Below are 101,760 nucleotides of genomic sequence, written 5' to 3'. Positions count from 1 at the left end.
GGATATCCCCTAAGTTGAAAGCCGGTGAGGCAAAAACAAGCCGCCATTGTAACGACCAGACGCCCACTTATCCACATGCAGGTTGCGCACAGGGCATGAATTATCAACGCGTTAACCGACAAAAAGCAGACCAATGGTCTGTGCATAAGCTCTGTGGATAACCGGTCCTGAGGGCATTGGACAAGTGGGGGCGAAACTCGGTGGATAACAAGCCTGTGGATAACAAGCCCTTTCACACACAGCTTATCCGACAGCGCAGCACAGGCTTACCACCGTTTTCCACCGTAGTTGTCATTCTCTGTACATCACGGATTAGAGGGCTTAAAGCTAGTTATCCACAGATGATCGCCACCCTAGCTTTTATAAGCTTTACAGAAAAGCTTTAAATAATTCCCTTCTTTATTCTTATATCTAGCGAATGACCATCGATGAACAAAACGCCTGGAGATCTATTTATAGGGAAACGCTGGTTGGAAATTGACCTAGAGGCTTGCTTTCTCTAGAATCCCCGGTCTCTTAAAACGGGGGCCATTCCGGCCCGTTGTGGACGAACCAGGTAACACGACAATGAAACGTACTTTCCAACCAAGCACTATCAAACGCGCTCGTACCCACGGTTTCCGTGCTCGCATGGCTACCAAGAACGGCCGTGCCGTTCTGTCGCGTCGTCGCGCCAAAGGTCGTGCGCGTCTGGCAGTTTGATAAGCCGGCACTGGAGGTGAGTCAGGACTTCAGTCGGGAAAAGCGTCTGCTTACTCCCCGGCATTTCAAGGCAGTCTTTGACTCCCCTACCGGCAAGGTTCCGGGGAAAAATCTCCTGCTCCTTGCGCGCAACAACGATCTTGATCACCCCCGTCTCGGGTTGGTTATCGGGAAAAAGAGCGTAAAGCTCTCCGTTGAGCGCAATCGCCTCAAACGTCTGATGCGCGAATCGTTCCGTCTGCACCAGGATTCACTGGTCGGCTGGGACATCGTTATCGTCGCGCGCAAAGGTTTGGGTGATGTAGAAAACCCCGAATTGATTCAGCATTTCGGCAAACTCTGGAAGCGTCTGGCACGCAGCACGCCAGTACCAGCAGTCAAAACCGAAACTGTAGGGGTAGACAGTCCCGATGCGTAAACTGGCACTCGTTCCGATCCAGTTTTATCGCTATGCCATTAGTCCCCTGATGGCCAACCACTGTCGCTTCTACCCCAGTTGTTCCTGCTACGCGTTAGAGGCCATAGAAAATCATGGTCTTCTGCGCGGTGGCTGGCTGGCCTTTCGTCGTTTAGGTCGCTGTCATCCGTGGAATCCCGGTGGTTATGACCCGGTTCCACCTATCCCTACCTCCCGTTCTTCTTCGATGGCCGAGTAATCATGGATATCAAACGCACGATCCTGATCGTCGCCCTGGCAATCGTGTCCTACGTTATGGTTCTTAAATGGAACCAGGACTATGGCCAGGCTGCCCTGCCGACTCAGAATGTTGCTTCCAGTACGACCGCACCGGGCCTACCGGATACGGCTACTGGCAATAATGCTTCTGTCAGTGACGACATTCCACGCGCTGCAAGCGATACCAGTGCCACTGCACCTGCTGAAACACCAGTAGCTGCAAGCAAAGACCTCATCCAGATCAAAACGGATGTGCTCAACCTGGCTATCGATCCACAAGGTGGTGATGTTGCCCAGCTGACGCTGCCGCTGTATCCACGTCGCCAGGACCATCCGGAAATTCCGTTCCAGTTGTTCGATAACGGCAATGAGCGGACTTATCTGGCTCAAAGCGGTTTGATTGGCACTGATGGGCCGGACGCAAGTCCTGCCGGTCGTCCGGTTTATTCCTCGGAGAAGAAGGTTTATCAACTGGCTGACGGTCAGGACCAATTGGTCGTAGACCTGAAGTTCAGCAAGGATGGCGTCAACTACATCAAGCGTTTCACCCTGAAACGTGGCCTGTATGACGTAACCGTCTCCTACTTGATCGACAACGAAAGCGCCAAGCCTTGGTCGGGTGCGATGTTCGCCCAACTGAAGCGTGACGCCAGCTCCGATCCTTCTTCCAGCACTGCCACCGGCACCGCGACTTACCTGGGCGCCGCCCTGTGGACAAGTAACGAGCCGTACAAGAAAGTGTCGATGAAGGACATGGACAAGGCTCAGCTGAAAGAAACCGTCAACGGTGGTTGGGTTGCCTGGTTGCAACACTACTTCGTGACCGCGTGGATTCCGGCGAAGGGCGAAAACAATGTCGTCCAGACCCGTAAAGACAGCAAAGGCAACTACATCATCGGCTATACCGCCCCGGCAATGACTGTTGCGCCAGGTGCGAAAGCTGAAGTCAGCGCTGTTCTGTACGCCGGCCCGAAAAGCCAGGCTGTGCTGAAAGAGTTGTCCCCAGGTCTGGAACTGACCGTCGACTACGGCATTCTGTGGTTCATTGCCCAGCCTATCTTCTGGCTGCTGCAACATATCCACGCCATTGTCGGTAACTGGGGCTGGTCGATCATTTTCCTGACCATGCTGATCAAGGGTTTGTTCTTCCCTCTGTCGGCCGCCAGCTACAAATCCATGGCGCGCATGCGTGCAGTGGCACCGAAACTGGCTGCGCTGAAAGAGCAACATGGCGATGACCGGCAGAAAATGTCGCAAGCCATGATGGAGCTGTACAAGAAAGAGAAGATCAATCCGCTGGGTGGTTGCTTGCCAATCCTCGTGCAGATGCCGGTTTTCCTTTCGCTGTACTGGGTTCTGCTGGAAAGCGTTGAAATGCGCCAAGCGCCGTTCATGCTGTGGATTACTGACCTGTCGATCAAGGACCCGTTCTTCATTCTGCCGATCATCATGGGTGCAACCATGTTTATCCAGCAGCAGTTGAACCCAACACCTCCGGATCCGATGCAGGCCAAGGTGATGAAGCTGATGCCAATCATCTTCACCTTCTTCTTCCTGTGGTTCCCGGCTGGTCTGGTGCTGTACTGGGTAGTGAACAACTGCCTGTCCATCACTCAACAGTGGTACATCACTCGTAAAATCGAACGGGCTACCAAAGCAGCCGCTTGATTTACACTGTGGATAACCACTCAAAACGCCCCCTAGTGGGGCGTTTTGCTATCTGTCACTTTTGTCTGGATACCGGTTTATGAGCGTTCCTCGTGAAACCATCGCAGCCGTCGCCACCGCTCAAGGTCGCGGTGGCGTGGGCATCGTCCGTATTTCCGGACCGTTGGCGAGCCTTGCGGCCAAGGCCATCAGCGGTCGGGAATTGAAACCCCGGTTTGCCCATTACGGCCCGTTCCTCAGTGCAAACGAAGAGGTGCTGGACGAAGGCATTGCGCTGTATTTCCCGGGACCGAACTCCTTCACCGGCGAAGACGTGCTGGAACTGCAGGGCCATGGCGGGCCGATTGTTCTCGATATGTTGCTCAAGCGTTGCCTGGAATTGGGCTGTCGTCTCGCTCGTCCCGGTGAATTCAGCGAGCGCGCGTTCCTCAATGACAAACTCGACCTGGCTCAGGCTGAAGCCATCGCCGACTTGATCGAGGCGAGTTCTGCACAAGCAGCGCGAAACGCCCTTCGATCCTTGCAAGGCGCATTTTCCCAGCGTGTACATAACCTCACCGAGCAACTGATAGGCCTGCGCATCTATGTCGAGGCCGCCATCGACTTTCCAGAGGAGGAAATCGACTTCCTTGCTGACGGTCATGTATTGGCCATGCTCGACAAAGTACGCAATGAATTATCCACAGTGCTCCATGAAGCAGGGCAAGGCGCCTTGCTTCGAGATGGGATGACGGTGGTGATTGCCGGTCGGCCAAATGCCGGTAAATCCAGTCTGTTGAATGCTCTGGCGGGTCGAGAAGCCGCGATCGTGACCGAGATTGCCGGCACAACCCGGGACATTCTTCGTGAACATATCCACATTGATGGCATGCCGCTGCACGTGGTCGATACCGCTGGTCTGCGAGATACCGATGATCAGGTCGAAAAAATCGGCGTCGAACGCGCGTTGAAAGCCATCGGCGAAGCGGATCGTGTGTTGTTGGTGGTCGATGCTACGGCACCGGAAGCGCTTGATCCGTTCGCGCTGTGGCCCGAGTTTCTGGAAGTGCGTCCCGATCCCGCCAACGTCACGCTGATTCGTAACAAGGCGGATCTGACGGGCGAAGCCATTGCCCTGGAAGTCAGCGAAGATGGCCACGTCACCATCAGCCTGAGTGCCAAATCTGCTGGTGATGGCCTGGAATTACTGCGCGACCACCTCAAGGCCTGCATGGGTTACGAGCAAACGTCGGAAAGCAGCTTCAGTGCCCGCAGGCGTCACCTCGAGGCACTTCGTCATGCCAGCGCGTCCCTTGAGCATGGCCGCGCACAATTGACCCTGGCAGGTGCTGGCGAGTTGCTGGCCGAAGATTTGCGTCAGGCACAGCACTCTCTTGGTGAAATCACCGGTGCATTCAGCTCCGATGACCTGTTGGGACGAATCTTTTCCAGCTTCTGCATCGGCAAATAGTCCTTCCGTTGTCCACAGACAGGCTATTCGTGCCTGTCTGTTCCCTCCCTTTTCAACAATCTTCGCTGAGTGCCGAGCAGATTCTTTCTGCTTGAGCGGTTTTCCCGCGCCCCGAATTCACTCGATCGAGCCTTTTCTGTGGATTAAGCCCTGTGAATAACTGCCACTGAGGGCAGTTGATAACAGGGCCTCAAAACTGAAGATAACCGCCCCTGTGGATAACCACCTCTTTCATCCACAGGCTTACACCGGTTATCCAAGGGCCTCATTGGCACATGACCACAGGGTTTTGAATCTCTGTACATATTGAATATAAAGGCCTGTAGAGATCTATCCACAGAAAGGTGCCTCAGTAGAAATAAACATAAAAACAAAGATTTAATAAATTTCTTTCTTTTTAATTTCTATAACCCCGACTTCTCCACAGCTGGTTAAATTTTGTGCAGAGGGTTCTTTAGGGAGGGCGAAGTCCCTATACTTGTCGACCAGGTCCAGAAACCTGAGCTCAAACTATTCCTGAATTACCTACTTAAGCAGGCACGAGGTGCGTGGTGGATTTCCCTTCCCGTTTTGAAGTGATCGTCATCGGCGGCGGTCATGCCGGTACCGAGGCAGCACTGGCCTCAGCACGTATGGGGGCAAAAACCCTGTTGCTGACGCATAACGTGGAAACCCTCGGCGCAATGAGTTGCAACCCTGCCATCGGCGGGATCGGCAAAAGCCACCTGGTCAAGGAAATCGACGCCCTCGGCGGCGCGATGGCCATGGCGACAGACAAGGGTGGTATTCAGTTTCGCGTGTTGAACAGCCGTAAAGGCCCGGCCGTGCGAGCTACTCGTGCTCAGGCAGACCGGGTTCTCTACAAAGCCGCTGTCCGCGAAGCACTGGAAAACCAGCCGAACCTGTGGATATTTCAGCAGGCAGCTGACGACCTGATCGTTGAACAGGACCAGGTACGCGGTGTTGTCACCCAAATGGGCCTGCGTTTCTTCGCCGATTCAGTGGTGTTGACCACTGGCACCTTCCTGGGTGGACTTATCCACATCGGTTTGCAGAATTTTTCCGGCGGTCGCGCCGGTGATCCGCCATCGATCGCGCTGGCTCACCGTCTGCGTGAACTGCCATTGCGTGTGGGTCGTTTGAAAACCGGTACTCCGCCGCGTATCGATGGCCGGTCTGTGGATTTCTCGGTGATGTCCGAACAACCGGGTGATACGCCGATCCCGGTGATGTCGTTCATGGGCAACAAGGAACAGCATCCACAGCAGGTCAGCTGCTGGATTACCCACACGAATGCGCGCACACACGAAATCATTGCCGCGAACCTCGACCGTTCGCCGATGTATTCCGCTGCCGGTGAGATCGAAGGCATCGGCCCGCGTTATTGCCCATCGATCGAAGACAAGATTCACCGCTTTGCCGACAAGGAAAGCCATCAGGTCTTCATCGAGCCGGAAGGCTTGACCACCCACGAGCTGTATCCAAACGGGATATCCACATCCCTGCCGTTCGATGTGCAGTTGCAGATCGTGCAATCGATCCGTGGCATGGAAAACGCCCACATCGTGCGTCCGGGTTACGCCATCGAATATGACTACTTTGATCCGCGCGACCTGAAATACAGCCTGGAAACCAAAGTGATTGGCGGGCTGTTTTTTGCCGGTCAAATCAACGGCACCACCGGTTACGAAGAAGCCGGCGCCCAGGGTTTGCTGGCCGGGGCCAACGCCGCACTGCGTGCAAAGGGCAAAGAAGCCTGGTGCCCGCGACGCGACGAGGCGTACATCGGCGTGTTGGTCGACGACCTGATTACGCTCGGTACTCAAGAACCGTACCGGATGTTCACTTCACGTGCCGAGTACCGCCTGATCCTGCGCGAAGACAACGCGGACCTGCGCTTGACCGAAAAAGGTCGCGAATTGGGTCTGGTCGATGACGCGCGTTGGGCGGCGTTCTGCAAGAAGCGCGAAAGCATCGACCTGGAAGAGCAACGCCTGAAAAGTACCTGGGTTCGCCCGGGCACCGAGCAAGGCGATGCAATTTCCGAGAAGTTCGGCACGCCGCTGACCCACGAATACAACTTGCTCAATCTGCTGAGCCGTCCGGAAATCGACTACGCTGGTCTGATCGCCGTGACCGGTGGCGGCGCAGAAGATCCACAAGTCGCCGAGCAGGTCGAAATCAAGACCAAATACGCCGGTTACATCGATCGCCAGCAGGATGAAATCGCACGGCTGCGGGCCAGCGAAGACACAAAACTGCCTGTGGATATCGATTACACGAATATTTCCGGTCTCTCCAAAGAGATCCAGAGCAAGCTCGGTGCGACCCGTCCAGAGACTTTGGGCCAGGCGTCGCGTATCCCGGGTGTGACGCCGGCAGCGATTTCGCTGTTGATGATTCATTTGAAAAAACGCGGCGCGGGCCGTCAGTTGGAGCAAAGCGCTTGAGTTCGTTGGTCACCTCGCAACACGCAGAAGAGTTATCCACAGGTGCTCGCCAGCTCGGTGTCACGCTGACAGAAACCCAGCATGCCCAGCTGCTGGGTTATCTGGCCCTGTTGATCAAATGGAACAAGGCTTACAACCTGACCGCCGTGCGCGATCCGGACGAAATGGTTTCCCGTCATTTGCTTGATAGTTTGAGCGTGATGTCGTTCGTCGAAAACGGTCGCTGGCTGGACGTTGGCAGCGGTGGCGGCATGCCGGGCATTCCGTTGGCTATCCTGTTCCCAGAGTCCCAAGTGACCTGTCTCGACAGCAATGGCAAGAAAACCCGCTTCCTGACTCAGGTCAAACTCGAACTCAAACTGGATAACCTGCAAGTTATCCACAGTCGCGTCGAAGCCTTCCAGCCTGCCCAGCCATTCAACGGGATCATTTCCCGGGCGTTCAGCAGCATGGAAAACTTCAGCAACTGGACTCGCCACCTCGGCGACGCCGATACACGCTGGCTGGCAATGAAGGGCGTTCATCCGGCCGATGAGCTGGTAGCATTGCCGGCAGACTTCCACCTCGATAGCGAACACGCCCTGGCCGTACCTGGTTGCCAAGGCCAACGCCATCTGCTGATACTGCGCCGCACGGCATGATTGGGAACACAAGCAAGAATGGCTAAGGTATTCGCGATAGCGAACCAAAAGGGTGGTGTGGGTAAAACCACCACCTGCATCAACCTCGCAGCTTCCCTGGTCGCTACCAAGCGTCGGGTGCTGCTGATCGATCTCGATCCACAGGGCAACGCCACCATGGGTAGCGGTGTGGATAAACACGGCCTGGAAAACTCGGTCTACGACCTGCTGATCGGCGAATGCGACCTGGCCCAGGCCATGCATTTCTCCGAGCACGGTGGTTACCAGTTGTTGCCGGCCAACCGCGACCTGACGGCAGCCGAAGTGGTTCTGCTGGAAATGCAGATGAAGGAAAGCCGCCTGCGCAGTGCGTTGGCGCCGATCCGTGAAAACTACGATTACATTTTGATCGACTGCCCGCCGTCGTTGTCGATGCTCACATTGAACGCACTGGTTGCCGCCGATGGGGTGATTATCCCCATGCAGTGCGAGTACTTTGCGCTCGAAGGTCTGAGCGACCTTGTGGATAACATCAAGCGCATTGCGGAATTGCTGAACCCGAACCTGAAAGTCGAAGGGCTGTTGCGCACCATGTACGACCCACGCCTGAGCCTGATGAACGACGTATCTGCCCAGCTCAAGGAACACTTCGGCGAGCAGCTCTACGACACTGTGATTCCGCGCAACATTCGCCTGGCCGAAGCGCCTAGTTATGGCATGCCGGCGTTGGCGTACGACAAGACATCGCGGGGTGCCATTGCCTACCTGGCACTGGCGGGCGAAATGGTTCGCCGTCAACGCAAAAACTCACGCACCACCGCTGCTCAGGCAACTTAAGGAATCCCCATGGCCGTCAAGAAACGAGGTCTCGGACGTGGACTGGATGCACTGCTGAGTGGTCCGACTGTCAGCTCGCTTGAAGAACAAGCGGTACAAGCTGATCAGCGTGAGCTGCAGCATCTGCCTCTGGACCTGATCCAGCGGGGCAAATACCAACCGCGTCGGGACATGGATCCGCAGGCGCTGGAAGAATTGGCGCAATCGATCAAGGCCCAAGGTGTGATGCAGCCGATCGTGGTTCGCCCGATTGGCAGCGGTCGCTTCGAAATCATCGCCGGTGAACGCCGCTGGCGTGCAAGCCAGCAGGCGGGCCAGGAAACCATCCCGGCGATGGTTCGCGATGTTCCGGATGAAACGGCCATTGCGATGGCGCTGATCGAGAACATCCAGCGTGAAGACCTCAATCCGATCGAAGAAGCCGTGGCGTTGCAGCGTTTGCAGCAGGAATTCCAGCTGACTCAACAGCAAGTTGCCGAGGCCGTGGGCAAATCCCGCGTAACTGTGGCCAACCTGCTACGCTTGATCGCGTTGCCGGAAGTTATCAAAACCATGCTGTCACACGGCGACCTGGAAATGGGTCACGCACGTGCTTTGCTCGGTTTACCGGAGAATCAACAGGTAGAAGGGGCGCGACATGTTGTCGCACGGGGGCTGACTGTGCGCCAAACTGAAGCACTGGTTCGCCAGTGGTTGAGTGGCAAACAGGAGCCTGCCGAACCGGTAAAACCGGACCCGGATATAGCCCGACTCGAGCAGCGCCTGGCTGAACGCCTAGGCTCTGCGGTGCAGATTCGCCACGGTAAGAAGGGGAAAGGGCAGTTGGTCATTGGTTACAACTCCCTCGACGAATTACAAGGTGTGCTCGCACACATTCGTTGAAACATTTCCTCATGTAGCGTGCAGTCGGAAATCACTACCTGACAGTTGAATAGGGGCCGAACCGCCCCTATACTCTGCGCGCATTTTGTCGGCACAAATTATGCCAAGTTATTGATTTCTGGCAGCCGACCATTGGAGAGTAAACGTGATGGAAACCCGCACGCCAAACCGCTTGCCGTTCCATCGCCTGGCAGTTTTTCCGGTGTTAATGGCTCAATTTGTCGTTCTGCTGATCGCTGCTTTGGCGCTTTGGCAATGGCGTGGAGTCGTTGCCGGGTACTCGGGACTTTGCGGAGGCCTGATAGCCTTGCTTCCCAATGTTTATTTCGCTCACAGGGCATTTCGGTTTTCCGGCGCCCGAGCAGCTCAAGCCATCGTCCGGTCATTTTATGCCGGTGAGGCGGGCAAACTGATTTTGACGGCAGTGCTGTTTGCGCTGACGTTTGCAGGTGTGAAGCCATTGGCGCCGCTAGCTGTATTCGGCGTCTTCGTGTTGACCCAACTGGTCAGCTGGTTCGCGCCCCTGCTGATGAGAACAAGACTTTCGAGACCTTAGGGCGTTTGAGGCAACCATGGCAGAAACAACCGCTTCGGGCTATATCCAGCACCACTTGCAAAACCTGACTTTCGGTCAGCACCCAACTGGCGGGTGGGGTTTTGCCCACACCGCAGCAGAAGCCAAAGAAATGGGCTTCTGGGCTTTCCACGTCGATACTCTCGGCTGGTCGGTCGCGTTGGGTTTGATCTTCGTTCTTCTTTTCCGCATGGCGGCAAAGAAAGCGACTTCCGGTCAGCCTGGTGCTTTGCAGAACTTCGTTGAAGTATTGGTCGAATTCGTCGATGGCAGCGTGAAAGACAGCTTCCATGGCCGTAGCCCGGTGATTGCACCGTTGGCACTGACCATCTTCGTCTGGGTGTTCATGATGAACGCCGTCGACCTGATCCCGGTCGACTGGATTCCTCAACTGGCCATCCTGATCACCGGCGACCATCACATTCCGTTCCGCGCCGTGTCGACCACTGACCCGAACGCAACGCTGGGCATGGCCCTGTCGGTGTTCGCGCTGATCATTTTCTACAGCATCAAGGTCAAGGGCATTGGCGGCTTCGTCGGCGAACTGACCCTGCACCCGTTCGGCAGCAAGAACATCTTCGTTCAAGCCCTGCTGATTCCGGTGAACTTCCTGCTGGAGTTCGTGACACTGGTTGCCAAGCCAATCTCCTTGGCACTGCGTCTGTTCGGCAACATGTACGCCGGCGAACTGGTCTTCATTCTGATTGCTGTGATGTTCGGCAGCGGTCTGCTCTGGCTTAGCGGCCTGGGCGTTGTTCTGCAGTGGGCGTGGGCAGTGTTCCACATCCTGATCATCACCCTGCAGGCGTTTATCTTCATGATGCTGACCATCGTTTACTTGTCGATGGCGCACGAAGAGAACCATTAAGACCAGTTTCGACTAGTCTGATGTCCCACTCGGTAAAACGAGTGGGTGCCCGAACAGGGCTATGAAACGATTTGTTTTACCGCTTTAAAATCTAAAAAACCTAAACCATACGACGTAAAAGTCGGGAGGAAAGATGGAAACTGTAGTTGGTCTAACCGCTATCGCTGTTGCACTGTTGATCGGCCTGGGCGCACTGGGTACCGCAATTGGTTTCGGCCTGTTGGGTGGCAAGTTCCTGGAAGGCGCAGCGCGTCAGCCAGAGATGGTTCCAATGCTGCAAGTTAAAATGTTCATCGTTGCCGGTCTGCTCGACGCCGTAACCATGATCGGTGTTGGTATCGCTCTGTTCTTCACCTTCGCGAACCCATTCGTTGGTCAACTCGCTGGCTAATTACTCGAACCTTCGAGTAATTGGTGTGATGTGTAACGAACGAGCGAGGTGTTGGCGTGAACATTAATGCAACCCTGATTGGCCAGTCCGTTGCGTTCTTCATTTTTGTGCTGTTCTGCATGAAGTTCGTGTGGCCTCCGGTCATCGCGGCTTTGCACGAACGTCAGAAGAAGATCGCGGATGGACTGGACGCTGCCGCCCGAGCAGCTCGCGACCTGGAATTGGCCCACGACAAAGTGGGTCAACAACTGCGCGAAGCTAAAGCTCAGGCAGCCGAAATCATTGAGCAGGCCAAGAAACGCGGTAATCAGATCGTTGAAGAGGCTGTTGAAAAAGCCCGTATCGACGCTGACCGTGTGAAGGTTCAGGCTCAGGCCGAGATCGAGCAGGAACTGAACAGTGTCAAAGACGCGCTGCGTGCCCAATTGGGTGCTCTGGCCGTTGGCGGCGCCGAGAAGATCCTGGGTGCCACAATCGATCAAAACGCGCACGCGGAGCTGGTAAACAAACTGGCTGCTGAAATTTAAGCGAGGGCGATCATGGCAGAATTGACCACGTTGGCCCGACCTTACGCTAAGGCAGCCTTCGAGCACGCCCAGGCCCACCAGCAACTGGCCTCTTGGTCAGCCATGCTCGGCCTGGCTGCAGCAGTGTCGCAAGACGACACTATGCAGCGCGTGCTCAAGGCCCCGCGACTGACGAGCGCAGACAAGGCCGCCACGTTTATTGACGTGTGCGGCGACAAGTTTGATGTCAAGGCACAGAACTTCATTCACGTCGTTGCCGAAAACGACCGTCTCCCGCTGTTGCCGGAGATCGCCGCTCTGTTTGACCTGTACAAGGCCGAACAAGAGAAGTCGGTAGACGTTGAAGTGACCAGTGCTTTTGCATTGAACCAAGAACAGCAAGACAAACTCGCCAAGGTTCTCAGTGCACGACTCAACCGGGAAGTGCGCCTGCAAGTCGAGGAAGACAAATCCCTTATTGGGGGCATTGTCATCCGCGCCGGCGACCTGGTTATCGATGGCTCGGTTCGCGGCAAACTCGCGAGCCTTGCCGAAGCATTGAAATCTTGAGTTTGAAGGGGCAGCAGAGCAATGCAGCAACTCAATCCTTCCGAAATAAGTGAAATTATCAAGGGCCGCATCGACAAGCTCGATGTGACCTCCCAAGCCCGTAACGAAGGCACTGTCGTCAGCGTATCTGACGGTATCGTGCGGATTCACGGTCTGGCCGACGTAATGTACGGCGAGATGATCGAGTTTCCGGGCGGCGTCTTCGGTATGGCTCTCAACCTGGAGCAAGACTCCGTAGGTGCCGTTGTATTGGGCGCATACCAGTCTCTGGCTGAAGGCATGAGCGCCAAGTGCACTGGCCGCATCCTCGAAGTTCCGGTTGGTAAGGAACTGCTGGGTCGCGTAGTCGACGCACTGGGTAACCCGATTGATGGCAAAGGTCCACTGAACAACACCTTGACCGACGCGGTCGAGAAAGTTGCTCCAGGCGTGATCTGGCGTAAGTCGGTAGACCAGCCTGTACAGACTGGCTACAAGGCTGTCGATGCCATGATCCCTGTCGGCCGTGGCCAGCGTGAGCTGATCATCGGTGACCGTCAGATCGGTAAAACCGCTCTGGCGATCGACGCGATCATCAATCAGAAAGACAGCGGCATTTTCTGCGTCTATGTAGCCATCGGTCAGAAACAATCGACCATCGCTAACATTGTTCGCAAGCTGGAAGAAAACGGCGCACTGGCTAACACGATCATCGTGGCAGCGAGCGCTTCGGAATCTGCAGCACTGCAATACCTGGCACCTTATGCCGGTTGCACCATGGGTGAATTCTTCCGCGACCGCGGTGAAGACGCGCTGATCGTTTATGACGATCTGTCCAAGCAAGCAGTGGCTTATCGCCAGATTTCCCTGCTGCTGCGCCGTCCACCAGGCCGTGAAGCTTACCCAGGCGACGTGTTCTATCTCCACTCCCGTCTGCTGGAGCGCGCATCCCGCGTTTCGGAAGAATACGTTGAGAAGTTCACCAACGGCGCAGTGACCGGCAAAACCGGTTCCCTGACCGCACTGCCGATCATCGAAACCCAGGCTGGCGACGTTTCCGCGTTCGTTCCGACCAACGTGATTTCCATCACTGACGGTCAGATCTTCCTGGAATCGGCCATTTTCAACTCCGGGATCCGTCCCGCTGTGAACGCCGGTGTTTCGGTATCCCGTGTGGGTGGTGCCGCTCAGACCAAGATCATCAAGAAGCTCTCCGGTGGTATCCGTACCGCTCTGGCTCAGTACCGTGAACTGGCGGCATTCGCCCAGTTTGCATCTGACCTGGACGAAGCGACCCGTAAGCAACTTGACCATGGTCAGCGCGTTACCGAGCTGATGAAGCAGAAGCAATACGCACCAATGTCGATTGCTGACATGGCGCTGTCGCTGTATGCCGCTGAGCGTGGGTTCCTGACTGACGTCGCAATCGCCAAGATCGGTAGCTTTGAACAAGCGCTGATTTCCTTCTTCAACCGCGATCACGCCGATTTGATGGCGAAGATCAACGTGAAGGGCGACTTCAACGACGAAATCGATGCTGGCATGAAAGCCGGTATCGAGAAGTTTAAGGCGACCCAAACCTGGTAAGCCGCAGCGGGAGCCGCAAGGCTCCCGCTTGCTAACCTGATAGGTGTTACATGGCAGGCGCAAAAGAGATTCGCAGTAAGATTGCGAGCATCAAAAGCACGCAAAAGATTACCAGCGCCATGGAAAAAGTGGCGGTCAGTAAAATGCGCAGGGCACAAATGCGCATGGCTGCTAGCCGTCCTTACGCGGAGCGCATCCGCCAGGTTATTGGTCATTTGGCCAACGCCAACCCGGAATATCGCCACCCGTTCATGATCGAGCGTGAAGTAAAGCGCGTCGGTTACGTTGTGGTGAGCTCTGACCGTGGTTTGTGTGGTGGTTTGAACACCAACCTGTTCAAGGCCCTGGTCAAGGACATGGCGGTAAACCGCGAAAACGGCGTCGAGATTGATCTGTGTGTAGTGGGTAGCAAGGGTGCGGCTTTCTTCCGCAACTTCGGCGGCAACGTCGTAGCAGCTATCAGCCACCTGGGTGAAGAGCCGTCGATCAATGACCTGATCGGCAGCGTCAAGGTGATGCTGGATGCCTACCTGGACGGCCGTATTGATCGCCTGTCCGTGGTGTCCAACAAGTTCATCAACACCATGACGCAATCGCCTACCGTGGAGCAGTTGATTCCACTGGTGGCAACCCCGGATCAAGGACTCAAGCACCACTGGGACTATCTCTACGAACCGGACGCCAAAGAGCTGCTTGACGGCTTGATGGTTCGTTACGTGGAGTCGCAGGTCTACCAGTCGGTGGTCGAGAACAACGCGGCTGAACAAGCTGCGCGGATGATCGCGATGAAGAACGCTACCGACAACGCCGGTGATTTGATCAGCGATTTGCAGCTGATCTACAACAAGGCGCGTCAGGCTGCGATCACCCAAGAGATCTCGGAAATCGTCGGCGGCGCTGCCGCGGTTTAACGGTTCAAATATTCAGAGGATCCAGCTATGAGTAGCGGACGTATCGTTCAAATCATCGGCGCCGTTATCGACGTGGAATTCCCACGCGACAGCGTACCGAGCATCTACAACGCGCTGACTGTACAAAGCGCGGCCGCAACCACTCTGGAAGTTCAGCAACAGCTGGGCGACGGCGTGGTTCGTACCATTGCGATGGGCTCCACCGAGGGCTTGAAGCGTGGTCTGGACGTCATCGACTCCGGTTCCGCCATCTCCGTACCGGTCGGTAAAGCGACGCTGGGCCGGATCATGGACGTACTGGGCAACCCGATCGACGAAGCTGGCCCGATCGACACCGAAGAGCGCTGGGGCATTCACCGTCCTGCGCCAACCTTCGCTGAACAAGCGGGCGGCAACGACCTGCTGGAAACCGGCATCAAGGCTATTGACCTGGTTTGCCCGTTCACCAAGGGTGGTAAAGTCGGTCTGTTCGGTGGTGCCGGTGTAGGCAAAACCGTAAACATGATGGAACTGATCCGTAACATCGCCATCGAGCACAGCGGTTATTCCGTGTTCGCCGGTGTGGGTGAGCGTACTCGTGAGGGTAACGACTTCTACCACGAGATGAAGGATTCCAACGTTCTGGACAAAGTGGCACTGGTTTACGGTCAGATGAACGAGCCGCCGGGTAACCGTCTGCGCGTAGCACTGACCGGTCTGACCATGGCCGAGAAGTTCCGTGACGAAGGTAACGACGTTCTGCTGTTCGTCGACAACATCTATCGTTACACCCTGGCCGGTACTGAAGTATCCGCACTGCTGGGCCGTATGCCTTCCGCAGTAGGTTACCAGCCGACCCTGGCCGAAGAGATGGGTACTCTGCAAGAGCGTATCACTTCGACCAAGAACGGTTCGATCACCTCGATCCAGGCGGTATACGTACCTGCGGATGACTTGACCGACCCGTCGCCAGCGACCACTTTCGCCCACTTGGACGCCACCGTCGTTCTGTCCCGTGACATCGCTTCCCTGGGTATCTACCCGGCAATCGATCCACTCGACTCGACTTCGCGCCAGCTGGACCCGAACGTAATCGGCCAGGATCACTACGACACTGCTCGCGGTGTACAGTACGTCCTGCAGCGTTACAAAGAACTGAAGGACATCATTGCGATCCTGGGTATGGACGAGCTGTCGGAAGAAGACAAGCAGTTGGTAAACCGTGCTCGTAAGATCCAGCGCTTCTTGTCGCAGCCGTTCTTCGTGGCTGAAGTCTTCACCGGTTCTTCGGGCAAATACGTTTCCCTGAAAGACACCATTGCTGGCTTCAAAGGCATCCTCAACGGTGACTACGACCACCTGCCAGAACAAGCGTTCTACATGGTCGGCGGCATCGAAGAAGCGATCGAGAAAGCCAAGAAACTGTAATCCCGGCGCCCGGAAACGGGCGCTAATTTAGGTTGAGGCAATCAGATGGCTATGACAGTCCATTGCGATATCGTCAGCGCGGAAGGAGAAATCTTTTCCGGCCTGGTCGAGATGGTGATTGCGCACGGTGCTCTGGGTGATCTTGGTATCGCTCTGGGTCACGCGCCGCTGATCACTAATCTCAAACCGGGTCCGATCCGCCTGATCAAGCAGGGCGGGGAAGCCGAGGTGTTTTACATCTCCGGTGGTTTCCTCGAGGTTCAGCCGAACATGGTCAAAGTACTTGCCGATACCGTGCAACGTGCTGTCGACCTGGATGAAGCCTCTGCTCAGGAAGCCGTTAAGGCTGCCGAGAGGGCCTTGCATGACCGTGGTGCAGAATTCGACTACGGTGCTGCTTCCGCACGTCTGGCCGAGGCAGCAGCTCAGCTGCGCACCGTCCAGCAGATCCGCAAGAAGTTCGGTGGCTAATTGCCTGCGACTTGTTGCGCGATTGATTAAAAAGGGTAGCCTCGGCTACCCTTTTTTCTTTTCCGACTTTCATAATCTGGTCGCAGCCGCTGACCACCCAGGATTGGTAGCCAGTCATGTCTCTTGAAATCGTTATCCTCGCTGCTGGCCAAGGCACGCGCATGCGTTCGGCATTGCCGAAAGTTCTGCACCCGATTGCCGGCAACTCGATGCTTGGCCATGTTATCCACAGCGCCCGGCAACTTGATCCACAGCGTATTCATGTGGTCATTGGTCATGGAGCCGAAGCGGTGCGTGAGCGCCTGGCGGCGGACGACCTGAATTTCGTCCTCCAGGACAAGCAACTGGGTACCGGTCATGCGGTGGCGCAGGCCGTGCCGTTCATCGAGTCCGATACCGTACTGATTCTCTACGGTGATGTGCCGCTGATTGAGGTCGAAACCCTGCAACGCCTGCTCAAGAAAGTGGCGCCGCAGCAACTGGGTTTGCTCACCGTTGAGCTGGACGACCCTACCGGTTATGGCCGCATCGTCCGCGATGCCGACGGCAAGGTCACGGCGATCGTCGAGCAAAAGGATGCCAACGAAAAAGAGCGCGCAATCACTGAAGGCAACACTGGCATTCTGGCCATGCCTTTCGAACGCCTTGGCAACTGGATGAGTCGTCTCTCCAACAACAATGCCCAGGGCGAGTATTACCTGACAGACGTGATCGCCATGGCGGTCAGCGATGGTCTGATCGTGGCCACCGAGCAACCTCATGACGCCATGGAAGTGCAGGGCGCCAATGATCGCAAGCAACTCTCCGAACTGGAGCGCCATTATCAGCTGCGCGCCGGCCGTCGCTTAATGGCTCAAGGCGTGACCCTGCGTGACCCGGCCCGTTTCGATGTGCGCGGTGAAGTCACCGTTGGCCGCGACGTGCTGATCGATATCAACGTGATCCTCGAAGGCAACGTCGTCATCGAAGATGACGTGGTGATCGGCCCGAACTGCGTGATCAAGGACAGCACCCTGCGTAAAGGTGTCGTGATCAAGGCCAACAGCCACATTGAAGGCGCCATTCTGGGTGAAGGCAGTGACGCCGGCCCATTCGCCCGCCTGCGGCCAGGCACTGTGCTTGAAGCTCGCGCGCATGTGGGTAACTTTGTTGAACTGAAGAACGCTCACTTGGGTGAAGGCGCCAAGGCGGGTCATTTGAGCTATCTGGGCGACGCAGAGATCGGTGCGCGGACCAACATTGGCGCGGGCACCATTACGTGCAACTACGATGGCGCCAACAAGTGGAAGACGGTGCTGGGTGAAGATGTGTTCATCGGTTCCAACAACTCGTTGGTGGCACCTGTGGATATCTTGTCAGGTGCGACCACGGCGGCCGGTTCGACGATTACCTCGACTGTGGATAAATCCCAGTTGGCGGTAGGGCGAGCTCGTCAGAAGAACATCGATGGCTGGAAACGGCCGGAGAAGATCAAGAAGAGCTGAGTTATCCACATACCTGTTGTCAGCCTGATTTATTCACAGTCTGCACAACTGCATTCGCGGGCCAGCCCGCTCCCACAAGGATCTCCCAATTCCTGTGGGAGCGGGCTGGCCCGCGATGCTTTTACCCATAGACATTTTATCGCTATCCGCTTGACGAACTTTCGCTGATAGGTTTTGATTGCTTCCGTTATCTTTCGAATCGAAACTTACAAGCCCATGTCGAAGCGCAATACACCCCAACGCCGGCACAATATTCTCACCTTGCTCAATGAGCAGGGCGAAGTCAGTGTGGATGAGCTGGCGAAGCGCTTCGAAACTTCTGAAGTTACGATTCGCAAGGACTTGGCAGCGCTCGAAAGTAACGGCCTGCTGCTGCGCCGTTACGGCGGAGCAATCACCATGCCTCAGGAACTGGTGGCCGACATCGGCCAACCGATCTCCAAATACAAACAAGCCATTGCTCGCGCCGCCGTCCTGCGCATTCGCGAGCATGCACGCATCATCATCGACAGCGGCAGCACCACGGCGGCCATGATTCCGGAACTCGGCCAGCAGCCGGGTCTTGTGGTGATGACCAACTCGCTGCACGTTGCCAATGCCTTGAGCGAACTTGAACACGAGCCGGTGCTGTTGATGACCGGCGGGACCTGGGATCCGCATTCCGAGTCTTTCCAGGGGCAAGTCGCCGAGCAAGTATTACGCTCCTACGACTTTGACCAATTGTTCATCGGTGCCGACGGCATCGATCTGGTTCGCGGTACGACCACCTTCAACGAATTGCTGGGTTTGAGCCGAGTCATGGCCGAAGTCGCCCGTGAAGTCGTCGTGATGGTGGAGGCCGACAAGATCGGTCGCAAAATTCCCAACCTGGAGCTGCCGTGGAGCAGTGTCCATACCCTTATCACCGATGATCGCCTGCCCCTGGAGGCTCGCGATCTGATACAGGCGCGCGGTATCAATTTGATTTGCGCAGCTATCAGTCAGGAGAAATAGCCATGTGTGGAATTGTCGGCGCAGTCGCAGAACGTAACATCACCGCCATCCTGCTCGAAGGCCTCAAGCGCCTGGAATACCGTGGCTATGACAGCGCCGGTGTGGCGGTCTTCACCAACGATGAAAAACTCGAGCGTATGCGTCGTCCGGGCAAGGTCAGCGAGCTGGAAGCGGCGCTCGAAGCCGAGCCACTGGTCGGCCGCCTCGGCATTGCTCACACCCGTTGGGCCACGCACGGCGCACCCTGCGAGCGCAACGCGCACCCGCATTTCTCCGGCGACCTGGCTGTGGTGCACAACGGCATCATCGAAAACCACGAAGCCTTGCGTGAGCAGCTCAAAGCCTTGGGTTACGTGTTCACCTCGGACACCGACACCGAAGTTATCGCTCACCTGCTGAACCATAAACTCAAGGACCTGCACGATCTGACCGCCGCCCTGAAGGCGACTGTCAAAGAGTTGCACGGTGCTTACGGTCTGTCGGTTATCAGCGCTCATCAACCGGATCGCCTGGTTGCAGCCCGCAGCGGCAGCCCGTTGGTAATTGGCCTGGGCCTGGGTGAAAACTTCCTGGCTTCCGACCAACTGGCACTGCGTCAGGTCACTGACCGTTTCATGTACCTGGAAGAAGGCGATATTGCTGAAATCCGCCGTGACAGCGTGCAGATCTGGGACGTGAATGGCAAAGCCGTCGAGCGTGAAACCGTGCAGTACCGCGACGGTGCCGAAGCCGCGGACAAGGGCACGTTTCGCCACTTCATGCTCAAGGAAATTCACGAACAACCCGCCGTCGTGCAGCGTACCCTCGAAGGTCGTCTGAGCCCGAACGGCGTGTTGGTACAGGCATTCGGCCCACAGGCCGCCGAACTGTTCGCCAAAGTGCGCAACGTACAGATCGTTGCCTGCGGCACCAGCTATCACGCCGGCATGGTTGCCCGTTACTGGCTCGAAGAACTGGCCGGTATCCCGTGCCAGGTCGAAGTCGCCAGCGAATTCCGCTACCGCAAGGTGGTGGTGCAGCCAGACACTCTGTTCGTGACCATCTCGCAGTCCGGTGAGACGGCCGATACCCTGGCCGCGTTGCGCAATGCCAAGGAATTGGGCTTCCTCGCCAGCCTGGCGATCTGCAACGTCGGCATCAGTTCGCTGGTGCGTGAGTCCGACCTGACGCTGCTGACCCAAGCCGGTCGTGAAATCGGCGTGGCGTCGACCAAAGCCTTCACCACCCAACTGGTAGGCCTGCTATTGCTCACCCTGTCCTTGGGTCAGGTACGTGGCACATTGGCCAAAGGCGTCGAAGCCACGCTGGTCGAAGAATTGCGTCGCCTGCCAACTCGCTTGGGCGAAGCCCTCGCCATGGATAGCACCGTGGAGAAAATCGCCGAACTGTTCGCCGAGAAAAACCACACGTTGTTCCTCGGCCGTGGTGCGCAATTCCCGGTAGCGATGGAAGGGGCCCTGAAACTCAAGGAAATCTCCTATATCCACGCTGAAGCCTACCCGGCTGGCGAACTGAAACACGGCCCGTTGGCACTTGTGGATAACGACATGCCAGTGGTGACCGTGGCGCCGAACAACGAGCTGCTGGAGAAGTTGAAATCCAACCTCCAGGAAGTCCGCGCCCGGGGTGGCCAACTGATCGTCTTTGCAGACGAAAAGGCTGGCATGACCAACGGCGAAGGCACGCACGTTGTCCACATGCCGCACATCCACGACACCCTGTCGCCGATCCTCTACACCATCCCGCTGCAATTGCTGTCGTACTACGTGGCTGTCTTGAAAGGCACGGACGTTGACCAGCCGCGTAACCTGGCGAAGTCGGTGACGGTGGAATAAGTTATCCACAGGTGATCGAAACGGCTGTTTTTGAACAACTGGTCACGCATCATCAGAACGCCGGTCAGCCATCGTTTGGCTCGACCGGCGGTCAGGTGCAAGTCAGTTGTTCACCAGCAGTTCCGGGCCGAGGTAGTCGTTGATCTGGTCGATATCGTCGTCGCCCAGACTGCCCACCGAAAAGGCCAGGCGCAGGCGGGACATCAAATAACGCAACTTGGCTTCGAACAGATCGTGGCGTGCAACGAAGAGCAATTCTTCGGCATTGAGCACGTCCGAGTTGGTGCTGGTGCCCCCCTCCTTGAAGCCCTTGCGGGTCGAAGCCAGTGAGCGTTCGTTGGATTCCACAGCCTTCTCCAGTGCACGAACACGTTTGGCGCCGCTCTGTATGCCGTAATACTCACGGGTCGTACCGGAGATGACTTCCTGTCGTGTGGCGTCGAGTTCGTCTATGGCCTTATCGCTATTGGCACTGGCCTGGCGTGTCAGCGCGCTGACGCCGCCACCACTGAACAGTGGGAAATTGACCTCCAGCCCGATCGAGCCGTATTGGTTGCGTTGATTCAACTCGGAGAGTGATTGGCTCTTGCCCGCGGTGTAGCCGGCAATGAAATCCAGTGTTGGCCAGTGGCCGGCCCTGGCGCGCTTCACTTCTTCTGCTGCGAGGTCACTGCTATAGCGGCGAGCATGAATCAATGGGCTATCGGCCTGGGCTTTGACTAACCAGTCCTGCAGGTTGCTCGGGAGCAGCGGTGGTGTATTGAAGCCCGGACGCAAGGTGGTCAGCGAATCGGGGGTTTCACCGATAAATTCCACCAGCTTGCGGCGCGCGTTGATCAAGTTGTCCTGTGCTTCGATCAGCTCGGCCTCGGCGAGGTCGCGGCGAGCGACCGATTCATCGATGTCGGTGACGGTGCCCGCCCCCAGTTCCATGCGCCGTTTTGCTGAGGCGAGTTGCTCATCGAAGGCGTTCAGCTTGGACTTGGCCAGGACGATGGTTTCGCTGGCCAGGAGCACGTCGAAATAGCTTTCGGCCAGGCGTACCGCGGCGTCCTGGCTCTTGGCATCGAACACCGCGACGCTGTAGTCGGCACGCTGTTGACCCTGGCGGTACTCGGCCATTTTCTGTTTGTTGAAGAGTGGCTGGCGCAGGCGCACGTTGGCGCCCTTGGAGTCGTAGTCGAGATCTCTGTCGAGGCCGTTCTGGCTTTGGGTGCCATTGACCTTGTTGTCATAGGCCGAGGCATTGATCTGCGGTAGCAGGCCGGACAGGCCGATGGCGCGGTTTTCGCCGCCGGCCTTTTTTTCATTGATGGCCGCCTGGTAGATAGGACCCTGGTACTGCAACAGATCCCAGGCTTGTTTCAGGTCCATGGCACAGGTTGGCAGAGACAGCCCCAGCAAGCAGAAAAACAAGCAATGACGGTCCATTTCATTGTTCCTTGAATGAGCTGTCCACACGTTCGAGCATTGGTTTGAGAAGATAGCTCATCAGGTTGCGCTCGCCAGTCTTGATGGTGACGCTGGCGGGCATGCCGGGGCGAATGTGATTGCTACCCAGCAGGCCCATGCCATCGGGCGTGACTTCCACCTGAGCCAGATAGAACGGCTGCTTGCTTTCTTCGTCCATCAGGCGGTCGGCGGAGATGGTTTTCACGCGGCCGGGGATGTTGGGCGTCCGGGCATGGTTGAAAGCCGGGAATGAAATGTCCACGGGCAAGCCGGGAACCATCTTGTCGATGGCCTGTACGGGAATCATCGCGTCGACCTGCAGCGGTTCGTTGACCGGAACGATTTCCATGATCTTGAAGCCGGGCTGAATGATCCCGCCGACCGTGGCGATGCTCAGGGACTGGACCATGCCATCGATGGGCGAGCGAATCACCGTGTGCGTCACTTCATAGTCCAGCGCGCGCAAGCGGTCGGCCAGGGTGGTGTTTTCCTTGGCGGTGTCGGTCAGCATCGATTCCACTTCCTTCAGGTAGTCGTGCTGGCGTTGCAGGATGCGCAGCTTGATTTCCGTGGTCTGGCTGCGTGTGCGAGCGATGTTGTTGAGGTTCTCGGCCTGTCCGGCGGAAAGGTCGGCATTGCTGCGTTCCAGCTCAAGCAGGCGGTTGCGCGGGATGTAGCCTTCGGCCGCCAGAATGCGTGTGCCTTGCAGTTCCTGGTTGAGGAAGTTGATCTGCGAGGCGCGGGCGCTATAGACCTGCTGCAAGCCCTTGAGCTGCACAGCCGACGCTGCCAGGTTTTCCTGCAGGATGCTGATTTCGCCGGCGAGACCGGCGCGGCGGGTGTCCAGCAGGCGCTGTTGCAGGTCCATGGCAGCCGTCAGGCGGTGGTCATTGCCGAAGCGTTTGAGCAACTCAGGGTCGTAGGCCACCACATCGCGGTTGTCCCGTTCCGCTTCAAGGCGGTTTTCCACGGTCTTGCTGACGATGTACTGGGCGCTGACCGCACCCTGTTCGGCAACGGCGCGCAACGAGTCGAGGCGGACCACTTCCTGGCCTTTGGTCACCAATTCGCCTTCGCGAACGAGAATGGCCTCCACGGTGCCGCCACTGAGATGCTGCACGGCTTTGCGATTGCTGGTGATTTTGACCGTGCCTGTCGCGACCACGCCAGCATCCAGCGGCGCCAGCCAGGACCACAGGAGAAAGCCGCCGAACCCGGCGAGTACCAGCCACATGCCCCAGTGCGCGGGTCTGCCGACGTCCAGATCGACCACGCTCTTGGATTCGTTGAGAATCATCTCGGTGTGTTGGCTCATTTGCATGATCGATCACTCCCGTGCTTTGACGGAGGCCAGCGGAGTCGGCGCGTTTGCAGGCATCACACTGGCCTTGCGCAACGCGGTGAATACTTCTTCGCGCGTGCCGAGCATTTGCACGCCTCCGTCACGCAGCATCAGCACCTTGTCGACGGCGCAGAGCACGTTGGGGCGGTGGGAAATCAGTATGACGGTGGCGCCACGGCCCTTGAGTTCGGCCAGCGCATCGACCAAGGCCTTTTCGCCGACGTCGTCGAGGTTGGCGTTCGGCTCATCCAGCACGATCAGATTGGGGTCGCCATACAGCGCGCGGGCCAAGGCGATGCGTTGCTTCTGTCCCCCGGAAAGCGGGCTGCCATCGGTGGCCAGGCGGGTGTCGTAACCCTGAGGGAAACGCAGGATCATCTCGTGCACCCCAGTGCTCTTGGCGGCACGGATGACCGCGTCGCTGTCCACTTCGCCAAAGCGCGCAATGTTGTCGGCGATGGTGCCTTCGAACAGCTCCACATCCTGTGGCAGGTAGCCGAGCCATGGGCCCAGTTCGCCCTTGTTCCAGGTGAACATGTCCGCGCCGTCCAGGCGCACCTTGCCGGCCTGTGCCGGCCAGACGCCCACCAGCAGGCGGGCGAGGGTGGATTTGCCAGAGGCGGACGGACCGATAATGCCAAGGCTTTCGCCGGGGACAAGGCTGAAGCTGACCCCGCGCAGAATCGTGTTGTTGGTACCGGGGGAACCGGCGTACACATTCTCCACGGCCAGCATGCCCATCGGCCGCTGCAGCGACATGCTTGGTGGCCGACGCGGATAATCGCTCAGCATCTCGTTGAGCCGACCCCAGGCCGAGCGGCAGCCGAGCAGTTGCTTCCACGACGCGATGACCTGTTCCACCGGACCCAGCGCACGGCCGGTGAGGATTGAGCAGGCAATCATCATCCCCGGAGTGATCTTGCCTTCGATCGCCAGCAGTGCGCCGGCACCCAGGATCAGCGATTGCAACGTGATCCGCACGAAGCGTCCGGTGCTGCTGATCATGGCGGCGCGGTCGGAGGCCAGGGTCTGCATTTCCAGAATGCGCAAATGACTTTGGTACCAGCGCTTGCTGATCGACGGCAGCATGCCCATGGCCTCGATGACCTCGGCATTGCGCAGGTTGTTGTTGGCGTACAGGGCGGAGGAGATGGCGGCCTGATTGGCTTCGGCCAGCGGCTTCTGCGTCGCCTTTTCAGTGAGATAAGCCAGGCCCACCAGAATCATCGAGCCGATCAGCGTGACCAGTCCGAGCAGCGGGTGGATCAGGTAGGAGACCAACAGATAGATCGGCGTCCACGGCGCATCGAAGAATGCAAACAGGGCATTGCCGGTGAGGAACTGACGAACCTGCGCGAGATCTTGCAGGGCCTGGGCCGGATTACCACCGGCGCGGCTCAGGTTGCGCTCGAATGCAGCGGTGAAGATGCGTCGGTTGAGGTCCATGTCGAGGCAGTTGCCGACCCGGATCAGCATGCGGGTGCGGACCATTTCCAGCGAGGACATCAGCAAGAACAGGCCTATCACCAGAAAGGTCAGCATGGTCAGCGTCGTGACGTTGCGACTGACCAGGGCCCGATCATAGACCTGCAGCATGTACACGGCGGGAGTCAACATCATGACGTTGATGACGCCGCTGAACCCTGCCAGCAAGTAAAAACTGCGGCGCAGGCGAAAGAGTGTGTCGGCGATTTCGGAGCGGGTGCTCGATTGCTTTTGCATTGGGGTCACCCCTCGTCGAAAAGCCGATAGCCCTTGCGGCGCACCAGCTAGCAGTAGATGTCGTTCTGGAGGTAGCTAGTCGACGCAGGCTGGTCGCTCTATAGGCGGCGAGTCATCCGAAAACTCTGCGTTGCTCTCCTATGCAGGAGCGTAGGTCGCGGTGAAACACTCTGAAATATCATTTCGCTCTATAGCTGAGTCTGACTATCTATATATCCATTGAAAACAGCTAGTTAGACGCGCTGACACCGATCGTCTGTTTTAACGACACAAAATTGACATTCATTTGCTATGGAACTTTAGTCTTACTTGTGGGGGATCACCCGCCAGAAATTTGCCATCACTTTGGCAACGCGAAGCGCGGTGATTTTCCTGAGGAGCAGAACATGTCGATCATTTCGATCCTTTGCAGAGTGAAGGGGCTGTTTAGCAAGTTTGCCTTTACGTCCCGTTTCCATGGCCCGCCTAACTAGGGTCTGGATTCGCTTTGCCTGATCGCTCAGCGAGCCATTCAATTCGCGAATTCCAGGTGCGCACCCGGGGAACGGCTTTGCCTTTCCCGCGCCTGCTCTCGCCAAAAAAATGCACCAACAAACCGCGTTAGCCAGCACCTGACTGGGCGTGGGAGGATTTCTATCGTCCCGTGCTCTCCCCCCAGATACAGCGAGGACAACCGAAATGGCCAATTTCAACAAGGCGGACCTGGAATTCATCCTCAAGCAAATATTTATTGCAGAAGCGCATTCCAGTGGTGCCAGCCTCAGTGATTTGCTCCCCAATAGTCAGGTGCCCTTTGGCCTGCGAACCGTCGATGGCAGCTACAACAATCTGGTTGCCGGGCAAAGCGAGTTTGGCGCGGCGGACAATTCGTTCCTGCGCCTGCTTGATGCCCAGTATCGAGCGGCATACGCCGCGTCAGGGAATGTGGTCGATCCGCAGCCTCGGATCATCAGTAACCTGATCGTCGACCAGACCGCCAACAACCCGGCCGCGGTGGCGGCGAACGGCGGTGCAGCCCCGGTAATCAGCCCCGGTCTGGATGGTGTGTTTGGCACGGCTGACGACAAAGAAGTGTTCTTCATTCCCAATGAATCACCGGACGTCGGTTTGACCGCTGGCTTCAACGCGTGGATGACCTTTTTCGGCCAGTTCTTCGACCACGGCCTGGACCTGGTCACCAAGAGCAGTACCGACGTTGTGTTTATTCCGCTGCAACCGGACGATCCATTGTACGTACCGGGCGGCCCGACCAACTTCATGGTGCTGCCACGAGCAGTGCATACCCCCGGCGCGGACGGAATACTCGGCACTGCCGATGATGGCCAGCCCAACACCACCTCGCCGTTCGTGGACCAAAGCCAGACTTACAGCTCGCACCCCTCGCATCAGGTGTTCCTGCGCGAGTACGTCATCAACGCGGCAGGTGACCCGATTGCAACGGGGCGCTTGATTACCAACCGCGATCTTGGCGGCGATGGCAAATTCGGCACGGCCGATGATGGCGACGGCACCAATGGCGGCATGGCGACCTGGGCCGTGGTCAAGGCCCAGGCCCGTGACATTCTCGGCATCAACCTGACCGACGCCGATGTGCACAACGTGCCGCTGCTGGCCACCGATGCCTATGGCAACTTCATCCGGGGACCGAGCGGCATGCCCCAGGTGGTGATGAAAGGGCTTGATGGTATTGGCGGCACGGCGGATGACATCCTGGTCGAAGGCAACCGGGATGCTCCGATCAGCCTGTCCAACGCCGTGAGCGCCGGGCATGGCTTCCTCGACGACATCGCCCACAATGCTGCACCGGTCGTCGTCGGCGGGGTTCTGCAGGCGGATGCTGATGCGCTTGTCGGTAATGCGCAGCCGGCTGATGGAGCCGGCAACAACCTGACCTATGACAACGAGTTGCTCGACGCCCACTACATTGCCGGCGACGGCCGGGTAAACGAGAACATCGGCCTGACCACCGTGCACCATGTGTTCCACTCCGAGCACAACCGCCTGGTCCAGCAAACCAAGGACACCCTTCTGGCTGCTGGCGATCTGGCCTTCCTCAATGAGTGGCTGGTGGACGACGTGGCCGCGATACCCACCACACCCGCCGAAATCGCGGCGTTGGTGTGGGACGGCGAACGCCTGTTCCAGGCCGCCAAGTTCGGCACCGAGATGCAGTACCAGCACCTGGTGTTCGAGGAGTTCGCGCGGACCGTTCAGCCGCAGATCGACGGATTCCTTGCGCCCAACGGGTATGACACCTCGATCAACCCGGCCATCCTCGCCGAGTTCGCCCACGTGGTGTACCGCTTCGGTCACTCGATGTTGACCGAGACTGTCGATCGTTTCGACCCCGAGTTCAATCCGCTCCTCACTGACCCGAACAACCCGGACGCACAACTCGGTCTGATCGCGGCCTTCCTCAACCCGCTGGCGTTCGCCGGTAGCGGGGCGACGGCGGACGAAGCGGCAGGGGCGATTATTCGCGGTGTGACCCGTCAGCTCGGTAACGAGATCGACGAGTTCGTCACCGAAGCCTTGCGCAACAATCTGCTCGGCCTGCCGCTCGATTTGCCGGCCCTGAACCTGGCCCGTGGTCGCGACACAGGCATCCCCACGTTGAATGAAGCACGCCGTGAGATGTACCACTCAACCGGCGACAGCCAACTCAAGCCTTACATCAGTTGGGCTGACTTTGCCGACCACCTCAAACACCCCGAGTCGTTGGTCAACTTCATTGCGGCCTTTGGCACGCATGCCACGATTACGTCGGTGACCTCGTTGGCAGACAAACGCGCTGCAGCCCTGGCGCTGGTATTCGGCGGCGCGGGCTCGCCGGCTGACCGCCTGGACTTCCTGAACAGCACCGGTGCCTATGCCAACATGACGCTGGCCGGCGCGGACGGGCAGTTGGGCACTGCCGACGACGTGACGGGTGTGACGATCACGGGCCTGGACGATGTCGACTTCTGGGTCGGAGGCCTCGCCGAGCAGAAAATGCCGTTCGGCGGCATGCTCGGTTCGACGTTCAACTTCGTGTTTGAAACCCAGCTGGAGGCGTTGCAGAACGGCGACCGCTTCTACTACCTGTCGCGTACCGCGGGCCTGAACTTCGGCACCGAGTTGGAGAACAACTCCTTTGCCAAGCTGATCATGCTCAACTCCGATGTCACCCACCTGTCGAACACCGTGTTCCTGACGCCTACATTCACCCTCGAAGTGAATCAGGCCAATCAGTTCACGAACCTTGGCGTGGACGGCAAAGCCGATCCAACGGGCGGCATCATGATCAACGGCGTGGAAATCGTGCCGCTGGTGATCCGCGACAACCCCAACACCCCGGGGGCGGACAGTAACTATCTGCAATACACCGGTGAAGACCATGTCGTCCTGGGCGGCACGGCCGGCAATGACATCATCATCTCCGGTGACGGCGATGACACCGTTTACGGCGATGGAGGCAACGACCGCCTCGAAGGTGGCGCCGGCAACGATGCGGTACTCGGCGGCGCGGGCGATGACATCATCACCGACTCGTTCGGCGACAACCGTCTGGAAGGTAATGCCGGTAACGACGTGATCGTGGCCGGTAGCATGCTGGCTGCAGGCAACCTGATCCTGGGGGGCGATGGGCAGGACTTTATCGTTACCACCGAAGACATCACCACGACCTTCGGCGGTCGGGGTGACGACTTCATCCTCGGCGCCAAGACCAACCTGCCACCTACTGGCAACGAAGGGGATGACTGGATCGAGAAGGGCGCCCAGGACGGTGCGCCTGGCGATAACTTCGCGCCGTTGCTCACTGACGATGTGATCGGCAACGACATCTTTGTCGGTGGCGGTGGCTTCGACGAAATGATCGGCGAGGGTGGCGATGACATCTTTGTCGGCAGCGATGCCCAGGACAAGATGGACGGCATGTCCGGCTTCGACTGGGTGACCTACAAAAATGACAAGGTCGGCGTGACCGTTGACCTGAGCCTGGCCGCGCTGGCGCAGCCACATGGCAACGCGCCAAACCAGAACGCCGGGGTGTTCAACCCGGTCGGCGCCTCGCCGGCCTCGATTCTCGACCGTTTTGCCGAGGTCGAAGGCTTGTCCGGTTCGCAATTTGGCGATGTGCTCAAAGGCGATGATGTGGATGCGGTCACCATCGTCAACCACGGCGGCGCCACGGGCAGTGCGCTGACCAATGTGGCGTTGATCCGCGGACTGGACCAGTTCCTGGCCGATGCCGGTTTGCCAACCACAGGCTTTGCCACCGGCAACATCATCCTCGGTGGCAATGGCAGTGACCTGATCGAGGGCCGCGGTGGCGATGATCTGATCGACGGCGACAAATGGATCAACGTCAGAATTGCCGTTTATGCTCCCGGCGACGTCAACCATACCGGCCCAGAGATTGCCACCTTCGACAGCATGGTCGATATGATCCCGTTCATGCTGGATGGCACCTATAACCCGGGTCAGCTCAAGGCCGTGCGGGAAATCCTGCCCGGTACCTCGACGGGCGGGGCGGCCTTCGACACTGCCATTTACTCCGGGGTTCAGTCCGAATATACGGTGGTTCAAGACACCCGCGGCACGGCCAATCTGGCGGATGATGTCTGGACGGTGACCGATACCGTCGCCGGTCGCGACGGCACCGATACGCTGTTGCATATCGAACGCCTGCAGTTCTCCGATAGCCAGCGAGTGCTGGTGCCTGGGCTGAATCTACAGCCGACGGGCAGTCCGACCGTCACGGATGGAAACGGCGGAGCGATCACGGTGGGCGACACGCTGACGGTCAGCTCGGCCCTGGTGCGCGATGGCAACAACATCGCGCCGGGTAATCCGCTGGGTACTCTCAACAACACCTCGGTGTCCTACTACTGGCAGTTCGAAGCCAGTCCAGGCAGCGGTGTATTCGAGGACATCATCCTGTTGCCGGCCGGCGACCTGGCGTTCCAGAGTGCCGACGGCACCGCGTTCAAGGTCTCTCCTGACCTCGTCGGGTTGTCGTTGCGGGTCAAGGCGATCTACCAGGATGGTCATGGCACGACCGAAATAGTGTTCTCGGCGCCGACTACTGTGGTGGCTCCCGGTGCGCCGGTTGTGCCAACGGCGCAGGTGCCTGTCGTCGATGCCACGGCGGGTGGCGAAGGCCTGCACATGGTTCGCTCCGACCTCAACTTCATCCTTGATCAGATCAAGATTGCCGAGGCAGACGCGAACGGGCAGGACATCCTCTCGCTGATCCCGAACATCCGCGCGCCGTTGGGCCTGCGTTCGGTCGATGGGTCGAACAACAACCTGATGAACCTCAACGGCAACAACCACACCGAGTTTGGTGCTGCCGATAACATCTTTCCGCGCTTGACCGATCCGGTCTTCAATCCAGCGGAATTGGGAACGACGTATGCGAGCAACGGCGGCCTTGTGATTGACTCGCAGCCTCGTACCATCAGTAATCTGATCGTTGACCAGACGGCGAACAACCCGGCGGCCTATGCCACGGCTTACGACCCGGGTGTGGACGGAGTGCTCAACTTCGGCCTGGCTGGTAATGACGATGTGCTCAAGGATGGCGTACGGATAGTCGCCAGCCCTGGCCTGGATGGTCAGTTCGGTACGGGCGACGACCATGATGTGTACCTGTTCGAGAACACCGCGGCGGATGCGGGGCTGTCTGCGCCGTTCAACGCCTGGATGACCTTCTTCGGACAGTTCTTCGATCATGGTCTCGATCTCGTGACCAAGGGCGGTTCGGGCACGGTCTTCATCCCGTTGAAACCGGATGATCCGCTGTATGTGCCAGGCGGCAACACTAACTTCATGGTGTTGAGCCGCGCGACCAACCTGCCAGGGGCGGATGGCGTTCTCGGCACGGCAGACGACATCCATGAGCAAACCAACACCACGACGCCATTCGTGGACCAAAACCAGACCTACAGCTCGCACCCCTCGCATCAGGTGTTCCTGCGCGGTTATGTAATGACCGACGACGGCCCCATAGCGACCGGTAGGCTGATCACTAACGTTGACCTGGGGGTGGATGGCAAGTATGGCGGCGGAGATGACACCGAAATCGGTGGCATGGCGACCTGGAAAGTGGTCAAGGCGCAAGCCAACGACATCCTGGGTATCCACCTGACCGATGCCGACGTCGATAACGCCCCGCTATTGGCGACCGACGCCTATGGCAATTTCATCAAGGGGCCGAACGGCTTCCCGATGGTCGTGATGAAAGGGCTTGATGGTATTGGCGGCACGGCGGATGACGTCCTGGTCGAAGGCAATCCGAATGCCCCGATCAGCCTGACCAACGCAGTGCGCACCGGTCACCAGTTCCTCGTCGACATCAACAACAATGCCGTGCCGGTAATCGTCGGCGGGGTTCTGCAGGCGGATACTGACACTGACGTCGGCAATTCGCAGCCAACTGGCCTAGGCGGCAACAACCTGACCTATGACAACGAACTGCTCGACGCTCACTACATCGCTGGCGACGGCCGGGTCAACGAAAACATCGGCCTGACCGCGGTGCATGCGATCTTCCACGCCGAGCACAATCGGCTGGTCGCGCAGACCAAGGATACGGTGCTCGATTCCAATGACGTGGCCTTCCTCAACGAGTGGCTGCTCACTCCGGTGAGTGCATTGCCAGTCAACCAGGCTGAGATCGATGCGCTGGTGTGGAATGGCGAGCGCTTGTTCCAGGCGGCCAAGTTCGGCACCGAGATGCAGTATCAACACCTGGTGTTCGAGGAATTTGCGCGGACCATCCAGCCTCGGGTCGACCTGTTCTTTGCACCGACCCAAGTCTATGACGTCGACCTCGATGCTTCGATCGTTGCCGAGTTCGCCCACACCGTGTACCGGTTTGGGCACTCGATGCTGACCGAGACCGTCGATCGCTTCGACGTCAATTTCAACGTGGTGGGCGATCCGAACAGTGCTGATCCCAATCAGCAACTGGGCTTGATCGCGGCGTTCCTCAACCCGTTGGCGTATGCCGCCAGTGGTGTGACGCCTGAGGATGCGACCAGCGCGATCATCCGCGGGGTGACTCGCCAGGCCGGTAACGAAATCGACGAGTTCGTCACCGAGGCGCTGCGCAATAACCTGCTCGGTTTGCCGCTCGACCTGCCGGCGATCAACATCGCCCGTGGCCGCGATGTGGGGATTCCCTCGCTCAACGCGATCCGCCGCGACATCTACAGCCAAACCGGTGATACCCAACTCAAGCCGTACAACAGCTGGGTCGATCTGGTGCAGCACCTCAAACATCCGGAGTCGTTGATCAACTTCATCGCAGCCTATGGCACGCATGACACGATCACGTCGGCGCTCACGCTGCTAGACAAACGAGCTGCAGCCATGGCGCTGGTGTTCGGTGGTGCGGGTGCGCCGGCTGACCGCCTGGACTTCCTCAACGGCAGCGGTACCTGGGCCAACATAACGCTGGCCGGCAAGGATGGCGTGCTGGGCACTGCTGATGATCTGAAGGGTGTGACGATCACGGGCGTCGATGCCATCGACCTCTGGATCGGTGGCCTGGCCGAAGAGAAAACCCCATTCGGCGGCATGCTCGGCACGACCTTCAACTTCGTGTTCGAGAACCAGCTGGAGAAACTGCAGGACGGCGACCGCTTCTATTACCTGGAACGCACCTCTGGCCTGTCGATGAATGCGGAACTTGAAAGCAACTCGTTCGCCAAGCTGATCATGGCCAACACCTCGGCCACGCACTTGCCAGGCCTGGTGTTCTCGGATCCTGCGTTCTATCTGGAAGTAGACCAGTCCAAGCAGTACAACGATGGCCTGGGCAACGCCGATCCGCTCAGCGACAACAACCAGCAGGTGGTGTTCCGCGACAATCCGCTGACGGCGGGCCCGGACGCCAACTACATCCGGTACTCGGGTGATGAGCACGTCGTGATGGGCGGCACCAACGGCGCAGACATTCTCGTCTCGGGGGGTGGCGATGACACGGTCTGGGGTGATGCCGGCAACGATCGCATCGAGGGTGGCAACGGCAACGACCAACTGCGGGGTGGCGCCGGCGACGACATCATCACGGACGTTGGCGGCGACGATAACATCCAGGGTGGCGACGGCAACGACGTGCTGCACGGAGGCAACGGCATCAACCTGATCATTGGCGGCTTCGGCAACGACTTCATCGTGACCGGTGAGGACGCCTCCGAAGCCATTGGTGGCCAGGGCAATGACTTCATCCTGGGCAGCAAAGCCAACGAACAGGACATGGGTAACGAAGGCGACGACTGGATCGAGAAGGGCACATCTGACGGTGCGCCTGGCGACAACTTCGACCCGCTCGGCAACGACCCGGTGATCGGCCACGATGTCTTCATCGGCGGTAACGAGAACGATAAGTTCAACGGCGAAGGCGGCGACGACATCATGGTCGGCAGTCTCGGCATGGGTGACCGCTATATTGGCGGCTCCGGCTATGACTGGGCGACCTTCAAGGATCTGGCACAAGGCGTGACCATCGATTACAGCGACCGCTTTTTCGATGTACCGCCAGTACCGGGTTCGGGTGCCTCGGCGCTCGTGCGTTTCGACATCATGGAAGGCCTGTCGGGTTCCTCGCACGGCGACTTCCTGCGTGGTGATAACGAAGATGCAACTTCGCTGCCTACCGCGGGTGCAACCGGCAGCGTGCTGACCAACATCAGCCTGATCAACGGCCTGTCCGATCTGCTGGCAGCCGGAGCGACGTTCTACGACGGTGGCAACATCATCCTCGGTGGCAGCGGCAGCGACCTCCTCGAAGGTCGCGGTGGTGACGACATCCTCGACGGTGACAAGTGGCTGAACGTACGCATCAGCGTGCGGCAGAACGCTGATGGCACTGGCCCGGAAATCGCCTCGTTCAACAGCATGGAGCCCATGGTGCCGTTCATGTTGAACGGTACTTACAACCCAGGCCAACTGGTCATCGTGCGGGAGATCCTGGCCGGCGATAACAGCTTCGACACCGCTGTGTTCTCCGGTGTTTCGACGGACTACAGCGTCGTTGTCGATGGCGACACTGTCATTGTGACCGACTCGGTGGTGGGGCGAGATGGCGTCGATCGGCTGACGGGCATCGAGCGTCTGCAGTTCTCTGATGTTTCGCAGGCGTCCGGCGTTGGCACTGCCGTCAACAGCGACCCATCAGGTCACCTGGCGATCCTCGATGATCTCACCGGTGTGCGTGACGATACGCCTGTCGCCGGTCAGCTGCTGCGCGTGAGCAATCTGGCGGTACACGACGCGGACAACACGAGTGTTGGCAATCCGGCCGGTGCGGTTAACGGTGCGGTTGCCTACTACTGGCAGGTTGAAAACCTTCCTGGCTCGGGCGTCTATGAAGACATCACCTTTGTCGCCGCCGGCGAAGTATCGCGGGCGATCGGCACCACCTACCGGGTGGCGGATGATGTGGCGGGCCTGAACATCCGCGTTCGGGCGGTGTATCAGGATGCCAAGGGCACGCTGGAAATCGTCGACTCGTCGGCGAACAGCGCACCGACCACAGGGCCGACCGTTAACGGGCTTCTGGTGCAGAACCAGGTGTTGACCGCTGACGCGTCGACCATCGTCGATGCCGATGGCCTCAGCAATCCGCAGTTCACCTACCAGTGGCAGGCGACCAACGGGGTCAGCTTCGTCGACATCGTCGGAGCCACCGGTAGCACGTTCACGCTGACTCAGGATCAGGTCGACGATCAGGTGCGCGTGGTGGTCAGTTACGTGGATAACTTCGGTGTGCACGAAAGCATTGCGTCCGATCCTTCGGACCCGGTGGCTAACGTCAACGATGCACCGACAGGCGCGTTGCTGATCAGCGATACGACACCGGATCAAGGACAGGTGTTGACCGCGCTGACTGGCGGGATTGCCGATGCGGATGGGCTGGGCACCTTCAGCTTCCAATGGCAGCAAGGTGTCGGTGCTTCCTTCACTAACATCAACGGCGCGACCGCTGCGACCTTCACCCCTGGCGTGGCGCAGGGCAACCTGCAACTACGGGTGATCGTGACCTACACCGATGGCTTCGGCGCATTGGAAACGGTGACCTCTGCGGCAACCGCAGCGGTTACGGTACCGGCTGGCGTGGTGCTGCAAGGCACCCCTGGGGCGAACACCCTCACCGGTGGCGCGGGTAACGATGTGCTGTTTGGTCTGGGCGGCAACGATACGTTGAATGGCCTGGCCGGTAATGACCAGTTGTTTGGCGGCACCGGCAACGACACGCTCAACGGCGGAAACGATGACGACATCCTCAATGGCGAGGACGGAACCGACACCCTCAACGGTGGGCTCGGCGCGGATGTCATGAACGGCGGCTCCGGCAACGACACCTTTGTGGTCGACAACGTCGGTGACACCGTAATCGAGGCGCTGAATGGCGGTACCGATCTGGTGCAAACCAGCCTGACGACCTACCTGCTCGGTGCCAACGTCGAGAACCTGACCTATACCGGTGTCGGTAACTTCACCGGTACCGGTAACGCGCTGGCCAACACCCTCACTGGCGGGGTCGGTAACGACGTCCTCAATGGCGGTGCAGGTGGTGACCGGATGGTGGGGTTAGCCGGCAACGATACGTACGTCGTCGATGCCGCCGGGGATGTGGTGGTCGAGGTGGCGGGTGGCGGTGTGGATAGCGTGCAAACGTCGCTGGGTAACTACACCCTGGATGGTAACGTCGAGAACCTGACCTACACCGGAGCCGGTAACTTCGTCGGCAACGGCAACGGGTTGAACAACACCATCACCTCAGGGGGAGGCAATGACAACCTCAGTGGTGGTGGCGGCAACGACATCCTCATCGGCAACGGCGGTAACGACACGCTCAATGGCGATGCCGGTAACGACCAACTGTTGGGTGGCCTTGGCACCGATACCCTGAACGGCGGAACGGGCGATGACAGCCTCGACGGCGGAGACGGGGACGATGCATTGAATGGCGGGACAGGCAACGACACGCTGCTCGGCGGGCTGGGTAATGACAGCCTGGATGGCGGTAACGGCATCGATCTGCTCCAGGGAGGCGATGGCAACGACACCTTGCTCGGTGGTGGCGATAACGACACCTTGTTGGGCGGCATCGGCAATGACTTTATCGATGGCGGCAATGGTAACGATACGGTCACTGGTGGTGCTGGCAACGACTTGATGGTTGCCAGCGGTGGCAACGATGTCTTCATGTTCGCAGCAGGCTTCGGGACCGATCAGATTACCGGCTTCGATGCCAACCCGAATGGAGGAGGCCAGGACCGGCTCGATATCACCGCGTTGAACATCACGGCGGTGAACTTTGCCGCCAGCGTCACCATCACCGACGTCGGTGCGGATACCCTGCTCAGCTTCGCAGGAGCTGACTCCATCCGCCTGGTCGGTGTGGCCGACGCAACAACCGTCACTGCTAACGACTTCATTCTGGCCACTTGAGGAACTGGTCAGTAATGCCGCAACAAGCGTGAAAAATGAAGGGAGGGCAATGGATGCCCTCCCTTTTTTTTGAAAAAAAACTGGACGCGTGTTCGGGTGAAAATGTCTAGTACAGGCTGTCGATGAGCGAAGTCTCGTCAGCTGATTTTTATTCGGATAAAGGGCATGCCCGATGGACCGATTCCAGGAAATGCAGGTCTTCGCCGCGGTTGCCCAAGAGCAGGGGTTCTCGGCGGCGGCGCGACGTCTGGGCCTGTCGGCGGCCAGCGTCACCCGAGCGGTGGCGGCGCTGGAGAAGCGCATTGGCACCTTGTTGCTGACACGCACCACCCGCAGCGTGCACTTGAGCGAGGCCGGGCAGCGTTACCTGGAGGATTGTCGGAGAATTCTGGCCGAGGTGCAGGAAGCGGAGGATTCGGCAGCCGGCAGTCACGCCCAGCCGCGTGGGCAACTGACAATCACGGCGCCGGTGTTGTTTGGTGAGTTGTTCGTCACACCGGTCATGGTCGGTTATCTCACTCAATTTCCAGAAGTCGGCATCAATGCCTTGCTGCTCGACCGGGTGGTGAGCATGGTCGAAGAGGGCATTGATGTCGCGGTGCGTATCGGTGAGCTGCCTGACAGCAATCAACACGCGATTCGCGTGGGCGAAGTACGGCGGGTGATCTGCGCGTCCCCGGCGTTTTTGGCTGCCCGTGGCAGGCCACGTCACCCGGATGAGCTCAATGGCGCACCCATCATTGCGACCTCGTCGATCGGGCAGCTCAGGACCTGGCCATTTCTTGACGCGGGCGAGCCGCTGAACGTTCGTCCGGAACCGCGCCTTGTGGTCACCGCCAATCAAGCGGCGATCACGGCGGCCTGCCTGGGCCTGGGATACACCCGGGTCCTGTCTTATCAAGTGGCGGGCAAGGTGGCGGCCGGTGAGCTGGAAATCGTGCTGGCCGACTTCGAACTGCCGGCACTGCCCATTCATGTGGTCTACCAAGGGGGACGCAAGGCTCCGGTGCGGGTCCGTAGTTTTGTGGACTTTACGGTGAAGGCGCTGCGCGAACATCCGGCGCTGAGCGGCTAAAGGGTTGTTGCGCTGGTTGAAATAATGGATTGCGTTTGCTGGTTATTCTGTTGTTTTGGTTGTAGGTGGAAGATAGCGGCCATTGGTGCTGATCTTTCCCTGAACGGCGCCCCACTCGACGGAGTCGACCATGCAAGCGATCAAACTCTACAACTTCCCTCGTTCCGGCCATGCTCACCGCGTGGAGCTGATGCTGTCCTTGCTGCACCTGCCGACCGAGCTGATCTTTGTCGATTTGGCCAAGGGCGCGCACAAGCAAGCGGATTACCTGGCGCTCAACGCTTTTGGTCAGGTGCCGGTCATCGATGATCAAGGTGTGGTGCTGGCCGATTCGAACGCCATCCTGGTCTATCTGGCACATAAATATGGCAATGGTCGCTGGCTGCCCACCGATCCGGTCGGCGCGGCGAAGGTTCAGCGCTGGCTGTCGGCGGCCGCAGGGCCGATTGCCTTTGGTGTGGCCAGAGCACGATTGATCACGGTGTTTGGCGCGCCATACAACGCGCAAGAGGTGATCGCTTATTCCCACACCGTGCTCAAGGTAATCGACCACGAGTTGGCGTCGACGCCCTACCTGGCCGGCAGTGAGCCGACCATCGCCGATGTCGCCGCCTACAGTTACATCGCCCATGCGCCGGAAGGCAATGTCTCGCTGGACGACTACGCCAACATCCGCGCCTGGCTGGCGCGTATTGAAGCCTTGCCGGGGTTTGTCGGCATGCCGCGCACGGTGGCCGGTTTGCAAAAAACCGCCTGATGCTCACGGCCCGACCCGCTCGGGCCGTTCACTGTGCGCGAAAGGCGCAGGGGAGAAACCGTTATGGAACATTCACCTTGGCACGCCGGCGAAAAACAGTTGCAGGCTCATGTTGGGGTTGCCGAGCGAATGGAGGCGTTCGGTCGGCGGGTGATTCGCAGTCAAATGCCGGATCAGCACCGCACGTTCTATCAGCAACTGCCGTTCATGCTGTACGGCGCCGTCGATGCCGAGGGCAATCCCTGGGCGAGCATTCTTGAAGGGCCTCCAGGCTTTGCACATTCCCCCGACCCCGCACTGTTGCAGTTCGACCGTTTGCCGGGCGCCGATGACCCTGCTCAATTGCAAGACGGTGCCGCCATCGGGCTGCTCGGTATCGAGTTGCACACCCGGCGTCGCAACCGCCTCAATGGTCGAGTGGGCGCTGTAACGGCCAGCGGATTCGGGGTGACGGTGGAACAATCCTTCGGCAACTGCCCGCAGTACATTCAGTTGCGCCAGTTTCGCTCGGTGCCATTGGCGGATCCCTCAAGCCGCGTTGCGCAGCACTTGAATGAGCTGGATGACGCGGCCAGAACCATGATCGTCGACGCGGACACGTTCTTTGTCGCCAGCTACGTGGACGTCGATGGCCAGCGCTCGGTGGATGTTTCTCACCGGGGCGGGCAGGCCGGTTTCGTACAGGTAGACGGTAATCGCCTGACCATCCCGGACTTCGCCGGCAACCTGCATTTCAATACGCTGGGCAATCTGCTGATCAATCCTCGCGCCGGTCTGTTGTTCATCGATTTCAATACAGGCGACCTGCTGCACCTCAGCGGGCGCACCGACATCATCCTCGACGGACCGCAGATCGATGCCTTCCAAGGTGCCGAGCGACTATGGACCTTCGAAGTCGAACACGTAGTACGTCGGCCTGCAGCGCTGGCCTTGCGCTGGCGCTTTGACGGCGTGTCGCCCACCAGTCTGCTGACCGGCACCTGGGCGCAGGCCAACGCGCGTTTGCAAGCCCAGGCCTTGGGGGATCGCTGGCGCCCACTGCAGGTGGTGCGTATCGAGGCGGAAAGCCAAAACATCCGCTCGATCTACCTGCAGGCCGCCGATGGCGCCGGGTTGCCGGTGTTCCAAGCCGGGCAGCATTTGCCGCTGCGGTTCAACATCGGCGGTGAGGTACATATCCGCACGTATAGCTTGTCGAGTGCGCCGTCGGATGATTTTTTCCGCATCAGTGTGAAACGTGACGGGTTGGTGTCATCACACCTGCATGATCAGATTAAGGTCGGCGATGTACTGGAAGCCCGCGCGCCCCAGGGGCATTTCACCGTGGCGCCGCATGAGCGGCGGCCGCTGGTGTTGCTGGCCGCTGGCGTGGGCATTACGCCGTTGCTGTCGATGGTGCGCGAGGTGGTTTATCAAGGCCTGCGTACGCGAAGCATTCGCCCGACGTGGTTCTTCCAAAGCTCGCGGACCTTGGCCGATCAACCGTTTCGCCCGGAGCTGAACCGTTTGCTCGACGGCCTCGGCGACTCGGTGCGAATGCTGCGTCTGCTCAGTCAGCCAGAGCCCGATGCCCGCGAGGGTGAAGATTTCGACCTGACCGGGCGAATCGATGCCGATTTGCTCACGAGCATCGTTGAGGTGGAAGACTACGATCAGCTGGATTTTGTCCTCTGCGGCCCGGGCAGTTTTACCCAGGCGATGTACGACAGCCTGCGGGAAATGGACATTCGTGATTCAAGGATTCACGCCGAAACCTTTGGCCCGTCGACACTGCGCCGGATACCCGACCCGGATGCCGTGGTCATCGAACAACCTCCGGTCGCCACCACATCAGTGCCGGTGGTATTCGAGCGCTCGGCCAAAGAGGCGCGCTGGAAACCCGACAGCGGCAGCCTGCTGGAATTGGCGGAAAGCCGTGGATTGCGTCCGGAGTTCAGTTGCCGCGGCGGCTCCTGTGGGACCTGCAAAACCCGCCTGATCAGCGGTGAGGTAACTTATCCACAGGTGCCGGCAGAAATCCCCGATGCGGGAGAAGTGCTGATTTGTTGTGCGGTGCCGGCGCAGGGTTCGCAGCCGGTGGTGCTGGACCTTTAACCTGTCGATCCCTGTAGGAGCTGAGCTTGCTCCGGGCGGCGTTCCGACGATAGCGGTGTGTCTGTGGACATCAATGTTGAATGTTAAACAGCCATCGCGGGCAAGCCCGCTCCCACATTTGGTCAAATGTTGGCCCGAAAAATACTGTGAATGTCCTACAAACATGACTGCTCCAGAGGAGGTTTCCGACAGGTTCTAGCGGTTGTTGCGTCGGAAGCCGGAGGGGTAGGCTTTGTGGGTCGCTGCATATCAGCGACCGGGCTTCGCGGCCCGAATTAGCTTACTTGGTGCATAATCACCGCCCTCAACCGACTCTCCTTCGTAGTTTGTCGATTGATTTCATGGTGGCTGTGCGCGGGATACCTTCGGGTATGCCGGGTTTCCAAGTAGCTCGGTCCGCGAACCCGTGCACAGCTGCCACCTTCCTTCGCTTCGCGGCGACTAGTGGCAGCTCCATTACTTACTTGGAGTGTCACCATGATCAAAGAACCCCCAAATCCCCCGGAAACCGACGACGTTTCCCCCTACGAATCCATCGACTCCAAAAAAATCAACGAAGCCGCCGAACGCGCGCTGAATCACTACCTCAATCCCGCCGCCCTCAAATCACCGACCACGCGCAAACCCAGCACGATGTTCGTGCTGGCACCCGATATCAAAGACGAAGACTTGCTGGCCCACACTTGTGAATCGTTGGCCCAGGCCAACGTGATGGCCGGCGATTTTGCCGCCTACCTGGAAGGCCCGCACCGCAACACCGCCATGGCCATTCAGCAAATCGTCATGCTGGCGGAGCTGGCAGCGAACCGGATGCTCGATAACCTCGAAATCCCCAAAGCCGCGCCACACCGCTGACTCAGTGTGGGAGCGGGCAAGCCCTAATGCCGATCAGTTAAGCCGCACTGCACTTTGTAGCAGCTGGCGAAGCCTGCGTTCGGCTACGTTCGGCTGCGCAGCAGTCGTAAAAAAGAGTTTGCGGTCTACCTGAAACACCGCATCGGCTGATTTCACGACTGCTGCGCAGCCGAACGCAGGCTTCGCCAGCTGCTACGGATCGCGTTAAGGCTTAACTGATCGGCATTAGGGCAAGCCCGGCTCCCACCATCAGCAATCAGGCGTAGGACAGGGACTTTTCTTCCAGCAGCTCTTCGTACAATTCGGTCCACTTGCGGCCCATTTCGTCCGCGGTGAACAGCTGCCGATAACGCGCCTCAGCCTTCACGCCCATTTCTGCTGCACGCGTCGGGTTTTCCCACAGCGTGCGCATCGCCTCGCGGAATGCCTGTGGATGACTTGGCGGGACCACCAGCCCGGTTTCGTTGTGAATGTTGATGTAGCTGGTGCCAGTGCCGATCTCGCTGGAGATCATCGGTTTGCCATACATCGCGCCTTCGAGCAGCGAGATGCCGAACGCTTCAGAACGCAGGTGGGACGGGAACACGATGGCGTAGCTCAGTTGCAGCAGCGCCACTTTGTCTTCGTCGCCCAGACGTCCAAGAAAATGAATATTGCGCAAACCCAGCGCGGCGGCCTGGGCGTGAAGTTCTGTTTCCAGTGGGCCGGCGCCGACAATCACCGTCGGGTAATCCAGGTCCTTCAAGGCGTCGAGCAGGATGTGCAAACCTTTGTAGTAGCGCATCACCCCCACAAACAGAAAAAACTTATCCCCAAGCTTTTGCCGCCAATGGTCCATTCGACGGCTGTCAGGCTGTGGGTAACCTGCCTTGTTCAGGCCATAGGGGATCACGCGGGTCTTGTCCTGAAACTGTTGCAATACATCGCTGGTGTGCAAGTAGTTAGGCGACGCCGCGACGATCCGGTCAGCGCTGTTCAGGAAGCGGTTCATCAAGGGGCGGTAAAGTTTGAGCAGGTGTTTCTGGCGAATGATGTCCGAGTGGTACGTCACCACGCTCGGTTTGTTCAGGCCGCTGGCGAAATGCACCAGGTCCATGAACGGCCATGGGAAGTGGTAATTGACCACGTCGGCCTCGGCCGCCAACTCGCGAAACTGTTTGAAGACGCTCCAGGAAAATCCTGTGGAGGCGAACTGAATGTCGAGCTTCGCCCGATGAACCTCGTGATAACCGAGCTGCACCACAGGCGTTGTCGGATCGGCACTGAGTGTCAGCACCTTGCCTTCAACGCCGTGCTGGGCACCGCTTTCGCACAACTGGAATATCACTTGTTCGATCCCGCCGACCGAGTCAGGCAGGTATGTCTTGAAAAAATGCAGAACTCGCATTCAACCTCCCATAGCCTGGCGGTAGGCGCTGGCCGTGACGTGCGCGCAGCGTTTCCAGGTAAAAAGCCTCGCTTGTCGCAATCCGGCGTCCGAGCATGCTTGCCAATGCGCTTGATCGTCGATCAGACGGCTCATTGCATCGCGCAAGCCGTCGGGATCATCAGGCTCAATATAGTTGCCCGCGGTTTCTGCCACTTCGGGCATGGCCGAACGTCGCGTCAGAATGACCGGCGTGCCGCAGGCCATGGCCTCCAGTACCGGCAGGCCAAAACCTTCGTAAAGCGACGGAAAAATCAACGCCCGAGCGCCGGCCAACAGCTGCGCGACATGCTCGTCAGGCAGATAGCCCAGCAAACAGACATGCCCGCAGGCCAGGGACTGATGCAGTTCTTCGCTGAACTGCTCGCGCTGCCAGCCGGCCATGCCGACGATCAGCAGCGGAAAACGCTGACGCACCAATTCGGGTAGTCGGGCGTGGGCGCGCAGGGCCAGGGTCAGGTTCTTGCGCGGCTCCAGGGTGCCTACACAGAGGAAGTATTCCCGCGCCTCGACGCCATGGGCCTTGAGTACGGTGTCGATGTCTTCGGGGGCCCGGGGGTGAAAGCGTGCAGCTACACCGAGTGGGGCGACGACAAATCGCTGGGCCGGTAACCCGAAATGTGCCTGGGCTTCGTCAGCAATGTACTGCGAATCGGTCAGAATCAGACTCGCCTGGCGCACACCGTCGGCCAGTCGCCGTTCGATTTCCCGCAAACGCGCGGGTGGCTGCGTGTCGGGGTAGTGCAGGTGCGTCAGGTCATGCAGGGTGATGACCGTCGGCCCGTCGAACGACAGTGGCCACAAACTCGGTTCGTGGTAGAGGTCGATTTCTTGCGCGCGACCTTGATCGAAGCGTTTCTGCTCCAGCCAGCGCCGAGCCTGATAGGCCCCTGGAATCTGGCGCAGAAGCGGCGTCAGTCGGGAATAACCGGGCATGGCCGCCTCAGGCAGCACCGAGCTCCAACCCCAGCCATGAAACAACGCCAGTTCAACATCCGGCTCACTCGCAAGGGCGTTTGCCAGTTCGGCGACGTAGTGGCCGATACCGGTACGCGGTGCCTGAAGAATTCGGGCATTAAGGGCAATTTGCATGTTGCCTCTCTTGCACGAGCGGCACGTCAATAAGATTGCGCAGGGTGTGTTCGGCCAATTGCGCGCTGGCTTCACGCCAGCCGATCCAGTGCCAATCCGCCACGTCGCGGGCAGCCGGGAACTGGCTGCTGCTTTCGAAGCGTGCGACCAGATCAGCCAGTGTTTGCGGCTCGGCCAGGTCGAAATACGCCATGAACTCACCACCAATTTCGCGGAAGATCGGAATATCGCTGCCCATGGCCGGCAGTCCGCGCTGCATGGCTTCCACCAATGGCAAACCGAAACCTTCGACCCAGGATGGAAACACCAGGGCGCTGGCGTTGGAGTACGCATGTTCGAGGCTGGTGTCGCTCAGGTCATTGAACATGAACAGGCGTTGATTAAGTTGCGGATGGTTGCGTACCCGGGCGAGCAGGGCGTCGCATTTCCAGCCAATTCGCCCGGCAATGCACAGCCGTGCTTTTGAACCCACCGCCCATGCCAGTTCGAAAGCGTCCAGCAGGTAATCGTGGTTTTTGCGCGGTTCGATGGTGCTGACCATCAGAAACACCGGTTCCGGCGTTTTGAAAATACGCGTCAGGCGCGGCTCGACGGCAGCCGTGGCTTCGCTCAGGTCCAGCTCGGAGCCGAGGTGGAAATAGTCGAACCACAATTCACTGGCCTTGGCAGGGCCCAGGCGGCGCTGCAATTCCTCTCGCACCTGATCGCGCACCGTGGCGGAAATGGCCACATAACCGTCGGCGGTTTTGCTGATCCAGTCGAACCACTCGTTGAACACCTGCACCAGCCGCGCGTCGTAAAACTGCGGATGCGTCACGGGAATCAGGTCGTAAATCACCGAAACGATGCCCACGCCTTCACGTTTGAGCTGTTCGGCAAACGGGAAAAAGTCGGTGTGCCAGGACGAATCCAGCAGCACCAGTTGATCCCCAGGCTGGTGCGGCAGCGGGGTGCAACGCTTGGGCAGTTGATATTGGTTGATGCCTTCGATCACACGCAGCGGAAAGCTGAAACAGGTGATCGCTGTCACCCGGTAGGCCACGTACAGCAAACGCTTGATCAGCCGCGAGTGGCTGCCGTTGTGCAAGCGTTGATGCAGTTGCCAGAAACGGTGAGCCAAGCGCTCAAGCCTTCCACCCAAGACCATTAACGCATCGAAAAGCGGGATGTTCAGCGCGCCGAGCTTGAGCACTCGGTAGAGTTTGCCTTTGAGCATTACAACCGGAATGCATTCAACGCCGTCGACCGATTCCGGTAGCTGATTGATGACGTTGCGCACCACCCGTTGGATGCCTGAATTGACCTTGGGGTGTTGGAAGACATGGGTACATTCAACCAGTAGGCGCGTCATGGTGTGTTTTCCGACATCAGCAACGCGACGGACCGGGTGATGGTCGTTTTCGCCCCCAACCACGAGCAGCCAACGAAGTCTTCGTGGCGGTTATTGATCACGTGGAACACCAGTCCGTAGTCCCGCCATTCGAAATTGCGGTCCAGGTGCGAATCCAGCCGGGACAGGCTCAGGGCTACCGAGTAGTTGCCCTTGCCCAGGCCCATGATGAAGGAAAAACGATAAGTCACACGCTCCCCGGCCTTCAGGTCATTGAGCGCCTGATCCTGACGATGGGTGTTGATCCCGTACATGGCCTGGCCCAGGCGATCCTTGATCATGAAGCCCAGTACCAGCCGTTCGATGTCCTGACGGATTTCGACGTCCACCTCCAGCACCACCGGCTGGCCGACTTCGGCCGCATCGATGGAACGGCCGTGTTCGTCCAGCAGGCGAACCCTCGAAATCCCGGCTTCGCCAGTTCCTGAAATGGTACTGACCTGGCCGCCAGAGAGCATTTCCTGACGTACTGTCTGGCCTTCACGCTCGGCGAGCAGGGCGTTGTAGTAATCCATGACGGCTTCGGGCGTGCCGTGCATGGCCATGCGGCCCTTTTCCAGGAGGATCGCCGAGTCGCAGATCGACTGAATCGCCGAGCGGTCGTGGGACACGATCAACAGCGTGGTGCCAGCTTTGCGAAAGCTGCGGATGCGGTCGAAACTCTTGTGCTGGAAATAGGCGTCACCCACCGACAGCGCCTCATCGACGATCAGAATGTCCGGGCGCCGAGCGGTGGCCACGCTGAATGCCAGGCGCATTTGCATGCCGCTGGAATAGGTGCGCACCGGGTGGTCGATGGCTTCGCCGATTTCCGCGAAGTGTTCGATTTCAGGCATCAAGGCTTCGATTTCCTCGACCTGCATGCCGAGCAATTGCCCGGCCATGACCGCATTCTGCCGGCCGGTGAAGTCTGCGTGAAAGCCCATGCCCAGTTCCAGCAGGGCGGCGACGCGACCTTCGAGCTCGATGCTGCCACTCGTAGGTTGGGTGGTGCCGGTGATCATTTTCAGTAAGGTGCTTTTGCCCGCGCCGTTGACCCCGACGATGCCCACCGATTGGCCGGGAGCAATCTCGAAGGTCACGTCTTGCAGCACCCAGTGCTGGCGATGACGGATCGGCGAAAACGGAATCAGCCACTCGGCCAGCCGGCTCCAGCGATTGGGGTATTGCTTGAAGGCCTTGCCCAGGCCCGTGACGCGTATGTGCCCCATCAGAGTTCATCCACCATTTCGCCGACCCGCTGCCGAAACAGGCGCAGCCCGATGACGAAGAACGCGACGCTGGCGACCATGATCGGCAGCAGCGAACTCCAGACGGGCCATTGGCCGTAAAGAAACAGGTTCTGGTAGCTGGTCATCAGGTTGGTCAGAGGGTTGAGTTGCAGCAGGCGCTGCACCCATTCGGGCAGGATGCTCATCGGGTACACAATCGGTGTCAGCCAGAACCAGAATTGCAGGCAAATGGCGAAAAATTGCCCGACATCACGAAAGAACACATTCAAAACGCCAAGAATCATCCCCAACCCGGCACAAAACATCACTTGCAACGCCAGCAGGGGAATGAGCGCCAGCAGCGCCATGCCCGGCAGTCGCCCGGTGATCAACAGAAAGCCGAGGAACAGCCCGATGATGATCGCGAAGTTGATGCCGGCGTTGAACAGCACGATGACCGGCAGGCAAATCCGCGGGAAGCTGATTTTCTTCAGCAGGTTGGCGTTGTCCAGAAACATGTTCTGACTGCGCACAGTGATTTCTGCGAACAAACCCCACGTCAGCAACCCGGCGCAGAGGTAGACGCTGTAAGCCAGGCCGTCATCCACCCCGGGCAAACGGGCGCGCATGATGTGGGAGAAGATCACGGTGTAGACGATGATCATCGACAGCGGGTTAAGCACGGTCCACAAGGCACCGAACAGCGAATTGCGATAACGCGCCTGGAACTCTCGCTTGACGCTACCGAGGATGAACCCTCGATAGCCCCACAGCGAGCGGTACAAAGAAAGGAGCATTCAAACCGTCCTGCCGTATTGATCTTCGAAGCGAACGATATCGTCCTCTCCCAGGTACTCGCCGCTTTGCACTTCGATGATCACCAAGTCGATCACGCCGGGGTTTTCCAGGCGATGCTTGTGACCGGCGGCAATGAACGTCGACTCGTTCTTGGCCACCAGATGTGTGTCGGTGCCGTTGTTGGTGACCTTGGCCATGCCTTCGACCACCACCCAATGTTCATTGCGATGGTGGTGCATCTGTAGTGACAACTTGCCACCGGGTTTGACCACGATGCGTTTGATTTTGAAGCGCGGGCCTTCTTCGAGCACGGTGTAGGTGCCCCAGGGGCGGCTGACCGTTCGATGCAGGCGATAGGCTTCGTGTTTTTTGTCCTTGAGCTGCTTGGCCACCCGGCGCACGTCCTGGGCGCGATCGGCATGGGCCACCAAGACGGCGTCGGCGGTGTCGATAATGATCAAATTATCCACACCCACGGCAGCCACTAGCCGATCTTCGCTCTGGACAAAGTTGTTGTGGCTGTCGACGAACACTGCATCGCCGCTGGCGCGGTTGTTTTGCGCATCCGCCGGTACCAATGCCGCCACTGCGCCCCAGGAGCCGATGTCACTCCAGTCGAATCCGGCGGGCACCACGACCACTTTGTCGGAGCGCTCCATCAAGGCGTAATCGATGGAGATGTCGGTAATTTCGGCGAACAGCGTCGGGCACAGTTCCTGTTGCAGATACCCGACTGTTTCTACCGGGCGACTCGCTGTCATGCAGGACTGTGTCTGCGCCAGTAACTCGGGGGCGTGAAGCTGCAATTGCGCCAGCACACTCCCGACCGAGAAGCAGAACATCCCGGAATTCCACAGGAAGTTGCCGCTTTCCAGGTAATGAGTCGCGGTTTGCAGGTCAGGCTTTTCGACGAAGCGTTGCACCTTGGCGGCGCCTTTGCCGTCCAGCGCCGCGCCCGTTTCGATGTAGCCGAAACCGGTTTCTGGCGCCGTCGGCACCACGCCGAACGTCACCAGGAAACCATCCTTGGCCAGCGCCACCGCGTGTTCGACGGCGCTCTGGAAGGCGGTTTCATTGACGATCAAATGGTCGGCGGGCATCACCACCATAATGGCCTGGTCGCCGTGCAGCACTTGCAGGGAAAGTGCGGCCGCCGCGATCGCCGGGGCGGTGTTGCGACCTGTCGGTTCGAGCATGAAGTGGCCGCGATGACGACTTAGCTGCGCGTCCTGATAGTGATCCCTGCTCTGGAAGTAATAGTCGCGGTTGGTCACCGTGACGATGTCGCCCCGGCCATCGAGCAAGCCTGCTGCACGCCGGTAGGTTTTACCCAGCAACGACTGCCCGTCGGGCAAGGTCATGAACGGCTTGGGATGGCCCTCGCGGGACACCGGCCACAAACGGGTTCCGGCACCGCCGGAGAGGATCACAGGAATCAGCATGGCCTACTCCTTGGCAACGCGTTTCATGTCCGCATCCATCATCATGCGGATCAAGGTATCCAGATCGGTTTTTGGCTTCCAGCCCAATACGCGCTGAGCTTTGGCCGGGTTGCCCAACAGCACCTCCACTTCGGCCGGGCGGAAGAATGCCGGGTCGATTTTCACAAAGTCGCGGTAGTTCAGGTCAACGTGCTCGAAGGCGATCCGGCACATTTCGCGCACCGTGGTGGTGATGCCGGTGGCGACCACGAAATCATCGGGTTTGTCTTGCTGCAGCATCAGCCACATGGCTTCGACGTAGTCGCCGGCAAAACCCCAATCGCGTTTGGCGTCGATGTTGCCCAAGCGCAGTTCCTGCTGTTTGCCCTGCTTGATGCGGGCGGCGGCGTCGGTGACTTTGCGGGTCACGAACTCGATGCCGCGCAGGGGGGATTCGTGGTTGAACAGGATCCCGCTGCTGGCATGCAGGTTGAAGCTTTCGCGGTAGTTCACGGTGATCCAGTGGCCGTACAGCTTGGCCACGCCGTACGGGCTGCGCGGGTAGAACGGAGTGTTTTCGTCCTGCTGCTCGGCCTGGATCAGGCCAAACATTTCGCTGGTGGACGCTTGATAAAAACGCGTGTGCGGACTGAATTGACGAATGGCTTCGAGCAGGTGCGTCACGCCCAGACCGTCGACGATGCCGGTGGTGACCGGTTGGTCCCAGGAGGCAGCGACGAAGCTTTGCGCGGCCAGGTTGTAGATTTCGTCCGGGGCGGACTTGATGACCGCGCGTTGCACTGAGCAGGCGTCGGCCATGTCGCCGTCCAGGTAAACGATGTCGCCCTCGATCCCCATCTCACGCAGGCGCCAGCGCGAATCGCTGCTGCGCCGCGCGACCAGGCCGTGGACTTTATAACCCTTGTCGAGCAGCAGTTTGGCCAGATAAGCGCCGTCCTGGCCGGTGATCCCTGTGATCAGTGCACTTTTAGTCATTCTTGTCGTACTCGTGTCTCCCAGTCGGACAGGATCGCCCGCAGGGATTGTTGTGTTGTGGTTTCAGGCGTCCATCCTGTGGTCTGGGCAAGCTTGGCAGAGCTGCCACAAACGCGACGCTGATCCGCGCGGCGAAGGCGCGCTGAGTCTTGAATCAATTCCATGTCGACCTGGGCGAGGTCCCCCATTTGCTCGATCAAACTGCGAATGCTTTGCTCGCGCCCCGAGCAAATGTTGTAGACCTGTCCCGGCGTGCCTTTTTCCAGCAACGCCAGGTAAGCCGAAATCACGTCGTTTACATCCAGGAAGTCGCGCGTGACGTCGATGTCGCCGACTTCCAGTTGCGGGGCTTGCAGGCCTTGCTTGATGCGGTTGATTTGCCGCGCAGCGCTGGCGATCACGAAGCTTTCGTTCTGGCCTGTGCCAATGTGGTTGAACGGGCGGGCGACCAGTACGGGCCAACCTTCGCTCAAGCCCCATTGAAGGCTGAGGAATTCTGCCGACAGTTTGCTCACGGCATAAGGATTGCGAGGGCAGGGTGGCTGGAGCTCGGTAATCGGCAAATCGGATTCGATGACCTGGCCGTAAACGTCGCCGGAGCTGACGTACAAAAACGTACCCGTGAAACCTCGGGCCTTCAGGGCTTGCAGCAGATTCAGGGTGCCGAGCAGATTGATGTTGAGCGTGCGTGCCGGATCGCGAAAGGCTTCGGGGACGAAGGTCTGGCCGGCCAGGTGAATGACCGCATCGGGCATCTCGGGCCACAGGCCTTCGAGACTGCCAGGTTCACCGAGATCGTAACGGGTGGCGACAGGCAGAAGCTCCCATTCCGAGGCCTCAGCGTTCAGGCGGGATTGGATGTGTTGTCCTACGAATCCACTGAGACCCGTAACGAACAGACGCTTTTTCAAACAGCGGCCCCTTGGTCATTCATTTCGTCCATTCCCCCACAGGCTTTGCGGAGATGTCTGACAGACCGGTTGGATTGCAGGGTCGAAAGACAGGCGAAACACATTGTTGTAGTTGTTTGGTAGCCAATCTGTGCCAATTGCTCGGCAATTTCAACAGGTCCAACCGTGACCGGTCAGTTCTCGTTAGCGTAGCCCGATTTATTCTCGCCGGGCGGTTCACGAATCCTCAATGGATGTGTTTAGAATGCCCCTCGTCACGATTAACCGGCGTTCGTGTGGGTTGCTTCGAGACCCCGCGAATCCGACCATTAAAACAAGAACGTAGACGGGCAAGAAGACGATGGGCGAGGACTGGCGAACGCCGCTCGATCCGTGGCTTCGCCGTCATAGAGTGGAGCTGCCGGGATGGCGGTTTCATCGTGGGATGCCATGAATTTCATACTTTACTCAGCGGTCAACGACAGCTCCATAAGCCAGAGCCTTGGTCGTCCCGAATACAGTTACTACTTCGTGCTCAAGGCGTATCGCACTGTGCTCGAACGCCTTGGGCGAGTGCATGTGGTGTCCTCCACTGCCGAGGTCGATCCCCTCTACAGGCAACTGTTGGCCGCTGGCGAAGACAGCCTGCTCCTGTCGTTTATGCCGCCGCAGAAAACCCCGAACGACCTGGAGTGCCCGACGATCTGCGTGGTCGCCTGGGAGTTCGATTCGATTCCCGATGAACAGTGGGATAACGATCCGCGTCAGGACTGGACGCAAGTATTGGCGCGTCAGGGCCGTGTGATTACGCTCTCCAACCACACCGCCCGGGCGATTCGTCGGACCATGGGCGAGGACTTCCCGGTGCTGGTGTTGCCCACGCCGTTGTGGGAAAACTTCGCGGCCATTCGTGAGCAGCACGTCAGTGCGCCGGTCAATGCCGGTGTGACCCTTACGGTCAAAGGCTGCATCTTCGACTCCCGTCACTTGAGCCTGAGCCCCGATAACCTGCTGCCAAAACCACCGACGCCGGAACAAGAGGCCGAACTCGAGGCATTGCGTCCGCCGCCGCTCACCCTGAAACGACGGTACGTCATCGCCCGTCACTACCTGCGTCTGTGGGCGCTGGATCTGGGGCGCAAGGAAGTGGAGCCGGTGCCGCGGGTGAGGTTTCTGCACAACTGGTACTGGGAGGGGATTCGGGATCTGCTCTCGGACAATGTGCACGAGTGGCTCGGTCAGCGTCTGCCCGACATCGCCGGCCCGCAAGCCGTACCCGTAGTGCCTGAACTACCTCCGCGGGATCTGCCGGACACTTCATCGCTGGTTGAAACCGTCGTCGATGGAGTGGTCTACGTTGCCGTGCTCAACCCTACGGATGGCCGCAAGAACTGGCTTCAGATTCTCACCGCTTTCTGCTGGGCATTCCGTGACAACCCCGACGCCACGCTGGTGCTGAAGATTACTCAGCGCGATCTGGCGTCCTGCTACAGCCATTTGATGACTCCACTGGCGCAATTGGCACCGTTCGCCTGTCGGGTGGTGATGGTCCACGGTTATCTGGATGATCAGCAATATGCCAAGCTTTACAAAGCCGCCAGTTTCTACGTTAACGCTTCGCACTGCGAAGGTCTGTGCTTGCCGCTGATGGAGTTCATGGCCTGCGGCAAACCGGTGATCGCTCCCGATCACACGGCGATGCAAGACTACATCGACGACTCGGTGGCGTTCGTGGTCAAGTCCAGCGAAGAGCTGACAACCTGGCCTCAAGACACCCGCATTCTCTTTCGCACGCTGCGCCATCGACCGGACTGGGGCTCGCTGAAGAGCGCCTATGAAAACAGCTACCAGATGGCCAAGACGCAGCCGCAGGAATACCGGCGCATGTCCGTTGCCACTGTCGAACGCATGCACGAGTACTGCGCGTCCACTGAGCTGCAGCAGCGCATCGCGGACTTTTTCGAACTTGCGCCACAAGCCGGCAGTGCTGCGCCGGTGATGGATAACACCTCATGCTGATCATCATCCATTCGGAAACCAACCAGCACACCATTGCCCAGAACCTTGGCCGTTCGGAATACAGCTATTACTTCGTGCTCAAGGAGTATCGTCCGGTGCTTGAGCGCCTCGGGCGTGTGATCGAAGTGACTGACCCGGAACGTGAAGTCGATTCGTTATATGAGGACTGCCTGGCCCGTGGCGAGCCCTGCGTATTCCTGTCGTTCTCGCCGCCGCACCGCACTCCAGTGCTCCTGGCTTGCCCGACCTTGCCGGTGTTCGCCTGGGAATTCAGCACCATCCCCGATGAGCCTTTTGCCGGTGAACCACGCAACGACTGGCGCACAGTGCTGAGCGCCTGCGGGGCGGCGATCACCCATTCCAGCTACACGGTCAACTCGGTACGCGAGGCGATGAGCGCCAATTACCCGGTCGTCGCGGTGCCGGCGCCAGTGTGGGATCGCTTTGCCGCTCGCGGTGCACAGTTGCGAGGGCAGCCACTGACGGACTCAGTGCGATTGAAGATTAAAGGCCTGGTGGCCGATAGTCGTCAGCTTGACCTGAATGCCTTCGCCTCTGCGGATGTGCTCAGCAATAAGGGTTTCGATTTCGAGGCGCCAATCATCGAGCAAGAGCTGTTGCTTGAGGGTGTGGTTTACACCTCGGTATTCAATCCCAGCGACGGACGCAAAAACTGGGAAGACATGATCAGTGCCTTTTGCGCGACGTTCCGTGAGATTGAAGACGCGACACTGGTGCTGAAACTCACCCATCACGATGCCGAAGAAGCGCTCAGCGACATCCTTCATCATCTGTACAAAAACCAGACCTACCGCTGCCGCATCGTGTTGATCTACGGCTACCTCGCGGACGCGGACTACGAGCGACTGGTACAGGCGACCCGCTATGTGGTCAACACCTCCTATGGCGAAGGCCAGTGCCTGCCGCTGATGGAGTTCATGTCCTGTGGCAAACCGGCGGTGGCGCCGCTGACCACCGCGATGATCGACTACCTGAGTGCCGACAACGCGTTCCTGATCGACTCCACGGATGAACTCACCGCCTGGCCGCACGATCCGCGCGGGGCATACCGCACTCTGCGCTATGCCACAAACTGGGCGTCATTGTGCGCGGCCTATAGGGCCAGTTACGAGGTGACGACAAACGATCCGCTGCGTTATGCGCAAATGTCGGTGCAGGCGGTGAACAGTCTGCAAGCGTTTTGCAGTCAGGCCGTAGCTGAACAAAGGCTGCGGGATTTCCTCGCGCAGCTGTTCGAGCGCCACGCTGTGGCTGCCATGGAGGCTTCGGGGGCATGATCCGCAGATTAATGAGACGCTTGCTACCCGCCGCGCAATCGGCGCCGATTCCTGTGCCTGAACCATTACCGCCAATCGTCTCGCCCCGAGATGTCGGCCTGCACGATGCTGTACTTGATGGCTGGTTTCTCAACGACAGCGGCGAACTGCTCAAGGGCTTTGCCATCACCGCGGACGATACCTTGCTCGATGTCGGGTGCGGCGAAGGCGCAGCGACACTGTTTGCCGTGCGCCAGGGCGCGTCGGTGATCTTCACCGACAGCGAGCATGACAAGGTGCGCGACCTCGGCCGGCAGGTAGATGCCCAATCGGCCAAGCCCAATCTTGGCCTGGTCAGCAATAGCCTGCCGTTACCATTGGCCGACGGATGCGCGAGCAAAGTGGTGTGCATGGAGGTGCTGGAACATATCGAGCACCCAGAACCGTTCATGGCCGAACTGGTGCGCATGGGCCGTCCCGGTGCGCTGTATCTGCTCAGCGTGCCGGCACCGGTCGGCGAACATTTGCAAAAAGGTATTGCCCCCGACAGTTATTACCAGTCACCCAATCATGTGCAGATTTTCACCGCTCAGCGTTTTGCCGCGTTGGTGGAGGACGCAGGTCTTGTGATCGAGCATCGTCAGGCCACCGGATTTTTCTGGGTGATGGGCATGATCTTCTTCTGGGCCAGTGAGCGGGCCGCCGGACGGGATTTGGGCGGTGCTGTGCGTGATCGCATTCATGCGCCGTATCCACCGCTGATGGAGAGCTGGGCCAGAACCTGGCAAGACCTGTTGGTGCATCCCGACGGGCTGGCGATCAAGCAGATGCTCGACCACTTCATGCCCAAGAGTCAGGTGATCATCGCGCGCAAACCGTTGGTTAGCGAAGGTGCGCCATGAGCATTAAACGAATCATGGATATCGAGGTGCTGCGTGCCATAGCGGTGCTCGGCGTACTGTTCCATCACTTGCAGGGCAGCCTGTTCACGGACTCCGTGCCGCTGCTTGAAAAAATCCACGCCTGGGCGCAACCGTGGTGGGGTGTCGATCTGTTTTTCGTCATCTCGGGTTTTGTGATTGCCCGTAGCCTGATTCCTGCGCTGCAAGGCTGTAGCACGCGTCAGGAATACTGGGAACAGACACGCAACTTCTGGCTGCGACGAGCGTTTCGCCTGTTGCCATCAGCCTGGTTGTGGTTGGCGCTGATGTTGCTGGCGTGTGTGTTTGTTAACCGCTCCGGCGCGTTCGGCACCTTGTCCGCCAACATCCAGGCGACGCTGGCAGGGGTGTTTCAGTACGCCAATTTCCGTTTTGCCGAGAGCTTCTTTCATTACGAATATGGCAGCAGTTTTGTGTACTGGAGCCTGTCGCTGGAGGAGCAGTTTTATCTACTGTTCCCGCTGCTGATTCTTGTATGCCGCAAACATCTGGTGTGGGCGTTGCTGGCGCTGGTCGCGGTGCAACTATTCACGCTGCGCACGCCGCTGCTGATGGTGGTTCGTACCGACGCGCTGGCCCTTGGGATACTGTTGGCGATTTGGAGTGTGCAGCCGAGTTACAGGCGCTGGCAGCCGACGTTTCTGCGCCGGCCATGGGCTGGGGTGTCGTCACTGATTGTGGTCGGATTGCTGTTGAGTTTTATGGCGACGGACCGCTTCACCTTCACGAACTATCGCATCGGCTCGATCGCAATCCTCAGCGTGGTACTGGTCTGGATTGCCTCCTACAACTGCGATTACCTTTTGCCCGCCGGTCGATTGCAGCGGCTGATGGCGTGGATCGGCAGCCGTTCCTACGGCATATACCTGATCCACATTCCTGCCTATCAGCTGGTGCGCGAAATGATCTTCCGTTTGCAGAGTGCCGGCCTGCCGAGTCCGGCCGGGCATCCAGTGGTCACGCTACTGATCGCTTTCGGGTTGATTGTCCTGCTCAGTGAACTGAATTTCCGATTGATCGAAATGCCCATGCGCAACCGTGGCGCCGCGCTGGTCCGGCGCCTCGGTATATCCCGAACCGCCGCCCCATCCTCTGGAGCTACCTCATGCTGAGACTGTTAAAGAAACTCACGACGGCGACGCCCGCACCGGTCCATGCGCCACCCGCCGCCCCAAAGGTCGACAAAGTCGATCCTTACATGCTCGGGTTGCACGATGCGATGCTCAGTGGCTGGTTCAATCAGGAGACCGGCGAGTTGTTCACAGGCTTCCCGGTGTCAGCGGATGACACCTTGATTGATGTGGGCTGCGGTGATGGCGGCAACGTGCAATTTTGCGGCAGGCGCGGGGCGAAGATCATCATCGCCGACATTGACGCCGCCAAGGTCGAGTCCGCCCGCCAGCGCCTCAGTGGCACCCCGGCCCGTGACGTTGAGTGTCATGTCACCGATTGCAACCCGCTGCCGATTGCGGACGCTACGGCCACCCGCGTGGTGTCCACGGAAGTCATCGAGCATGTGGACGACCCGGCGCAGTTCCTCGCCGAGCTGGTACGCGTGGGCAAGCCGGGCGCGCTGTATTTGCTCAGCGTTCCGCACCCCAGTTCCGAAGAACTGCAAAAGGACATCGCCGCGCCGGAGTATTTCCAGAAGCCCAACCACATTCGCATCATCAGCGAAGAGCAATTCAAGGCGATGGTCAGCGACGCCGGCCTGGAAGTCCTCAGCCATAGCCAGTACGGTTTTTACTGGTCAATGTGGATGTTGCTGTTCTGGGAAGCCAAGGTCGATTTGAGCAACGCCGATCACCCGCTGCTCAATCACTGGGCCAGTACGTGGAAGGCCGTTCTGGACTCGCCTCGCGGCGCACAGATCAAGCAGGCGCTGGACGCGGTCGTGGCGAAAAGTCAGGTGATCATTGCCCGTAAGCCGATAGCATAAAGGCCGATGTAGCAGCTGCCGGAGGCTGCGTTCGGCTGCGAAGCAGTCGTAAAATCAGGCGCTGCGGTTTTTCAGATAGACCGTACACTCAGGATTTACGACTGCTACGCAGCCGAACGCAGCCTTCGGCAGCTGCTACAAAGGTTCGCTTTGGCTCAAAGGTTTCTCATATTGTTTTTCACTCGATTGATCGCCTTGCTGGCGGCGTTGGTGCTACTCAACGGTTGCGAGCATCAAGACGCGCCACCGCTCGATCAACAACTCTACGTCTGGCAACGGCAATGGACGCCGGCCCATGACGCCGCCCTGCAGGACAGTCGCGCGGATTTTTCGACCCTTCGGGTGTTGGCCTTGCAGGCGTTTCCTCAAGCCGGCTGGCGTCGGGCGCGAATCGATCCGGACCTGCTCAAGCGCGATGGTCGGCCGCTGATTGCGGTGATTCGCCTTGACGGTCAATTGAAGGCGCTGGATCAGGACGAAGTCACGGCGCAAATCCAGCAAGTGCTTGGCGACTGGCAAGGCCAGGGGCTGACGCTGTCCGGTGTGGAGATTGACCACGATGCGGGCGTGGCCCGGCTCCCGGCCTATCGAGAATTTCTGACGCATCTTCGTGCGGTTTTACCCGCGACATTACCCCTGAGCATCACGGCGTTACCGGCCTGGCTGGACAGCGCTGAGCTGCCGGCGCTTTTATCGGCCGTCGACAGCAGCGTGTTACAAGTGCACGCCGTGAGCGATCCACGGCTTGGGCTGTTCGATCCGGACCAGGCACGAAAGTGGGCCAGGGGCTGGAGTCGCATCACCACCAAGCCTTTTTATCTGGCGCTGCCGGCCTATGGCGTGGCGCTGTTGCCCGGCGCCAGTGGCGCACCCGTGGTGGAAAGCGAGGTTCCTTTGGAGCAGGGCGGCGAGCGTCGGGAACTGCTGGCTGATCCACTGCAACTGCGCACACTCGCCACGGATTTGCGCGCCGATCCGCCCGCGCATTTGGCTGGCCTGATCTGGTTTCGCCTGCCGTTGGCGGGCGACCGTCGGGCCTGGAGCCTGACGACGCTTGGCGCTGTGGCACGCGGGGACACGCTCGACAGTCGCTTGAGTGTGAAACTTAGTGCGCAAGACGCCCTCTATGACATCAGCGTCAGCAACCAAGGCAACCTCGACAGCGCCTGGCCCGAACGCGTGACCCTGGCCGTTCAAGGGTGTGAGGGGGCCGATGCGCTGGCCGGTTATGCGTTGCATCAGAGCGCGGATCTGCTTACCTTCACCCGCCTGCGCGACGGCCGGATAGCGGCCGGTGGGCAGCGAGCCATCGGTTGGGCGCGCTGCACAAAAATTGATCAAGGAGGTTCGAATGTTTACCCGTAACTGGCCCCGCCATCTGCTCTGCCTGAGCTTGAGCTTGCCGCTGGGTTCGGCGCTGGCCTGCGGGCCGGACTTCCCGATGCGTTTGCTGGACAACCGAAGCCAGTCGCTGGCGGAGCTGCCGGAAGGTAACTTTCAGTTTGAGATCAATCGTCTCGGGCACGCTATTGCAGGGCTGAAGAACGTCGCGCAATCGCCCTACCCCATGGAAGCGGCCGACTACGCAGAACAGCGCGATTCGGCCGAGCAGGCCGGGCTGACGCCGGAGCAGCAAGCGCTGGTGAAACAACTGCGCAGCCTGACGGATGCACAGCAGGTCGAAGAGCAAGGCGCGAGCCTGCCGGCCGAGCTCAAACTTTATCTGGCGGGGGCTGTGGCGTTCAGTGCGGGCGATCATGGATTGGCTGCCGATTACTTCCAGAAAGTGCTGGCGCTGCCGGCCGACCAACGCGCCTTGCGCAGCACCTGGGCTGCCTATTCGCTGGGGCGGGCGCTGTTTGCCAGGAGCAGCGAAGCAGGGGCGCCGTCCGATCTGCTGGCACCGTCGAAAAAGGCGTTCGAACAGACCCGTCAGTTGAGCATCGACGGTTTCAGCGACCCGCTGGAGCTGGGGGTCGCCAGCCTTGGCGAAGAAGCGCGCGTGGCCCGAACCATGGGTGACTGGAACAGCGCCATCGAACTCTACGCCACGCAAAATCTTCACGGTTCGGCGGTGGGTTACAGCTCGTTGAAGTTACTGATGGCGGACCTGCTGGCAATGCCTGACGATCAACTGGGCACCTTGCTTCAGGGTAAACCGGTGCAACAACTGGTTACCGCGTCGTTGATCAGTCGCCTGGGCTGGTCATTTGGTGATCAACCGCCGAACGAGTTGAAGCTGATCAAACTGCTGCAAAGCAGCACGCGCGGCAGCCTGGATAACGCGGATCGATTGGCCGCGATGAATTATCAACAAGGTGATTACGCCAGCGCCAAGACGTTCCTTGAACACGCCGGTGACGGTGGCCTGGCGTGGTGGCTGCGGGCGAAACTGGCGTTGCGCGAGGGCGATAAAAACGCGGCGGCTACCGCGTATGCCAAGGCGGCTAAGGCGTTCCCGCAGAATGAATCATGGGGTGAGCGCCGCACGCCAGACTACGATTACGAAACGCTTCAACCCAAGTGCCGGGTCGAGGGTGAAAGTGCGATTCTTGCGCTGCAACGCGGGGATTATCTGCAAGCCTTCGATCAGCTCTATCGCAGCCAAAGTATCTATTGGTTCGATGCCGCGACGGTTGCTGAACGGGTGCTGACTGTCGATGAACTCAAGCATTACGTCGACACGCAAGTGCCCGCGCCACCACCGTTAACCCAGCAGGAACGCGACAACTACGTGCCGTTGCCGGTAGCGGCACAATTGCGCAATCTGTTGGGGCGGCGTTTGTTGCGCGAAGAGCGCTATGACGAAGCGCTGGGGTACTTCGACAATACCGATCTACAGAAAAAAGCCCGACTGTATGCGCAACAACGACAGCTGGCTGATGCGGCGTGGTGGCCGACCAAACGTGCCTCCGCCCTGTTCAATGCCGCCTGGACGGCGCGCGAATGGGGGATGGATATCCTTGGTTATGAAATGGCCCCGGACTACGCCACGTTTGGAGGCAGTTACAGCCTCGAAAACACTGAGCTGAAGGTCGGACCGTTGGTGGTCGAAGGTGAAGTCCAGCGCCAACAGGCCAGCGCCGCCAAACCCGATGAGCGCTATCACTATCGATTTGTGGCCACGTCTTTGGCCAGTCGCGCCGCCGATAATTTGCCTCACACCAGCCAGGCCTTTGCGGCGGTGCTGTGCGCGGCGGCGGGCTGGAACAGTAGCGTTGAAGAGCAACGTGCTCTGTACCAACGCTATGTGAAAGAAGGGCCTTACGTGGATTGGGCGGTGGATTTCGGTTACCAGTGCCCTTATCCCGACTTCGAAAACGCCAGCAAACGCTATGTCACCCAGGCGACTGACGCGACACGTTCGGTTCTGCGGCCCTATAAGTGGCCGTTGCAAATCGGCGGTGTCGTCGCTGTCTCGGCGGTGGCGTTGCTGTTGATCAACCGCCGCCGTCGTCGGGGGCAGTAAGGCTCAAGCCTGTTGCACAAAGGTCAGCCGCACCGCGAAGCCGATCAACAGGCTGCCAAACAGCCATTGCTGGAGCCGCTGGGCCGAAGGACTGCGTTGCAGCCAACGGCCCAGCGCCGCGCCGACCAGCGCATAAGCGCTGTCGAAGAGAAAGCCGACACAGACCAGCACCATGCCCAGGATCGCGAATTGCGTGAGGACTGATCCGGCGTGTGGATTGATGAACTGTGGCAGCAGCACCGAGCAGAACAGCAGCGCTTTGGGATTGAGCAGATTGGTGAGCAAGCCGCGCTGGATGGCATTCGACCAGCGTGTTTTCTGTGGCGTGGCGTCTTCGCCATTCAGGCTCGGCAGCATCGTGGTCCGCAGGCACTGAATACCAATCCACAGCAGGTACGCGGCCCCGGCCAGACGCACCACATCGAAGGTCCACGGCGCGGCTTTGAACAACGCCGCCAGCCCCAACGCGGCCAACGCCACGTGACAACCCCGGGCGATGCCCAGGCCTACTGCGGTGGCCAACGCAGCCCCTTTACCCTGGCGGGCGCCGGTTTGCAGCAGCAGGATCATGTCTGGCCCGGGTAACAAATACACCACGGCCAGCGCCATGAAAAACAGCCAGAGTCCTTCCACGTTGCACCCCTTCGATGTCGATTTGGTAGGGCCAGTCTAGGCCGCAAGGGCAGGGCAGGTGGTTGCGTAGTCAGCTTCTAAAGCCAATGAATTTGGCATAACCTGCTGCTTTATATGTGCCAACCATCAGGATCTGCCAAATCATGAAACTGGATGCCTACGACCGTAAAATCCTCGCGGCCCTGCAACGGGACGGTCGACTGAGCAATGTGCAATTGGCAGAAGAAATCGGCTTGTCCGCCTCACCTTGCTTGCGGCGGGTGCGGATGCTGGAAGAGGCGGGTGTGATTCGGGGTTATCAGGCCAATCTGGATCGCGACGAGGTGGGGCTTGGGTTGACCGTGTTTGTCGGGGTCAAGGTGGAGCGCCACAACGACGAACAGGCTGAAGCTTTCCGTGTGGCCGTAACGGCGTTACCGGAAGTGATTTCGGCGTTTCTGGTGTCGGGAGAATCAGATTTTCTGCTGCAAGTGGTGGTGCCGGATTTGCGCGGGTACGACCGTTTTCTCACGGAGCGGCTGTTGAAGTTGCCGGGGGTGAGCGATATCCGCAGCAACTTCGCGATTCACACGGTGAAGACGCCGGGGGCGTTGCCGTTGGGGCATTTGCCGCTTTAGACCGAGTCGCCGCTATCGCGAGCAAGCTCCCACAATGATTTGCGGTGTAGTACAAATCGCGTGCCCACCCAAGAACCTGTGGGAGCGAGCTTGCTCGCGATAGCGGCAGACCCGACAACAAGAATTTTAAGGCCTACATCTGCGTCGCCATCCCCTCCACATTCATCGCCGCCTGGCGCAACGCCTCGGACCGGGTCGGATGCGGATGGCAGGTCAACGCAATGTCTTCAGCCGAGGCGCTGAATTCCATCGCCACGCAATACTCGCCAATCATTTCACTGACGCTGGGCCCCACCAGGTGGACGCCGAGGATTTCGTCGGTACGCTCATCGGCCAGCACTTTGGCGAAGCCTTCGGTCTCGTGGTTGATCTTGGCCCGGCTGTTGGCGGTAAACGGGAATTTACCGACCTTGTACGCGCGACCTTCGGCCTTGAGTTGCTCCTCGGTCTTGCCGACGCTGGCCAGCTCCGGTTTGGTGTAGATCACGCTGGGAATCAGGTCGTAATTCACCTCACCTGCCTTGCCGACGATCTGTTCGATGCAGGCCATGGCTTCGTCTTCGGCCTTGTGGGCGAGCATCGGCCCGGACGTCACGTCGCCAATCACCCACACGCCAGCCGCTTCGGTACGGTGGCCCTGGTTGGCGAGCATGCCGCGTTTGTCGGTGGCGAGGCCGACATTTTCCAGCCCAAGGCCCTGGGTATAAGGCCGGCGACCGATAGACACCAGCACGTAATCAGCCTCCAGCAACTCAGGCGTGCCACCCGCCGCCGGTTCAATGCTGAGTTGAACGCCGGTAGTCGAGGACGCGGCGCTGGTGACTTTTGAACTTAACTTGAAGCTAATGCCTTGCTTACTTAACGAGCGCTGCAGGGTTTTGCCGGCCTCAACATCGACACCGGGACAGATGCGGTCGAGAAATTCGACGACCGTGACCTGAGCGCCCAGGCGTCGCCAAACAGAACCCAGCTCCAGGCCGATGACGCCGGCACCGATCACCACCAGATGTTTTGGCACTTCGGTCAGCGACAGGGCGCCGGTGGAGTCAAGGATACGTTTGTTGTCGATGTCGACGCCTGGAAGGGGAGTGGGCTCGGAGCCGGTGGCGATGATGATGTCTTTGGCACTCAGCTCGGTCTTGCTGCCCGCATTATCGGTCACCGTGACTTTGCCCGGCCCGTCGATGTGGCCCCAGCCCTTGATCCAGTCGACTTTGTTTTTGCGAAACAGAAACTCGATGCCTTTGGTCAGCCCGGTCACGCTTTCATCTTTTTGTTTCATCATCTGAGCGAGGTTGAGCGTGGGTTTGACCTCGATGCCCAGGTTGGCGAATTCCGAACCCATGGCCGCCTCGTAGAGTTCGGAGGCGTGCAACAACGCCTTGGACGGCATGCAGCCGACGTTCAGGCAAGTGCCGCCCAGGGTGGCGCGACCTTCGACGCACGCCGCTTTCAAACCCAGCTGGCCGGCTCGGATCGCTGCGTTATAACCGCCGGGGCCACCGCCCAGAATCACGACGTCGTAGCTGCTCATGGATGTACTCCTGAAGAGAAGGGATCGGGCTGATTGAAGGTAGTCTTTGATAAAAATTACGAACGTAATATGTGCGTTTCCGGCTGTTTCGGTCAAGGCTTCAGCTTAGCGACAGGTTCAGCGCCTTTAGATGTTGCGATTTACGACGAAAATTTCATGGTTTTCGTTATATCGTAACGAAATGTGATGTCCGCATTGAATAAACACTGGGGTGGTATGCAAGTCGATCTCGAAGTCGATGGGGCGCAGGTAGCAGGGCTGCCGCGCTTTCAGCAGGCGGTTTTTCAGGGGCGGCGATTACGACAATTCGCCATCGGCCTTGGTGCTCTTTCGGCGGCCGGGCTGGTGTTGGCATTATTTGTCGGATTGTTCGCGCCGCTGTCGCTGTGGGCGCCCTTGCTGGTGAACCAGAGTGCCGCGTTGCTGGTGCTGGTGGCGGGTTTGCAATCAGCGGGGTGGATAACCCGGTGGCGCGCAGAAGCCATGAACCCGACGCTGCCGGTGGTCATTGTCGCTGACGACACCGTTGCACCTGAAGGTTGGTATGAACGACTGCTGGAGCGATTCAGTCAGCGCTCGGTGCGAATGCTCGGTCAGATCGGCGCACCGACACTCTGGCTCGGCGCCTGGGCGCTGTTGGCGGCGTTCAGTGTCAGTCAGTTCTGGAACCTCGCGTTACCGCCCGCCGCGCTGGGTTTGTCCGCCAGCGTCGGCGCGGCGCTGGCCTTGCTGCTGGCGTTCGGTCTGCTGGTGGTTGAACGACAACTGGCCCAGGAAAACGTCGCCCAATGGCCGGAAGCAGGTGCACTGGCGCAATTGACTCGGGTTGCGATTATTTGCCTGGTGCTTGGTGCGTTGTGTCTGTTGTTTGCCAGCGAAGAGTCGATCTGGCCGGTGCGTTTGGCGGTGCTGATCGGTTTGTTGCCAGGCCTGGTCGCGGTCGAGTTGCTGCTGCGTGCGGTGTTGTCGCTGTTCAGCCCACAGCGTGAACAACTCGAGCCTCCATTGCTGGCCCGCAGTTTTGTCGCCGACATGCTGCGCTGGCCACCGCAGCCGCTGCTCGCCTTGCAGCACGAATTGCACAACCGCTTCGGTATCGACCTGCGACAAATCTGGGCGTTCACCTATATGCGCCGGGCGTTTTTTCCGGTGCTGGCAGTGGTTGCCATTGTCGGCTGGTCGCTCACTGGCATTCACGAAATACCGTTGCAGGGGCGGGGTATCTACGAGCGATTTGGCAAACCGGTGGCGGTGTTTGGTCCTGGTTTGCACGCCGGTCTACCGTGGCCGTTGGGTCGTGTGCTGAATGTCGAGAACGGCGTGGTTCACGAGTTGGCCACCAGCGTTGGCGAAGCCTCGGCCCCCGTCGTACTTGAACCAGCCGAAGGCCCCGCGCCGGCGATTGCCAATCGGCTGTGGGATGCCAGCCATGTGAATGACAAATCCCAAGTCATCGCCAGCAGCCGCGCCGACAAGCAGAGCTTCCAGATCGTCAACATGGACGTGCGCTTCGTCTATCGCATCGGCCTGACCGATCAAGCAGCATTGGCGGCCACCTACAACAGTGCTGACGTGCCGACGCTGATTCGCAGCACCGCCAGCCGGATTCTGGTGCACGACTTCGCCTCGCGAACCCTTGATGGTTTGCTCGGCGAGGACAGGGTAGGTCTGGCTGATGAGATCGGTCGCGCGGTGCAGGCGGACTTGAACACGCTCGACAGCGGTGTGGAAATTCTCGCGACCGTGGTGGAAGCGATTCACCCACCGGCCGGCGCCGCCAACGCTTATCACGGCGTGCAGGCAGCGCAGATTGGTGCTCAAGCATTGATCTCACGAGAGCGCGGTGCTGCGGCGGAGGCGACCAATCAGGCGCAACTGCAAGCCAGCATTGCCCGCGATCAAGCGACCGCCAGCGCCCATGAAATCAATGCCACAGCGCAGGCGACGGACCTCAAGTTCAGCGCTGAACAGAAAGCCTATGCCAGTGCTGGCCAGGCCTTTGTGCTGGAGCAATACCTTGGCCAACTGACCCAAGGCCTGGCCAACGCCAAGCTGCTGATTCTTGATCATCGTCTGGGTGGCAGCAGTAATGCGCCGACCATCGACCTCCGTACTTTCACGCTGCCGGCCGATCCTGCGTCGCCGCGTACCAGCGCCCAGCCAGGAGCTGCCCATTGAGCCAGTCGCATACACACGATCACGATGACCACGCCGGCCACGATCATAGCCATGGCGGACACGGGCATCATCACGGTCACCATCATCACCACCATGGTGATCCGCAAGAAGCCGGACCGTTTCCATGGCGGCGCATGGGTTGGGCGGCGTTGCTCGTGGCATTTGCCATTGCCGCCGCGAGTCTTGTTCAAGTGCGCTCGGGGGAGGCGACAGTGATCACGCGCTTTGGTAATCCATCGCGGGTTCTACTGGAGCCGGGGCTTGGCTGGCGTTGGCCGGCACCGTTTGAGGCAGCCATACCCGTCGACTTGCGGCTGCGCACAACCTCCAGTGGTTTGCAGGATGTCGGTACCCGCGACGGTTTGCGCATTATCGTTCAGGCGTATGTGGCGTGGCAGGTGCAGGGCGACCCGGACAACGTGCAACGCTTTATGCGTGCGGTGCAGAATCAGCCGGATGAAGCGGCGCGACAGATTCGCACGTTTGTCGGCTCGGCACTGGAAACCACCGCCAGCAGTTTTGACTTGGCAAACCTGGTCAACACCGATGCCAATCAAGTTCACATTGTTGATTTTGAGGCGCAGCTGCGTCAGCAGATCGATCAGCAATTGCTCACCACTTATGGCGTGCGCGTGCTGCAAGTCGGCATCGAACGCCTGACCTTGCCCTCCGTCACTTTGACCGCCACGGTCGATCGCATGCGCGCCGAGCGTGAAACCATTGCGACGGAACGAACGGCCATCGGCAAACGTGAAGCGGCGCAAATTCGTTCCGCCGCTGAGCGTGATGCGCGAATCGTGCAAGCCGATGCGACGGTCAAAGCGGCTGACATCGAAGCTCAATCGCGTGTCGAGGCGGCGCAGATTTACGGCCGTGCTTATGCCGGCTCGCCGCAGTTGTACAACTTGCTGCGCTCACTCGACACCTTGGGCACCATTGTTTCGCCGGGTACAAAACTGATATTGCGCACAGATGCGGCGCCATTTCGGGTGTTGGTGGATGGACCGCCTGCTCTCGAAAACAAGTCCGGATCGCAGCCATGAAATTAGTTCCACGTGGAACACAGGCATTGAGCAGTCCCTGGATTCAGGCCGGGCGCTTGGCTTTTCTGGCGCTGTACGCCGTGACCGTTCTCGCGGCATTAGCGTGGGCGTTCTCGAACGTAAGGCAGATTGATCCACAGAATCGCGCAGTGGTTTTGCACTTCGGCGCACTGGATCGCATCCAGAACGCCGGGTTGCTATTGGCATGGCCGCGACCGTTTGAGCAGGTGGTTTTATTACCGGCCGCAGATCGGGTGATCGAACGTCGAGTGGGAAATCTGTTGCGCAGCGACGTCGCCTTGCAGGCTGATCGCGCGGCGACGTTTGCCACGCCCATCAGTGATGCACTCGCCGGTTCCGGCTATTTACTGACGGGTGACGCCGGTGTGGTGCAACTCGATGTGCGAGTCTTCTACAAAGTCACCGAGCCCTATGCCTTCGTGCTGCAAGGTGAACATGTATTGCCAGCGCTGGATCGGTTGGTGACCCGAAGTGCCGTTGCCCTGACTGCGGCGCGAGACTTGGACACTATTCTCGTGGCGCGTCCTGAACTGATCGGCGCGGACAATCAGGCCGCCGAACGCCGTGAACGTCTGCGCGGCGATCTGGTGCAGAGCATCAATCAACGTCTGACCGAACTGGCGGCGACGGGGCAGGGGCTGGGTATCGAAGTCGCGCGTGTCGACGTGCAGTCGAGCTTGCCCGGTCCTGCGGTGAACGCTTTCAACGCGGTATTGACCGCGAGCCAGCAGGCCGACAAAGCGGTGGCGAACGCCCGCACTGAAGCAGAGAAGGCGACTCAGGCCGCCAACGAACAAGCGGATCGAACGCTGCAAGTGGCCCATGCCCAAGCCAGCGAACGGCTGGCGAAAGCGTCTGCCGACACCGCCACCGTATTGAGCCTGGCTAAGGCGCAGCAACAGGGCACCGATCCGCAAATGCTGCTGCGCATTTACCGTGAGCGGATGCCGAAAATTCTTGGTCAGGCCGGTTCTGTGACCACGGTTGATCCCAAAGACGATTCCCGCCTGATCATTCAGGGAGCTGCCCAATGACCACGCAAACCGCCGCTGCACCGAGCATGTTGTCCTCGGCCGAACAACGCAGCGCTGCCCGCCAACTGACGCTGGCCATGCTCGCACTGGGCCTGCTCGGGCTCGGCCTGGTCTGGCGCTGGCTGTCGCCGGAGCAGACCGGTGTCAGTCAGTTATTGCTCGGTTTTGCCTCGCTTCTGGTGGCTGTGCCGGTGATGCGTTCGGCGTGGTACAGCCTGCGCTACCCGAGCTTGCACGGAATCACTGACCAGTTGATCGCGCTTGCCATGCTCGGCGCTTGGGCCACGGGAGATCTGCTGACGGCGGCGTTGTTGCCGATCATCATGATCTTCGGCCATGTGCTGGAAGAGCGCAGCGTGATCGGTTCTCAGGAAGCGATTCATGCTCTGGGCAAGCTGACCCGCAGTCATGCGCGCAAGGTTCAGGCTGATGGCTCGATCCTCGAAGTCGACAATCGCACACTCAAACCCGGTGACCAGGTCGAGGTGCGTGCCGGCGATCGCGTGCCGGCGGATGGTCGCGTGTTGTCCGGTCAGGCGAGTCTCGATACGGCTTCTATTACCGGTGAGTCAGTGCCGATGGAAGCCGGAGTTGGTATGCAGGTGTTTGGCGGGGCGATCAATCTCGATGGTCTGCTGCGCATTGAAGTGACCCGCACCGGCGACGAATCGACCTTGGGCAAAGTCATTGCGCTGATGCAAAGCGCCGAGCGCTCCAAGCCGCCGATTACTCGCTTGTTGGAGCGTTATGCCGGCAGCTACATGGTGCTGGTGTTGTTGCTGGCTGCAGTCACCTGGTTCGTAACCAATGATGCTCAGGCGATGCTTGCGGTGTTGGTCGCCGCGTGCCCTTGTGCGCTGGTGCTGTCGGCGCCGGCGACGGCAATTGCCGGCGTGGCGGTGGCTGCGCGCCACGGCATTCTGATTCGCAGTTCGGCTTTTCTTGAGGAACTGGCGGACCTGACGTCGCTGGTGGTCGACAAAACCGGCACGCTGACGTTCGGTACCTTGCGCTTGCAGTCGATCGATAGTCCGCTGGAAGACCGCAGCCATGTGCTCAAGTTGGCCGCTAGTCTCGGTTCGGCCAGCAGTCATCCGGTCAGTCGTGCGCTCGCCGGGCTGGTCACGCAGGAGCACTTTCCGCTGCTGTCTGATATCCACGAGCGTCAGGGGTTGGGCGTGGTGGCAATGACCGAACAGGGCGAGGCCGCACTCGGTCGGCCCGAGTTGTTCGCGCAGTTGGGTATTGTGACGTCGGCGGTTCCTGAACACGACGGACCGATTGCCGGACTGGCGCTGGATGGTGAATTTCTCGCCTGGCTGTTGTTGGCCGACAGCGTCAAACCCGAGGCGCGATTTGCCTTGAGTGAGCTGCGTGAATTGGGCTTGGGTCGACAACTGCTGCTCACCGGGGATCGGCAGAGCGTTGCCCACACGTTGGCCCGCGATGTCGGCATCAGCGATGTCGAGGCCCAGGCATTGCCTGAGGACAAGTTGAATCGAGTGCTCAAGGAAATTGGCAGCGGCTTCCGGCCGATGGTGGTCGGGGACGGGATCAATGACTCCCTGGCGCTCAAGGCGGGTGTCGTGGGTGTAGCCATGGGCGCGGGCGGGGCCGATATTGCGTTGGCTTCGGCAGACATCGTGCTGATCGGCAGCGACCTGCGTCGGCTCGGCACCTGTGTGCGTTTGAGCCGCCAATGCCGCCAAACCTTGCAGGTCAATGTGATCATCGGTTTGGGCTGGACACTGGCGATTGTCGCATTCGCGGCGTTTGGCTGGCTTGGCGCGGCAGGGGCAATGATCGCGGCGTTGCTGCATAACTTGAGCACGTTGTTGGTGTTGGGCAATGCCGGACGTTTGCTGCGGTTCCAGGAGCCGTTACTCAAGCTCAAAGAAGACAGTTGAGTGAATCGAAAACTTTTTTGGATGCCTCTGTAATGCCATTGGGGGAGCGCTCTCTAGTGCTGTGTCGGGACTGAACAACATTCCAGCCGACAACCCTGACGATGACTGAGGATACAAAAATGAACTTCAAAACTGCTTCCACCGGTGCCGCTCTCGCTTTCGCTGCGGCGACTCTGTTTGCCGGTGTTGCGACAACGGCTCAGGCTGCTGACGCTGCTCAGGTTCACTGCTACGGCGTGACCTCGTGCAAAGGCATGAACGATTGCAAAACCGCGGAAAACGCCTGTAAGGGTCAGGCAGTTTGCAAAGGTCACGGCTTCAAGGCCATGACTCAGGCTCAGTGCATGAAGGAAGGTGGCAAGGTCGGCGAGTAACCGACTACCGTTTGGCGCCGCAGTGGCTTCCCCCAGCCACTGCGGCCATTTTGCGAGGAGCCCACCAATGTCTGCATCCCTTCCTTGTCTGGGCTATGGCCTGGGTTTACGCAGTGCTTACTACCAGGACATTCTTGATCAGTCGCCGGCCGTGGACTGGTTCGAAGTCGTCTCCGAAAATTTCATGGTGCAGGGCGGCAAAGCCCTTTATTACCTGGACGCCATCGCCGAGCGTTATCCGCTGGTGATGCATGGCGTATCGTTGTCCATCGGCGGGCCGCATGCCCTCGATCCGAACTATCTGCAACAACTCAAGCTTCTGGCTGATCGCGTCAAACCGGCGTGGGTTTCCGATCACTTGTGTTGGAGCCGTGGCAACGCCCATCAGCTTCATGATTTGTTACCGCTGCCTTACACCGAAGAAAGCCTTTATTACGTCGCTGATCGGGTGCGCCAGGTACAAGACGTTTTGCAGCGGCCACTGGTGCTGGAAAATGTCTCCAGTTATGTGCGCAGCGCTGACGATGATTTCAGCGAGTGGGCGTTTCTCGAAGCGTTGAGCCGGTTGAGCGATTGCGAGTTGTTGTTGGACGTCAACAATGTCTATGTCAGCTCACGCAATCATGGTTTCGACCCCTGGACCTTCATTCAAGGTTTGCCGGCAAACAAGGTTCGCCAACTGCATCTGGCGGGCCACAGCGACTACGGCGATTACGTCATCGACACCCATGACCATCCTGTCAGCGACCCGGTCTGGGCGCTTTATCAACGCACGCTCGATTACCTCGGCCCGGTCGCCACGCTGCTGGAGCGCGATGACCATTTCCCGCCGTTTGAAGAACTGCTCAATGAATTGCAAAAAGCCCGGGAGTTGGGTGCGAGCGTGCTGAACCGGAGGCAGAAATGCGCCTGATCGATTGGCAACTGGCCTTTGAACGCTACCTGTTGGGAGCGCCGGTGGCGGCTGATGTCACGCTTGGCTCCAGCCTTATGGGTGGCCCGACGCTGGATGTCAGCACAGGGTTGGCGATTTATCACAATGCTTATCAGGCCCGGCTACAGGAAGTGCTACGCGCAGACTTTCCCGCCATCCACGATTGGTTGGGTGACGATGAATTCGAACAACTCACCGCGGCTTACATCCGCCAGAATCCTTCGGATCATTACAACCTTCGTTGGCTCGGCAAAGGCTTCGAAATGTTTATTCGTCAGCATCTGGTGCCTGAACAGAGTGCGCCGCTGGCGGAACTTGCAGCGCTGGAGTGGGCCTTTACGCTGGCATTCGACGCGCCTCCCGGAACGCCCCTGACGATGCAAGACATGGCGCAACTGGCACCCCAAGACTGGCCGACGCTGCAAGTCAGCCCCAGTCCCTCGCTGCAATGGCTGGAGTGTGCCTTCAACAGTGTGGCGATCTGGCGATCGGTAAAGGATCAAGCGCAGTTTCCTGGCAGCACGCCACTCGACAGTTCCCACACGGTGGTGATTTGTCGAAATGATCTCGTTTGCCAGTATCGAAGCCTGGAGCCTGGAGAGGCCAATGCGCTAAAAGGCCTGTTTGAGCGTGAATGGAGTTTTGCTGAACTGTGCTCCGAATTGACAGTCATCTGTGGAGAGGGTGCGCCATTTCAAGCTGTGACCTGGCTCAAGCAGTGGGTTCACGACGGTTGGTTGCAGCGTCACAAATCATAGAAATTGGCTATTAATTCGATAGCCAGCTAATTTTCTAAGATGGTCTACCCTCACATCAGACGTCTGAAACAAGGGGGACTTTCCATGCTCGCGCAACTTCCACCGGCCTTACAGAATCTGCAGCTACCGCTACGCCTGCGACTCTGGGACGGCCATGAATTCAATCTGGGGCCGACGCCCAGCGTCACGATTGTGGTCAAGGACCCACAAATGGTTACCCAGTTCACCCACCCAAGCCTGGATGCGCTCGGTGCGGCATTTGTCGAGGGCAAGCTTGAGCTGGAAGGTTCCATCAGCGACGTCATCCGCGTCTGCGATGAATGGAGTCAGGCGTTGTTAAACGAGGACGATAGCAATCAACCGGTTCGTACCGTCCACGACAAGGAAACCGACGCCAAGGCCATCTCCTACCATTACGACCTCTCCAACGAGTTTTATCAGCTGTGGCTCGACAGCGACATGGCGTATTCCTGTGCGTATTTCGAGACCGGCAGTGAAACCCTGGAGCAGGCCCAACAGGCCAAGTTCAGGCACCTGTGCCGCAAGCTGCGGTTGCAGCCGGGCGAGTATTTGTTGGACGTCGGTTGCGGTTGGGGCGGACTGGCTCGGTATGCGGCGAGGGAGTTCGGTGCGAAGGTATTTGGCATTACGCTCAGCGAAAAACAACTGGCCCTGGCCCGTGAACGCGTTAAAGAGGAAGGTCTGGAGGATTTGGTTGAGCTGCAACTGCTCGACTATCGCGACCTGCCTCAGGACGGTCGCTTCGACAAAGTGGTCAGTGTCGGCATGTTCGAACACGTGGGCCACGCCAACCTGGCTGAATACTGCAAAACCTTGTTCGGCGCGGTGAAAGAGGGCGGCCTGGTGATGAACCATGGGATCACCGCCAAACACATCGACGGTCGTCCTGTGGGGCGCGGTGCCGGCGACTTCATTGGAAAATATGTATTCCCAAACGGCGAGTTGCCGCACCTGTCGATGATCTCTGCCGAGATCAGTGAAGCGGGGCTGGAGATCGTCGATGTCGAAAGCCTGCGCCTGCATTACGCGCGTACTCTCGACCACTGGAGCGAGCGCCTCGAAGACAACCTTGAGGCGGCGTCCAGGCAAGTGCCGGAGCAAGCCTTGCGGATCTGGCGACTGTACCTGGCAGGATGCGCTTATGCGTTTGCCCGGGGCTGGATCAACCTGCACCAGATCCTCGCGGTTAAAGCCCACCCCGATGGCAGCCATGAATTGCCATGGACGCGCGACGACATCTACAACCCTTAGAGAATCGGTGAGATAAGCCGGGCGACCCGCATGCCAATTTGTTGCAGGCGATGGGTCTCCCGGCTTTCTTCTTTGGCGATTTCGTGGGCCTGGGAAAAGTCGTCGTTGAGCATCTGTTCCACTTCGGCGGCAAAGGCGCTGTCGACCGTCAGCAACATCACTTCGAAATTGAGCCGGAACGAGCGGTTGTCCAGGTTGGCACTGCCGATGGCGCTGATTTCACTGTCGATCAACACTACTTTCTGATGCAGGAAACCAGGCTCATAGCGGAACACGCGTACACCGGCGCGTACGGCCTCGAAGGCGTAAAGGCTGGAGGCGGCGTAGACGATTCGGTGGTCTGGACGCGAGGGCAGCAGCAGTCGCACATCGACGCCTCGCAGCACCGCAAGCCTGAGTGCCGCGAACACAGCTTCGTCGGGGATGAAATAGGGGCTGGTGATCCACACGCGCTCAGTTGCGGCATGAATGGCTTCGACGAAGAACAACGAACAGGTTTCGTAGGAATCTGCCGGGCCGCTCGCAAGCAATTGGCACAGAACACCGTCATCCGGAAACACATCCGGCAGAATCAGTGGCGGTAGCGATCGTGCTGCCCAGAACCAGTCTTCGGCAAAAGACTCCTGCATACAGGCCACCACCGGTCCGCGCACTCGAACATGAGTGTCTCGCCAAGGCGCCAGCGGAGGTTTCTCGCCCATGTATTCGTCGCCAACGTTATGCCCGCCCACGAACCCCAGCACCCCATCGACCACCACGATCTTGCGGTGGTTGCGGAAGTTGACCTGGAAGCGATTGAGCCAGCCACTGCGGGTGGCGAACGCCTTGACCTCGACGCCGCCGTCGCGCAACGCCTGCACATAGCTGTGGGGCAGGGAGTGGCTGCCAATACGGTCATACAGCAGGTAAATCGCGACGCCTTCGGCGGCTTTTTTCAAAAGAAGTTGGTGCAGGCGTTGGCCGAGACGATCATCGTGGATGATAAAGAACTGAATCAATACAGCTTCTTTTGCCTTGCTGATGGCCTCGAAAATTGAATCGAACGTGGCTTGGCCATTGATCAGCAAATGGACTTCGTTGTTCGCCAGGCAAGGCATTCGGCCCAGCTTTGGCATCGCCCGCAGCGACGCGTAGGCGTTGGAGGCGCGAGCGGTCAGCGCCTCTTCGACCCAAGGGCGCCAGTTGAGCTCGGAGATGGCTTTGCGCATTTCTTCGTTGGCCTGTCGCCGAGCCTTGATGTAACCATCGAACGTGCTGCTACCGAAAACCAGGTACGGAATAAGCGTGAGGTAGGGCATGAATACCAACGACAGGGCCCAGGCGATTGAGCCCTGAGCGGTCCGGACGGTGAGTACGGCGTGTATCGCCGCAATCGTGCCCAGCGAGTGAAGCAGTGCAATGGTGTAGCCGAAAATGTGCGGTCCGAAGTAATCCATGGGGGGCAGCCCTGCTCCTGAAGATACAGTGCTTAACAGACCATGTTCCGTGCAGAATGTCGCTATTTAATTGGCCCATGAACCGAAGCCGAAGGCTGGCGTCTAACGGCCACTACTGATCAGGAGTTTGTCGATGAACGTTCGTCTGCTGGGTTTGGCCATGGCCATTGGTGTGTCACTTCCTGTGGTTGCTCAGGCGCAGATGCTGCAACCCGGGTTGTGGGAAATGACCACAAGCAACATGAAGGTCGATGACCAGAACCTGCCGGACTTGCAGCTGATCCTCGGTCAGTTGCAGAGCCAGATGACGCCGGAGCAACGTGCTCAACTGGAGAAGCAGGGCATCACCATGGGCGGCAAAGGGATTCGGGCTTGCCTGACCCCGGAGCAAGTGAAGACCGACAACATTCCACTGACCGACCCGCAATCGGGCTGCAAGCAGGAAATCACCGACCGCAGCGGTAACCAGTGGAAATTCCGTTTCAGCTGCCCCAAAGCGCAAGGTGCCGGTGTTGCCACGTTCCTCAGCGACCGTGAGTTCACGACCAAGGTCAACGGTACCTTCAATGCCACCGGTATCCAGCAAAAGGGCAGTCTCGAAAGTCGCGCCGTGTGGCTGGGGCAGGACTGCGGAACGGTCAAGCCTCGAGCCTGAAACCTTTGCCAGTACAGCCGCTCCCTACATGATCGTGTGGGGGCGGACCCGATTCAGCCACTGACACGCAGCCTCAACATCCATCCTGCCCAGGTCCTCACCGGCACCGCTGCGCACACTGACGAATTCCCCTTCCTGTTCTTTCTCGCCCACGACCATCAGGTACGGCACTCTTTGACTGTGTTCGCGAATCTTGTGGCGGACCTTTTCATGCCGCAGATCCGCATGAGCATGCACACCGCTACGACGCAATGTCTCGGTCACCGACTGGGCATAACTCGCTTGGCGTTCAGCCATGCTGACAATGATGACAAGCGGAGGGGCTCGCCAGTTGTCCAGTTCCTGTTGGCAAGACCAACACGTGCCGTAGATTCGTTGCTCAGACGTTCCGCTAATGGAGTCGAGGGAGAAAGCCTGCAACACCTTCGTGGCCGGAACGTGCGGGCCAGTCGTCAACTGTTCGAAGTCCCCCAGGCGGTATAACGACAGTTGCTCTGTCGACTTCATTGTTCGTCGACGGATCGAGTGGTTGGTCGCCGCGAGTATCTGCATGCGAGCTTCGATCAGTGGCAGGTCGTCGCGGGTTAACGATTGCTCGAGGGTAAAACCGTAAAAGAATCCGTCACCCAACGCCGATCCAGACTGCAACTGCACATTGGGATGAAGCTGCTTGACCGCCATTGCCAGGATCAACGCGCAGGACCGCCGAAGGATTTCCAGGCCATCGGGTTCCTGAGGTGTGACGATGCTGACCCGCGCATCGCTCCTGATCATGTATTCACAATCCACCAACACACCCTCCACCCGACCGGCCACCGCCGCTTTCGCCAACCCGGGGCTGATACTGGCAGCGAGTTCGGACACGGACAGCGGTTGGTTGTATTCACGCAGTGAACCATCAGGCAGGCGGATTTGAATCATGGGTGATGCTCTCGAGTGCTTCTATTATTCGCGCTAGCGCATTAACCGTAGAGAACTGCGCTGACGGGTCTTCGCTATGAGGGGTGGTTATCGGCAGGACTTCGTCTGCCATTAATTCCAACAAGGTGGATAGTGCGAATCAGCACGCTGCTCATCGTCAGAACTCGTTTTGCAGCGCTTTGTAACCGCGCACCAGATCGACATTGGTCCGGGCCACGTCCTCGGAAAACTCCGAGGCACTGACGCTGACCGGCGGGAATTGCGACAGGTCCGTGTTCGGTCCGATACGGGTAGTGGAGGGCACGTAGAACCCTTCGGGCAAATCGCGTCCGTCGACCACCGAGTTATGCCGCACCACGCAGCCATCGCCGACCACGCAGTTGAACAGCACACTGTTGAAACCGACGAACACTCGATCACCGACCGTGCAGGGGCCGTGGACAATGGAGCGGTGGGCGATCGAACTGAACTCGCCGATAGTGACTGCCGCGCCGGACTTGGAGTGAATCACCACGCCGTCCTGAATGTTCGAGTTGGCGCCGATGGTGATCGGTTCCATTTCGCCGTCGGCGTCTACTTCGTCGGCGCGAATCACCGCGTAAGGGCCGACGAAAACGTTCTCGCCGATCACCACTTTGCCGCAGATGATTGCGGTCTTGTCCACATAGGCGGACTGCGCAATCAGCGGTAAATCACCTGAAGGGTTCTTGCGGATCATGGCTTGCTCAACGTCTCGTACAGAGTATTGAGGTTGTACTCGAACAGCCCGGCAAAGGTGCTGGCCGGCCCGGTGGCGGCGAGGGCATCGGAGTACAACGTGCCGCCGATGTGCGCGCCGCTTTCATCGGCAATCTGCTTCAGCAGGCGGGCGTCCTTAATGTTTTCCATGAACACCGCTTTGACCTTGGCCTGACGAATCTGAGTGATCAGTGCAGCCACTTCGGCAGCCGAAGGTTCGCGTTCGGTGGACAGGCCCTGAGGTGCCATGAAGTCGATTCCGTAGGCCTGACCGAGATACCCGAAGGCGTCATGGGAGGTCACGATTTTGCGATTGCCTGGCGGTAGTGAACCGAGCTTGGCCTTGGCTTCGGCAAGCAGCGCGTAGATCTGTTTCAGGTACGCCTGGCTGTTACGTTGGTAGTCAGCCTTGTTCACCGGGTCCGCAGCGATCAGCGCTTTGGTGATGTTGGCGATGTACAGTTCGGTGTTCGCCAGGTTGTGCCAAGCGTGAGGGTCGGGAACGGTTTCGCCGTCTTCATCCAGGGAGCGCGGGATGACGCCGTGACTTGCGCTAATGATCGGCGCCTTGGTCTCGGTGCTGGTCACCAGGCGGTCCAGCCAAGGTTCGAAACCCAGCCCGTTTTTGATGATCAACTGGGCACGGAGCAACGCTTTGGCATCGTCCGGCGTCGGCTCGTAAGTGTGGGCATCGGCGTCGGGGCCGACCATGTTGGTGATCTGGATATGGTCGCCGCCGACCTGATGGGTCATGTCGGCGAGGATGCTGAAGCTGGTGACTACCTGAAGTTTTTCCGCAGCAGACAGTGACATCGATAGCATCAAACTGAACAGCACGAGTAGAGCGCGCATCGGAAAACACCTCATTGGGATGTGAGTAAAGGAGGGCGGCGCAGCAGGCCATGCACCGGTCCGAACACCACGGACAGCAGATACAGACCACCCGCGACCAATACGATGGCCGGGCCGCTGGGTAGCGAGTAGTAGAACGACAGCAGCAATCCAAGCCATACCGAGAGACAACCCAGCAACGCGGCGATACCCATCAAGACCGGCAAGCGACGGCTCCAGAAGCGCGACGCGGCGGCAGGCAACATCATCAAACCGACCACCATCAGCGCGCCGATGGCCTGGAAACCGATCACCAGATTCAACACCACGAGCATCAGGAACACGCCATGGGCCAGCGGTCCGAGTCGGCTGACGGTTTGCAGAAAGAGCGGATCGAGGGTGTCCAGCAACAGTGGTTTGTAGATGAGGGCCATGGCGAACAGGCTGAAGCCCGAGACCCACAACATGCCGGTCAGCGTCGGACCATCGACGGCTAGCGCGGAGCCAAATAGCAGGTGCAACAGGTCCAGGCGTTTTCCGGCGATGCCAAGAATCAACACACCACTGGCCAACGAGATCGGATAGATCGCGGCAAGGCTGGCGTCTTCTCGCAGGCCGGTGCGACGGGTGATCCATGCTGCCAGCCCGGCCATGGACAACCCTGCGCCTAACCCGCCGATAGTCAGTGCCGGCAGGCTCAACCCGGCGAACCAGAAGCCGAGTGCGGCACCGGGCAAGATGCCGTGGGCGACTGCATCGCCGATCAGGCTCATGCGTCGCAAGATCAGAAACACCCCCAGCGGTGCCGTGCTGCCCGCCAGCAAGAGCCCGCCGAGCAGGGCCCGGCGCATGAACACAAACTCGTGGAACGGTTGCCAAAGTTGAGCGGTGGCGAGCATCAGGCCACCTGCGTTTGAGGTTGTTGGCGGATCAACTCGGTGCTCGATCCAAGCACGCAGCCAGTGTTTTTGATCAGCAGTGTCTGTGGAATGTGTTGGCGAACGGCGGCCAGGTCATGGCACACCACAACCAGGGTTCGACCTTGGGCGTGCCATTCGTGGATGTGTTTCCAGAGCAGCGACTGACCGAGTTCATCGAGTGCTGCGTGCGGCTCATCCAGCAACACCAGTGGCGTTTGTGCAAGGCTTAGTCGGGCGAGCAGGGCACGTTGCAGTTCCCCGCCCGACAATGCCATTAACGGGCGTTGTTCCAGACCGCTCAGGCACCAATTCTCCAGCACGGTATTGAGGCGTTGGCGGCGTAATTCAGGCGATAGCTTGATGCCCCAAAAACCGGCAGCCACCAACTCCTGGAGGCTGATGGGAAATTGCCGGTCTAAGTGTTGTTGCTGGGGGAGGAAGGAGAGGGCGCCCTTACGTGGAACATTGAGGATGACGTTGCCTGCCAGAGGTCTTTGCAGTCCGGCGATGACTTTCAGCAGGCTGCTTTTACCCGAGCCGTTGGCGCCGATGACGGCGGTCAGGCTTCCCTTCGGCAAATAGACATCCAGCGCAGGTGTGAGCGGTTGTCCGGGTGCGCCCCAACGCAATGCCTGACAGCGAATCATGCCGCCTCCCAGTTCCATCGGCTTTCAGCGACGGCATCGTGGGCATGAAGGCTTTCGGCATGGACCACGCGAATGTGAAATGCGTGAATGCCCGGGGAGCGTTTCAGGGCAAGGTTCAAACGTCGTGCAGCGTCCTCACAGAACATCAGGTTCTGACCATTGGCCAAGGCGAAGGCTTGTTCATCGGCGCGCTTTACCGCGGTTTGTACGGCAGTGCCGAGGGCTGCTTCGGCGTCATTGATGAGAGCGATCAGCGGCAGGTCATCCAGATAATCGTCGAGACGCAGGCGTAACTCCGCGTTGCTGCGTTGGCTATGGGGCGTCGCAACGATGCCTTTTGTGGAACCGAGCCATGCCAATACTTCGGCGTGTTGCAGCGACTTGTTGGCGAAATCATCGACGAATTGTTGCTGAATCAACTGCCGGGAAAGTGCGGCTGAACAGGGGCAGGTGGAGGAATAAGCAACGTCGATTTTTAGTTCCACGTGGAACATCGCGTTTTTCAGCCGCGCTTCGATGCTCACTGGATACGTTTTCCAGCCGGCCAATGGGCTGATCAACGCCGGCCTTTTTAGCAGTAGATCGCCATGAATTCTTAAGTACGCGCAAGTAGACAGTCCTTGGTGAGTGTCGAGAAAGCACTGCAAGACTCGTCGCAACAGTGCGGGGCTCAGGTCTTGCTGCTCGAGCATCTCCAGTGCCAGATACAACCGCGACATATGAATCCCGCGAGCTGCGCCATCATCGAGGCTCACGCCCGCGTCCACTTTCGCGCTTATGCGTTGGCCATCGAATACAACAGGAAGAGCAATGCCGCACATGCCTACCCAGTCGAGTGGCAGGGCTTGGCGAGAAGCTTGCGCGGCGATATCGGGCAAGGTCAGCGCATTCATGAGCAGGTCCGTCGAGGGGAATCGATTTTATATGTTATGTTATTACATAAAATTCGACTACGCCTTTTTCACGACGCTTGGTCACTTCAGGCCTAGCAACCGGTCATCCTGCTACAGGTGAATGTGGCGCTACTGCCTCCAGAACTGGAAAAGCGGTTGATCGTTGTCCAGCCAACCCGACGGTTGTAGCCAACCCAGGCTTCGCCGTCGGAAGCGATACCGGTGAAGAACGTCAGCTGCCCATAGCGACTGTTGGTCTGCGCCCAGTAGCGGTTGCCCGCCATTTCGAAGCCGCGCAGATAGATCGTGCTACCGACGGTGTTGACGCTGTACGCATTGCCATCGGCATCCACGCAGGCGAGCAGATTGGCGCTGCGTGTGCATTTAGCCAGGCTCGGAATCTGCGCCAGGACTTGTGTAGCAGCCATCAGCGAAGCGCACATCAGCGCCAATCTCAGGGCGATACGCATAGGATTTCTCGGGGATTGAATGGGGTTCAGCTTCGGACGCTTTGTCGTCACGAGCAATAGGAGGGTGGCTTGATTGCATTGTTATACTATAACATTAAATTAAGCCCGACACTGCGACCGGGCATCCCTGTGAGGAAACCCTGATGCCCAATCGACTTCCCGTGACCGTCCTGTCGGGCTTTCTCGGTGCCGGAAAAAGTACGCTGCTCAACTACGTGCTGCGTAATCGCGACAACCTGCGAGTCGCCGTCATCGTCAACGATATGAGTGAAATCAATATCGATGGCAGCGAAGTCCAGCGTGATGTCAGCCTGAATCGTGCGCAAGAGAAGCTCATTGAAATGAGCAACGGCTGCATTTGCTGCACCTTGCGCGAAGACTTGCTCGAAGAGGTCAGCAAGCTCGCCAAGGACGGGCGATTTGACTATCTGCTGATCGAATCCACCGGCATTTCCGAACCGCTGCCCGTGGCCGAAACGTTCACCTTTCGTGATGAACAAGGGCAAAGCCTGGCCGACATCGCGCGGCTCGACACCATGGTCACCGTGGTCGATGGCATGAATTTCTTGCTCGACTATCAAGCCGCCGAAAGCCTCGCCACCCGTGGAGAAACCCTGGGTGAGGAGGACGAGCGCTCGATCACCGACCTGTTGATCGAGCAGGTCGAGTTCGCTGACGTCATCCTGATCAGCAAAATCGATTTGATCAGCAGTCGTGAGCGCCAGGAGCTGATCGAGATTCTTCAGCGCCTCAATGCACAGGCGCAGATCATCCCGATGGTCATGGGTGAAGTTCCACTGCAGAGCATCCTCAACACCGGTCGCTTCGATTTCGAAAAAGCGGCTCAGGCGCCAGGCTGGTTGCAGGAGCTACGTGGCGAGCACGTGCCGGAAACCGAGGAATACGGGATCGCTTCGACCGCTTATCGAGCCCGCCGCCCCTTTCACCCGCAGCGTTTTTTCAGCTTCATCGACCGTCCATGGACGAATGGAAAGCTGCTGCGCTCCAAGGGTTTTTTCTGGCTGGCCAGCAAACCTTTGGACGCCGGCAGTTGGTCTCAGGCCGGCGGCTTGATGCGTCACGGTTTCGCCGGGCGCTGGTGGCGGTTTGTGCCGAAAACCCAGTGGCCGCAAGATGAAGAAAGCACCGCTGGAATCATGGAAAACTGGAGCGCCGCCACCGGCGATTGCCGCCAGGAACTGGTGTTCATCGGCCAAAACATCGACTTCGCACAACTCACCGCTGAACTAGACGATTGCCTGCTGACCGACGCGGAGATGGCTTTGGGAGCCGAGGGTTGGCGAGCGCTGCACGATCCGTTTGGTCCATGGCATGACGAGGCGGCTGCCTGATGCTGGCGCCGACTCTGAAGCGGCGTTCTGTCGTTCAACAAGTCCAGGGTGAAACGCCGAAAACGCTAACCCGAATTCTTGATGACGGGGTCAATCTAGCCACTTGGCAGCGTCAATTACCGGTACATATCGCCGATTTCGGCCACTTGCTGCTGTCGCAGAATCAGCCGCTGGCCGAATCACGGGTTCTGGAATTACTCGACGATGAGACTGAACCCGATCTGCGAGGATTAGCTTCGGGCTTCAGCGATCTGGAAGGGTATGGAGCGTTCGTCGCCGACGTGTCCTGGCTGGTCAGCGCGTTTGCCTGTTTGTTGGGCGCCAAGCGCATCGGCCTGCGTTTACGGGCACTGGACAAGGCCATGTGCCCGCGTTTCCACGTCGATCATGTGCCGGTGCGGTTAATCACTACGTATTCCGGCATCGGCAGTCAGTGGCTGCGAGAGGGTGTTATGGATCGTCGCCAATTGAGCCAACCTCAGGCTGAGCCTGTACAGGATTCGCTGATCGAGCAAATCGCCAGCGCGCATGTGGCGCTGTTTAAGGGCGAGAAGTGGCACGGCAACGAAGGTTTCGGCCTGATTCACCGCTCGCCGCAACCCGCATTGGGCGAGCGTCGTTTGATCCTGACCCTTGACTGGCTGAGCTGATGCCTCACGGCTTGAGCCAGTTTCCCTGGCTCTGTGTTTCGCAAAAAGGCTTCAGATACGCCGCATCGGTGGCCACGCCGTAATAGTGAATATCCTGACGGTAAGGCATATTGGCGACTTGGGCGTTGCTGCATACGCCGAAACTGCCACTGGGGCATTGGTCTACGTACTGCACGTCGACCTTCTGGCCCGGAAGGTTGGGCTGGCAGAAACCGTCAGCGAAGAGTTTTTCCGGGATGGTGCGGTTTTGCTGGCACACTTTTACGTCGAGTCTCTCACCTGTGCTATGTACTACGCAGGCTTGAGCCAATGCTTCACCTGAACTGAGCGCCAGCAGCAACGACAATCCCATCAAACGCATCATTTACCTCCTCTTCAGAAAACGTCGACCATGTTGCAGAACATTCCCACTCATGTCATTGCAGGCCCTTTGGGTGCCGGCAAAACCAGTCTGATCAAGCACCTGCTGATGCAGCGGCCGCTCAATGAGCGTTGGGCGGTGTTGATTAACGAGTTCGGCCAGATTGGCCTGGATGCTGCGCTACTGACCTCGGATGCCGATGGTATCGCACTGGGTGAAGTGGCCGGCGGCTGTTTGTGCTGCGTCAATGGTGCACCGTTTCAGATCGGACTCGGACGGTTGTTGCGCAAGGCGAAGCCGGATCGGTTGTTCATAGAACCCTCTGGCCTGGGACATCCGGCCCGGTTGCTTGAGCAGTTGAGTGAGGCTCCGTGGACCGGTGTACTGTCGGTACAGCGTTGCGTACTGGTGCTGGATGCCCAATCGCTCGCCGCCGGTAAACCGCTGCCTGCGGCGCAACAGGAGGCGTTAAACAGCGCCGGTTTGCTGTTGCTGAACAAGGCGGAAGGTCTCGACGACAATGATCGCCAGCGAATCACAGCGCAGTTGCCTTCCCTTCCTCTGTACTGGACGCAGCAGGCGCAATTGCCGTTGAGCCAATTGCCCGGTCTCAAGGCCCAGGCTGTAGAGGGTGTGGATAACTTCGTTTTACCCAAGGGATTGGCGCAGTTGCCGGCTATCTGGACTGATCCTGCGCTACCGATTTGTTTGAGTCAGGAACAGGCTGGGGGGTGGAGTATTGGTTGGCGTTGGCATCCTGGCCAGACGTTTGATAAGGCACTCATTGGCCAGTGGCTTGAACGTCTCGCCTGGCGGCGGGCGAAGCTGGTTATCCACAGCATCGACGGGTGGGTATCGGCGAACGCCTTGGATAACTCGGCGCTGCAATGGCAGCCCAGCGAATGGCGCGGTGATTCGCGGATCGAGCTGATTTTCAGTGAGCAGCAAGATGTTGAAGTGCTGCAAAAAAACCTGAATGACTGCCGGGTGCGTTAAGGCCTTTGATTCAAGGACGCCACTTGGTGTGTTCCTGCCGCCATTGGCTCAACTCGATGACTTCTGCGCGCGGCTTCGCTACATCGACTACGACAGGCGTGTCATCGAACGGCATCGGATAGGGCGCCAGTTCGATCTGCGCGCTATGGGCGCCGAATTGAGTGATGGTGCCGTTGTGACGGGTTTCGCCGGTCACGGTAAATTCGAAGTTATACACCCGGGCCAGGCGCCGACGGCCATTGGCGTCTTTGATGAACGCAATCTTTTTCAAGGCCACGTTGCCGTCCAGCAACTCGATGCCGAGCTTGGCACAATGCTGTTTGACCCGCTCCAGCGCACGCTCGCGCAAGCCGTGGTTGTGCCACAGCCACGCGCCACCGGTGGCGAGCAACATAAGCACGAAGATATTTCCGAGGGTCAGCATCAACAGGTTGCTCCAACTTGAGAGTGCCAGCTTAACTGCGTCGCCGGTCTGTCGTACAGGCTGTGTTTCGTCGCATACTGCGCGGCTCGAATTTCAATCGTTTTACGGAAAACTCACCGCATGAAACGTACGCCCCATCTGCTCGCCATTCAGTCCCACGTGGTGTTCGGCCACGCTGGCAACAGCGCCGCGGTTTTCCCGATGCAGCGGGTCGGGGTGAATGTCTGGCCGCTCAACACCGTGCAGTTCTCCAACCACACCCAGTACGGTCAGTGGGCTGGCGAAGTGTTGGCACCGCACCAGATTCCCGATCTGGTAGAAGGCATTGCCGCGATTGGCGAATTGGGTAATTGCGATGCCGTGCTGTCCGGCTACCTCGGCAGTGCGGCTCAGGGGCGGGCGATCCTGACCGGCGTGGCGCGCATCAAGTCGATGAATCCCAAAGCGCTGTATTTGTGCGATCCCGTGATGGGGCATCCCGAGAAAGGCTGCAGCGTACCGGCGGAAGTGAGCGATTTTCTACTGGAAGAGGCGGCCTCGGTGGCTGACTTCATGTGCCCGAACCAGTTGGAGCTGGACAGCTTTTCGGGGCGCAAACCGCAATCGTTGTTCGATTGCCTGGCCATGGCGCGAGCGTTGTTGGCGCGTGGGCCGAAGGCGATACTGGTCAAGCATCTGGACTATCCCGGCAAACCGGCAGATGGCTTCGAGATGTTGCTGGTGACAAACGAGGGCAGTTGGCACCTGCGCCGTCCATTGTTGGCGTTTCCGCGCCAGCCGGTGGGTGTGGGCGACCTGACTTCCGGGTTGTTCCTGGCGCGTGTGTTGTTGGGCGACAGTCTGGTTGCCGCCTTCGAATTCACAGCGGCGGCGGTGCATGAAGTGCTGCTGGAGACTCAGGCCTGTGCCAGCTATGAACTGGAACTGGTGCGGGCGCAGGACCGGATTGCGCATCCGCGAGTGCGTTTCGAAGCGACGGCGATCAGCCTCTGATTCCGCGTTGACCTCATCGCGAGCAGGCTCACTCCCAGATTGAATGTGTGAACGACACAGATCAAATGTGGGAGCGTGCTCGCGATGGCTATCTAAAGCAGGTCACAGACCTCAGGCATCACCCTTGATTTCCTGATACCGCTTTTCCAGCTCCTGACGAATCTGCCGACGCTGCTGCGCCTGGATGTAGCGGCGTTTTTCTTCGCTGTTGTGCGGTTGCAGCGGCGGGACGGCTGCGGGCTTGCGGTTGTCATCCACCGCGACCATGGTGAAAAAGCAGCTATTGGTGTGGCGCACCGAGCGCTCGCGAATGTTCTCGGTCACCACCTTGATGCCCACCTCCATGGACGTGTTGCCGGTGTAGTTGACCGAAGCCAGAAAGGTCACCAGTTCGCCGACATGAATCGGCTCGCGGAAAATCACCTGGTCCACCGACAGGGTCACCACGTACCGGCCGGCATAACGGCTGGCGCACGCGTAGGCCACTTCGTCGAGGTATTTGAGCAGGGTGCCTCCGTGGACATTGCCAGAGAAGTTGGCCATGTCGGGGGTCATCAATACCGTCATCGACAGTTGTGCGTTTCCGGGTTCCATAGCGCTCTCACGGTTCAAGGCAGAATTTCAGGGGCGCACCTCTGCGGGTGCCTTGTCAGCTTTTTCAAACCAACAGTTATCGGGACGCCGGGCAAGCGGCTGCCGTCACGCCCGCATCCATCTGTTTCCATATATTGCACCGCCTTTGCAGCGCAAGTCGTGGTGTTAACCTCCAAAAAGCCCAGCTCAAGGAGGCCTACCCATGCATGCCATCAGTTTCATTCAGGATCTGGCAGTGATCATGCTGATCGCGGGCGTGGTGACCGTGCTGTTCCATCGGCTCAAGCAACCGGTAGTGCTGGGCTATATCGTCGCCGGCTTCATCATCGGTCCGCACACACCGCCCTTCGGCCTGATCCACGATGAAGAAACCATCAAGACCCTGGCGGAGCTGGGGGTGATTTTCCTGATGTTCTGCCTCGGCCTGGAGTTCAGCCTGCGCAAGCTGTTCAAAGTGGGCGCCACTGCATTCATCGCGGCGTTCCTGGAGATCGTGCTGATGATCTGGATCGGCTACGAGATCGGCCGATGGTTTGACTGGAACACCATGGATTCGTTGTTTCTCGGCGCGATCCTGGCGATTTCCTCGACCACCATCATCGTCAAGGCGCTCAACGACCTGAAGATGAAAAACGAGCGTTTCGCCCAGCTTATTTTCGGTGTGCTGATTGTCGAAGACATCCTGGGTATTGGCATCATTGCGTTGCTGTCGAGCATCGCGGTCAGTGGCACAGTCAGCTCCGGTGAAGTGTTTTCCACGGTCGGCAAGCTCTCGCTGTTCATGATTGTCGCCCTGGTCATCGGGATTCTGCTAGTGCCGCGGCTGCTGGCTTACGTGGCCAGGTTTGAAAGCAACGAGATGCTGCTGATCACCGTGTTGGGGCTGTGTTTCGGGTTCTGTCTGCTGGTAGTGAAGCTGGAATACAGCATGGTGCTGGGTGCATTTTTGATTGGCGCGATCATGGCCGAATCTCGGCAATTGCTGAAAATAGAGCGCTTGATCGAGCCGGTTCGCGACTTGTTCAGTGCGATCTTTTTTGTCGCCATCGGCCTGATGCTTGATCCGATGATCCTCCTGCAATACGCCTGGCCGATCGCCGTGATTACCGTGGCGGTGGTCCTCGGCAAGATGCTGTCCTGCGGCCTCGGTGCTTTTATCGCCGGGAATGACGGACGCACCTCACTGCGCGTGGGGATGGGACTTTCGCAGATTGGCGAATTTTCTTTCATCATCGCCGCGCTGGGGATGACGCTGCAGGTCACCAGCAACTTTCTCTATCCGGTCGCTGTGGCTGTTTCGGTGATTACCACACTGCTGACACCGTATCTGATTCGCGCGGCCGATCCGCTGTCGCTCAAGTTGGCTGCCGTAATGCCACAACGGCTGGGCAGAGTGATGGGGATGTACGGCGAATGGCTGCGCAGCATCCAGCCGCAAGGAGAGGGTGCATTGCTGGCGTCGATGATTCGGCGGATTTTGTTGCAGGTGGGAGTCAATCTGGCGCTGGTGGTTGCGATCTTCTTCTCTGGCGCGTATTTCGCCGGGCACATGTCCACCTGGCTGCAAGACTGGATCATCGACCCGAGTTGGCAAAAAGCATTGATCTGGGGTGGAGCGCTGCTGTTGTCGCTGCCGTTTCTGATTGCCGCCTATCGCAAGCTCAAGGCGCTGTCGATGCTATTGGCAGAGATGGGAGTGAAACCGGAGATGGCCGGCCGCCACACACAGCGAGTGCGTCGGGTGATCGCCGAAGTGATTCCGATCCTCTCGCTGCTGGTGATTTTCCTGCTACTGGCAGCCTTGTCGGCCAGCATTTTGCCGACCAACAAGTTGCTGGTATTGATCATCGTGGTGGCTGCCGCCGTAGCTGCACTGCTTTGGCGCTGGTTCATCCGCGTCCACACGCGCATGCAAGTGGCCTTGCTTGAAACCCTGGACAACCACAGCGATGCATCTGGCCACTGACATTTGACCTGTAGCAGCCTGCGTCCGGCTGCGAAGCAGTCGTAAACCCGGATGACTCGGTTTTCCTGCAGCACCTCGTTGTCTGATATTGCGGCCGCTGCGCAGCCGAACGCAGGCTACGCCAGCTGCTACAAAGTCGGGATAGGCTAAATCAGCTTTCCAGCCAGACGTCCCGCGCCCAGTGCCATACCGATTCCCAAGTCTCTTCGGCAATCAGTTCTTCTTCGGCTTGCCACAGCACCACGGTGCCGTCTTCTTCGACGAGGTAATAGTCATCACCGTCCTGGCAGATCGGGATCATGCTGCGGTCAACGCCAGCGTCCCAGGCGTTGGCGGCAACGTCCGGCAGATAGGTGTGGGATTGTGGGTCGGTGACGGTCACCGGCTCCAGGCTGCCATAGACGACGTCGCTGACGGTCAGCAAAAATTCTCTGAAGACGAAAGGAATGTCGATGAACAGCTGTTCTTCGATTTCAACCAGCAGGTCTTCGTCAGGCAGCTCCAAGGGGACCGGTACCGGTTCGTTGGCTTCACGCAGTTGTTCGATGATTTCTTCCACGTCCGGGATCCTCTTGCTTGATGGCGCGGTTTAGTTGGGGCGGTTTATACAGTAGCTCGCTATAGATGCAACCGCGAAATAGAAAACCCCAGCCGAAGCTGGGGTTTTTTTATGCCGCATGCTTAACGCAGCGGAGATCAGCCGTTCTGGCGGATACCGGCCACCAGCCAAGGCTGGTTTTCGCCCTGTGGACGCTCCATGTTCCAGCTTTCGCTGAACACTTCACCCTGGTCGAAACGCGAGGTCTTCGACACACCACTGAAGGTCAGGGTGGCGATGGTCTTGTCGGCACGATCATCCACGCCGTCCAGCTGAACATTGAGGTTATCAATGTAAGTGGACTGGAAACCGTCGCCCAGGTCCGCACGTTCGCGCTTGAGGAACTCGAGCATTTGCGGGGTCACGAACTCGGCGATCTTGTCCATTTCGTTGGCGTCCCAGTGCTGCTGCAGGGACTGGAAGTGGTTGCGTGCCGCTTCAATGAAGTTCTTTTCATTGAACCAGGCCGGCGCGTTGATCACTGGACGAGCGGCGGCAGGTGCTGCCGAGCCACCGAAGATCGAACCGCCCGCAGGCTTGTTCTCGAATACTTCACGCTGCATCGGCGCGTGGCCAGCCGGCGCCATGTGCTCCTGCTGCTTGCGACGACGAGCGGCGATGAAGCGGAAGACCAGGAAGGCGATGACCGCCATGATCAGGATGTCGAAGATCTGCATGCCCTGGAAGCCGCCGCCCATGAACATGGAGGCCAGCAGGCCACCGGCGGCGATGCCGGCCAGAGGGCCGAGCCAGCGCGAAGCACCGCCAGCCTTGGCAGCTGCGCCCGCGGCGCCGGCAGCACCAGCGGTCGCCGCAGCGCCGCCCATGCCTGGAGAAGAAGGCGCCATTTGGCTGGTTTGGTGGGTCGGCGCAGCGCCGACGCTTTTGCCGCCACCAAAGCGCTTGGCGTTGGCGTCGAGGCTCATCGTCAGGCCGATGCACAACGCCATGGCGATGCTAAGAAAACGTTTCATAAAGGGTAATCCCATTTGTGGATGGCACGCGCGCCATGTTGCACAGCTGAAGTGTTACTGGCTAGCGGCAGAGTGTTTCGGGCTTTTGCCTGACAGGTTGCGTTCAGCTTCGGTCAGCGCAATAAGGCCTTTTGATGTCGGTCCGTCGGACGAGTGGATAGGGTCTGTTGGAGATTTGCCTAGCGTCGTAGCGCCAGCATGACCACACCGGCCGTGATCAGGCCGATCCCGCTCCATTGGCGCAGGTCGAGTTTTTCGTCCAGCAGGATCACGCCCAGCACTGCCACCAGCACCACGCTGAGCTTGTCCACCGGAGCGACCAACGAGGCCGGCCCCAATTTCAGCGCGCGGAAGTAGCAGATCCAGGAGGCGCCCGTCGCCAGTCCCGAGAGCAACAGGAACAGATAGCTCCTGGCAGAGATTGATCCTAATGACTGATATTGGCCCGTGGCGTACAAAATCAAGGCCAGGCTGACCAATACCACTACGGTGCGTAGCAGGGTGGCGAAGTCGGAATTGACGTTTTCGATGCCGATTTTGGCGAAGATCGCGGTCATGGCTGCAAACGCCGCCGACATCAGGGCCCAGAATGTCCAGGAAGAAAAAAAGCCTGAGCCCATGATTTACGCCTTATGTCAGATCAACCCGTTGAGGCAGGCTCAACACAAAACCCTGTGGGAGCGAGCTTGCTCGCGATAGCCACACCGCGATTTAACAGATACACCGCAGCGATCTCAATCGCGAGCAAGCTCGCTCCCACAGAAAAGCTATTAGATAGCTTCCAGCTTCGCGTAACCCAGCATCAGCCACTTGCTGCCTTCGCTGAAGTTCACCTGCACCCGTGCCTGCGCGCCGGAACCCTCGAAGTTGAGGATCACGCCGTCACCAAAGATCGAGTGCCTTACAGTCTGACCCAGGCTGAAGCCGGTTTCCGGAATCTCGCTGCCGCTGAACAGGTTGCTGCCACTCATCGATTGATTGCCACCGAACGGACGGCTGACACTGTTGGACAGCCGCACTTCCTGGATCAGGCCTTTCGGTACTTCCCGTACGAAACGCGAGACCTTGTTGTAAGTCTCGCTGCCGTACAGGCGTCGGGTTTCAGCGTAGGTCATCACCAGGTTTTGCATCGCACGGGTGATGCCCACGTAAGCCAGGCGACGTTCTTCCTCGAGACGGCCAGGCTCTTCCAGGCTCATCTTGTGTGGGAACAGGCCTTCTTCCATGCCCACCAGGAACACGTAAGGGAATTCCAGGCCCTTGGCGCTGTGCAGCGTCATCAACTGAATACTGTCTTCGTGCTCGTCGGCCTGAGTATCCCCGGCTTCCAGCGACGCATGGCCGAGGAACGCCGCCAGAGGCGTGAGCTCTTCATCTTCTTCAGCGTTTTCGAAGTTGCGCGCGGCGCTGACCAGTTCCTCAAGGTTTTCTACCCGAGCCTGGCCCTTTTCGCCTTTTTCCGCCTGGTGATAAGCAATCAGTCCCGATTGCTCAATGACCGTCTGAGTCATCAGGTGCAGGGGCATTTCCATGCACTTGGCAGCGAGGTTTTCGATCAGCTCGATAAAGGCGCCGAGTGCGCCAGCGGCACGACCGGTCAGGCCCTTGTTCGCCACCAGGAGGCGCATGGCTTCCCACATCGACACATCGCTGTGCCGCGCATGGTCGCGGATCGCTTCGACCGTTTTCTCGCCGATGCCTCGGGCCGGCACGTTGATCACCCGTTCCAGCGCCGCATCGTTACCCCGGCCTTCCAGCAAACGCAGGTAGGCCATGGCGTTCTTGATTTCTGCCCGTTCGAAGAAGCGCTGACCGCCATAGATGCGGTACGGAATGCGCTCGCGCAACAAGGCTTCTTCCAAAACGCGCGATTGGGCGTTAGAGCGGTATAAAATCGCGATATCGCTGCGGGCCAAGCCGGTTTTCAGCGCACTTTCGATGGTTTCCACCACGTAGCGTGCTTCGTCGTGTTCGTTGAACGCCGCGTACAGATTGATTGCTTCACCTTCGCCGCCATCGGTCCACAGCTCTTTGCCCATGCGCCCGGTGTTGTTGGCGATCAGGGCGTTGGCGGCTTTGAGAATGCCTGCGGTGGAGCGGTAGTTCTGCTCCAGACGAATGGTTTGGGCATCCGGAAAGTCATCGGAATACTGATAAATGTTCTCGATTTTCGCGCCACGCCAGCCGTAGATCGACTGATCGTCGTCGCCCACCACCATCAGGCTGTCGCCGCCCTTGGCCAGCAAACGCAACCAGGCGTACTGCACGGCGTTGGTGTCCTGGAACTCGTCCACCAGAATGTGGCGGAAACGCTTCTGATAGTGAGCCAGCAAGCCCGGATGGTCGCGCCACAGGTCGAGTGCACGCAGCAGCAGTTCCGAGAAATCGATCACGCCAGCGCGCAGGCACGCGGCCTCATAGGCCTCATAAATGCTGCGCATGGTCGCCAGAAACAGGTCGCCGCTGGCTTGAATGTGTTGCGGACGCAGACCTTCGTCTTTCTGCCCGTTGATGAACCACTGGGCCTGCCGGGCCGGCCAGCGTTGTTCGTCCAGCCCCAGCTCGCGGATCACGCGCTTGACCAGTCGTTGCTGATCGTCGCTGTCGAGAATCTGGAACGTCTGGCTCAGCCCGGCCTCCTGCCAATGCGCCCGCAGCAAGCGGTGCGCCAGGCCGTGGAAGGTACCTACCCACATGCCGGCCGGGTTGATACCCATCAGCTGCTCGATGCGATGACGCATCTCGGCCGCGGCCTTGTTGGTGAAGGTCACCGACAGGATTGAGTGGGGCGAGGCGTTTTCGACCTGGATCAACCAGGCGATACGGTGCACCAGCACTCGGGTTTTACCGGAGCCAGCACCGGCCAGGACCAACTGACGACCCACGGAGGCAGCTACGGCCTGGCGTTGGGCATCGTTGAGGGAGTTCAGCAGAAGGGAGAGATCATCGCGCATCGGGGCATTCTAGGGTGCGCCGTCACACCGGGCAAACCGAGCTTTGCATTAGCCGATGAAAGATGCACGAAGGACGACCGGTCAGTCACTGGCTGCAGGCGTTGGCGGGCCGCGCTCCAAGGGTTTTGGAGGGGTGGCGGGGTGCGTAAATATTGTCGAATTTATGATCTGGAGCAGTTTGGCAAGTGCATCGGCTTGTGTATGCTCCGTCGACGTTTCGGGCCCATGCTCATCATTATAAGAACAAGAACATTGCCTATGACCCTCAGCACCGACCTGTCGGGCCCCACAGTGGAGCCTCGGGTTATCCGCAAGCAGTACGCAATGGAAATGGCGGTCGAACGCACGCGACTGCTTTACCAGGGGTCGCTGCTGCCCACGTTGTTCATGTTAATCAATGGTCTGGTCTGTGCCGGTTTGCTCTGGAGCCCGCAGCGCTATTTCCTGGTCAGCATCTGGCTGGTGTGGCTGTTGTCGCTGGTGGCGTTGCGGGTAATTCAAGTGGCAGCCTTCGATTCGGCGATTCCTGACCGGCAGGCACATCCGATTTGGTGGCGTATGTTTTTGCTGGGCTCTGGCCTCACCGGCCTGACCCTGGCCGGGGCCGGGATTGCGTTGGTGCCCGCCGACAACTTCATGCAGCAAGCGTGGGTGTTTGGCCTGATCGGTGCCGCCGCCCTTTCCGCCAGCGTTGCGTACGCCGTCAGCCTGCCAGCATTCCTGTCCTTTACCTTGCCCTGCCTGTTGCCGGCCATCGCCTATCTATTTTGGGGCGGTGATAAACAGGATCAGGGCTGGGGTTGGTTCGGGTTGATTTTATTGGGTGCGTTGAGCGTGATCGCCTGGCAGGTCAATCGGCTGATCGACAGCGGGTTGCTGCGCCGCTTCCAGAATCAGGCGTTGATCGAGCACTTGCAGCAAGCGCAAAGCCGCAGCGACCAACTCAATCACGAACTGGCCAAGGAAATCGACCAGCGCCGCTGCGCCGAAGACCGATTGCGTGAAGCCCAGGTCGAGCTGGAAAACCGTGTGGCCCAGCGTAGCCTGGAGCTGGACGCCGCGAACCAGGCCCTGAGCAAGAGTGAAGCGCGCCTGGCGTTGGCGCTGAAGGCCAGCGAGCTCGGTCTGTGGGACTGGAATCTGCAAACCGACGAAGTCCATCACACGCAGATTCAGGAATTGTTCGGCCTGGCGCCGGAGTATGTAACGGCCATGCTGCGCCATCTCAAGCCGCGCCTGCACCCGGAAGACCTGCCGGTGTTGAAGCACACACTGGTCGAGCATTTGAAAGGCCGCACCGAGGATTACCAGATCGAGTACCGCGTGCGGCATGGCGACGGTCATTGGGTATGGATCGAAGACCGTGGCCGGGCCGTCGAGCGCAGTAAAAGCGGCCGGGTGATCCGCATGGTCGGCACCCGTCGCGACATCAGCGCAACCAAAGGTCAGGAAGAGCAGCGCCAACTGGCGGCGACGGTGTTCGAAGCCGCCAGCGAAGGCATCATGATTTTCGATCCGAATTACGCCTTGATCGCTGTGAATCAGGCGTTCAGCCGCCTCACCGGTTATGACATCGACGACATGCTGGGGCGCAATGTTGTCGAACTCCCGTGCAGTCGCGATGCTCGCCGGCACTACGGCGCGATTCATCAGGCGCTGGAGCAGCACGGGACGTGGCAAGGCGAGCTGGTGGAGACCCGGAAAAACGGCGAACTCTATCCGCAGTGGCTGCAACTGAACGCAGTGCGCGATTCGCGGGGAAATGTGAGTCATATCGTCGGCTTCTTCGCCGATCTGTCGGCCCGCCGCGAATCCGAAGAACGCATGCGCTATCTGACTCACTACGACGAATTGACGGGCCTGGCGAACCGCTCGCTGTTCCGGGAACGGCTGCACGAAGCCCATCAACGGGTGCGTCAGGGCGGACGTAGCCTGGCATTGCTGCACATCAATCTGGATCGCTTCAAACTACTCAATGACAGCCTGGGGCATGACGTCGCCGACCAATTGCTGCAGAAAATGTCCCGGCGCCTGGTCAACGCGTTGCCAGAGGCTGACACGATCGCCAGGCTTTCCGGCGACGAATTTGCGGTGCTGTTCGATGCTTACGGCAACTTGTCCAGCCTGGCGCGAGTGGCGACGCGTTTGTCGACCAAACTGCGGTTGCCCGTCACCATTGATGGCCACGAGTTGGTGGTGAGTGCGTCCATGGGCATTAGCATGCTGCCGGACAACGCACGGGAAATATCCGCGTTGGTCAGTCAGTCGAACATGGCCATGCAGCACGCCAAGCACTTGGGCGGAGACAACTTCCAGTTCTATACCGAAAGCCTGCAAGCCAGCACCCTTGAGCGCTTGCAGCTTGAAAACCAGCTGCGCAAAGCCATCGACGAAAAGCAGCTGAAGGTCTTTTACCAACCCAAACTCTGCCTCGCCACGGGTCGCTTGAATGCCGCTGAAGCGCTGGTTCGATGGGATCACCCGACCATGGGCCGGGTACCGCCGGGAGACTTTATCGGCCTGGCCGAGGAAACCGGCCTGATCGGCCCGATCGGCGAATTCGTCTTGCGTCAGGCCTGTTGGCAAGCCTGCGAGTGGCAGCGGCAGGGGCTGGACCCGATTCGCGTGTCAGTCAATCTGTCCGTGCATCAATTGCGCCAGGGCAAGCTGGTCAGCCTGGTGCGTCAAGTGTTGGAAGAAACCGGCCTGGCGCCGCACTACCTGGAACTCGAACTTACTGAAAGCCAGTTGCTGGACAGCGTCGAGCACATCATCGCGACCTTCCAGCAACTGCGAAATCTGGGCGTGAAGCTGGCGATTGATGATTTCGGCACCGGGTATTCGTCCCTGAGCTACCTCAAACGCATTCCGGTGGACTACGTGAAGATCGATCAGGCGTTTATCCGCGGCCTGGGGGAGGGCAGCGAGGATGCGGCGATTACCAGGGCGATCATTGCGATGGCGCACGGTTTGTCGCTCAAAGTGGTGGCCGAAGGCGTGGAGCGGCAGGAGCAGCTGGAGTTTTTGAAGGTCGAGCGCTGCGATGAAGTGCAAGGTTATCTGATCAGTCGTCCGGTCGAGGCCGACGACCTGGCTACGCTTTTACGCAACGACACAAATTCCCAGTAGCAGCTCCGAAACTCGGGCCACAGTGCTACATGGAACGCATGTCGCGTGGAATGGGGGCATCGAGTTACGCATTGAGCAGGCAAAAAGCCAATTCTTGTAGTATAACTACAAGCTTGCTACATCCCCGGCACCTGCCAATAACAAAGAGTCCAGCCCTTTGAATCTGCTGCAACACATCGCCCAGTCACGCCACCTCTTACGCAAGTCGGAGCTCAAGGTCGCAGACCACGTGCTGCTTGATCCTGCGGCGGTGATGCACAGTTCCATGGCCGACCTGGCCCACAGCGTTGGCATCAGCGAGCCGACCATCGTGCGCTTTTGCCGCGCCATCGGTTGCTCCGGGTTCCAGGACTTGAAACTGAAGCTGGCGCAGAGTCTGGCGGCCGGTGCGAGCTTCGGCCAGTTCGCGATCCATGAAGACGACTCCGTCGCTGACTACAGCCTGAAAATTTTCGACACCACCCTGCACACCTTGATGGAGGTTCGCGAGAAACTCGATCCGGTGGAGTTGCAGCGTGCGGTCACGCTCATGTCCCAGGCCCAGCGTGTCGAGTTCTATGGCTTTGGCGCATCGGGTGCAGTGGCGGCGGATGCCCAGCACAAGTTCTTCCGTTTGCTGCTGACAGCGGCGGCGTATTCCGACCCGCATATGCAGGCGATGTCGGCAGTGACGTTGAAGCCCTCGGACGTGGCGATCTGTATTTCCCAGTCGGGGCGCTCCAAAGACCTGCTGATCACGGCCAACATCGTGCGTGAAAGTGGCGCCTCGCTCATCACCTTGTGCCCGAGCCAGACACCGTTGGCTGAGCTGTCGACCGTCAACCTGGCGATCGATGTGCACGAAGACACCGAAATCTATACGCCGCTGACCTCGCGTATCGCTCACCTGGTGGTGATCGATGTGTTGGCGATGGGCGTGGCCATGGCGCGCGGGCCGAGCCTGGTCAATCACCTCAAGAGCGTCAAGCGCAGCCTTCGCAGCTTGCGGCTGTCACCCAAGTCGGTGAAAGCGCTGGACGACTGACGTCGTCGTAAGGTCGTACCGACCTTAATCGTCGGAACGCCGCCCGGACCAGGGTCGCACATTTGATCGCGTTCTCCTGTGTGCGAGCCTGCTCGCGAAGGCGCCCTCAAACATGACAACTTTCATCTGCCTGTAACCCACCCGCCGCCAAACCGTCATCCCCCGCGCCTATCTTGAAACTCCCGTAATCGCCTTGGGAGACTCGAAATGGCCCAGCCCTACGAAGAACGCAACAGCGCTGCCAAAACTCGCCGTCAGCAAGAAGATCAGCGCCGCATGGAATTTCGCCGCGCGATCGAAGATCGCTGCGAGCGCCGCCAGTTGCTGGCCGAGATTGGTGATTTTCCTGAGCTGGAGCTCAACTACTGGCAGGCCGCGCCGACAGCTTCCCGTCGAAACGCTCAACCAGGGCGCTGATCTGTATCCGCTCGCTGCGGATAAACGCAAGGAATGCGTGCGCCACCGGTGACAGCCGTTTGGCCTTGGCCTGCACCAGGCACCAACTGCGGTACAGCGGCAGCTCTTCGACCGGCAACTCAATCAGTCCGCCGGTCGCCAACTCAAGGTTCAGGGCGTGACGCGTCAACAGCGCTACGCCCAGACCCGCCAACACACATTCACGCTGGGCTTCGGCTGACGAGACTTCCTGGGTCTGGTTGAAGTGCACGCGCTTTTCCTTGAAATACTCTTCGCACGCCAGTCGCGTTCCGGAACCGGGTTCGCGCAGCAAGAGGGTGTAAGGCTCAAGGTCCTGCAGGCGTAGAGGCCCCATGTGGCTGAGCGGATGATCCGGTGGCGCCACGGCCACGATCGGATTGTTGAGGAAGGGCAGAAACTCCAGCCCCATGTCCTGGGGCACCATGGACATGATCACCAGGTCGTCGCGGTTATCGGACAGTCGACGAATCACCTGTCCTCGGTTGACAACTGTCAGTTGCAGATTCACTTCTGGATGCTGGCGCTTGAACGCGGCAAACAGGTGCGGGACGAAATACTTTGCGCTGGATTCCACCGCCAGCTTCAACTGCCCTTGAAGAGATCCCTGCATGTCCGAGAGTTGCATGTCGAGGTTTTCCAGGCGCCCGAAAATGTCCCGGCTGGCACGTTGGAGTGCTTCGGCGGCCTCGGTCATGTAGAGTTTTTTGCCGACATAATCGAACAAGGGCTGACCAATCAGCTCCTCAAGTTGCCGAATCTGTAGGCTGACGGCCGGTTGTGTGAGTGACATTTCGTCGGCTGCTCGGCTGTAGGACCTCAGGTCGCAGACTTCATTGAAAATCTGCAACTGACGCAATGTCATACGCATCAAGGACTTACGCATATCTAAGGACTCTCGCCAAAGGCTGATGCCTTAACTATAAGTCTTTACTTATGCCTAACCCAATTATTAATCATTTTTGTTAATCCCTTGTGGGGGCTAGTGTGGGGCCGCGACTGAATTGAAACATTTGGTCACGCGTCGACCTGGTCTAGCAGGTCGTGGGTACCACAGGCTCAAGGGAACCTCCAAAAGTGATAAAAAAGATCCTGATCGCCAACCGTGGTGAGATTGCCGTACGAATCGTACGTGCCTGCGCCGAGATGGGCATTCGCTCGGTCGCGATCTATTCAGACGCCGACCGTCATGCCTTGCATGTGAAGCGTGCGGATGAGGCCCACAGCATTGGTGCCGAGCCATTGGCCGGCTACCTGAATGCGCGAAAATTGGTGAACCTGGCCGTGGAAACCGGTTGTGATGCGTTGCATCCCGGTTACGGCTTCCTCTCGGAAAACGCTGAACTGGCCGATATCTGCGCAGAGCGCGGCATCAAGTTCATTGGTCCATCGGCTGAAGTCATACGCCGTATGGGCGACAAGACAGAAGCCCGCCGCAGCATGATCAAGGCCGGCGTGCCGGTTACGCCTGGCACCGAAGGCAACGTCGCGGACATCGCCGAAGCTTTGGTCGAAGGCGACCGTATTGGTTACCCGGTGATGCTCAAGGCAACCTCCGGTGGTGGTGGTCGTGGTATCCGTCGCTGCGACAGCCGCGAAGAACTTGAACAAGCCTTCCCGCGCGTGATCTCTGAAGCCACCAAGGCCTTCGGTTCGGCGGAAGTGTTTCTGGAAAAATGCATCGTCAATCCAAAGCACATCGAAGCGCAGATTCTCGGCGACAGCTTTGGCAACGTGGTGCACCTGTTCGAGCGTGATTGCTCGATCCAGCGTCGCAACCAGAAACTGATCGAGATCGCCCCGAGCCCGCAGCTGACCCCTGAACAGCGCGCCTACATCGGCGACCTGTCGGTGCGTGCAGCCAAGGCCGTGGGTTACGAGAACGCCGGCACCGTGGAGTTCTTGCTCGCCGAGGGCGAGGTGTACTTCATGGAAATGAACACCCGGGTGCAGGTGGAACACACCATCACCGAAGAAATCACCGGCATCGATATCGTGCGTGAGCAGATCCGCATCGCATCGGGCCTGCCGCTTTCGGTGAAACAGGAAGACATCCAGCACCGCGGTTTCGCGCTGCAGTTCCGGATCAACGCCGAAGACCCGAAAAACAACTTCCTGCCGAGCTTCGGCAAGATCACCCGTTACTACGCACCCGGCGGCCCCGGTGTGCGTACCGACACGGCGATCTACACCGGTTACACCATTCCGCCGTTCTACGACTCCATGTGCCTGAAACTGGTGGTGTGGGCGTTGACCTGGGAAGAAGCGATGGACCGTGGCTTGCGTGCCTTGGACGACATGCGTCTGCAAGGGGTCAAGACCACCGCCGCGTACTACCAGGAAATCCTGCGTAACCCGGAATTCCGTAGCGGCCAGTTCAATACCAGCTTCGTTGAAAGCCATCCTGAACTGACCAACTACTCGATCAAGCGCAAACCCGAAGAGCTGGCCCTGGCCATCGCCGCCGCCATCGCCGCCCACGCAGGCCTGTGAGGAATATAACAATGACTAAGAAGATTCACGTAACCGACACCATCCTGCGCGACGCCCACCAATCGCTGCTCGCCACCCGCATGCGCACCGAAGACATGCTGCCGATCTGCGACAAGCTCGACAAAGTCGGCTACTGGTCGCTGGAATGCTGGGGCGGCGCAACCTTTGACGCCTGCGTACGCTTTCTGAAAGAAGACCCGTGGGAGCGTCTGCGCCAGCTGCGCGCGGCACTGCCTAACACACGTCTGCAAATGCTCCTGCGTGGCCAGAACCTGCTGGGCTACCGCCACTACAGCGACGACGTGGTCAAAGCCTTCGTCGCGAAAGCCGCGGTCAACGGTATCGACGTGTTCCGTATCTTCGATGCAATGAACGACGTGCGTAACCTGCGCGTGGCCATCGAAGCGGTGAAAGCGTCGGGCAAACACGCTCAAGGCACCATCGCTTACACCACCAGCCCAGTGCACACCATTGAGGCGTTCGTGGCGCAAGCCAAACAAATGGAAGCCATGGGTTGCGACTCGGTGGCGATCAAGGACATGGCCGGCCTGCTGACACCGTACGCGACCGGTGAGCTGGTCAAGGCATTGAAATCCGAGCAGTCGCTGCCAGTGTTCATCCACTCGCACGACACGGCCGGTCTGGCCGCGATGTGCCAAATGAAGGCCATCGAAAACGGTGCCGACCACATCGACACCGCGATCTCCAGCTTCGCCTGGGGCACCAGCCACCCTGGCACCGAATCGATGGTCGCCGCCCTTAAAGGAAGCGAGTTCGATACCGGCCTGAACCTGGAGCTGCTGCAAGAGATCGGTCTGTACTTCTACGCCGTGCGCAAGAAGTACCACCAGTTCGAAAGTGAGTTCACCGCCGTCGACACCCGAGTTCAAGTCAACCAGGTACCGGGCGGGATGATTTCCAACCTGGCCAACCAGTTGAAAGAGCAGGGCGCGCTGAACCGCATGAGCGAAGTGCTGGCTGAAATCCCGCGCGTTCGCGAAGACCTCGGCTTCCCGCCGCTGGTAACGCCGACCTCGCAAATCGTCGGCACCCAGGCGTTCTTCAACGTGCTGGCTGGCGAGCGCTACAAAACCATCACCAACGAAGTGAAGCTCTACTTGCAAGGCGGCTACGGCAAGGCGCCGGGCACTGTTAACGAACAACTGCGTCGCCAGGCAATCGGTAGCGAAGAAGTGATCGACGTTCGTCCAGCCGATCTGCTCAAGCCGGAAATGGCCAAACTGCGTGCTGAAATTGGCACCGTGGCCAAGTCCGAAGAAGACGTGCTGACCTACGCCATGTTCCCGGACATCGGTCGCAAGTTCCTCGAAGAACGCGCTGCCGGCACCCTGACCCCTGAAGTGCTGCTACCGATTCCTGAAGCCGGTCGCGTGACCTCGGCCGGTGGCGAAGGCGTGCCGACCGAGTTCGTCATCGACGTTCACGGCGAGACCTACCGCGTCGACATCACCGGTGTCGGCGTCAAGGCTGAGGGCAAGCGTCACTTCTACCTTTCCATCGACGGCATGCCGGAAGAAGTGGTGTTCGAGCCGCTCAACGAATTCGTCGGCGGCGGCAGCAGCAAGCGCAAGCAAGCCACTGCGCCGGGCCACGTCAGCACCACCATGCCGGGCAACATCGTCGATGTGCTGGTCAAGGAAGGCGATACCGTGAAAGCCGGCCAGGCCGTGCTGATCACCGAAGCGATGAAGATGGAAACCGAAGTCCAATCGGCCATCGCCGGCAAAGTCACCGCCATTCACGTGGCCAAGGGCGACCGGGTCAATCCGGGCGAAATCCTGATCGAAATCGAAGGCTGATTTAACAGCCTCGATTGACCGCTTTAAACCTCGGGGGGGCATGTGCTCCCCTTTTTTTTCGCCGCTAATTTGTGGTGGTCAGAAATTCATCCGCCATTGGCCGGTGACACCATGGCTTCGACTGTCGGTGCCCATCTCGCCGTTAACGCCGACACCCAGCGTATGTCTTGCTGATAATCCAAGGTCCAGTCCTGCATCGACTGCCAGGTTGTTACGGTCCAGCGGCGCACCGGAAACGGTGTAGTTTCTACCGCCCGTTACCAGTCGTTGACGGGAATCGCTGGCGACATCACCGTAGGTGTGTTTCCAGCTGGCACTGAATCGCGGCGTCAGTTGCATGCCGTTATTCAGCACATTGAGTTTCGCCAGGCGCAGGCCGAACGTGCTGCTCACATTGTTCTGGGTCTGGCCCTGAACTTTCAGCGCCGCTGCGCCACCTTTTTCCGTGTAGCTGTCACGCTGATAGCGTTCGTAGCCAAGGCTGGCGAACGGTTCGATGCTGACGTTGGCACGCCCCAGGTTGAAACCCACTTCAGCGAAAGCCTGCTGGGTGTTGGCGTCGTAACGGCCTTCCGGGCGGTCGCTGAAACCTTTGAAGGCCACCCGGCGTTTGGTGTTGCCGTCGTGATTGCCATAAGTGGCGCCCAATCGCAGCGACATGGGGCCGTTCTGGCGCAAGGCATAGGCGCCCAGATACCAGCTGTCG

The 101,760-nt window shown here is 59.0% G+C and carries 83 protein-coding genes (1 of these 83 only partly in view); 53 read left to right on the top strand and 30 right to left on the bottom strand.

The features are described from left to right. The first annotated feature begins 567 nt into the window (after positions 1-567). The 21 genes from rpmH to glmS all read left to right on the top strand — a co-directional run bounded on the left by rpmH (position 568) and on the right by glmS (position 20,861). Positions 568-702: a 50S ribosomal protein L34 gene (gene rpmH, locus LOY55_RS30975; protein ID WP_003213577.1), complete on the top strand. Its 135-nt coding sequence runs from the start codon at positions 568-570 to the stop codon at positions 700-702. Between the two features lie 16 nt (positions 703-718). Then, a complete protein-coding gene (rnpA, locus tag LOY55_RS30970; protein WP_027926203.1) occupies positions 719-1,120 on the top strand; it encodes a ribonuclease P protein component in 402 nt (133 codons plus the stop codon). Beyond that, positions 1,113-1,358 (top strand): membrane protein insertion efficiency factor YidD, encoded by a 246-nt coding sequence (gene yidD / locus LOY55_RS30965; RefSeq protein WP_077430980.1) that lies wholly within the window; start codon positions 1,113-1,115, stop codon positions 1,356-1,358. Before rnpA ends, yidD begins: the two co-directional genes overlap by 8 nt. A gap of 2 nt (positions 1,359-1,360) precedes the next feature. Next, positions 1,361-3,046, top strand: coding sequence for a membrane protein insertase YidC (gene yidC, locus LOY55_RS30960; protein ID WP_109786866.1), 1,686 nt, complete (start codon positions 1,361-1,363; stop codon positions 3,044-3,046). Between the two features lie 79 nt (positions 3,047-3,125). Continuing rightward, complete coding sequence (gene mnmE / locus LOY55_RS30955) at positions 3,126-4,496, top strand: tRNA uridine-5-carboxymethylaminomethyl(34) synthesis GTPase MnmE (protein WP_109786865.1); 1,371 nt, start codon at positions 3,126-3,128, stop codon at positions 4,494-4,496. A 551-nt stretch (positions 4,497-5,047) separates the two neighbouring features. Continuing rightward, positions 5,048-6,946, top strand: a complete 1,899-nt coding sequence (gene mnmG / locus LOY55_RS30950) for a tRNA uridine-5-carboxymethylaminomethyl(34) synthesis enzyme MnmG (RefSeq protein ID WP_109786864.1) — start codon at positions 5,048-5,050, stop codon at positions 6,944-6,946. Further along, positions 6,943-7,587 carry a 16S rRNA (guanine(527)-N(7))-methyltransferase RsmG gene (gene rsmG / locus LOY55_RS30945; RefSeq protein WP_046030911.1) on the top strand — a complete coding sequence of 215 codons (645 nt, stop codon included), beginning with the start codon at positions 6,943-6,945 and terminating at the stop codon, positions 7,585-7,587. Before mnmG ends, rsmG begins: the two co-directional genes overlap by 4 nt. An 18-nt stretch (positions 7,588-7,605) precedes the next feature. Further along, positions 7,606-8,403: a ParA family protein gene (locus tag LOY55_RS30940; protein WP_046030909.1), complete on the top strand. Its 798-nt coding sequence runs from the start codon at positions 7,606-7,608 to the stop codon at positions 8,401-8,403. A gap of 9 nt (positions 8,404-8,412) precedes the next feature. Continuing rightward, positions 8,413-9,285: a ParB/RepB/Spo0J family partition protein gene (locus tag LOY55_RS30935; protein WP_008027541.1), complete on the top strand. Its 873-nt coding sequence runs from the start codon at positions 8,413-8,415 to the stop codon at positions 9,283-9,285. A gap of 148 nt (positions 9,286-9,433) precedes the next feature. After that, positions 9,434-9,841 carry a F0F1 ATP synthase subunit I gene (locus tag LOY55_RS30930; protein ID WP_095110158.1) on the top strand — a complete coding sequence of 136 codons (408 nt, stop codon included), beginning with the start codon at positions 9,434-9,436 and terminating at the stop codon, positions 9,839-9,841. Positions 9,842-9,857: 16 nt separating this feature from the next. Beyond that, positions 9,858-10,727 carry a F0F1 ATP synthase subunit A gene (gene atpB / locus LOY55_RS30925; protein ID WP_046030903.1) on the top strand — a complete coding sequence of 290 codons (870 nt, stop codon included), beginning with the start codon at positions 9,858-9,860 and terminating at the stop codon, positions 10,725-10,727. 133 nt (positions 10,728-10,860) lie between these two features. Next, the gene (gene atpE, locus LOY55_RS30920) at positions 10,861-11,118 is read left to right on the top strand and encodes a F0F1 ATP synthase subunit C (protein WP_002555987.1); all 258 of its coding nucleotides are present in this window, start codon (positions 10,861-10,863) and stop codon (positions 11,116-11,118) included. 56 nt (positions 11,119-11,174) lie between these two features. Beyond that, a complete protein-coding gene (locus LOY55_RS30915; RefSeq protein ID WP_046030898.1) occupies positions 11,175-11,645 on the top strand; it encodes a F0F1 ATP synthase subunit B in 471 nt (156 codons plus the stop codon). Positions 11,646-11,657: 12 nt separating this feature from the next. Then, positions 11,658-12,194 (top strand): F0F1 ATP synthase subunit delta, encoded by a 537-nt coding sequence (locus LOY55_RS30910; protein ID WP_109786862.1) that lies wholly within the window; start codon positions 11,658-11,660, stop codon positions 12,192-12,194. Positions 12,195-12,215: 21 nt separating this feature from the next. Beyond that, positions 12,216-13,760, top strand: coding sequence for a F0F1 ATP synthase subunit alpha (gene atpA / locus LOY55_RS30905; protein ID WP_109786861.1), 1,545 nt, complete (start codon positions 12,216-12,218; stop codon positions 13,758-13,760). Between the two features lie 50 nt (positions 13,761-13,810). Then, positions 13,811-14,671, top strand: a complete 861-nt coding sequence (atpG, locus tag LOY55_RS30900; RefSeq protein WP_046030892.1) for a F0F1 ATP synthase subunit gamma — start codon at positions 13,811-13,813, stop codon at positions 14,669-14,671. 27 nt (positions 14,672-14,698) lie between these two features. Continuing rightward, a complete protein-coding gene (gene atpD, locus LOY55_RS30895; protein WP_007948086.1) occupies positions 14,699-16,078 on the top strand; it encodes a F0F1 ATP synthase subunit beta in 1,380 nt (459 codons plus the stop codon). Between the two features lie 45 nt (positions 16,079-16,123). Next, positions 16,124-16,549, top strand: coding sequence for a F0F1 ATP synthase subunit epsilon (locus LOY55_RS30890; RefSeq protein ID WP_109786860.1), 426 nt, complete (start codon positions 16,124-16,126; stop codon positions 16,547-16,549). A gap of 116 nt (positions 16,550-16,665) precedes the next feature. Continuing rightward, on the top strand, positions 16,666-18,033 hold the full coding sequence (gene glmU / locus LOY55_RS30885) for a bifunctional UDP-N-acetylglucosamine diphosphorylase/glucosamine-1-phosphate N-acetyltransferase GlmU (RefSeq protein ID WP_109786859.1): 1,368 nt from the start codon (positions 16,666-16,668) through the stop codon (positions 18,031-18,033). Between the two features lie 216 nt (positions 18,034-18,249). After that, on the top strand, positions 18,250-19,026 hold the full coding sequence (locus tag LOY55_RS30880; RefSeq protein ID WP_109786858.1) for a DeoR/GlpR family DNA-binding transcription regulator: 777 nt from the start codon (positions 18,250-18,252) through the stop codon (positions 19,024-19,026). A 2-nt stretch (positions 19,027-19,028) separates the two neighbouring features. Further along, the gene (glmS, locus tag LOY55_RS30875) at positions 19,029-20,861 is read left to right on the top strand and encodes a glutamine--fructose-6-phosphate transaminase (isomerizing) (protein WP_109786857.1); all 1,833 of its coding nucleotides are present in this window, start codon (positions 19,029-19,031) and stop codon (positions 20,859-20,861) included. Positions 20,862-20,963: 102 nt separating this feature from the next. On the opposite strand, the gene LOY55_RS30870 is transcribed toward glmS, so the two are convergent. From LOY55_RS30870 to LOY55_RS30860, 3 genes are read right to left on the bottom strand one after another with little or no spacing between them, the layout of a single operon-like run. Next, positions 20,964-22,292: a TolC family outer membrane protein gene (locus LOY55_RS30870; protein WP_258667395.1), complete on the bottom strand. Its 1,329-nt coding sequence runs from the start codon at positions 22,290-22,292 to the stop codon at positions 20,964-20,966. 1 nt (position 22,293) lies between these two features. Beyond that, positions 22,294-23,634 (bottom strand): HlyD family type I secretion periplasmic adaptor subunit, encoded by a 1,341-nt coding sequence (locus tag LOY55_RS30865; protein WP_109786817.1) that lies wholly within the window; start codon positions 23,632-23,634, stop codon positions 22,294-22,296. A gap of 6 nt (positions 23,635-23,640) precedes the next feature. Continuing rightward, entirely contained in the window at positions 23,641-25,377 is a 1,737-nt protein-coding gene (locus LOY55_RS30860; protein WP_046030880.1) for a type I secretion system permease/ATPase, read from the bottom strand. A gap of 678 nt (positions 25,378-26,055) precedes the next feature. On the opposite strand from LOY55_RS30860, the gene LOY55_RS30855 reads away from it, so the two are divergent. From LOY55_RS30855 to LOY55_RS30835, 5 genes are all read left to right on the top strand, one after another. Then, on the top strand, positions 26,056-36,825 hold the full coding sequence (locus LOY55_RS30855; RefSeq protein ID WP_223522330.1) for a peroxidase family protein: 10,770 nt from the start codon (positions 26,056-26,058) through the stop codon (positions 36,823-36,825). Between the two features lie 172 nt (positions 36,826-36,997). Continuing rightward, positions 36,998-37,900: a LysR family transcriptional regulator gene (locus LOY55_RS30850; RefSeq protein WP_223522329.1), complete on the top strand. Its 903-nt coding sequence runs from the start codon at positions 36,998-37,000 to the stop codon at positions 37,898-37,900. A 130-nt stretch (positions 37,901-38,030) separates the two neighbouring features. Next, on the top strand, positions 38,031-38,657 hold the full coding sequence (locus LOY55_RS30845) for a glutathione S-transferase family protein (RefSeq protein ID WP_046030876.1): 627 nt from the start codon (positions 38,031-38,033) through the stop codon (positions 38,655-38,657). Positions 38,658-38,720: 63 nt separating this feature from the next. After that, positions 38,721-40,751 carry a pyridoxamine 5'-phosphate oxidase family protein gene (locus tag LOY55_RS30840; RefSeq protein ID WP_223522328.1) on the top strand — a complete coding sequence of 677 codons (2,031 nt, stop codon included), beginning with the start codon at positions 38,721-38,723 and terminating at the stop codon, positions 40,749-40,751. Between the two features lie 477 nt (positions 40,752-41,228). Further along, positions 41,229-41,606, top strand: a complete 378-nt coding sequence (locus LOY55_RS30835; protein WP_223522327.1) for a DUF6124 family protein — start codon at positions 41,229-41,231, stop codon at positions 41,604-41,606. Between the two features lie 256 nt (positions 41,607-41,862). Here LOY55_RS30835 and LOY55_RS30830 read toward each other — a convergent pair whose 3' ends face one another. From LOY55_RS30830 to LOY55_RS30795, 8 genes are read right to left on the bottom strand one after another with little or no spacing between them, the layout of a single operon-like run. After that, a complete protein-coding gene (locus LOY55_RS30830) occupies positions 41,863-42,993 on the bottom strand; it encodes a glycosyltransferase family 4 protein (protein WP_223522326.1) in 1,131 nt (376 codons plus the stop codon). Next, entirely contained in the window at positions 42,994-44,124 is a 1,131-nt protein-coding gene (locus LOY55_RS30825; protein WP_223522325.1) for a glycosyltransferase family 1 protein, read from the bottom strand. Further along, on the bottom strand, positions 44,108-45,475 hold the full coding sequence (locus LOY55_RS30820; RefSeq protein ID WP_223522324.1) for a glycosyltransferase family 1 protein: 1,368 nt from the start codon (positions 45,473-45,475) through the stop codon (positions 44,108-44,110). Before LOY55_RS30820 ends, LOY55_RS30825 begins: the two co-directional genes overlap by 17 nt. Further along, complete coding sequence (locus LOY55_RS30815; protein ID WP_223522323.1) at positions 45,472-46,725, bottom strand: ABC transporter ATP-binding protein; 1,254 nt, start codon at positions 46,723-46,725, stop codon at positions 45,472-45,474. Before LOY55_RS30815 ends, LOY55_RS30820 begins: the two co-directional genes overlap by 4 nt. After that, on the bottom strand, positions 46,725-47,522 hold the full coding sequence (locus tag LOY55_RS30810) for an ABC transporter permease (protein WP_223522322.1): 798 nt from the start codon (positions 47,520-47,522) through the stop codon (positions 46,725-46,727). The genes LOY55_RS30815 and LOY55_RS30810 overlap by 1 nt, the downstream gene beginning before the upstream one ends. Further along, positions 47,523-48,965: a mannose-1-phosphate guanylyltransferase/mannose-6-phosphate isomerase gene (locus tag LOY55_RS30805; protein WP_223522321.1), complete on the bottom strand. Its 1,443-nt coding sequence runs from the start codon at positions 48,963-48,965 to the stop codon at positions 47,523-47,525. A 3-nt stretch (positions 48,966-48,968) separates the two neighbouring features. Then, positions 48,969-49,940 (bottom strand): GDP-mannose 4,6-dehydratase, encoded by a 972-nt coding sequence (gmd, locus tag LOY55_RS30800; RefSeq protein ID WP_223522320.1) that lies wholly within the window; start codon positions 49,938-49,940, stop codon positions 48,969-48,971. Continuing rightward, positions 49,937-50,851 carry a GDP-mannose 4,6-dehydratase gene (locus tag LOY55_RS30795; protein WP_223522319.1) on the bottom strand — a complete coding sequence of 305 codons (915 nt, stop codon included), beginning with the start codon at positions 50,849-50,851 and terminating at the stop codon, positions 49,937-49,939. Before LOY55_RS30795 ends, gmd begins: the two co-directional genes overlap by 4 nt. Before the next feature lie 429 nt (positions 50,852-51,280). On the opposite strand from LOY55_RS30795, the gene LOY55_RS30790 reads away from it, so the two are divergent. The 7 genes from LOY55_RS30790 to LOY55_RS30760 all read left to right on the top strand — a co-directional run bounded on the left by LOY55_RS30790 (position 51,281) and on the right by LOY55_RS30760 (position 60,475). Further along, a complete protein-coding gene (locus LOY55_RS30790) occupies positions 51,281-52,849 on the top strand; it encodes a glycosyltransferase (protein ID WP_223522318.1) in 1,569 nt (522 codons plus the stop codon). Further along, positions 52,843-54,147, top strand: coding sequence for a glycosyltransferase (locus LOY55_RS30785; protein WP_223522317.1), 1,305 nt, complete (start codon positions 52,843-52,845; stop codon positions 54,145-54,147). The genes LOY55_RS30790 and LOY55_RS30785 overlap by 7 nt, the downstream gene beginning before the upstream one ends. Beyond that, on the top strand, positions 54,144-55,028 hold the full coding sequence (locus LOY55_RS30780) for a class I SAM-dependent methyltransferase (RefSeq protein WP_223522316.1): 885 nt from the start codon (positions 54,144-54,146) through the stop codon (positions 55,026-55,028). The genes LOY55_RS30785 and LOY55_RS30780 overlap by 4 nt, the downstream gene beginning before the upstream one ends. Further along, positions 55,025-56,179: an acyltransferase gene (locus LOY55_RS30775; protein ID WP_223522315.1), complete on the top strand. Its 1,155-nt coding sequence runs from the start codon at positions 55,025-55,027 to the stop codon at positions 56,177-56,179. The genes LOY55_RS30780 and LOY55_RS30775 overlap by 4 nt, the downstream gene beginning before the upstream one ends. Next, the gene (locus LOY55_RS30770; RefSeq protein WP_223522314.1) at positions 56,173-57,006 is read left to right on the top strand and encodes a class I SAM-dependent methyltransferase; all 834 of its coding nucleotides are present in this window, start codon (positions 56,173-56,175) and stop codon (positions 57,004-57,006) included. Before LOY55_RS30775 ends, LOY55_RS30770 begins: the two co-directional genes overlap by 7 nt. A 168-nt stretch (positions 57,007-57,174) precedes the next feature. Beyond that, positions 57,175-58,371: a DUF3142 domain-containing protein gene (locus LOY55_RS30765; RefSeq protein WP_223522375.1), complete on the top strand. Its 1,197-nt coding sequence runs from the start codon at positions 57,175-57,177 to the stop codon at positions 58,369-58,371. Next, positions 58,358-60,475 (top strand): hypothetical protein, encoded by a 2,118-nt coding sequence (locus LOY55_RS30760; RefSeq protein WP_223522313.1) that lies wholly within the window; start codon positions 58,358-58,360, stop codon positions 60,473-60,475. The genes LOY55_RS30765 and LOY55_RS30760 overlap by 14 nt, the downstream gene beginning before the upstream one ends. A gap of 3 nt (positions 60,476-60,478) precedes the next feature. Here LOY55_RS30760 and LOY55_RS30755 read toward each other — a convergent pair whose 3' ends face one another. Next, positions 60,479-61,108, bottom strand: a complete 630-nt coding sequence (locus LOY55_RS30755) for a LysE family translocator (RefSeq protein ID WP_109786805.1) — start codon at positions 61,106-61,108, stop codon at positions 60,479-60,481. 143 nt (positions 61,109-61,251) lie between these two features. On the opposite strand from LOY55_RS30755, the gene LOY55_RS30750 reads away from it, so the two are divergent. Then, complete coding sequence (locus LOY55_RS30750) at positions 61,252-61,725, top strand: Lrp/AsnC family transcriptional regulator (RefSeq protein ID WP_046030842.1); 474 nt, start codon at positions 61,252-61,254, stop codon at positions 61,723-61,725. A gap of 133 nt (positions 61,726-61,858) precedes the next feature. On the opposite strand, the gene lpdA is transcribed toward LOY55_RS30750, so the two are convergent. Then, positions 61,859-63,259, bottom strand: coding sequence for a dihydrolipoyl dehydrogenase (lpdA, locus tag LOY55_RS30745; protein ID WP_109786804.1), 1,401 nt, complete (start codon positions 63,257-63,259; stop codon positions 61,859-61,861). 216 nt (positions 63,260-63,475) lie between these two features. Here lpdA and hflK (LOY55_RS30740) point away from each other — a divergent pair, with 216 nt between their 5' ends. The 8 genes from hflK (LOY55_RS30740) (at position 63,476) to cfaB (ending at position 72,780) form a co-directional block, all read left to right on the top strand. Beyond that, a complete protein-coding gene (gene hflK / locus LOY55_RS30740) occupies positions 63,476-65,437 on the top strand; it encodes a protease modulator HflK (RefSeq protein ID WP_223522374.1) in 1,962 nt (653 codons plus the stop codon). Then, positions 65,434-66,480, top strand: coding sequence for a protease modulator HflC (hflC, locus tag LOY55_RS30735; protein ID WP_109786803.1), 1,047 nt, complete (start codon positions 65,434-65,436; stop codon positions 66,478-66,480). Before hflK (LOY55_RS30740) ends, hflC begins: the two co-directional genes overlap by 4 nt. Continuing rightward, positions 66,477-67,535: a protease modulator HflK gene (gene hflK / locus LOY55_RS30730; protein ID WP_077430988.1), complete on the top strand. Its 1,059-nt coding sequence runs from the start codon at positions 66,477-66,479 to the stop codon at positions 67,533-67,535. Before hflC ends, hflK (LOY55_RS30730) begins: the two co-directional genes overlap by 4 nt. After that, positions 67,532-69,442 (top strand): cation-translocating P-type ATPase, encoded by a 1,911-nt coding sequence (locus tag LOY55_RS30725; RefSeq protein ID WP_223522312.1) that lies wholly within the window; start codon positions 67,532-67,534, stop codon positions 69,440-69,442. Before hflK (LOY55_RS30730) ends, LOY55_RS30725 begins: the two co-directional genes overlap by 4 nt. A 119-nt stretch (positions 69,443-69,561) precedes the next feature. Further along, entirely contained in the window at positions 69,562-69,816 is a 255-nt protein-coding gene (locus tag LOY55_RS30720; RefSeq protein WP_046030837.1) for a membrane protein, read from the top strand. 67 nt (positions 69,817-69,883) lie between these two features. Continuing rightward, entirely contained in the window at positions 69,884-70,729 is an 846-nt protein-coding gene (locus LOY55_RS30715) for a DUF692 domain-containing protein (protein WP_223522311.1), read from the top strand. Next, positions 70,720-71,508: a DNA-binding domain-containing protein gene (locus tag LOY55_RS30710; protein WP_223522310.1), complete on the top strand. Its 789-nt coding sequence runs from the start codon at positions 70,720-70,722 to the stop codon at positions 71,506-71,508. The genes LOY55_RS30715 and LOY55_RS30710 overlap by 10 nt, the downstream gene beginning before the upstream one ends. An 84-nt stretch (positions 71,509-71,592) precedes the next feature. Continuing rightward, positions 71,593-72,780, top strand: coding sequence for a C17 cyclopropane fatty acid synthase CfaB (gene cfaB / locus LOY55_RS30705; protein ID WP_109786800.1), 1,188 nt, complete (start codon positions 71,593-71,595; stop codon positions 72,778-72,780). Here the strand turns inward: cfaB and cls are convergent. Continuing rightward, complete coding sequence (gene cls, locus LOY55_RS30700) at positions 72,777-74,216, bottom strand: cardiolipin synthase (RefSeq protein ID WP_109786799.1); 1,440 nt, start codon at positions 74,214-74,216, stop codon at positions 72,777-72,779. The two genes, cfaB and cls, sit on opposite strands and share 4 nt — an antisense overlap. 133 nt (positions 74,217-74,349) lie before the next feature. On the opposite strand from cls, the gene LOY55_RS30695 reads away from it, so the two are divergent. Then, the gene (locus LOY55_RS30695) at positions 74,350-74,871 is read left to right on the top strand and encodes a DUF3617 domain-containing protein (RefSeq protein ID WP_046030831.1); all 522 of its coding nucleotides are present in this window, start codon (positions 74,350-74,352) and stop codon (positions 74,869-74,871) included. Between the two features lie 24 nt (positions 74,872-74,895). Here LOY55_RS30695 and LOY55_RS30690 read toward each other — a convergent pair whose 3' ends face one another. From LOY55_RS30690 to LOY55_RS30660, 7 genes are all read right to left on the bottom strand, one after another. Then, positions 74,896-75,792, bottom strand: coding sequence for a His/Gly/Thr/Pro-type tRNA ligase C-terminal domain-containing protein (locus tag LOY55_RS30690; protein ID WP_046030830.1), 897 nt, complete (start codon positions 75,790-75,792; stop codon positions 74,896-74,898). 157 nt (positions 75,793-75,949) lie between these two features. Further along, entirely contained in the window at positions 75,950-76,510 is a 561-nt protein-coding gene (locus tag LOY55_RS30685; protein WP_223522309.1) for a DapH/DapD/GlmU-related protein, read from the bottom strand. Further along, positions 76,507-77,382, bottom strand: a complete 876-nt coding sequence (locus LOY55_RS30680) for a metal ABC transporter substrate-binding protein (protein WP_223522308.1) — start codon at positions 77,380-77,382, stop codon at positions 76,507-76,509. The genes LOY55_RS30685 and LOY55_RS30680 overlap by 4 nt, the downstream gene beginning before the upstream one ends. A gap of 11 nt (positions 77,383-77,393) precedes the next feature. Then, entirely contained in the window at positions 77,394-78,260 is an 867-nt protein-coding gene (locus LOY55_RS30675; RefSeq protein WP_109786796.1) for a metal ABC transporter permease, read from the bottom strand. After that, positions 78,260-78,928, bottom strand: a complete 669-nt coding sequence (locus tag LOY55_RS30670; RefSeq protein WP_223522307.1) for a metal ABC transporter ATP-binding protein — start codon at positions 78,926-78,928, stop codon at positions 78,260-78,262. The genes LOY55_RS30675 and LOY55_RS30670 overlap by 1 nt, the downstream gene beginning before the upstream one ends. Then, positions 78,925-79,821, bottom strand: coding sequence for a GTP cyclohydrolase FolE2 (folE2, locus tag LOY55_RS30665; RefSeq protein ID WP_046030824.1), 897 nt, complete (start codon positions 79,819-79,821; stop codon positions 78,925-78,927). The genes LOY55_RS30670 and folE2 overlap by 4 nt, the downstream gene beginning before the upstream one ends. Before the next feature lie 92 nt (positions 79,822-79,913). Beyond that, on the bottom strand, positions 79,914-80,291 hold the full coding sequence (locus LOY55_RS30660; protein WP_046030822.1) for a hypothetical protein: 378 nt from the start codon (positions 80,289-80,291) through the stop codon (positions 79,914-79,916). A 143-nt stretch (positions 80,292-80,434) separates the two neighbouring features. Between LOY55_RS30660 and zigA the strand changes: the two genes are divergently transcribed. Continuing rightward, positions 80,435-81,643: a zinc metallochaperone GTPase ZigA gene (gene zigA, locus LOY55_RS30655; protein ID WP_109786793.1), complete on the top strand. Its 1,209-nt coding sequence runs from the start codon at positions 80,435-80,437 to the stop codon at positions 81,641-81,643. Further along, the gene (locus LOY55_RS30650; RefSeq protein WP_223522306.1) at positions 81,643-82,293 is read left to right on the top strand and encodes a DUF1826 domain-containing protein; all 651 of its coding nucleotides are present in this window, start codon (positions 81,643-81,645) and stop codon (positions 82,291-82,293) included. The genes zigA and LOY55_RS30650 overlap by 1 nt, the downstream gene beginning before the upstream one ends. A gap of 4 nt (positions 82,294-82,297) precedes the next feature. Here LOY55_RS30650 and LOY55_RS30645 read toward each other — a convergent pair whose 3' ends face one another. Then, positions 82,298-82,654: an NADH:ubiquinone oxidoreductase gene (locus LOY55_RS30645; RefSeq protein WP_223522373.1), complete on the bottom strand. Its 357-nt coding sequence runs from the start codon at positions 82,652-82,654 to the stop codon at positions 82,298-82,300. A 30-nt stretch (positions 82,655-82,684) separates the two neighbouring features. Between LOY55_RS30645 and LOY55_RS30640 the strand changes: the two genes are divergently transcribed. Beyond that, positions 82,685-83,650 carry a GTP-binding protein gene (locus LOY55_RS30640; RefSeq protein WP_109786792.1) on the top strand — a complete coding sequence of 322 codons (966 nt, stop codon included), beginning with the start codon at positions 82,685-82,687 and terminating at the stop codon, positions 83,648-83,650. A 10-nt stretch (positions 83,651-83,660) separates the two neighbouring features. Here the strand turns inward: LOY55_RS30640 and LOY55_RS30635 are convergent, their stop codons facing one another. Further along, a complete protein-coding gene (locus LOY55_RS30635) occupies positions 83,661-84,074 on the bottom strand; it encodes a DUF3301 domain-containing protein (RefSeq protein ID WP_046030812.1) in 414 nt (137 codons plus the stop codon). A gap of 120 nt (positions 84,075-84,194) precedes the next feature. Between LOY55_RS30635 and pdxY the strand changes: the two genes are divergently transcribed. Then, positions 84,195-85,067, top strand: a complete 873-nt coding sequence (pdxY, locus tag LOY55_RS30630) for a pyridoxal kinase PdxY (RefSeq protein WP_109786791.1) — start codon at positions 84,195-84,197, stop codon at positions 85,065-85,067. A gap of 111 nt (positions 85,068-85,178) precedes the next feature. Here pdxY and LOY55_RS30625 read toward each other — a convergent pair whose 3' ends face one another. After that, a complete protein-coding gene (locus LOY55_RS30625; protein ID WP_046030810.1) occupies positions 85,179-85,661 on the bottom strand; it encodes an acyl-CoA thioesterase in 483 nt (160 codons plus the stop codon). 202 nt (positions 85,662-85,863) lie between these two features. Here LOY55_RS30625 and LOY55_RS30620 point away from each other — a divergent pair, with 202 nt between their 5' ends. Beyond that, a complete protein-coding gene (locus LOY55_RS30620; RefSeq protein WP_046030809.1) occupies positions 85,864-87,627 on the top strand; it encodes a cation:proton antiporter in 1,764 nt (587 codons plus the stop codon). Between the two features lie 151 nt (positions 87,628-87,778). Here LOY55_RS30620 and LOY55_RS30615 read toward each other — a convergent pair whose 3' ends face one another. The 4 genes from LOY55_RS30615 to uvrD form a co-directional block, all read right to left on the bottom strand. Beyond that, positions 87,779-88,186, bottom strand: a complete 408-nt coding sequence (locus LOY55_RS30615; RefSeq protein WP_077430996.1) for an SMI1/KNR4 family protein — start codon at positions 88,184-88,186, stop codon at positions 87,779-87,781. 137 nt (positions 88,187-88,323) lie between these two features. Then, complete coding sequence (locus LOY55_RS30610; RefSeq protein WP_046030807.1) at positions 88,324-89,199, bottom strand: Tim44 domain-containing protein; 876 nt, start codon at positions 89,197-89,199, stop codon at positions 88,324-88,326. A 179-nt stretch (positions 89,200-89,378) separates the two neighbouring features. Further along, positions 89,379-89,819 (bottom strand): EamA family transporter, encoded by a 441-nt coding sequence (locus LOY55_RS30605; RefSeq protein ID WP_109786789.1) that lies wholly within the window; start codon positions 89,817-89,819, stop codon positions 89,379-89,381. A gap of 150 nt (positions 89,820-89,969) precedes the next feature. Beyond that, positions 89,970-92,153, bottom strand: a complete 2,184-nt coding sequence (uvrD, locus tag LOY55_RS30600; protein ID WP_046030804.1) for a DNA helicase II — start codon at positions 92,151-92,153, stop codon at positions 89,970-89,972. Between the two features lie 258 nt (positions 92,154-92,411). On the opposite strand from uvrD, the gene LOY55_RS30595 reads away from it, so the two are divergent. From LOY55_RS30595 to LOY55_RS30585, 3 genes are all read left to right on the top strand, one after another. Further along, complete coding sequence (locus LOY55_RS30595; RefSeq protein ID WP_223522305.1) at positions 92,412-95,282, top strand: EAL domain-containing protein; 2,871 nt, start codon at positions 92,412-92,414, stop codon at positions 95,280-95,282. A 157-nt stretch (positions 95,283-95,439) separates the two neighbouring features. Next, positions 95,440-96,306: a transcriptional regulator HexR gene (gene hexR / locus LOY55_RS30590; protein WP_077430999.1), complete on the top strand. Its 867-nt coding sequence runs from the start codon at positions 95,440-95,442 to the stop codon at positions 96,304-96,306. 207 nt (positions 96,307-96,513) lie between these two features. Continuing rightward, complete coding sequence (locus LOY55_RS30585; protein ID WP_077431000.1) at positions 96,514-96,723, top strand: PA3496 family putative envelope integrity protein; 210 nt, start codon at positions 96,514-96,516, stop codon at positions 96,721-96,723. Here the strand turns inward: LOY55_RS30585 and LOY55_RS30580 are convergent. Then, complete coding sequence (locus LOY55_RS30580) at positions 96,665-97,627, bottom strand: LysR family transcriptional regulator (protein WP_046030800.1); 963 nt, start codon at positions 97,625-97,627, stop codon at positions 96,665-96,667. The two genes, LOY55_RS30585 and LOY55_RS30580, sit on opposite strands and share 59 nt — an antisense overlap. A gap of 191 nt (positions 97,628-97,818) precedes the next feature. Between LOY55_RS30580 and LOY55_RS30575 the strand changes: the two genes are divergently transcribed. Both LOY55_RS30575 and oadA read left to right on the top strand, forming a co-directional pair. After that, on the top strand, positions 97,819-99,234 hold the full coding sequence (locus LOY55_RS30575; protein WP_046030798.1) for an acetyl-CoA carboxylase biotin carboxylase subunit: 1,416 nt from the start codon (positions 97,819-97,821) through the stop codon (positions 99,232-99,234). 11 nt (positions 99,235-99,245) lie between these two features. Next, on the top strand, positions 99,246-101,054 hold the full coding sequence (oadA, locus tag LOY55_RS30570; RefSeq protein WP_046030796.1) for a sodium-extruding oxaloacetate decarboxylase subunit alpha: 1,809 nt from the start codon (positions 99,246-99,248) through the stop codon (positions 101,052-101,054). 78 nt (positions 101,055-101,132) lie between these two features. Here the strand turns inward: oadA and LOY55_RS30565 are convergent, their stop codons facing one another. Continuing rightward, on the bottom strand, positions 101,133-101,760 hold the final stretch of the coding sequence (locus LOY55_RS30565) for an autotransporter domain-containing protein (RefSeq protein WP_223522304.1). The gene runs 1,529 nt beyond the window's last position; 628 of the gene's 2,157 nt are visible here — the last part of the coding sequence; its start codon lies off the right edge, out of view; the stop codon is at positions 101,133-101,135.

Source organism: Pseudomonas sp. B21-040 (genome assembly GCF_024748695.1).
Classification (GTDB): domain Bacteria; phylum Pseudomonadota; class Gammaproteobacteria; order Pseudomonadales; family Pseudomonadaceae; genus Aquipseudomonas.
Note: the sequence above shows the minus strand (reverse complement) of the source record. Positions and strands in the feature narration are given on the sequence as shown.

Excerpts from the sequence above, each read along its gene's own strand:
- LOY55_RS30840 (WP_223522328.1), top strand. The coding sequence starts at position 38,721 with ATGGAACATTCACCTTGGCACGCCGGCGAAAAACAGTTGCAGGCTCAT.
- LOY55_RS30810 (WP_223522322.1), bottom strand. The coding sequence starts at position 47,522 with ATGCTCCTTTCTTTGTACCGCTCGCTGTGGGGCTATCGAGGGTTCATC.
- LOY55_RS30780 (WP_223522316.1), top strand. The coding sequence starts at position 54,144 with ATGATCCGCAGATTAATGAGACGCTTGCTACCCGCCGCGCAATCGGCG.
- LOY55_RS30750 (WP_046030842.1), top strand. The coding sequence starts at position 61,252 with ATGAAACTGGATGCCTACGACCGTAAAATCCTCGCGGCCCTGCAACGG.
- atpA (WP_109786861.1), top strand. The coding sequence starts at position 12,216 with ATGCAGCAACTCAATCCTTCCGAAATAAGTGAAATTATCAAGGGCCGC.
- LOY55_RS30585 (WP_077431000.1), top strand. The coding sequence starts at position 96,514 with ATGGCCCAGCCCTACGAAGAACGCAACAGCGCTGCCAAAACTCGCCGT.
- LOY55_RS30835 (WP_223522327.1), top strand. The coding sequence starts at position 41,229 with ATGATCAAAGAACCCCCAAATCCCCCGGAAACCGACGACGTTTCCCCC.
- LOY55_RS30685 (WP_223522309.1), bottom strand. The coding sequence starts at position 76,510 with ATGATCCGCAAGAACCCTTCAGGTGATTTACCGCTGATTGCGCAGTCC.
- LOY55_RS30880 (WP_109786858.1), top strand. The coding sequence starts at position 18,250 with ATGTCGAAGCGCAATACACCCCAACGCCGGCACAATATTCTCACCTTG.
- folE2 (WP_046030824.1), bottom strand. The coding sequence starts at position 79,821 with ATGAATGCGCTGACCTTGCCCGATATCGCCGCGCAAGCTTCTCGCCAA.
- LOY55_RS30710 (WP_223522310.1), top strand. The coding sequence starts at position 70,720 with ATGCGCCTGATCGATTGGCAACTGGCCTTTGAACGCTACCTGTTGGGA.
- rpmH (WP_003213577.1), top strand. The coding sequence starts at position 568 with ATGAAACGTACTTTCCAACCAAGCACTATCAAACGCGCTCGTACCCAC.
- LOY55_RS30790 (WP_223522318.1), top strand. The coding sequence starts at position 51,281 with ATGAATTTCATACTTTACTCAGCGGTCAACGACAGCTCCATAAGCCAG.
- cls (WP_109786799.1), bottom strand. The coding sequence starts at position 74,216 with ATGGATTACTTCGGACCGCACATTTTCGGCTACACCATTGCACTGCTT.
- atpE (WP_002555987.1), top strand. The coding sequence starts at position 10,861 with ATGGAAACTGTAGTTGGTCTAACCGCTATCGCTGTTGCACTGTTGATC.
- LOY55_RS30670 (WP_223522307.1), bottom strand. The coding sequence starts at position 78,928 with ATGATTCGCTGTCAGGCATTGCGTTGGGGCGCACCCGGACAACCGCTC.
- yidC (WP_109786866.1), top strand. The coding sequence starts at position 1,361 with ATGGATATCAAACGCACGATCCTGATCGTCGCCCTGGCAATCGTGTCC.
- LOY55_RS30680 (WP_223522308.1), bottom strand. The coding sequence starts at position 77,382 with ATGCGCGCTCTACTCGTGCTGTTCAGTTTGATGCTATCGATGTCACTG.
- LOY55_RS30855 (WP_223522330.1), top strand. The coding sequence starts at position 26,056 with ATGGCCAATTTCAACAAGGCGGACCTGGAATTCATCCTCAAGCAAATA.
- LOY55_RS30865 (WP_109786817.1), bottom strand. The coding sequence starts at position 23,634 with ATGCAAATGAGCCAACACACCGAGATGATTCTCAACGAATCCAAGAGC.
- LOY55_RS30675 (WP_109786796.1), bottom strand. The coding sequence starts at position 78,260 with ATGCTCGCCACCGCTCAACTTTGGCAACCGTTCCACGAGTTTGTGTTC.
- hflK (WP_223522374.1), top strand. The coding sequence starts at position 63,476 with ATGCAAGTCGATCTCGAAGTCGATGGGGCGCAGGTAGCAGGGCTGCCG.
- lpdA (WP_109786804.1), bottom strand. The coding sequence starts at position 63,259 with ATGAGCAGCTACGACGTCGTGATTCTGGGCGGTGGCCCCGGCGGTTAT.
- LOY55_RS30695 (WP_046030831.1), top strand. The coding sequence starts at position 74,350 with ATGAACGTTCGTCTGCTGGGTTTGGCCATGGCCATTGGTGTGTCACTT.
- LOY55_RS30860 (WP_046030880.1), bottom strand. The coding sequence starts at position 25,377 with ATGCAAAAGCAATCGAGCACCCGCTCCGAAATCGCCGACACACTCTTT.
- LOY55_RS30815 (WP_223522323.1), bottom strand. The coding sequence starts at position 46,725 with ATGGGGCACATACGCGTCACGGGCCTGGGCAAGGCCTTCAAGCAATAC.
- zigA (WP_109786793.1), top strand. The coding sequence starts at position 80,435 with ATGCCCAATCGACTTCCCGTGACCGTCCTGTCGGGCTTTCTCGGTGCC.
- LOY55_RS30640 (WP_109786792.1), top strand. The coding sequence starts at position 82,685 with ATGTTGCAGAACATTCCCACTCATGTCATTGCAGGCCCTTTGGGTGCC.
- LOY55_RS30830 (WP_223522326.1), bottom strand. The coding sequence starts at position 42,993 with ATGCGAGTTCTGCATTTTTTCAAGACATACCTGCCTGACTCGGTCGGC.
- LOY55_RS30910 (WP_109786862.1), top strand. The coding sequence starts at position 11,658 with ATGGCAGAATTGACCACGTTGGCCCGACCTTACGCTAAGGCAGCCTTC.
- LOY55_RS30805 (WP_223522321.1), bottom strand. The coding sequence starts at position 48,965 with ATGCTGATTCCTGTGATCCTCTCCGGCGGTGCCGGAACCCGTTTGTGG.
- LOY55_RS30845 (WP_046030876.1), top strand. The coding sequence starts at position 38,031 with ATGCAAGCGATCAAACTCTACAACTTCCCTCGTTCCGGCCATGCTCAC.
- atpB (WP_046030903.1), top strand. The coding sequence starts at position 9,858 with ATGGCAGAAACAACCGCTTCGGGCTATATCCAGCACCACTTGCAAAAC.
- LOY55_RS30825 (WP_223522325.1), bottom strand. The coding sequence starts at position 44,124 with ATGCAAATTGCCCTTAATGCCCGAATTCTTCAGGCACCGCGTACCGGT.
- LOY55_RS30775 (WP_223522315.1), top strand. The coding sequence starts at position 55,025 with ATGAGCATTAAACGAATCATGGATATCGAGGTGCTGCGTGCCATAGCG.
- atpD (WP_007948086.1), top strand. The coding sequence starts at position 14,699 with ATGAGTAGCGGACGTATCGTTCAAATCATCGGCGCCGTTATCGACGTG.
- LOY55_RS30610 (WP_046030807.1), bottom strand. The coding sequence starts at position 89,199 with ATGAAACGTTTTCTTAGCATCGCCATGGCGTTGTGCATCGGCCTGACG.
- LOY55_RS30580 (WP_046030800.1), bottom strand. The coding sequence starts at position 97,627 with ATGCGTAAGTCCTTGATGCGTATGACATTGCGTCAGTTGCAGATTTTC.
- pdxY (WP_109786791.1), top strand. The coding sequence starts at position 84,195 with ATGAAACGTACGCCCCATCTGCTCGCCATTCAGTCCCACGTGGTGTTC.
- cfaB (WP_109786800.1), top strand. The coding sequence starts at position 71,593 with ATGCTCGCGCAACTTCCACCGGCCTTACAGAATCTGCAGCTACCGCTA.
- uvrD (WP_046030804.1), bottom strand. The coding sequence starts at position 92,153 with ATGCGCGATGATCTCTCCCTTCTGCTGAACTCCCTCAACGATGCCCAA.
- LOY55_RS30650 (WP_223522306.1), top strand. The coding sequence starts at position 81,643 with ATGCTGGCGCCGACTCTGAAGCGGCGTTCTGTCGTTCAACAAGTCCAG.
- LOY55_RS30725 (WP_223522312.1), top strand. The coding sequence starts at position 67,532 with ATGACCACGCAAACCGCCGCTGCACCGAGCATGTTGTCCTCGGCCGAA.
- LOY55_RS30720 (WP_046030837.1), top strand. The coding sequence starts at position 69,562 with ATGAACTTCAAAACTGCTTCCACCGGTGCCGCTCTCGCTTTCGCTGCG.
- LOY55_RS30760 (WP_223522313.1), top strand. The coding sequence starts at position 58,358 with ATGTTTACCCGTAACTGGCCCCGCCATCTGCTCTGCCTGAGCTTGAGC.
- LOY55_RS30625 (WP_046030810.1), bottom strand. The coding sequence starts at position 85,661 with ATGGAACCCGGAAACGCACAACTGTCGATGACGGTATTGATGACCCCC.
- LOY55_RS30785 (WP_223522317.1), top strand. The coding sequence starts at position 52,843 with ATGCTGATCATCATCCATTCGGAAACCAACCAGCACACCATTGCCCAG.
- LOY55_RS30635 (WP_046030812.1), bottom strand. The coding sequence starts at position 84,074 with ATGCTGACCCTCGGAAATATCTTCGTGCTTATGTTGCTCGCCACCGGT.
- hflK (WP_077430988.1), top strand. The coding sequence starts at position 66,477 with ATGAAATTAGTTCCACGTGGAACACAGGCATTGAGCAGTCCCTGGATT.
- gmd (WP_223522320.1), bottom strand. The coding sequence starts at position 49,940 with ATGACTAAAAGTGCACTGATCACAGGGATCACCGGCCAGGACGGCGCT.
- LOY55_RS30850 (WP_223522329.1), top strand. The coding sequence starts at position 36,998 with ATGGACCGATTCCAGGAAATGCAGGTCTTCGCCGCGGTTGCCCAAGAG.
- LOY55_RS30820 (WP_223522324.1), bottom strand. The coding sequence starts at position 45,475 with ATGACGCGCCTACTGGTTGAATGTACCCATGTCTTCCAACACCCCAAG.
- atpG (WP_046030892.1), top strand. The coding sequence starts at position 13,811 with ATGGCAGGCGCAAAAGAGATTCGCAGTAAGATTGCGAGCATCAAAAGC.
- glmS (WP_109786857.1), top strand. The coding sequence starts at position 19,029 with ATGTGTGGAATTGTCGGCGCAGTCGCAGAACGTAACATCACCGCCATC.
- LOY55_RS30890 (WP_109786860.1), top strand. The coding sequence starts at position 16,124 with ATGGCTATGACAGTCCATTGCGATATCGTCAGCGCGGAAGGAGAAATC.
- LOY55_RS30595 (WP_223522305.1), top strand. The coding sequence starts at position 92,412 with ATGACCCTCAGCACCGACCTGTCGGGCCCCACAGTGGAGCCTCGGGTT.
- LOY55_RS30940 (WP_046030909.1), top strand. The coding sequence starts at position 7,606 with ATGGCTAAGGTATTCGCGATAGCGAACCAAAAGGGTGGTGTGGGTAAA.
- LOY55_RS30870 (WP_258667395.1), bottom strand. The coding sequence starts at position 22,292 with ATGGACCGTCATTGCTTGTTTTTCTGCTTGCTGGGGCTGTCTCTGCCA.
- LOY55_RS30690 (WP_046030830.1), bottom strand. The coding sequence starts at position 75,792 with ATGATTCAAATCCGCCTGCCTGATGGTTCACTGCGTGAATACAACCAA.
- LOY55_RS30715 (WP_223522311.1), top strand. The coding sequence starts at position 69,884 with ATGTCTGCATCCCTTCCTTGTCTGGGCTATGGCCTGGGTTTACGCAGT.
- LOY55_RS30620 (WP_046030809.1), top strand. The coding sequence starts at position 85,864 with ATGCATGCCATCAGTTTCATTCAGGATCTGGCAGTGATCATGCTGATC.
- LOY55_RS30645 (WP_223522373.1), bottom strand. The coding sequence starts at position 82,654 with ATGCGTTTGATGGGATTGTCGTTGCTGCTGGCGCTCAGTTCAGGTGAA.
- LOY55_RS30605 (WP_109786789.1), bottom strand. The coding sequence starts at position 89,819 with ATGGGCTCAGGCTTTTTTTCTTCCTGGACATTCTGGGCCCTGATGTCG.
- mnmE (WP_109786865.1), top strand. The coding sequence starts at position 3,126 with ATGAGCGTTCCTCGTGAAACCATCGCAGCCGTCGCCACCGCTCAAGGT.
- LOY55_RS30930 (WP_095110158.1), top strand. The coding sequence starts at position 9,434 with ATGGAAACCCGCACGCCAAACCGCTTGCCGTTCCATCGCCTGGCAGTT.
- LOY55_RS30770 (WP_223522314.1), top strand. The coding sequence starts at position 56,173 with ATGCTGAGACTGTTAAAGAAACTCACGACGGCGACGCCCGCACCGGTC.
- LOY55_RS30935 (WP_008027541.1), top strand. The coding sequence starts at position 8,413 with ATGGCCGTCAAGAAACGAGGTCTCGGACGTGGACTGGATGCACTGCTG.
- yidD (WP_077430980.1), top strand. The coding sequence starts at position 1,113 with ATGCGTAAACTGGCACTCGTTCCGATCCAGTTTTATCGCTATGCCATT.
- oadA (WP_046030796.1), top strand. The coding sequence starts at position 99,246 with ATGACTAAGAAGATTCACGTAACCGACACCATCCTGCGCGACGCCCAC.
- LOY55_RS30660 (WP_046030822.1), bottom strand. The coding sequence starts at position 80,291 with ATGCGTATCGCCCTGAGATTGGCGCTGATGTGCGCTTCGCTGATGGCT.
- glmU (WP_109786859.1), top strand. The coding sequence starts at position 16,666 with ATGTCTCTTGAAATCGTTATCCTCGCTGCTGGCCAAGGCACGCGCATG.